Source organism: Bacillus sp. SRL543, from assembly GCF_984799205.1.
Genome location: NZ_OZ481794.1, coordinates 2,720,905 through 2,832,385, shown reverse-complemented (window position 1 = coordinate 2,832,385; position 111,481 = coordinate 2,720,905). Strand labels below are relative to the sequence as shown.

Genomic DNA, 111,481 nt, shown 5'->3' with positions numbered 1-111,481 from the left:
TCCTCTATTTTCCTGGCTGGATCCATCCTTTACCTTTTTGTTGAATCACCGATTGTGCTGCTGATTATCCGGGTCATCCACGGATCAGGGTTCGGGATGGCAACCACCGCAACAGGAGCTATTGCTGCAGCCATCATTCCGGCTGCGCGGCGCGGGGAAGGGATGGGCTATTATGCCACTTTCATGAATCTAGCCATGGTCATTGGGCCATTCGCCGGGCTGACCATTATAGGAGCAGCCAGTTATACCGTGCTGTTCGCGGTGTGCATTGCCTGCTCCCTGCTTGCCCTTATCTGCGGGGTGATGATGGAGCTGAAAGAACAGCAAAACGGGCAGACTCAGCAGGCAGCAGTGAAAAGCATGAAGCTGTCGGACTTCTTTGAGCGCAAGACAGTGCCCATCGGATTTGTTGCTTTTACATTATCTTTTGTCTATTCCAGTGTCATTTCCTTTATCTCGGTGTATGCGCGAGAGCTGGATCTCGTCCAGGCAGCCAGCTATTTCTTTGTCGTATATGCCGCGGCATTATTGATTTCCCGTCCGTTCACCGGAAGATGGTTTGACCAGTTCGGGGAAAATAAAGTGATTTATCCGTGCATACTTTTCTTCGGAATCGGCGTCTGGATGCTGAGCCAGGCATCAACAAGCTACCAGCTGCTGATTTCAGGGGCATTTGTCGGAATCGGCTTTGGTACGCTTGTATCGTGTTTTCAGACGATTGCAGTGGAAACGGCCCCTGCAGGCAGAAAGGGGACGGCAACCGCTACTTTCTTTGTCTTTTTTGACGGCGGCTTTGCCATTGGCTCTTTTATCCTCGGAACTGCAGCGGCCCAATCAGGCTACAGCATGATTTACATGATAGGAACAGTGATTGTCCTGATTGCTGCAGTCCTTTACTTTATCCTCCATGGAAGGAAAGCAGTCCGCCGGATGAATGTATAGGATGAAATTCTAAGCAATTTTACACTTTTTCCTCTATTATGGATAGTAGATTATCTAGTGGAAGAAGGATTAGAATGGTGAAAAATGCACTTATCTTTTTATGGCAGCTTTTTCTGCTATGGCTGATTTATGCCGTTTCAGATTTTATGGTCGGAGTTCTTCGTCTGCCCCTTCCTGGGAGCGTCCTTGGCATGATGATCTTATTCACCATGCTGCTGACCGGTGCCGTGAAGGTGAGCCAGATCGAAAAGGGAGCTTCATTCCTAAACCGGCATCTGGCTTTCTTTTTTATCCCGATAGCAGTAGGCCTGATGAGTTACGGCGGACTGATCCGGACGAGCGGCTGGCAGCTGCTCATCATGATTATTGGCAGCACAGTCATCGGGCTGATCGTAACTTCCGGATTGGCAGCTTATTTTTCAGGAAAGGGGGCGGAAAAGGGTGAGCATGATCACACTCATTAGCATCCTTTTGACGGTCATCGTCTATATCGGGGCAAAGGCGCTTTCCGCCCGGCTGCTTTCCCCATTTGCCACGCCTGTTTTTACGGCTACAGCTGTCATGATCCTTCTGCTGCTGGCTGGAGGGATCTCCTATGAAGACTACACGCCGGCAAAAAATATCATGACCTTCATGCTTGGTCCTGCGACTGTAGCCCTTGCCGTTCCTCTCTATCATAACCGGATGGTGATCAGGGAAAAACTTAAGCCTGCGATGATTGGTCTGACAGCTGGAACCTTGTCGACCATCACATCAGCCGTAGTGCTGACAAAAGTGCTTGGACTGCCGGAAAGTATCCAGGCTACCTCTGCCGTCAAAGCAATCACCACTCCGGTCGCAATCGAAGCTGCCAAAATAATCGGCGGTGACCCGCCGCTCGCTGCAGTGTTCGTCATTTCGGCCGGTATCTTCGGGGCCGTCATGGGCTCTGTTATTCTATCATTTATAAAAATCAGCGATCCTTTCGCAAGAGGGCTAGGGATAGGAACGGTGGCCCACGGCATCGGAACAAGCCAGGCCGCAATTGAAGATCCTGTGCAGGGGGCAGTCTCCAGTGCCGCCATGGGCTTTTCCGCCATTCTCACTTCTTTGGTCATTCCATGGTTTTATCCCTTGCTGCAGTCCCTGTTATGATTTTTTCTTCTGGTGTTTAAGAAAATGCCATTCAGGAAAAATACCTAACAGGACAAGAGAAGAGGAGGAAACATCATGCCATACGATAAACTAAGTGAACTGACGGATTCCGTCAAAGACAATCTGCCGCATCACGCCCAGGAAATCTTCAAGGAAGCCTTCAACTCAGCAAGTGAAGAATACGACGAAGAAGAAACAGCCTTCAAGGTTGCCTGGAGTGCGGTGAAAAATAAGTATGAGAAAGACGAAGATGATAACTGGGTGGAGAAGGAAGAATAGGGGAGAAGCTTGGTCCCGGTGACAGGATCAAGCTTTTTTTCATGTATTTGACCATCTTTCAAATGGTATAATCTGAGATAATCGTACATTTGGAGGGCTGCTTTTTGAAAAAACTCTTCCCCCTATACATAATGCTGCCGCTCCTCTTCCTGGGCTGCCAAGCCGAAGAAGAACCTGCAGCTAAACTGCCAGACTATAAGCCTTCTAAAGATGATATTGTTTCCATGCGCGGAGACATCGAGAACCTGGACAGGTTTTTATCATTCATCACAAATGTGCAGCAAGGCAGTGAAGACACCATCAGGGTTGTAAGTTATACAGAAGAAGGAGATGCAATCCTTCATGATGTTGAGTTTGATGGGAAAGAGATCCATTACATTCTTGATACAAGACGAGATGGTTTTGGGCCGAGAATGATTGAAGAAAGAGAATGCAAGTCTGTTGATATAAAGAAAGGAGATAAGCGGACAGCTTATGCTCTTACAGGCTGCGGATGGAACAAAGAGGATTACATTATTTTGACCATCTCGAAATAAAGTGCGTCCAGTTTTCACCAATACATATGACACTCTATTTAAAATCTACTATTATAATAGAATAGAAACAGTCCGGGGTGTCAGCTATGAGAATAAAGAAAGCGGTTACGATGCGCACGAAGATCATTGTTTTGATTGTGGCGCTAATAGTGGGCGTGATTGCCCTTTTGGCAGGTTTTTTTGCTTATGTGGAGTTTGAACAGACTGAGGAAAGCATGGGGAAGCAGGCCCTTTATGTAGCACAGGCAATCTCTCATATGCCGGGAGTGAAGGACGCATTCAGGCAGGAGGATCCTTCTGAGAAGATTCAGCCGCTGGCAGAGAAGATCAGGAAAGATATTAATGCTGAATTTATTGTGATAGGAAATTCGGACAGCATTCGCTATTCTCACCCTGACAAAACCAAGATCGGTAGACGGATGATCGGGGAAGATAATGAGCGCGCCCTTGAACAGGGAGAGGCATATGTTTCAAAAGCTACAGGCTCGCTTGGGCCTTCGATAAGAGGGAAAGCGCCAATAGCGGATGAAAATGGGGAGATTGCAGGCGTCGTGTCAGTAGGTTTCCTTTTGGATGATCTCGAGGAAGAGGCTCTGAGCAGGCTGAAGAAAATCGGGCTCATTTCTTTTTGCGCTATTCTTCTTGGAGTAGCCGGCGGGACTCTGCTTGCAAGAGATATCCGGAAAGATATGCTGGGCCTGGAGCCGCATGAAATTGCCTCCTTATACCATGAAAGAAGCGCCATCCTGGATTCGGTGAAAGAAGGGATCATTGCTGTGAATCGTGAGGGTGTCATCACAATGATGAATCCTTCTGCCCGCCGGATTCTCTCTCTCAAGGAAGATGGAGTTAATAAGAAAATCACTGATGTGATCAAGGGAACGGGCATGAACCATGTATTGGATACAGGAGTGCCTGAAAAAGATGTGGAAGTACTCCTTGAGGAAAAACCAGTCGTTGTGAACCGGACACCTATCTTCGAGAATGATGAGGTTATCGGGGCGGTAGCCAGCTTCAGGGACAAAACCGAAATCAATGAGATGCTCAATACTTTATCCGAGGTAAGGCAATATTCTGAGGACCTTCGCGCCCAGACGCATGAATTTACAAATAAATTATATGTGCTGTCCGGCATGATGCAGCTGGGGCAGTATGACGAAGCGGTCCGCATGATCCAGGAGGAATCAGGTGCCCATGATCAGCAAAATCATATTCTGTTTGAGCAGATCAGGGACAGCCGTCTGCAGGCAGTTCTGCTCGGAAAATTGGCAAAGGCCTCTGAAAAGAAGGTAAGCTTTACAATTGATGACAGCTCGGCGGTTGAACCGCTGCCGGACGGTATGACCGTTACCCATTTGATCACCATCATCGGCAATCTGATTGATAATGCCATAGAAGCAACAGAAGGAATGGCAGAGAGGCGGATTTCCTTCTTTGCCACAGATATAGGCAATGACATTGTCTTTGAAGTGGAAGATAACGGAAGAGGGATTTTACCTGAGGATGAGCAGCGTATTTTTGAAAAAGGCTTCTCGACAAAAGAAAAGGACGGCAGGGGATATGGGCTTGCTCTCGTCAGCCAGGCAGTCGGGGAGCTGGAGGGAACGATTGAAATGAAGACTGGAGATGCAGGGACAATTTTTACTGTCTTTCTGCCAAAACCGATAGAGGATGAGGGAGAATGATCAAAGCAATTATCGCAGAAGATGATTACCGGGTGGCTGCCATCCATGAGCAATTCATTGAAAAAATAAACGGCATCCAGTGTATTGGAAAGGCATTGAATGCAGCAGAAGCACTGGAACTGCTCGAAGAAAATGAAGCAGATCTTCTGATTATGGATATCTATATGCCGGACGAGCTTGGAAGCAGCCTTCTTCCTTCAATAAGAGAGCGGTTTCCATCCGTAGATGTGATTATGATCACGGCTTCCAATGAAAAGCAGATGGTAGAGAAGTCCTTGAGATACGGAGTGATCGATTATATGATCAAGCCGGTAACTTTTGAACGTTTCACAGAGGCAATCCGCAAAGTGAACAAAAAGAAAGATCTCCTGGAATGCCGGGAAAGTGAACTGACGCAGGAAGCAATCGATCATTATTTAAGCAGTGGTTCAGCTGTACCGCTGACTTCCGAAAAGATGCCTAAAGGAATCGATTCACTCACTCTAAGAAAAGTGAAAGAAATTCTGGAAGATATGACGGAAGGCGTTAATGCAGAAGAACTTGGAAAGGAAATGGGCGCTTCAAGGACGACTGCCCGCAGATACCTGGAATACCTGGTAGCTTCAGAGGAAGCGAAAGCTGAGCTGGAATATGGGATTGTCGGAAGGCCAGAGAGAAAATATTATCGATTATAGTCTATTGTTCACAAGAGCTGCACCCCCCATGTTAGCTAATGAGGGTGCAGCTTTTTTGTGTGCAAATCCGTGAACAAAATGAACAAAAAGCCCGCAAAGTTCTTAACGCTCAATACTTGTTTAATAGATACAAACTTTTCTGATTTTTTTACAATAACAAAAAGAAAACGTTTTCACCCATGGAAAGGAGCATATAATCGATGAAAAAAATGATTCTGGCAGCAGCACTGCTGCTATGCATGGTGATGATGTCAGCCTGCTCAAGCAAGGAAGCTGCAGGCATTTATAAGGATGGCAAATGGATGCCAAGCAGGCCGATTGAAGTTGTGGCAACTGCTGGAGCCGGCGGAGGCTGGGATACCACGGCCCGCATGGTTGCCCAGACGCTTGAAAAGGACGGGCTTGTCGATCAAAGGATGCCTGTCATCAATAAACCGGGCGGAGGCGGAGCTGTCGGCTGGGCGTACATGATGAAAAAGGAAGGCAACCCTCATAATATTTTTGTCTCATCACCGCCTATAATTCTTGTCCCTTTGAATGGGCAGTCAAAATACGGAGCAGACGACTTCACTCCGCTGTCCAATCTGATTGCCGACTATGCAGCCTTTGCTGTCAGGGCCGATGCAAAATGGGATGATTTGAATGATTTGTTTGATGATATGAAAAAAGATCCTTCCAAAATCTCGGTTGTTGGCGTTTCATCTCCCGGAAGCATGGACCATATCCAATTTATCAAGATTGCCAAAGCCGCTGGTGTGGATGTGACTAAAATTAAATACGTTTCAGACCAGGATGGCGGAGCACTGACACAGCTCCTCAACGGAAGTGTCGATGTGTATTCTGCCGGAACTTCTGAAACAATCGAACAGGTGCGGGCCGGAAAGATCAAAGTGCTTGGAGTAAGCTCACCGGAAAGACTGAAGGGTGATACACTCGAGGATTTCCCGACAGCCATAGAGCAGGGCATCAATGAAACCTTTGTGAACTGGAGGGGCTTCTTTGGGCCTCCTAATATGGATGAAAAGCAAATTCAGTATTACGAAGAAAGGCTTAGAGAGCTGAATGATTCGCCGGAGTGGAAAAAGATCCGCGAGAAATATGGCTGGAATGAGCTTTATATGGACAGCGGCGAATATAAGGAGTTTCTAAAGAAGGAAAACGATGAACTGTATAAACTGCTTGATGAGCTGAAGCTGATCAGATAAAGGGGGAATGTACATGCTGAAGCCAATCAATCGAAAAATTGGCCTAGTATTAATTGGATTTGCACTGCTTTACCTTATTTTAAGCTTCAGGCTGCCTGAGTATCCTTATGCGGCAATTGATGCAGACTTTGTGCCCAAAGCTCTCGGCTTTCTGCTTCTCCTGCTGTCTGTCCTGCTGTTTTTTTCCAGGAAGCCGGAGACGGAAGAAGAAAAGAAAAAGCGGAAGATACCGGAAGGCGAGGCTAAAACACTGCTCACAGTCTGCGCATTTATTTTGGTTTATATCTTCTTTTTTGAACTGATCGGCTTTGTAGTCATGACGGCTCTTTTCATTTTCATCACAACCTGGTATTTGGGCTATAAGAAGAAATGGACAAATGCAATCGTTTCGGTCGTCTTCTCGCTGTCCATCTACATGATGTTCAATTATCTGCTGCAAATCTCACTGCCGGCAGGCATTCTGCCATTTTAAAGGAGGGATATTATGGGTTCGTTTGAAGGATTATTATCAGGGTTTCAGGTTGCACTGAGCCTGCAGGGGATCTTATTTGTATTCCTCGGTGTTTTTATCGGTACATTCATCGGCATGATGCCGGGCCTTGGCCCAATCAGTGCGATTGCCATCATGATCCCGGTCACATATAATATGGACCCTGCCATTGCGTTGATGATGATGGCCGGAGTTTATTATGGAGCGATTTTCGGAGGATCGTCCTCTTCCATCCTGCTGAATGCACCCGGAGTTTCGGGGACGGTTGCTACCGCATTCGATGGCTACCCGATGGCCCAGCAGGGGAAGGCGGGCAAGGCGCTGGCCATTGCCGCTATTGCATCGTTCTTTGGAGGGACAGTCAGCGTTGTTCTATTGATGCTGTTTTCCCCGCTTCTTTCCTCGGTTGCCGTTTCATTTGGCCCCGTCGAATACTTTGCTTTGATGCTTTTAGGATTAACGGCCATTTCAAGCTTGTCGGAAGGGTCTACCTTAAAGGCGTTTATCTCGGCGACTCTTGGCGTCATTGTCGTAACCATAGGAATCGACGGGCAGACGGGCACAGCCCGTTTCACCTTTGACAATGCCTATTTGCTGGAAGGAATCGATTTCCTTATCATCGCTCTTGGACTGTTTGCTCTGGCAGAGGTTTGTACATTGATATTTAATAGGAAGAATACTTCATCATCGGAAAATGAGAACATCGGCAGCCTGAAAATCACCAGGGAAGACTTCCGGGAGATGAAGGGACCTATGGCCCGACAGTCGGTGCTCGGTTTTATCCTTGGCGTCCTCCCTGGAGCAGGGGCGACGATTGCTTCCTTTATCGGCTATATCAGTGAAAAGAAGCTTGCGAAAAATCCCGAAGAATTTGGGAAGGGCTCGATCAGGGGACTGGCCGCACCGGAAACTGCCAATAATGCAGCAACAGGAGGGGCCTTCGTTCCGCTCTTGAGCCTGGGAATTCCGGGTTCCGGGACAACAGCTGTCCTTCTGGGTGCTTTCCTGGTGCTGGGCATCCAGCCGGGACCGCTGCTGGTGCAGGATCACCCGGATGTTTTCTGGGGAATCATCGCGAGCATGTATATCGGCAATGTATTTCTTCTGATTTTGAATCTTCCCCTTGTCCCGTATATAGCTAAGGTGCTGACGATTCCGAGGCCGATGCTGATTTCGCTCGTTATAACCTTCAGTATGGTAGGCGTATATGCCTTGAGCTTCAATACGTTTGATTTGTACCTGCTTCTGATCTTCGGCATCATTGGATTTCTAATGAGGATTTTCTCTTTCCCGGCGGCACCTTTTATCCTTGCCTTTATCCTGGGCGGAATGATGGAGCAGGCACTGAGGCAGACACTGACTATCTCAGACGGCAGCCTGGCCATCCTGCTGGATCGCCCGATCGGCCTTACATTGATGATCATTGCTGTCCTGGTTATGGTAGTGCCGCTGTTCCGGAGGAAAAAGAAGTCTGGTTCTGCTGATAAATCTCATGCTGCATAGTAGGGGGAGCTGTCTTTTGGCAGCTTCTTTTTTGTTTCCGAGAAGGCGTGTTTACACGAAAGGCAGCTTTATGATACTATAAGTTTTGTTGTAGATAGTAATGGTTACGATTTATTTCTTGATCTGGCTGTTCTGTCTTTATTTTATATCTTGCAAATCGTAATAATTACGAATTAAATGATGGAGGTCTTTTAAAAATGGCTAAGAAATCAAAAGTTGTAAAAGAAAAAAAGCGCCAGGAAATGGTCGCTAAATATGCTGAGATCCGCAGGGAACTGAAAGAGAAGGGCGATTATGAGGCACTGAGAAGGCTGCCGCGAGACTCATCCCCAACCCGTTTGAAGAATCGCTGTGAGGTGACAGGCCGTCCGCGCGGATATCTGCGGAAATTTAAAATGTCCCGGATCGCTTTCCGTGAATACTCGCATAAGGGGCAAATCCCCGGAGTCAAAAAAGCAAGCTGGTAATATGATAAACTAAAGGAACAAATCTTACATGGCGGGGTGTTTAGCATGAATGAAAGACTCGTCGATATAATCATAAGGGAGATTGTCACGGGGCTGCCCCCTGAAGACCGGGATCTCTACAGATATGTAACTGAAATAGAGGACCGGCTTGCACAGCAGTCCGAAACCTCCGACCAGTTCATGAGCCTGCTGGTCAAGCACTCTCCCCATAAACAGGCGGCAGAAAAGTTCAGCCTGGGTGTGACGGAAACCTATCAAAGAATGCAGATGATCGAGCGGGAGATTAACAAGCTGGTTGAAGAACGGAGAACCAGAATGAAGTGGATTGACCTAACTGATAGGCTGGATGCCGATGGGCAGAGACAGCTGTTTTTGTTTATTTCTTGAAGAAAAGAGCCTGAGGGGGCTCTTTTTTTCGTAAATAGGGTACCTAACGGGATGCGGCTTGTGGTTTATTAGCAAGTTTTTTGTTTTATTAGCAAGAAATGGATTTTATTAGTAACTTTTCGGATATATTAGCAAGTTTTAAATTTTATTAGCAAGTTTTGAGATATATTAGCAACTGCGGATTTTTCAATGCCATTAGGACCAACCGGCATAGAATCTGTATAGGAAAATATATTTAAAATTCTAAATTTTCTGCTATAAATTTGCCAATCCAGCCTTCCTTCTTTTAAGTTAGACATGAACCAACTTTAGGAGGGATAAGATGAAAAGAACAGCCAAGGTCTTATTAGTTTATTTGTCCAGTTTTTTATTGGTATTCGGTCCTTTTGCTGCTGCAGATGCAAAGCATAAACAGGACCCCTATGAAAAATATGGCGAAGTAGCCGTAGGTGAGGATGGCATGGTCGCCACAGCCCATCCGCTTGCTTCCGAAATTGGGGCTGATGTATTGAAGAAAGGCGGCAATGCGATTGATGCTGCTGTGGCAATCCAGTTTGCCCTCAATGTGACAGAACCGATGATGTCTGGCATCGGAGGCGGCGGATTTATGATGGTGTATGATGGAAAAACGAAAGACACAACGATCATCAACAGCCGTGAGCGTGCGCCGGCCGGAGCAGAGCCGGATATGTTCCTCGATGGAAAAGGAAAGCCGATTCCCTTTGCAGAACGATCGACGGGCGGAACGGCAGTCGGTGTGCCGGGAACCTTAAAAGGTCTTGAAAAAGCACTGGATATGTGGGGGACCATCCCTATGAAGAAACTGATTCAGCCTTCTATTAAACTGGCTGATAAAGGTTTTCCGATCGATCCGGTACTGGCAGCAGCAATAGAAGATAATAAAGAAAAGCTTTCCCGCTCAGCAGCTGCTGAAGTGTTTCTCCCAGGAGGCGAGCCGCTGGAAGAAGGCGACATCCTGGTCCAGAAAGATCTTGCCAAAGCGTTTAAGCTAATTAGGAAAGATGGAAGCGAGGCGCTTTATGAAGGGCCGATTGGGGATGCCCTTGCCAAGGCAGTTCAGGATTTCGGCGGCTCGATGGTGAAGGAAGATTTAGAAAAATATGAAGCAACAATAGACAAGCCTGTGTGGGGAGAATATCAAGGCTATCAGATTGCCAGCATGCCTCCGCCAAGCTCAGGCGGTGTCTTCCTCCTGCAGATGCTAAAAATACTTGATGGCTTCGATCTCTCCCAATATCCAGTCCGCTCCTGGGAAAAATATCACCTCATGTCAGAAGTGATGCATCTTGCCTATGCAGACCGGGCAGCTTATGCGGGAGATCCGGAATTTGTGAAGGTCCCGGTTAAAGGGCTTCTAGATAAGAAATATATTAAAGAACGGCAGCAGTTAATATCGCTTGATGAAATAAATACAAACCCTGAAGCAGGCGACCCATGGAAGTATGAAAGCGGCAAACCTAATTACACGGCAGCAGCTCAGCCTGCAGACAGACAGTATGGGGAAACCACCCATTTTACGGTAGCTGACCGGTGGGGAAATGTTGTTTCCTATACAACAACAATTGAACAGGTTTTTGGGACAGGCATCATGGTGCCGGGCTTTGGAGTCATGCTGAATAACGAACTGACTGATTTTGATGCTGTGCCTGGAGGGGCAAACGAGGTCCAGCCCAACAAGCGCCCGCTCAGCAGCATGACTCCGACGATCGTCTTTGAAAAAAATAAGCCGGTACTGACGATCGGATCACCGGGAGGACCGACCATCATAACCTCTGTCCTGCAAACAATCATTAATGCAATAGAGTACGATATGGAACTGAAAGCAGCAGTGGAGGAACCGAGGATTTATACGAATAACCTATCGTCCTACCGATTTGAAGAAGGGGTACCTGCGTCAGCCCTGCAGAGACTGAAGGAAATGGGCCATCGATTTGGAGAGAAACCAGAAACGATAGGCAATGTTCAAAGCATAGAGATTGATCACAAAAAAGGGATATTCAAGGGAGTTGCTGACTCCAGCAGGAGCGGAGCGGCCATTGGGGTTGACCTGAAAGGTAAAGGAAAAGGCAAGAAGAAGCATTAAACATGAAAGGGCTGCGGAATTCCGCAGCCTTTTTCTGGTAAAATAGTTTCTGAGGTGTTTTTTATGAGCGCATATATCCACATGGAAGATGAGGAAATCATCTATCATGTCTATAATTTGAACTGGCATCTTCCTAATGAAACCCAAAAAGAAGCGGCTGATATCTTATTACAGCTCCCCGCAGACAAAGCCGGCATGATCATCCCAAAGTATGGCAAAGCCTGCTGGGAAAATGGAGTAGCAGTCATTAAGGAAATAGGCTATCCGAGAAATAAAAACGCGCTGCCGCGGCTGGCAGGTCTCCTGCAGGACAGGAACTGGCCTGGTGCCCTGGATTCGATTGGAATTTTCAGGGACTTAGGAAAGGAAATAAGCACTCCTTATATTGAGGGGGAGTGTGAAGAAGCGATCAGATGCGGGGAATATGATTGGCTGGAGCACCTTTACTATGCGGTTGAAAGCCTGGGCATGGAGCCTGCAGATTTTCGGAATGTGGAGGCTTATAAAGAGATGCGGAAGCGGGCAGAGGAACTTCGGGAGATATAGTGTGTTAACATCTGAAGCACTCAGATGGCGGAGTAAACCGGTCAGAGTGCCTAAAGAGGACGATATGAGTCACTCTGAAGGCGGAGTAAACCGGTCAGAGTGCCTTAAGAGGAGGATATGAGTCACTCTGAAGGTGGGGAAAGCCGGTCAGAGTGCCTCAAGAGGAGGATATGAGTCACTCTGAAGGTGGGGAAAGCCGGTCAGAGTGCCTCAAGAGGAGGATATGAGTCACTCTGAAGGTGAGGAAAGCCGAACAGAGTGCCTCAAGATAAGGATATGAGTCACTCAGAAGGTAGAGAAAGCTGGCCAGAGTGTCTCAAGAAGAAAATATTAAGCACTCAAATAGTGAAAAAACTGTCTGCAGGGTTGAAGGATAGGAACAAACTTAACAGACCATCTCACATATAAAACTGAGCACACTGAAAAAAATGTGCTTTTTTTAGTTTTGTTTTGTTGACTTTCCTTATGGATTCCCATAAATTTATCTAGACCGGTTGTTATAATTTTTCCGAAAGGAGAATGATTTTGGAGGGCAAGCGAAAGACACGAGAGTCGATTTTATGTGCGGCATCGAATCTATTCAAGTGCCAGGGGTATAATGGCACCGGATTGAATCAAATTATAGAAGTGAGCGGGGCTCCGAAAGGGTCGATTTATTATCATTTTCCCGGCGGCAAAGAGGAGATTGCAGTGGAAGCTGTTAAGCATGTTGGAAATGAAATAAAAACGATGATAAAGAAGGAGCTGGCATCTTCTGATGATGCAGCAGCAGCCTTCCGCTATCATGCCGAAAAAATTGCTTCATACTTTGATGTGCCCCTGAGCCATGAAAATAGCGGCCTGCACATCGGGCTGATTGCTTCGGAAACGGCCCTGACGAGTGAGCCAATCCGGCAGGCCTGCCAGGAAACCTACAAGGAATGGCAATCATTATACAAAGAAAAACTGCTGCTTTCCGGATTTTCTGAAGAGAGGTCGAAGGAGCTGGCCCTGCTTGTAAGCTCTATGATTGAAGGAGCGGTCATGCTTTCGAACACCTATGGAAATGGCAAGCCGCTGCGGAATATAGCTGAACATTTTACATATGTATTCAGAAGCCAGTAAAGCAGCGCAGAAGTTGAGAGGAGAATCATTGTGCAAAGTACTAACCAAGGCGCAGCCGCGCCGAATTCGTTAAAGGATATCAAAGCGGTTCCTATTATTATTTCTTTCCTGATAGCAGGATTTATCGGCCTGTTCAGTGAAACCGCCCTGAATATGGCCATCAGGGATCTTATTGTGATTTTTGAAACGGATGCAGCCACCGTTCAATGGCTGACAACAGGGTATTTATTGACCCTTGGAATCTTAGTGCCGATTTCAGGATTGCTCCTGCAATGGTTTACGACGAGGCAGCTATTTACAGTCTCGCTTGTTTTCTCAATCATCGGGACCTTCATTGCAGCCATTGCACCAGTATTCGGAATTCTTATGCTGGCTCGCGTCATCCAGGCAATTGGAACAGCGCTTCTGCTGCCGCTCATGTTCAATACCATCCTTGTCATCATACCGCCGCATAAGCGCGGAGGGGCGATGGGGATCATCGGTCTGGTCATTATGTTTGCTCCTGCAATCGGGCCGACAATTTCCGGCTTGATCCTGCAGAATCTGACCTGGCACTGGATTTTCTGGATTTCCTTGCCATTTTTTGTTCTTGCCCTTATTTTCGGCCTATTTTATATGCAGAATGTATCTACCCCTACAAAGCCGGCCATAGACATTTTGTCTATTGCTTTGTCGACAATCGGCTTCGGCGGAATCGTTTTCGGCTTCAGCAGCGCTGGTGAGGGTGAAGGAGGCTGGGGAAGCCCGAAGGTAATCATTGCTCTTGCATTGGGAGTGATCGGCCTGATTTTATTCTGCCTTCGTCAGACAAGAATGAAGCAGCCTATGATCAATTTGCGGACTTTCTCTTATCCTATGTTTAATATAGGGCTTCTGATGGTGCTGATCGCTATGATGGTTATTCTTTCATCCATGATCATGCTTCCTTTATACCTTCAGAATTCCCTTTTGCTGACCACTTTCGCTGCAGGGCTCGTCCTTCTGCCGGGCGGAGTATTCAATGGGATTCTGTCGCCGGTCATGGGGAGGCTGTTTGATAAATATGGTCCTGTCTGGCTGGTGCGCGGCGGGCTGGTAATCGTTACCATTGTAATGTTTGCTTTCTCCGGCATCACAAATGATACCACAGCCGGCTATATTGTCATGCTGCATATCTTCATGATGGTCGGGATTGCAATGGTGTTCATGCCGGCTCAGACGAATGGGCTTAACGAGCTTCCACCCGAACTTTACCCGGATGGCACAGCTATCATGAATACACTTCAGCAGGTAGCTGGTGCAATAGGGACTGCAGTCGCGATCTCCATTATGACGGCGGGTCAGCAAAGCTACATGGAAGAGGCGGCAAACCCGCAGGATCCGGCACTGCTGCCGCTGTCCTTGACAGCCGGGATCCAGGACGCCTTTATTTTTGCGATTGTTGTGGCAGTAATCGGACTAGTTGCTTCTTTCTTCATTAAGCGCGTCAAAGTAGAAAATCAGGAATCTTAAAGAAGGCCCGGGACTTTTCCCGGGCCTTTCTACATTTTATATATTCTGCAAGAATAGTGAAAGTATTTGGGTAAGGATATAGACGCTGGGGTGAAAGGATTGTGTGGAGAGAGTGAGGTATATTTTTTATGGCGTTTGCACACCTAACAGAGCCAATCTGTCAGGCGGTTTATTAAGAGGGATCACATGTGTTTTTCGGCTTCCCTGATGATGGCTTCAGCCAGTTCTTCCGAGTTTCCCTCAAACATATGAAAATTCAGCGATGATTGAAGATGTTCAAACTGGCTCTTCAGTTCATCCAGCTGATTAATTTCTGCTGACCATCCGATGGAAGGAATCGAGATGATGAATCGCTTGTCTTTCGTTATATTAAGGAATACCTCGGCATACTTATTTCCGGATATGGTTATCTTCTCATAAGAGGTTATCAAAAATATCATCCTTCCCTAATGAGCCGTTTCATCTATTATAGCATTTTTTTGAGTGCAAATCGAATAAATGAGAGCAGAGGCTCCGTAAGAGGCATGGCTCCTAAAACACCAACCTGCTTCTTGCTGCATATAGTAGCATAATAATCAGGAAGGAGGGGTGGAATATGCCTGTGTCGGTTATTTTCAATCAGGTGAATGTTATCAGTATGTCTTCAAATTCCATCATTTCCACAGGTCAGAACAGCCAGCCTGACTGGAATGCCCAGGGGAAATTAAATACAGGAAACGGGATATTCATCAATGCGGCTTCACTAGGAAACTTCAGCTTTATTAACGATCCGGATGCAGTGGATATGCCTGTTACCCAGCCGGAGAATATCAACCCTCAGCCTGTCTCCCAGATATAAGGGCTTATATGTCAGTTTCCCGTAAAATTTCAGTTCAATTTAACAATATTAATATAACATCCATGTCAGCCAATTCCGGCATTTTTACAGGAGAAAACTCACAATCCGGATGGCAGGTGAATAGTAAGGAAAATACAGGCTTTGGTTCGGTGACCGGTTATCTGAACCTGTCTGCCTATAACATCAATATCATTGATGACAGCGACTTTATGGATGCCTGTTATTACAGGATTGATGAAGAAGATCAAGATCAAGATGAGGAAGATTCTTAAGCCATTGATGATGGCTTTTTATTTTTTCTTAAAAGCAAAGCATCAATAAGGTCATATTTCCTGTATTGGCAAAATAATAATATGAAAAAGGCGGCAGCCGGGATGGGGTGGGATGTTGGCGGAAATCCGATTTAAAACCTTGAAAGTGAACCAGATAAAAAACAGCTCCGGAATATTCTACGGACTGAATACTCCAGTATACTGGCAGCATACAGGGAGAGTTTCAGAAGGGTTTGGCAAAGTGGCTGGAAAAGGGAATATAATCAGCAGAAACATTACAAAGGTGGCCAGGAAAGAAGATTCCTAACCTATGTCAGGGCTTCCTTCCATGCTTCTGCCGTCAGGCTGGACAAGATGGATATTGCATAATGCCCGATTGCATTTGCCGGTTAATGAGCCGAAGCCTGAACGCCTTTGAATATTGGAAGACCAGAACATTTGGCTGTTTTTTCCCATAAAGACGCCTGAGTTGCTGGAGAGATGAGAGATGGTAACATCGTCAAAATCAATTATTGCTGGACCGCTCAATATTTTCATGGTGCTCCTCCTTGTTTAAAGCCTTGCTTATCATATGCCTGCAAAAGCAGAAGATGTGTCTAAAAAAAGGATGAAGGTTATGCAATTGGATGAAAAAGCTCTGATTACCATATTGGGAAAATTGAACGGGCGCCTTGCTGAAATGGAGGGCCGTTTAAAGGAGCTTGAAAAAGAGAAGTCCAGCGGGCATAGCATACACTTGGATATCAATGAAGTGAATATAGAAACCTTCCAGCTGGATCAGCTATCTTATTTTCTCGACAGGATTGATGTAAAAAGCCTGAGTGGAATGATGAATCTCGGAAACAGCTTTTATACACCAGCAAAAAAACCTACGGCTGGGAAGGCAAGCAAAACCGGGAAAGCTAAAAGGGAATCCAGCGGGGAAAACGGCATTCATATTATTATCAACGGGAAGGAAATCCCTTACTTTATGGGAAGCGGCCCGGGAACGGAGGATCGGTGATGAGGTATTTTTCTCCTTTGTTTAAAATCAGCAGTATTACCATCGGATCTATTGAGGATGCGTCCTGCGTCAATTTCGGCAACAGCTTTCCCACCGGATTTACCAGCTTGAAAAAGCATAATCAGGGCTTTGGCAATGTATTGGGGGATCATAATGACATCCATGATATTCTTTCCAGGATTGAAGAAAAAGATATAAACGAAGTCTTTTACAAAAACGGAGGGGAAGAGCTGCCCGACTGGATAGGCAAGCTTCTGCAGGAAGATGGGGAAGAGGGATATATGGATATGGAGGCAGAAGAAAGCATTGATTCCGACGAAACTGGCCAATAAAGCCGGTTTTTTATTTTGATTTTAAAGGAAATTCTTTTGCGGCTGTCGAAATAAGGAACGGACAATTAGAGGAGAGTGGCATGATGAAAGCGCCTGATAGTATTTTGTCTGTATGGGAAAGGTTCGACGCCTTTCCCATGGAGACGTTTACCAAGCTGTGGATGTACGATAAAGGTATCGGGCAAAGGGAAGTGGCCCTGATGAGAGAGCATCGGGAGCAGTACGGAATCACGGGAAACTGCTTTGATCTCGCCCTTTGGCTGCTTGATGAATTTGATAAAGAAGGAATCAGGGCCTATCCTGTCGGAAGCGGCTTTCATACCGAAAAGGCCCACGCCGCAGTTGTGGCTGAAGATAATGAAGGCTGCCGCTATTTATGCGATCTCGGCGACCAGTGGCTGCAGCCTGTTCTGATCGATAGTGACACAGAGACTCCGCTGAAGGGATTTTTCCCTGCAGCAGACATACATATCAAAAGCAGTCTGCATAAAGCTGAATTAACATACTTTAGGCCTGGCGGGAAGAAATCTTCACAAACTTACCATCTGACTCCTGTCGACAGGAAAGAATTTTGGATTGCGGCTGGGCATTCAAGCCGCCAGATCCATCCTAAGCCGCTTTTGGAATGCCGCATTCCTATTGCCGGTGAAAAAGCCCATTGGGAATTTTTTGATTGGCACAGCTTCCTCAGCACAAATGACGGTCTGGTATACGATCCTCCGCTGGCCGGTCCTGAAGCATGGGCGGATCGCATCCATGAAAAGACAGGCTTTGAGAGAGGGTTTCTGGAAGAATCCCTCTGGCTGTACAAGAAGCTTGAAAATGGCAGCTGATGGAAGCATTCACCATAAAGGAGCGGGGCGCATAGACGAGCCCCGCTCCTTTTGTGCTGCCGGTTTTACCAAATATAAAGATTTTCTTAAATTTCCAGGGTTATTCCTATTACATACTAGAATGGATAATCGAAGTGCAGCTGAGGAGGTCTATTCCTGACACAGCAAGGGCGTCCGGGCAGCAGTTCGATTTCGCAGGAGGCTTGAGTATTTTTCCGGAAAAGCAGATGGTGACATTGGATGGGAAGGAAGTGCAGCTTACAGGAAAGGAATTTGAATAGGGTGACAGGCACCTATACCAGTAAGACCACTGGTATAGGTGCCTGTCACCGTTTTATAGCCCGTTTATAATAGCGGAATATTGGCTTCCAGGCATTCTTTTCTGATCCTGCTGTTCCAGACAGATGACTGCACTTCGCCGATGTGGGCCTTTTTAAGCAGGAACATGCATAATCTTGACTGGCCGATTCCTCCGCCTATTGTGAAAGGGAGTTCACCATCAATCAGTGCCTTGTGGAAGGGAAGCCCAAGCCTTTCTTCATTACCGCACTCCTTGAGCTGGCTTCTCAAAGATTTCTCATCAACCCGTATCCCCATAGAAGAAATCTCAATGCTTCTATTCAGCGGTGCGTACCAGAAAATCAAGTCTCCATTCAGGCTCCAGTCATCATAATCAGGGGAGCGGCTGTCATGCTTGCTGCCGGATAGCAGGGACCCGCCGATATTCATAATGAAAACAGCGCCTGACTTTTCGGCGATTTTGTCTTCCCGCTGCTTTGCCGTAAGCTCTGGATACATATCTTCGAGTTCCTGGGAAGAGATAAAGCTAATTTGTTCAGGCAAAACAGGCACCATATTTGGTCTGGAAAGGAAAAGCTGCTTTTCTGTTTCCTTGATGCTTTCATATATGGAGATTACTTCAGCTTTCAGCGTCTGCTTGTTTCTTTTATTTTTCGGTATTATCTTTTCCCAGTCCCATTGGTCCACATAAATTGAGTGAAGCTGATCGAGCTCTTCATCTTTTCTGATCGCCCGCATGTCAGTATACAAGCCTTCTCCTTCCGAGAAGCGATATCTGGCAAGGGCCATCCTTTTCCACTTTGCCAGTGACTGTACGATTTCGACAGTTTCCCCAAGGTCCTTGGCTTCTATGGTCGCCATCCTTTCGACCCCATTGAGATTATCATTGATGCCGGTCCTGCTTTCAAGCAGCAGCGGGGCTGATACCTTTATCAGATTCAGCCTTTCAGAGAGCTCTTTCTCAAAACACTCTTTCACCCTCTTCATTGCCTTTTCAGTGTCAATCAAATTCAAAACTGGCGCATATAAATCCGGAACAAGCTGTCGGTTATTCATGCTGCAGGCACCTCCGTTTCACCTTTCTTGCCATGTATATAGGCTGCTTCATACTTTATGCCAGGTTAATTTTGATTGTTCCAGTACCACTTTAATGTTTTACAGTCATTCATATTTTTTTTGCTGTGATAAATTTTTTTTAAGAATGTTTCCCGATCAGTTGGTAAAGCTATCCTTGATACTAAAAGAGAGGTGATCAGTATGTTCTATCATGTTAAAGAGCTTCAGTATAATGCAAAGCCTGACCGGCCGGATGCGGTCTATGCGAGAAAGCTCCAGGAAATCCTCGGAGGACAATTCGGTGAAATCAGTGTCATGATCCAATACCTTTTCCAGGGATGGAATTGCCGGGCTGAACAAAAATACCGTGATATGCTGCTTGATATCGGAACTGAGGAAATCGCCCATGTCGAAATGCTGTCAACCATGATCGCTCAGCTGCTCGATAAAGCCCCTGTCAGAGAACAGGAAGAAGCAGCACAGGATCCAATCATCAGGGCTGCAATGGGCGGAATGAATGTGCAGCATGCGATTGTTTCTGGACTTGGTGCGAAGCCGGACGACAGCATGGGATATCCGTGGACAGCCCGCTATACAGTGGCGAGCGGGAACCTGCTGGCTGACTTCCGTGCAAATCTCAATGCTGAATCACAAGGGCGCCTTCAGGCAGTCAGACTTTATGAAATAACAGAGGACCGCGGCGTAAGGGACATGTTATCCTTCCTGATTGCCCGTGACACTATGCACCAGAATCAATGGCTCGCAGCAATCTCTGAGCTTGAAGCGCGGGATGGCAAGGTAGTGCCTGGCACATTCAACCGCCAGCAGGAGAAGCAGGAAGTATCTTATTCATTCCTTAACTGCTCCAAGGGGACAGACAGTGCAGAAGGCCGCTGGGCAAAGGGGCCGAGCATGGATGGACAAGGGCAGTTTGAATACATTGAAAACCCCGAGCCGATGGGGCAGATTCCAGTGCTTGCTCCAGGTCCGATTTACATTCATGGAACTATGCCTGCGGGACAGACACCGCCTCCTTCCCAATTTTAATGCTGCTAAGAAAAATCCGCCTTCAGATGAGGGCGGATTTTTGCTGATTGCAGAATATTTCAGGGTGATTGTTTGAGATACAGGTGAATTCAATTAAAAATGTGCTTTAGCTTCCGGTCCATGACCGCGTAAAAATAAGCAGCAGGATTTCTTGCCGGTTCACCTGATTTCATTTTCCTCATCAAAACACGCAGTGATTCCACGGCAGCAGGCACTATGATGCTCGGATCATTTCCAATTCCGTTCCTTTTGGCAGCGAGAAGGACTTTTTTCCATAATTCTGCAGCGGCTGCCTCATCCTCCAGAAGATACCGTGCCATACAGGCAAATGGAGCAGGGGTCGCTTCCATGCGCATCCTCCTCTAAAAGAATTTACATACATTATATGTTGAAAAGGAACAAATGTTCCTGTTTTTTGGCTGTGGCATGTTATTTGTTTAATTTTTAACAAGGATAAGCTATTCTAATTTCATCTGTATTTGCATGAAACTATCAAAAATCTACTTTGCCCTCAGAAGGGTAAGCATTAAAATTTATCGTTAATTATCTGTAAGGCTTTTTGCATCTTGGGAGGTATTATGGAGAACTGGATAAAAGAGATTATTGAACAATTTGGCTATACAGGAATTTTTCTGCTGATTGCGCTTGAGAACATATTTCCCCCGATACCGTCTGAAGTCATTTTGACTTTTGGCGGCTTTATGACCGCTCAAACAAATATTACTGTTTTCGGGACGATTGCAGCGGCAACCCTCGGTTCGACGGCAGGAGCGGCTTTGCTTTACTGGGCGGGCCTTTCCCTGACCAGAGACAGGCTTGAGAGAATCATAGAAAGATGGGGAGGCATCCTCCGCCTGAAAAAAGCAGATATTGATAAAGCCTTTGGATGGTTTGACCAATATGGCTATTGGACAATCCTGATCTGCAGGATGGTGCCGCTGATAAGAAGCCTTATTTCCATTCCTGCCGGGATGGCGAAAATGAATTTCCCGCTGTATCTGCTATTTACGGTCATCGGCACACTCACCTGGAACACCATCCTCGTCAATATAGGAGCTGCCTTCGGAGATTCCTGGGAGACGGCTGTCAAGTATTTTGATATATACTCAAATATGGTGTATATGCTGATTGCCTTAGCCATTATAGGTGCAGCTGTCTTTTGGTTCAGGCGAAGGAAGAAGTAAATATTGTCTTTACATTTGTCAGGAACAAAGCTATGATGATTCTTAATTGGATATAGTGTGACTGCTAGGGGTGTCCGCACAGGCGGGCTGAGAGAAAAACCGTTGTTTTTTAACCCTTTGGACCTGAACTGGATCATGCCAGCGTAGGAAAGTAGATTGAGCAACATTACTTTTTTATGTATGTAAAAGCCTGGTCCTGTCATATGGGGTCAGGCTTTTTTGTTAACAAAGCTGGATGGGATTTTTAAAACTATCAGGAGAAACTGTTTTTTGCTGATAAAATACGAAGTTTGCCTGGTATACAAATGTATAGCTGCTTTAGCGGCAATAATTTTAGACCTTCCGGCTGATGCCTTTAAAAGGCCCGAACAGCGGCATATCCAAGTCAACTTAATACATAAAGCACTGGGGGAGCCGGAGGAGTCCGGCTGAGATTGGGCCTGTTACGGCCCTAACCCTTATACCTGATCCGGGTCATGCCGGCGGAGGGAAGTGCGGGATCTATGCCGGCTGCAAAAAACCGGCCTGTGCTTCCTGAACCTTCCATTCCCTCAGTGCAAATTAGCATGGAGGGATTTTTTTATGGGGAAAACACGGAAATTAACAATGGCAGCGATGATGGCTGCAGTGGGGACGCTGTCAAGCAGCATGCTGTATATTCCGCTTGGCTTTACAAAATTATTCCCGGTCCAGCATCTGCTGAATGTGCTGTCAGCGGTATTACTTGGACCCTATTACGCAGTGGCGCAGGCATTATGCATTTCGCTCCTCAGGAATCTGATGGGAACCGGCTCGGTTTTTGCTTTTCCCGGCAGTATGGCCGGAGCCCTGCTTGCAGCACTTTTGTACAGCAGGACAAGAAAGCTGTCAATGGCCTTCACCGGGGAAGTGATCGGCACCGGCATAATCGGGGCGCTGCTGTCATATCCAATCGCCACATTGATATTGGGGCAGAAAGCCACACTGTTCGGCTTTATCCCGCTCTTTATCTTCAGTTCGATGGCCGGAGCTCTTCTCGGGATCATCATTTTGGCCATACTTGCAAAAAAGCGGACGCCAATTTTTGAATTCTATCAATATAAGAGATGAGGGAAATAGAAGATGGACGAAATAAAAACAGAAACCGGCCAAAATGAGATATTGATAGGGCTGGAAGAAAAGCTGCCGCCGGGAAAGACCGTTTTATACGGCCTTCAGCATGTATTTGTGTCGAATGTCTGGCTTGATCCGATCTTTGTGGCAGCTATGATCGGCCTGCCGTTTGCATTGTCAGCCAATATGGTGAACAGCATTTTTATTGCCGCCGGGATTATCACCTTCATACAGGCGACAAAGCTTGTCCGCCTCCCGATCATCCAGGGGCCGTCAGCTGCATTTGATGCAATCATGATCTCTGCAGGAAAAGCTAACGGGCTGGCTGCAGCAACTGGCGGAATCTTAGTCAGTGCAGCGATTGTATTCCTTTTGTCGATAACCGGGGTAATTGGCCGATTGAAGGCTTTATTTACGCCAGTCATATCGGGGACCGTCATTTTCTTGGTCGGGATTTCTCTCGCTGGATTTACTTTGCATGAATTTCTTGGAGGCTCGCCGGGTGATGAGGGCTTTGCCAGTCCATCCACTCTATTATTATCGGTCACGACGGCTGTGATTGTCCTTGGCCTGTCATTGTTCGGAAAGGGCATCTGGAAGTCTTTTTCATTTTTGATTGCTCTGATTGCAGGTGATATTCTCGCTTTTTCACTTGGAAAAACAGACTTTTCCATGATATCGGAAAGTGCCTGGTTCGGGCTTCCGCATTTGCTGCCGTATGGGCTTACCTTTGAATGGGGAGCATTCCTGACCTTTTTCATCGCTTATCTTGTGGCCGTTATTGAAGCAATGGGTGTGTATCAGGCTTCTTCTGCCATGCTGAAGACCGAGCTGACGGCCAAAAGAATCCGCGGCGGATTTGCCGGAGAATCGGCAGGGTCCTTTGTGTCTGCCTTAATCGGAGGATTTCCGACGACCGCATATGCGCAGAATGTCGGCCTGCTGCGCTTAACCGGTGTCGGTTCAAGATACCCGGTCATGGCTGCTGCTGTTATCTTTCTTGTGCTTGGCCTGGTGCCGAAAGCGGGAGCGCTGCTGGCTTTGACGCCTGCCCCGGTTGTCGGGGGAATCTTCCTGCCGGCTGCCGCCACACTTGTATTTACTGGCATTTCAATCCTTGCAAGGGCAGAAGGCACGCAAGTCAACTTTATGATTGTCGGGCTTTCCATGCTGCTGGCCATTTCTCTGCCGGCTTATGCTGTGAACGCAACAGGGATAGCGGGAACATTCCTGACTAACAGCATCTTGATTGGAGCATTTACAAGCATCTTTCTGCAGCTGATTCTAGTCAATATCCCTAATTGGTTTATGAAAGGAGCGGTAAATCATGAAAGAAGAATCGATCCTATTGACAGCGGAAATTAAAGATTTTATCGAAGCTGGAAAAAATTCTGATGAGGCTTTTGGCCGGCTGGCGCTTAAGCTGTTCCGCCACCAGTTTGAAAATAACATTTTCTATAAAAAGTTTTGCCAGGCACAGAGAAAGACTCCTGCAACAGTGCAAACATGGGAAGAAATTCCGCCGATGCCGGTGCAGGGCTTCAAAGAACTGACATTAACCTGCGAACCCGCTGAAAAAGCGGAAGCTGTTTTTATGACCAGCGGAACGACCGATCCTGATGCAAAGGGAAAGAACATTCATCCTGATTTGTCTGTATGGGACCTGTCAATGAAAGTCCCTTTCAAAAGCTTCGTATTGCCGGACCGGGAAAAGATAGCCATTTTAGTGCTGTCTCCATCAGACGATTATAACAAAAATTCTTCTCTTTCCCGCTACCTTACGAATGCTGTCTTTTATTATGGCAATGAGTACAGCCGCTTCTTCCACAATGGAGAGTCCCTTGATTTTCAAGGAGCAGCAGAGTCGCTGGGACGGTTGGCAGAAAGGGGAGAGCCTGTCCTGATCATGGGGGCAGCCTTTGCTTTCGTCCATCTTTTGGATTTTATGAAAGAAAGGAATTTGTCGTTCAATCTGCCTGATGACAGCAGAATCTTTGATACAGGAGGGTTCAAAGGCCAAGTGCGGGAAATCAGTGCCGAAGAATTGGCGGATTTGTATAAACAGTTTTTTGGCATAGGAAGGGACATGCATATAAATATGTACGGCATGACGGAGCTCAGCTCGCAAATCTATGATCGGACAATCCTCTCCAGCTATACAGGAACACAGATGATAACCGATAAAGCCGGTCCAGCCTGGCTGAAGACGAGGGTGCTCCACCCCGGCACTTTGGAGCCGGTTAAGGAAGGGGAAGCTGGTGTTCTTGCCCATTATGACCTGGCTAACTGGAACTCCTGCCTGGCTGTCCTGACAGAGGATCTTGGATTGAAAACCGGGCATGGCTTCAAACTTCTCGGCAGAGTGAAGGGCTCTGAGGCAAGAGGCTGTTCCATAGCAGCTGACCAGCTGCTCTCAGGCGGTGGCCGCTAAGGTGGTGGAATTCTTCGACATCTATCATTTACCGGCAGCAATCAAGCCAACTGTTGTAAAAGAAAAGATATATAGCGTGGAGGGAAATACATTTACCCTGAAATATCCGGACCTTAGCAGCGGGGAAGTGAAAAAAACAATTGATGCTGTCCTTGAAAACCGCAGGAAATATCTTAAGGATATGCCGGTTTCAACTATCATCGGCAAAATTGATGCAGCAGTCCAGCTTTGGCTGAATCCGGATTATCATTTAAGAAAGATTGCAGAAAGAGTTCTCCCAATAGTTACTGGCTATGACAGTGAAATGGTCCGGCTGGAGCTGAAAAGGTATATGCGGACCTTCCGGAAAAAAGAGCTTTTGCGCTTCCTGGAAGAAGAATTTGATTCCCCTGCGATGCTGGACGAATTCAGGCCAAGAAAGTCGGGAGGGTTGAGCAGGGCTTACGGCCCAGACCTGATTTTTCATGTTTTTTCCGGCAATGTCCCGGGAGTCCAGCTATGGAGCCTGATCATGGGTTTCCTCATGAAATCCGGCAATCTGGGGAAGACTTCTTTTTCAGAGCCTGTCATGCCTGTTTTGTTTATGAAATCGCTGTGTGAGATAGACAAAAGCCTTGCAGATGCTGCCGCGGTAATTCCATGGCGGGGAGGAAATGCCGAACTGGAAGAGCCGGCTTTAGAAGCAGCTGAAGCTGTTGTAATATATGGATCAGACAGGACGGTCAATAGCATCAGAACAAGGCTTCCAGAGGGAAAGCTCCTTCTTGCCTATGGGCACAAAATCAGCATCAGTATGATTGGAAAAGAAGCATTGACTCCTGACCTTTATGCGAGGACAGCACGCAAACTTGCCGAGGATATCTGTATTTATGACCAGCAGGGGTGCCTTTCTCCGCAATCCGTTTACATAGAAGAAGGAGGCTCGGCTGAGCCCAGGCGTTTCGCCCAGCTGCTCGGCGCAGAGCTTGCCAGGTACGAAAAAAAACGGCCCCGGTCGGCTCTGTCAGAAGAAGAGCACCTGTCCATCCAAAGAACAAGGGGGAAATATGACCTGGAAAAGCTGAAAGGCGGCAGCACGGCTGTTTTTAAAAGCGGCATAAAAACTGACTGGACTGTAATTTTCCATGAAGGAAGCGGTTTTCAGGCGTCCACTTTGAACAGATTCGTCCATATCTTCTCTGTTTCAAATTTGGAGAGGTGCATTGCTGAATTAACTCCGTACAAAAGATTGATGCAGTCATGCGGGCTGGCGGTACTGCCTGAAAGACTATTGGATATAAGCGCGATGCTCGGTGAGGCCGGAATCAGCAGGATCTGCCCGGTCGGTGAGATGAACAGAGCAAAGCCGGGCTGGCATCATGACGGCAGCTTCAACTTGCTGTCGCTTGCAAGATTTATAGATATTGAAAGAGCTGCAGAGCAAGAAATGGAACGTTATGACCCGGATGTTGAATAGAAGAAAGGTGAAATCATGCTTATAAAAAATAAAGTGGTCCTGATTACCGGTGCGAGCAGGGGAATTGGTGCAGCAATTGCCAGGAAAATGGGTTCAGAGGGCGCTTCAGTCATCATTAATTATCTTTCCAGTAAAAAGGCAGCAGAGGCACTCGCAGACGAGATCAGGGAGTCAGGCGGCCAGGCGGCGGCAATGCAGGCAGATGTGACAGAAGAACAGCAGGTCAATCGGATGATGGAAGATATCATCATGAATTTTGGCGGCATTGATGTGGTCATCAATAATGCGCTAAGCCACTATTCTTTTGATCCAAAGAAGAGGAAGACGGCCTGGGAGCTTGATTGGGAGGATTATAATCGGCAGTGGGAAGGCAGTGTCCGCGGCGCTTTCAATGTGTGCAGGGCAGTCATTCCGTTCATGAAGGATGAGATGAGTGGAAGTATCATTAATATTGTGAGCAACCTGGTGAGTTTTCCTGTGGTGCCCTATCATGATTATACAACGGCCAAGTCCGGTCTGCTCGGGTTTTCCAGGAATCTCGCGAAGGAGCTTGGCTGTTTTGGAATTACAGTTAATGCAGTAGCCCCTGGGCTGACCTATCCGACCGATTCGAGCGCCGGGACAAAGGAGGATGTAAGGAACAGCATCATTGAACTCACTCCAATGCAGCGCCTCGCAGCCCCGGAGGATATTGCAAATGCTGTCCTGTATTTCGCATCCCCGCTCTCAAGCTTTGTGACAGGACAGTGCCTGTATGTCGATGGCGGCCTGGTTATGGGCGGATGAAACTTTTTCTGGGCTGGTCCGTATAATAGTTATAGTAAAGACAATCAGCTTTTGCTGAAAAGAGGAGGATGTTTATGATTCCGATCCTGCTGACTATTATACTCGTTATAATTCTGCCTGTTTCTATATCGATCTTGATAAAAAGAAGAAAGGATGCAGGAGTTACGGGCTTCAAGAGTGCCCTAACCTCCATCTGCTTCTTCCTCATTGCGTTTGTCAATCTTATATCATACTGGATGGGCTGGCTGGGGATGTTCAACTGGATGATGACCATTATTCTGCTGCTGGCCGGAGCCTATTATTCAAAATATCTTCTCCCGGCGGGAACAGAGAATTGACGCATAAAAGGAGGGAAGGCTTATGGATTGGAAGAAGTATTCAATCTTAGCCCCGTGGGCGCTGCTTGCAGGTATAGGCATGCTTTTGTTCGCCCCTTTCCGCAACTATGCTATTCTACCGGTACTGATCATGTGGGTCATCTATTATTCATGGATTTATATAGAAGATAGGAAAAGTCATTAGAAAAAGGCTGAAACAGCAGGATTTTTGCTTATAAATGAGGGCAGTTGATTTCCGATCCAGGCACTCCGCTTTCCGCGGGGCGGCGCTGAGCCTCCTCTTCGCTCCGCTCATGCGGGGTCTCAGCCCTGCCGCTGCCTCCCGCAGGAGTCTGCGTGCCTTCCTCTCCAATCAACTGAGTTTTTTTAATCTTTTTAGCGATCAGACATCGGCTTAATTAAGTTACAGCCACATAATAGTCCTGTAATTTCTGGGTTTTTTCTATGGGGCAGTTGATTTCCGTTCCAGGCACTTCGCTTTCCGCGGGGCGGCGCTGAGCCTCCTCTTCGCTCCGCTCATGCGGGGTCTCAGCCCTGCCGCTATCTCCCGCAGGAGTCTGCGTGCCTTCCACTCCAATCAACAGGCTACTATAATTTGATTGGCAAGAGCTATCCATACATGAGTAACTATTACAGCAGCATCCTGCCCATCTTTTCAGGAGATTTTCTAACAATTCCATTTTTTCCGCCCGCTGATGCTTTCTTTGGCTTATAATTATCCTTGTGAATTTCATTTCCAAGGAGTACCATCATGAACCAGACATTTACTGTAAAAGAAAAAATTAAACAAATCTTTATTTTATTGATTCCCATCCTGATCACCCAGCTTGGGATGTTTTCAATGGTATTCTTTAATACCATTATGTCAGGAAAATATAGTGCATCCGACCTTGCAGGGGTGGCTATCGGTTCTTCGATATGGAATCCTGTATTTACAGGGCTGAGCGGTATTCTCCTTGCTGTTTCGCCAATCGCGGCTCAGCGGTTTGGCGAGAAAAAGCATGGAGAAGTAGCGTCAGTTGTCAAGAACGGCATGTATCTTGCCGTCATAATTGCACTGGCGGTCATTGCGGCCGGTTTTTTCCTGATAGGCCCCATCTTGGAAAGGATGGATTTGGAGAGCGGTGTTGAACAGACGGCAAGAGGTTATCTTATTGGCTTGAGTTTCGGAATCATCCCTCTTTTCTTATTCAATGTCCTTCGCTCGTTTATTTATGCTCTCGGGAAGACGCGGGTTGTCATGGTAATCCTCTTGTGTGCACTTCCGGTCAACTTTTTCCTGAATTTTGTCCTCATTTTTGGATATTGGGGCTTTCCGGAGCTTGGTGGTGCAGGGGGCGGCTATGCTACTGCCGCCACCTATTGGGTGATCCTTGCGCTGACCATTTTCATTATCAGGACTCAGCAGCCTTTTGCAGTGTATAAGGTGTTCTCTGATATGGGTGATTTTTCATGGGCCCAATGCAAGGAGATCCTAAAAATCGGGGTTCCGATGGGATTGTCGATCTTTTTTGAAACGAGCATGTTTGCGGTTGTGACAATTCTGCAAAGCCGTTTCAGTGTGGAGACACTTGCTTCCTATCAGTCGGCACTCAATATTGTTTCTTTCCTTTATATGATTCCAATCAGCATTTCGATGGCACAGACTGTGCTGGTCGGCTATGAGGTAGGGGCAAAGAGGAATAGAGATGCGAAAGCATACAGCTGGATCGGCATCTATTTGTCTGTGGTCATTGCACTGGTCACAGGGCTTCTTGTCGTTGTGTTCCGCTACCAGGTGGCAGGCTTTTATTCCAATGATGCGGCAGTCATTTCCCTGACGGCACATTTCCTGATTTATGCTTTGTTTTTCCAGATCTCAGATGCCATTCAGGCAACTGCACAGGCAGCTTTGAGAGGCTATAAGGATGTTAATCTTGCGTTCATTATCACGCTTGTTGCATACTGGCTGATCTGCCTGCCGCTCGGATATGGGCTTGCCCATTATACCAGCCTGGGAGCGCCGGGTTATTGGATCGGACTTACGGCAGGCCTTTTGGCAGCCGGTATATGCCTGTCAGCCAGGCTGATTTATATCCAAAAGAAAAAATTCGCTCCAGCAGAAGGGGTATAATCGGAGGAAATGTGATGAAAATCCGCAAGCTTGTGCCAGAAGATGGAGAAGCCTTCGCACATCTTATTCAAGATGTGGAAAATGAATCTTCATATATGCTGTTTGGGCCAGGGGAACGGAACGTTTCCGAGGACATTCAAAGGCGGATGATAGAGGCGTTTTCCAGCCGGGATAATGCCGCCATTTTTGCAGCAGAAGTCAACGGGCTTCTGGCGGGCTACTTGATTGTCAATGGCGGCATGGCCGGAAGGGTGCGCCACTCCGCTGCCCTTGTCATAGGCATTAGAAAAGACTATCGCGGACAGGGTGTAGGCTACAGTCTTTTTCAGAAGCTTGACAGCTGGGCGATGGAAGCCGGCCTGCATAGATTGGAGCTTTCAGTTGTCAGCGAAAATGAGAGGGCGCTTGGATTATATAAAAAAGCTGGATTTATAGTGGAAGGGATCAAGAAACATTCCATTTTCATTGATGGGGAATACCATGATGAATACATAATGGCAAAGCTATTACGATAAACCCAGATCAGATCCTGCCGATTCGGCAGGATCTTTTTTGAACGCTGAAGTAAGCATATGAATTTTTTCACCGGGATTTGGGTATTTGTCTATTCAATGCAGTCTTCTTTATCATATTCTAGACTGAAACCTATCTGAGGGGCGGGCTTTAATGTAATATTTCTGCTTCTCTATGGGAAGAGAAAGATAAAAGTGAGGAGAAGGCAGATGAATCAGCAACAGTATGTGTATCATCCGGGAGCCGCTTATCGTGGAGACCATATGCGCTTTGGATTTGGCCGCCCGGGATTTGGTCGATTCGGCTTCGGTTTCGGACGCCCGTTTGGCTTTGGATTCGGCAGACCTTTTGGCTTTCCATTCCTTGGAGGACTAGCCGGCGGCCTGCTCTTAGGAAGCGCCCTTGCCGGCCCGTATGGCGGATATGGCTATCCTTATCCATATCCCCCTTATCCATATTATTGAGAGGGAGTTTCAGGCGGGCCAAGGGGAAAGCTGCCCGCCTTCATACATAAAAATCCAATCATCGACAGGAATTTCAATGCGGCTGGAGAATAGTATACTAGCGAATAAAGAGGGGAAATCCATGAAAACACTAATTTCAAAGCTTGATTTCAATCAGTTATCAGACAGGCAGATTGGGGATCTTCTTTATAAAAATATCGAGGATGACAGCAGGTCGGGAGAATGCATATTCGTCCTGGGGAGCAGCAAAGCTGCTGAATACAGGCTTCCGAAGGCGCTGGAGCTATACAGAAGCGGCAGAGCAGGCAAGCTTCTGTTTTCCGGCGGCGTTGTATGGCCGGCTTCAAAGCTATGCGAAGCCGAGCTTTTAGAAAAGAAAGCATTGGCACTTGGAATCCCGGGAGCTGATATTTTAATAGAAGATCAATCTCTCCATACAAAGGAAAATGTGCTTGCCTCGCTGCTGGTCCTTGATCGGGAATTCAATCTCCATAAAGTAAAAAGGATATTGGTTGTGACAGCTTCCTATCATATAAGAAGGGCATATCTGACCATGAAAACCTATATGCCGGACTGGATACAATACTCGCTTTGCCCTGTGGATGATATCCATACAAAGGAAGGGAACTGGCAGCTGTCAGAAGGAGGCAGGCTGAGGGCAAAGAGGGAAGCGGAAAAGCTGATCTACTATGTTAAAGAAGGAATTATCACTGACGCTGAGGTTGAAATTTCAGGTTCGTAAAGAGAGGAAATGAAAAATGAGACAGATCATCGCAATGGGAGGAGGAGGGTTTTCAATGGAACCTGAAAACCTTCTTCTCGATCAATATATCATAGAACAAGCGCAAAATAAGAATCCAAAAGTTTGCTTTCTTCCCACTGCAAGCGGGGACCAGCAAAGCTACATAGACGCTTTTTATGAGGCTTTTAAAAGCCTTGAGTGCATCCCGTCTCATCTTTCGGTGTTTGAACCGAATTTTAAAGACGCAGAGGAATTTTTGCTTGCACAGGATATCATCTATGTTGGAGGCGGGAATACCCGCAATATGATGATTCTATGGAAAGAATGGAGGCTGGATGAACTGCTGCTGAAATGCTATCAAAAAGGAATCATTTTAGCAGGCATCAGTGCAGGAAGCATCTGCTGGTTTGAAAAAGGGCTGACAGATCCCTTAAATGGGCCGCTCTGCCCGATAAAAGGACTGGGCATCCTAAAAGGCAGCCACTGCCCGCATTATGACGGGGAAAATAAGAGAAAGCCTGCCTACAGGCACCATATCAAGGAAGCGCTAATGAAGCCGGGATATGCAGCTGATGACGGGGCTGCACTTCATTTTGTGAATGAGGAGCTGTATAAAACGGTCTGCTCACGAAAGAACGCCAGCCCTTATTACGTAGAAGTAAATGATAGCAACGCTGAAGAAACAAAACTGGATTGCATTTATCTTGCAGAAGCAGGAAATAGTATTGTTTAAACTAACCCAGATTTAAAGTGAATAGCCCGCTTCCTATTTGGAAACGGGCTACTACTGTTAACGTGATTCAGGGAAAATTCTCTGCACCGTTTCACTAAATTGATCAAACAATCCTCTTACAGGTTTTCCATTTTGAATATCATCCCTATACCCGCGCATACGTTCCATAAAATCAGGATTGCTTGAGACAAACACTTCATTAATATTCTGATCTGCTGCCTGTACTTGATCGGAAACCTTCTTTTTCATTTCGTCATTAATATCGCCTTTTTCCCCATTTGCCAGCAGCACAGCTGCATATGCCTTGCTTCCGGCTGTAATGACTACTGCCTTTTCAACTTCTTTCATAGCTTCAACCTTCTGCTGGGCATCATCGGAATTCCGAAGATTATTCTGATCGCTGCCATTCTGCCCATTGTCTTCCAGTCCATTGTTATACTGCTTGTTGTTATTCTGTTCGTCGTCCATTAAGTTATTTGCATCGTCTGTTGCATCGCTGTCTGTCACATTCCTCATGGATAATGTGCCAGATTGGCCGTTATTTCCATCCTGGCTGCCCTGGTTGGATGATGCACAGCCTGTGAACAATACAGACGCTGCTGCGCCGATTAGAACCCATCTTAATTTCTTCATGCAAATCCTCCTCAAATTATATTCGTGAGTAATTTTTCCAAAAACATAAAAGTTATACATTTTCCAAAACTGAATGTTAAATAGGCTTTACATAATGTTAAGTAATCTATACAATTGACTTATTGGATGTTAAGTGAACTTAACAAAGAGATGTTGAATGAGGTGCTATATGGAAATTGGCAATTGTGTCAAAGAGCTGCGGGCCAGAAACAGCTGGACCCAGGAAAAGCTGGCCCAGGCTGCAGGTGTGACGAGACAAACAATCGCAGCACTTGAAAAAGGAGATTATATTCCGTCCCTGCTGCTTGCCTTGAAGATATGTGAGGCATTCCAGCTGAAAATGGAAGAAGTATTTTGGCTATTAAAGGAGGAAGAAAAATGAAAAATAATCGGACAGTTTTATTAAGCTTTGTTTTATATGCCTTGTTTGCCTGGGCCATGATGGCAATGTACGATGTCCAGACCCAGTTTGCAGAAGTCCTGCGGAATCCTGAGCCGCCCTGGTCATTGACGATTAATATCACACCGGTAGCAGTTTTTTTGCTGATAGGGGGTGTGATCAGCTGGTTCCTATACAGCAAGAACAAGAAAAAACGTTCAAGTATTGTTGCGCTGCTTCTCCTTCCTCCTGAGTTCGAGGAACAGGATGAACGGGAAAAAATGATGACCGCCAGAGCCTGCAGGAGTTCTTATATCGCCCTGTATTTCGCGGTGCCCATCACAGCAGCCCTAATGCTTTTCTATCCTTTGCTCGAAGATAAGGTCCCATTCTACCCGGTTTTGATCATTCTGCTGATTCCCGTGATTCAGATGCTTTCGTATTATCTGTCCATACGCAAAAGTCTGTAAAAAATAGTAAGGCGGCTGCCAAAATCCTGCAGCTGCTATTTTTTTTGCGGAAACTTGAGATTTTTTCAACTCTGTTTCCGTTATTATAGAAGAATCATACAAAAGGACAGGAGAATGAACGGGAGGTACATATGGAAGAGGAAGCAGTATGGATAAAGCAGGTGCTGGCCGGAAACAAGCAGGCTTACGGGCACATCATCAACAAATACAAAAACCCTTTGTACGCAACGATACTAAGGATGACAAAAAACCCGCAGGATGCCCAGGATCTGGTGCAGGAAGCGTTTATCAAAATTTACAATCAGCTTGGCAAGTATGACCAGAAAGGGGCTTTTTCAAGCTGGCTTTACAGGGTGGCGGTGAATCACTGTATGGATGAATTCCGGAAGAAAAGCACCCATATCAAGCAGGCGGAAATAAATGAGGCCTCTGCCATCAACACAAGGCATCCGGAAGTGATTCTTTTGAAAAAAGAAAAAAACAGGCAGCTGGAAAAATTGATCCGCACTCTGCCGGAGGATGAAAGGCTCGTTATACTCCTTCGTTATGCCAATGAATTGCCTTATGAGGAAATAGCAGAAATGACAGGCATGCCCTTATCAATGGTACGCAACAAGCTTCACCGGGCCAAAAAGAAAATGAGGGAAACAGTCCAAAAACAGGGAGGCTATTATAATGAATTGTCCAACGGCGGATAAAATTTCTCAATATATCGATCAGCTTTTAACCGAAAAGGAACAGTCTGAGCTGAATAGCCATATCGCTGGCTGCCCGTCTTGTGGTGAAGTTGCTGGAGTATTTGAAAATGAAGCTGAATTCTTGAAAGAGACGCTGCAGACACCTAAGCTTCCCGACGATTTTGCAGACGGCATCATTGGGCAGCTGGAATCTTACAAACCAGAAAAAAAGAAGTTTGTCCCAGGGAAAAGGATGGCCGCAGCCGCAGCCGGACTGCTTCTGGCTGCAGGGATCAGCACGGTTCCTGGATTTGCAGATTGGGTTGGCGGGCTTTTTTCATCCAGTGAAGTAGATGACGGGCTGAGGCTGGCATCACAAGAAGGGCTGGCGACCCGGGTAGATATCGCAGCAACAGATCAGAACACAACATTTAAAATAGAGGATGTAGTCGCCGATACATCAAGAATCGCACTCTCTTTTAAAGTACTGGATTCAAAAGGCAAGCCGCTTGATACCAGCATCAACATGGAGGACACTGAAAATAAAATTGCAGCTTATGACCAGAACGGCAAAGAGATCGAAGAATACGGAATGGGCTGGACAGAGGGATCTGAATATGGATTAATAGAATTTTCGCTGAGAGATCGGACCGGTCTGGAAGAGGTAGTGGTTAAAGTTGATCTTAAGGAGCTGAACGGAAAGCAGGGGAATTGGAATGTTGAAGTGCCTATTAACCTGAAGGAAAGGCAAAAGTATACAAGCAGGGTGGCGCTTGATAAGCACAGCACATCTTTCAATGGAGTCTCCATTAACCTTAAGGAAGTGCAATTTGCTCCTTCCTCAAGCGAGCTTGTCTATGAGACCGCATTCACGAAAGAAGAAAAAGCTAAAGTCGAAACCAGGATTAAAGAGCTTGAAGAAAGGTTTGGCAAGGAAAATGTCGGGATGTTCTCAGGATTCGGAACGGCCATTCAATACCATATTGTGAATGATAAAAATGAACCTGTTTATAAGCACAATATTTTTGCTGAAGGGCAGGGCCATCCCAGCGATCAGGGCTCCATATCAGGTTCCGGCCAAGATCTTGACGAACTTGGAGCAGTACGCTGGAATGAATCATTTATCCCGCAGAAAAATAGAAGCAGTTATACTCTTGTACTCGATGGTGTAATTAAAACCCTGCCAGCCGATTTTTCTATTACATTTAAACCGGATGATCTCCGGAAGAAACCAGTCAGCTTTGAATACGAAGGCAATCACTTAACAATCAAAAAAGCTAAGAAGAAAAATGATTACTCGCTGCGCAAATCGCTGATGCCAATTGAAAAGGAAACCTATTTTGAGATCGAGATGGAGGGTGGGAAGGAAGTGCCTTCTGCTGATTTTGGGTCATGGGTGATGACAGATGATAAAGGAAATGTTTATCCCCTTTATCACAGCGGTTCCATTTTAGACGAAAAAGACAAAAATGGACGTTTCAAAACTTCTCTCGATCTCAAAGCTTATGATCTGGAGAAAGAGCCGGAAGAACTGACATTGCATCTCACTTCAGTAACCAGATATTATAAAGCAGAACAAGAATGGAGAGTTCCGCTCTTTAAATAAGTTTGGTAAGAAAGCAGGCTCGTATAAGCCTGTTTTCTTTTTTTGGAAAATAATGAGAAAATTTGCAACTTTCCTGAAGTCTGTGCGTATATAAAGTAACTTTATTATGTTTTACAGCTACAGGGGGGATTTTCTTGGAAGAGAAAGGTGCAAAGAGATGGACAAAACGGCAGCGTCTTATTTTATGGGGTTCAGCAGCTGTGATGATCATTATGGCTATGCTGTATTTTGACAGAGAAAAAGTTTATAAGGAAGAAAAGCCGCCCATGCCGGTGATTACAGTCGGGGACGTAGAGGTGCAGGCAAGGTTGGGCTCTTACCGGTGGAATGATGGAATGGTGGAGAAAGAGATGAAGGATATCTCTAAATCTCTGAAATATCAGCCTGTGCAGGGAAATGAGGAATTCAAGATAGAGTTTCCAAAAGGGGAGGAGCCGGTATATTTTGCCAGAGGTTTGCGGAATCCTAATGGTCAATTTTATGGGGCAAACGGGTTATATGGAAATGATTATATATATAATGCCTCAGATATAATTACTTTTAACATAAAAGCATACTGGAAAAATGGAAAGAGGGCTGATTATTTTATTCCGATACAAGTCCGGGAAGTTGAATTGAAAGAATACTATGCCACATTTATAGGAGCTTACTCTATTCTCCTTATCAATGAGAATGTAGCAGATGCTGAGCGTGCCGAAAATGAATTGCGCAAAGAATTTTTGAATACACCAACCTTTTTAAAATTCGGTAACAAACATTCTTATCCTGAATTGAATATTGAACAAAGCCAGGCTTATTTACTTTTTGACCACAAAAGAGAACTTTTCCGGGCTAACGATGTTGGAGCAATGAAAAATTATATAAAAGACCATATTATCTCCCATGAGGTTGTTAAAGGAACAGTGTCGGAAATAGATCATAATCTTGGGTTTGTCACTATAAATGGAAGGAAGCTAATTACTGAACCAGATCAACTGATTAAAACCGGCCAGGACGTCAGTGTGGAAACAAGATATTTCATGTCCAAATTTTACAGCCCGGTCATTGAAGAAATACAAGTAATGAAAAATACTGACCCCATTTTTGAGGATGAAAAATGGCTTTCAGATGAAGCTGAAAAATTTTCTATCCTGGCCATTGGAGATACTGATTTCCTCAAGCCGCTGAAAAACCCGCATAAAGAAGATTTGAAAATGGCCGGTATGATAACAGCTCAAAAAAGTTTAAAAATGAATAGCGGAGAACAGCTAAAGGGACCTGCTATTTATGTTTTTAATGATAAAGAGCTAGTCTATCAAACTGAGACTTATGAAGAACTGCTAAAGTACTTATTTTCCAGGGAAGCCCTGGCTTTTGAAATACAACAGGCGAAGGAGCTTAGAAGTGAAAAATAAGGAGCGATACAATGAAAAAGGACATTATGAAAAGAAAGATTCAGCGCACTTACCAAAATAAGATGCAGTCTAAAAAGAAAAGCCGCAAGCAGACATTTGAAACAGGTGTGGTATTTATAGGGATTGTCCTCCTTTTTTCAATAAGCGGACCGCTACAACAGGAAACTGGCAAGGCTTATAGAATGAAAGGTGAGCAGGTAGGCACATGGAGTATGCCCGCTTCCGAAATCCAACATAAACTTAGTGAGTTTGAAGGTTTCAAAGGCATTGCCATTGATACACATCCCAAACCGGTTAAATATATTATAAAAACTTCTTTCAATTCTGATGCTGCATCAGCAGCAAGGGTGATTGACGAAGCACACAGCATAATTAGTACAGCAAATGATGAGGCACATAAAGAAGTCTACCAAATCGTTGTACGGGGAATGGAAAATGAGGTTTTAGAAAGAAAGGAATATCCCTGATTAGGGATTCATGAGTCACCCTGATGGAGTGTGAAACTATTCAGAGTGACTTAAAAGGAGAATATGAGTCACTCTGATGGGGGAAAAGCTGGTTAGAGTGCCTCAAGAGGAGAATATGAGTCACTCTTCCGGTCGGATAACCCGTTCAGAGTGCCTCAAGAGGAAAGAAATGAGTCACTCAAACAAACAAAAAAGAAAGTCAAGAAGGCGCCTGAAATAAGGAGGAAGCAATAATTGAAGCTTAGAAAGCTCATCCAGAGAAAATTGACTGCTTCGTTTGCTGTCTCAGCAGCGGTCTCCATATTGTTTGCTTTATTTACTGTCTATGATTCTGAACCTGCCTATGGACTTGGAACCGCCTTTCTTGGCTGGCTGCTTTTTTTTATGCTGTATGCAGGAGCGATTGTCTTTTTTTACGGGAACCTTGTTTCGTTTTTTCTTGAAGTTTTGCAGAAACGGGTAGCTGTCCTTAGGAAAGACTGGTTTTATATCCTTCTCCACGGGCTTTTCGGATTGGCAAACGGACTGCTTTTTCAAAATACGATTGCAGCAATATACGGAATGGGAGCAGCTCTTTTATACGCCTTACTGGACAGGCGGCTTTTCAAAAAAGAAGGCAGCACTTTGTTTATTGTACTGCCTCTATTTTGCGCCGGTTTGCTTTGGGGTTATCTTTTACTGATATCAGATCCTCAGCCCCCTTTTACTGAGACGGAAGCGCTAGAGTTTGCTTCACTGGGAGAAGGATCGATGACTGACCACTTCCCTGAGAGAGAAGGAAAATGGGAAGGAGAGATTAAAGGATATCAGGTGGTAAAAGAAACGTCAGTAGAAAAAATAGGGAGAGAAAAATTCATTATTACATACAAAGAATCATGGGAAAAAGAAGGAATGTCCGGCTCATGGTTTTTTTCTTATGAAGTTGGTCGTCAATCCATGTCTGCCAAAGGAGGGAGAGGAGAAGAGCCGCCATATTATAAGGAAGTGGGACGTCCATAAGCGGGACCGGCTTGTACCTCATAAAAAAGGGAAGCAAATAGGCTTTCCTTTTTTATTTCTTTCTTAAAATAGGGTTCTATAAAGCTTACTGCCTCCCGTTCTACACTCTGCTATAAATCTCATCCATCGGCCTGGCCAGCATCATATTCAGTTCCTGGATTGCCTGGAAGATTTGTTCTTCTGCCTGCAGATAAGAAGCGGTTTTAGGATTTTGCATCAGACCAGATTCCAGCACCTGCAGTTTCTGGATATCAGCAGGACTCAGGTTTTCTCCGCGGATTTGCTTTTCCTGCAGCAAGTGGTGGATGCTGCGGAAATCCTCGATCAGCTGCCTTGCTGCCGGGTCGGCATTAATTTCTGCTGCCAGCTTCCTCAGCAGCTGATACTCCCTGCTTCCGCGAATAATAGTTTCCAATGCAGGCCCCTGCTCTAATAAAGCTTTCATTATTTCCCCTCCATTAGCCTAGATATTACAGCGTATGTGCAAATGAAAAAAAAGTTCGAATAACTAAAAATAACTGGATAAAATTCAGAATAGAATGATAATATTAAATAGACTAATTAGTTTATTTAGGGGGGAATCCTGTGGAGGCAGCACTTGTTGAGTTAAGGAATGAGTCTATATTTGTTAAGCAAATGGGAGAAGGCGAACCAATCGTATTTTTGCATGGCGGCCCGGGAAGTGAGCATCGCTTCTTTCTCCCCCATCTTGCCCCCTTGTCTTCACAATTCAAGCTGGTATTTTATGATCAGCGCGGCTGCGGCAAGTCTTCTTTTTGTGAAGAAGCCATTTATACTATGGGGGAAGAAGTTGAAACTTTAGAATCATTAAGAGAGCATCTCAAAATTGACAAACTGAATCTTGTCGGTGAATCCTGGGGGTCGATGCTTGCCCTGTTATATGCTTCCCAGTATCCGGAAAACGTGAATAGGCTTTTTTTGACCGCCGCTGTCGGTGCCAAAACAGAAGGCTACGTAAATTTTGGCCGCCTGCTGATGGAAAGGCTCTCTGAAGCAGAGCTTGAGCGCTTCCATCAAGTTACAGAGGACTATAAAGAAGGCAAGGCAGCTGCAGCAGATATCTTTCAGATCATCGATCCATATTATTTGTTTGATAGTGCCAATCTTTCCAGGAAAACTGAGACGAAAAGCAATACTATTGTTAATTCACAGATCGGGGAAGATATTCTGCAAAATTACGAATCCAGCATCAATCCAGCTGCTCTGGCTGATATCCCTGTTATGGCAGCACAGGGTGTAATGGATATCCTGACCCCCGATATGCTGAAGGAGCTGCTGCTCCCCCTTATTCCCCATGCAGCAATTGAAGTGATACCCGATTGCGGCCACTGGACTGCAGTAGAACAGCCTGCAATATTAATGGAAAAAATAAGAGGATTTTTCAAGGGAGAAAATAGTGATGATTGAAATCAAGCGATTGTCAGCGTGCACTTTGATTGAAGCAGTAACAGCCTGGAACAAAGGGTTTGAAGGATATTTCTTCGATGCATCCACAACACCGGAAAAGTTTGTAGCACGGATGGCAGCTGAAGGTCTGTCGCCGGATCTGTCGATTGTTGCTTTTGCGGGAGGAGAGCCAATCGGAATCGTAAAAAGCGGCATCAGGGAATTCAGGGGAAGAAAGATAGCCTGGAATGGCGGGACAGGTGTTGCTTCTGCCTGGCGGAGCAAAGGGATCGGACGCAGGCTGATTGATGAATCTATTAAAATATACAAAGAGGAAGAAGTCCAGCTTGCCACGCTTGAGGCAATCAGCGAGAACAGCAAAGCGATTGCCCTTTATGAAAAACTGGGCTACCAGAAAGCTGATGATCTGGAATATTTGGAGCTGAAAGGCAGCCTTGAGAAAAATCCTGTCAGATCGCCTGATCAGCATTCTTATCTGGCAGAGTCTGTTTATCCCCAAGAGGTTTCCTCTCTAAGCTTCTACAAAGGAACTGATCCTTGGCAGACGTGCTGGCAGAATGCAAAAGATGGCGAAGCTCTGGTTGCAGTGGATGGCGGCATTGCAGCTGGCTATGCTGTCTTCCGTAAAGGCTTTACAGCTGAAGGAAGGCATGACGCAACCACATTGTTTCAGATTCAAGCTGACCCGGGAAGGAAGGACCGGCAGGAAATCACCGCTTTTCTGCTGTCTGAAATATTTGGTGATTTCAGCGATAATATTCGAAGAGTTATACCTAATTTCCCGGCAGGCGGCAATAAAGAAATTTATGAACTATTGTCAGGCATCGGATTCACACCTGTTGTAAAACAGGTTTATATGATAAAAGAGTTATCATAAATGGGGGTCATGCGAATGAAGGTATTAATCATTGGCGGTACAAAATTCATGGGTCCGTATGTGATAGAAAAGCTTTATCAAAAAGGCCATAAAGTTGCTGTTTTTAACAGAGGGCAGACTGAAGCTTCCCTGCCGGACGATATGATCCGCATTCAGGGAGATATCAATCAAATTGAAAACCATAAAGAAGATCTCAGGGGCTTCCGTCCAGATATAGTCCTTGATATGATTCCTTTTACTGAAGAGCATGCCAGAAAAGTGAAGGGCATATTTGAAGGTACAGCGGACCGCCTTGTTGCGATCAGCAGTGCAGATGTATACCGCAGCTTTGGCCGGCTGCTCGGAACAGAGCCCGGAGAGCCGGTTCCCACACCATCCAGAGAGGATTCCGGTTTGAGGGAAAAGCTCTACCCTTACAGAGAAAATGTCACAGAAGATCATTTTTATTATCATTATGACAAGATTCCCGTTGAAAAGGTGTATCTTGAAAGCGAAAGTCTTAAAGGAACTGTGCTTCGGCTTCCGATGGTGTATGGCCCTGGGGACAGGCAGCACCGGCTTTATCCATATATTAAGAGAATGGCAGATAAAAGGCCGTATATTTTATTGGATGAAGTTCACAGCCGGTGGAAGACCTGCAGGGGGTTTGCAGAAAATGTCGCACATGCAATTGTCTTGGCCATTGAAAAACCCCAGTCGGCAGGAAAGATTTTTAATGTTGCGGATAACAATTTTGCGGAGAAGGAATGGGTCGCAAGAATAGCAGAAGCTATGGGCTGGAAGGGCACAATCCTAGAGGTTGGGGAGGGGACACTTCCCGTGGGCATGAATGCCCGGCAGAGCATTGATCTTTCATCGGAAAGAATCAGAGAGGAACTGGGGTATAAAGAACCCATTCTATTCGCGGAAGGCCTTCAAAAGACAATTGAATGGGAGCTTAACAACCCGCCTGCAGAACCAGCAGCTGGAGATTTTGATTATGATAAAGAAGATGGGATCATCAGGGAATATTTTACTTCAATAACTGAATAATTCGAATTCAGCACATTAACTGAAAAACCTGCAAAATCTGCCGATATGTCATATGAACAAGCTGACAACATAGAGAGAGGGAGCTTAAATGAGAATGACAATCGGGAGAAAGCTGTTTGCGGGGTTTTCAGGAGTACTGATTCTGCTGGCAGCGATGTCGGTGATCAGTATTACACAAATTAAAGCGATTGATAGCCAGTATTCCGGACTGGTTGACCATGAAGCAGGAAAGCTGCTGAAAATCAAGGGTCTGCATATTAGTATTGCAGAGCAGCAAAGCAGCCAGGGAAGTTACCTCGCTTTAGGCGAAGAAAAATATCTAAAGCAGTTTGAAGAAGGGCATGCGTCGTTTTTGAAATCCAGCAAAGAGCTGGAATCTATGATAAATCGGCCGGAAGAAAAAGAATTGCTGAAGGATTTGACTAAGCTGGAGCTTCAATATTATCTTTTTTCCCAGTCTGTTTTTCAATTAAAGCAGCAGGGGGAAACAGGGCAGCTGGAGTCACTTGTATCCAAACAGCAGATCGTGGAAAATTTCAACAAAAAAATTAAAGAGCTGTCCCAATACCAGGAAGGGCTGATGGCAGATGGACAGTCTGCTGTGTCTAAGGATGCTGCAGGGATAGTGCTTGCCGTTTCTTTAATCGGAATTGCGGCCATCCTCATAGGCATCTTAGCGGCTTTCCTGACAGGTAGGACCATTACCAGGCCGGTCAAGCTTCTGGCCGCAGAAGCAAAGGAAATTGCAGGCGGAAACCTGGCAGTCCGGAAGCTGAACGTCCGGAACAAAGATGAAATCGGCCTATTGGCAGATTCTTTTAATCTGATGGCACATAATTTAAGGAAAGTCATCCAAAGCACTGCTGAAAATGCCGAACAGGTGGCAGCATCCGCTGAACAGCTGACAGCAGGTGCAGAGCAGTCAGGGGCTGCAGGAAGACAGATTGCCGCTGCCATGAATAACGTGGCGTCAGGTTCTGATAAGCAGGTGCAATCGGTAGAACAGGCTTCTATTACAGTAGGGCGCATGTCTGCCGGTGTAAAGCAAATTGCAGATAATGCGGCTGCTGTTTCCGAGACTGCCGCTGGTGCAGCAAGCCTGTCAGCAGAGGGCGGCAAGGCGATCGGTTCTGCAATCGAACAAATGAGTTCTATCCATGACACTTTTGCAGGGCTGGAAGAGGTAATTAAAAAGCTTGGCCAGCGTTCACATGATATCACCCATATTATAGAGGCCATTACCGGGATAGCGGATCAGACCAATTTGCTTGCATTGAATGCAGCAATCGAAGCTGCACGGGCTGGCGAGGCTGGAAAAGGTTTTGCCGTAGTCGCCGATGAGGTCAGGAAGCTTGCCGAGCAGTCAGCAGATTCTGCACAGCAAATCTCCGGTATTATTGCCGCCATTCAGCGGGATACTGGAAAAGCCATTTCTTCGATGGCTGATGCAGGCAAGGAAGTCGAAAGGGGAATATCAGCAGTTGCGGTTGCAGGCGGGAGTTTTAAAGAGATCGGGGACTCTGTATCAGGGGTTACAGCACAGATCGAAGAGGTTTCAGCCGCAGTGCAGCAGCTTGCTGCGGGAGCCGAACATATTGTCCATGCAATTGATGACATAGCTGCAGCAGCTGAAGAATCAGCTTCAAGCACTCAGGAGGTTTCTGCATCAACAGAAGAGCAGCTTGCATCCATGGATGAAATGTCTGAATCAGCAGCATCGCTCGCAAAAATGGCAGAAGAGCTGAATGAATCAGTCAGCAGGTTCAGATTGAAATAGGAAAGCATTTTACAGGGCATCGCAAAAGCGGTGCCTTTTTCTTATCTTCCTTTAATCGTGATGACAACAGGCTGAGCGGCGGGAGTAACAGGCAGGTCTTCGGGTGAAGGGTCAAAAACATAAGGGGCGGGAGAGTCATTATTGAATAGGATTTGCTCTATGGCGCCAGCGGCAAAGTCGATTGATTGAAAATACATGGTTTGCTGATTAAATTCTGATTCGGCTGGGACGGTAACCAGTAATGAATAGCTGCGGCTATCCTTTAAATATCTGACTTCCATCCGCAAATTCTGCTCTGTGAAGATATGGCTTATTTCGCAATCTTTGTAATACATAAGATTCAGCAGCATATTGCGAATTTCTTTTTTATTGGTCATCCTCATTCCTCCTATCAGTCAAGATGGGACGGGACTAAGAAAAGTCTGAAGGATCCCCTGATCATTCCTTACTTTAATACTATCAGTTAATTCCGCCATAATCGATAAGTATTTATGTCTATTTATGGAAGAGTATGACGATATTTAGCGCTTGTAGCTGAAATGCTACGGTATCTGGTGAAAAAGGAGGTGGAATTGTCTGGAAGGGAGTAGATTATTGATTAAGGGTTCAGAAAAGTGAATGTCTGGGGGAATCAGTTTTTTTGAAAAAAAAAGAAGGGCACATTTATGAGCCCATCTTTCAATCTACTAACAGCTGCATGAATGTCGCTGGCAGAAAAGCATGCCGCAGCGTGTACAAATATCAGATACAGAGGATGGCATCATATGTCCGCATTCCCCGCAGGCTGCTTCAGCAGACATATGGACACCTGTATTAAAAAACAGATCTGCCTCCAGGGAATGAAGCTGGTTTCTCTGTTCTTTCGGTGAAAGGTACTGAAAATCAACATAATAATCTTCTGTCATGAGATTCTCTATTTTTTTGTCCGCCATATAAATACCTTTTGTCAATCTGACAAGGCTATAAAGATCCATGCTGTTTTTCACAATATATAATTCGCCTGATTTCAAAGAACCACTCCTTTTTATACTACTTCTAGATAATGTATACGAATCCTTCTTTCAAACAGCATTGAATGAGTTCAGATATATTACTATAATTAAAAAGGTAAATTAAGGAGCATCCTGATATGAAACTGCTGGGAATAAGCTGGCAGTTTTGTTTTTTTCTTAGAATCTGTTAGTTTCCTATGTTGATTTTGGGCACATTCGAGTGAATCTTTTTTTTACACGCATTTCAGTACAGCCTTTTATTTAAATTATGAAGTGTTTATAAAGTTTTCAGAGATTGTTTTTTTATTTTCTATACTGGAATGGAAAGGGAGGGCCATATGACAATGCAAGCAAGATTATTGCTCGTTGAAGATGATGGGCAGATTGCCAGAATCATTTGTGACCACTTGCGGAAGGACGGATTCAGCGTGGCATGGGCATCTACTGGAAAAGAGGGACTGGAGGAATTCGCAGCAGAAAAATTCGATTTTGTGCTTGTTGACCTTATGCTTCCTGAAATGGATGGCTTTACGCTGCTGCGTACCATCCGGAAAACCCACGAAATTCCAATGCTGATCATCAGTGCCAAGTCGGAGGATGAGAGCAAGGTGAAAGGCCTGGACCTCGGAGCGGATGATTATATGACAAAGCCGTTCAGCCTTGAAGAGCTGAGTGCAAGGATTTCATCCCATTTGCGCAGGTACAGAAGGTATCAGGGAGTGCAGGAAAGCAGCCAGATGACTGCCTATAAGAACGGCCTCTCAATCGACTTCGCTCAAAAAGCGGTTCATATAGACGGAAAATTGCTGAATTTGACGTCAAAAGAATATGAGCTGCTGCAGCTGCTGGCTAAAAATCCTTTTGAGACTTTCTCAAAAGAAGCTCTCCTTGAAATGGTCTGGAAGCAGGAAGATATTTCTGCGAGCAATACGGTTACCGTGCATATCAAAAGCCTGCGCAGCAAGCTGAAGGATACCTCCAGGTCAGCTGTTTTCATCCAGACGGTATGGGGTTCCGGCTACCGTTTTATTGGAGAAGAAAAGGATGAAAATTAAAACCTGGCTCAGAATCAGTTATCTCGCTGTGATGCTGCTTCCTCTGCTGTTTCTTTTTCTCCTGTATTCCAGCATTTCTGAATGGGACAAACAAAGGGATGTTATGGAATATATGGAAGTGCAGCAAAAAATGCAGAAGCTCGGCCCCAGCTTGGACAACAAGAATCTTTATCAGATTCAGCCGGCCAGCCAGTATAAGAAGGTCAAACAGCTTTCCAGCGATAAGCTCAAGATTTCACTTTACCGCCCGGATGGAATCTCTCTTTTTTCCTCCCTTGAAGACCTGTCAATGAACAGGCTCCAGCAAAGAAGGACGGAGGATCTGTATAAAGGGCTCAATGAAATGCACAAAAACATGAGATCTTATATTGTAAAAAAACCCGTATTTGAGGATGGCAATTTGATAGGGATTTATGAGGTAACCTTCGCCAGGCAGACCTGGATGGAAGGTGTCGAAAACCGCACCCTCCTTTATGGGGCGTCATTAGCAGTCTTCCTTCTGGCAGTGTATGCAGCAGCTGCGCTCCTGATAAACAGAAAGCTGAATCGTCCGCTGCAGCGGCTGGAAAACCAGATGGCACGATTTGCCGGCGGAATGCCAATTGAAAAGGAACAGACTGCAGGAGATGAAATTGGTGCACTTTACGAAGGCTTTTATCAGATGAAGGCTCAGCTGGAGAAGTCCCAGGAGGAAATCATTCAGCAGCAGAAGGAGAAGGAATTTATTTTAGCAGCATTATCACATGATATGAAAACACCGCTCACTGTTATCCAGGCCTATGCAGAAGCATTGACTGGCAGCCGGCCGTTAGGTGCCCGGGAAAAAATTGAGTATCAAGAAATCCTTCTGGAGAAGCTCAGCTACATGAAGCAGCTGATCGATGATCTTGCTCTTTATGGATCCCTGCAGACCGGCCAGAAAAAAATCGAGCTGACAGAGGTTGAAGGTGAAGAGTTCTTCGAATATCTCCTCTCAGGATATGAAGAGCCTTGCTTGAAAAAAGGAATCCGGCTGAAAGCAGAAACGTTGGTCACCGGAATTTACAGCCTGAATGCAAGCCAAATGATAAGGATAGCAGACAATCTTATGGCAAACGCCATCCGGCATACGGCAGAAGGCGGAACCATCCTGGCAGCAGCTGTCTCTGCAAATGAACAACTGCCTGAAGGTGTTTACCCGCCTTTTAAAAAAGAGCTGGACGAGTGGAGAAAGAATGGCGCGATTCTCCTGGTACAAAATGAAGGAAGTTATATCCCGGAACAGCTGCAGAAATCAATTTTCCTCCCGTTTGTCCAGGGTGAAGACTCAAGGGCACGGGGAGGAAGCTCAGGGATCGGGCTGAGCATCAGCAAAATGCTGATGGAGCAGCATGAAGGAAAAATCAGTGTATGGTCCAGTAAAGGTGATGGAACTCTGTTTGCCTGCTGGATTAAAGAAAGGATGGAAACCCATAATGGAATTTAAAAAGATGATAACAGCAGCCGGGGCAGCGGTCATGATTCTTTCAGGCTGCAGCGGAAGCATCAATGTCTCTTCAGATGAAATTGTATCCAATGTATTGGAGTCAGGAAAAGAATCTGCTGCTTATATTGGAAAAGGATCTTACAAGATTTATAGTGATGGGGAACTTACCGAGAATGCATCTTTTGAAGAATACGCAGACAAAGACGGAAAAAGGAAAATCATCATGGAAAACAGCGGAGAAAATGGGGGCCGGTTCTTTGCCATCAATGACGGCAAACAGCTCATCAGCTATGAGGAAGGAAGCAAGACGGCACAAACAATAGACATAAGTGGAGCTGAGCTGCCATCCGCAATGACCCAAAAAGAACAGATTACAGGAATGCTTGAAAATCTCAGCGGCACACACTCTTATGAAGTGGCCGGGGAAGAAGAGATGATCGGAAGGGATGTTTATCATTTGAAAATAAAAGCCAAGTCAAAGGAGAACCTGCTTGGCGATATGGAATTCTGGGTTGACCAAAAAACCTGGTTTCCGATTAAGTCGGTATCCAATTCAGGGGATAACCGATCAGAAGTAACCTATGAAAGTATTAATTTTTCCCCGGATTTTGCTGCTGATGAATTTAAGGCAGATCTGCCGGATGATGTTGAGATTGTCTCAATTGATTCCAGCATGGGAGCCACTGAAGGAACCGCTGAGCAGGCTGCAGAAAAGCTGGGCATGCCGATCCTGATCCTGAAAGAAAGCTTGGAGAGAATTGAGTGGACAGAGCTTGGGGGAGAGTTGGCACGTACCGAGGTGACTGCCTATTATGCCAAAGACGGTATTCCGAGCTTTAGCATCTCAACATTCCCGGTTCCTGAAGGAGAAGGAATGGATCTTGGCGGTGAGGAAATTTCTGTAAGGAACACTGCTGGTTCTTTTGAAAGAGAATTACGCATGATCAGCTGGGATGAAGGCGGACTCCGCTACGTGGTGATGATTGAACATCCTGATATGAGCAAAGAGGAAGTCGTTCAGGAACTCGAAGGAATGGAGCCTGTCAGCTAAAGGAGGAGAATCATGCTGCCAAGTATAATTGAAATGCTGGTTCCGATAGTGATGGGATTTGCCATTGCCGGAATCGGCCTGCTGATCGGCATTAAACACCGAAAATGGGCTGCAGCCGCTGAAATCCTGCTGGCTGCTGCTTCAATCGGCTGGATGATTTATGATCATGGCTTCCTGGACAGCCTTTTGCTGATTTCCCTTCTTTCCAGTGCCTATTTCTCCCTTTTTCTCGCTGGAATCGGCTATAGAAAGTACCGTGAGCTGAAAGAGGAGCTGGGCATAATAGAGGCGGAAGAATGGACTGTCAGCAGGAATGCTGCAAGAATTTGGACTGATATTCTGATCAGCCTGGCCGTCTTTCTTGGAGCTATATTGTTTCTGATATATGGGCCAGAGAACAGCCCGCTAAAGGTGTTCCTGCTATTCGGACTGATAGCCGCAGGGACAGAACTGGGCAAGCGTGTGATTGTCTTTATGACCCTAAGAATCTATTTTTCAGATGAAAAGGAAACGATCTACATTGTTTCCAAGCTTGAATGCCGCCAGGTGCCTCTTAATGCTTTGAAAGAACACAGGGAAGAGGAAGCGGCAGATATTCTGAGGCTGCATCCCCTGCTGACGCTTTTTACCTCCACCAGCGATTTTACAACGAGCCTGGGTCTTGTACAGCGGATAGTGGCTGGAAATGAAACAATCTATTTTAATGTAGCAGATACAGACAGGTGGAAAAAAATAATCAGCCGTTCCCCGGACTGCCAGACAGGCCATCAAGCATCAGCAGTCTTGCCTTTCTACCATTGGAAAAACATGAAGCGGCTGCTGGGAAAGCTTTATTATGCCATGACGGTCAAAGGGATATCAGCTTATACAACGATTATTCTTGTTCTTTACTATTGTAAGGCGTCCGTCTGGCTCATCACAGCGGCAGCATTTTTGTATTGGTTTATCAATTTGTATTTGTCTGACAAGGTCCTAAAAGTGGCCATGGATGCAAAGGAAATTGAAAATGCTGAAGTAAGGCAGATGGCCGGGAGGATCTTCGCAAAGGCGGGGATTCCTGGAGTGAAAGTATATGAAACCGATTCTCAGCAGTATAACGGCCTTGCAACTGGAATGAATATCGGACGCGGAATGGTGACAGTGACGACGGCAACCTTAACATTGCCCTCAGCCAGCATTGAAAGCATCCTTGCCCACGAAGCTATACATGTTAAGAAGCGGGATGTTCTATGGTCACAAATATGGAGAATTGTCTACTTTTTGCTGCTCGGATTAGGTATTTGGCTTCTTTTAGACAGAGTTCCTGATATATCGGAATATCCTATCCCTGTTTTTATTGGGGTCTGGCTTCTCATGATGTTTCTGCCTATCTATCAATCTTTTATTTCTCAATGGATGGAAGTAAGAGCAGACCAGCTGGGAGCACAGCTGCTTGAGGGCGGCTACAGTCAGATGGCATGCGGGCTTGCAGACCTCGCTGAAAGGCAGGATCATGAAGTTAATCAGTCAGCTGAATACCGTGCGGCTAAAGATGAAAAAAGGAGAGTCATCTCCTCACTTGAACGCGACAAGCTCATATGGCGCCTCATTGAATTTCAGTTCATGCCCCACCCGCCGATGTATTGGCGTGTGCAAACCTTGAAAAACAGCACATCCCCTAAAGGCATGATCAAGAGATGGGCCGCAGACAGGATGAAGGAGTCTTTTACAAGATAATGTAAGAATGACCTGTGCTTTCTTTATGGAAAAGCGCGGGTCATTTTTTTCTTTTAAACAGCTGCCCGGACGATATATCTGGAATGAGTGGCGGCAAGTCCCCGCGCTTCGGCATGCTGATTGAAAATCCCGGTAATTTCAGGCAAGTATTTTTCCATTACGAATGCTGCTACAGATGGCAGCTGTCCGAAGCAGGCCAGTTTGATGACGTCCTGCGGTGACTTGAGATATTCAGTACTGATAACCTTTTCAATCTTCGCATACGAAAAATTGGATTTCTCTATACGATTCTCCAGGCCTTTTAGAATAGTAGTGCCTGTTTTTTCTTCAAATATATGCGGGAACAAACCCGGCAATTCCTGCCCCTGAATGTCGCCTGGATGAAGGCCCAGGATGTGCCCGCCGTCTTTTACGGCTTTCTCCAAAAGGGGGTATGCAGAAGTGGGGCCTTTTCTGATATAGGCAAAAATCCATAATGACTAATGACGACGGTTCTCCTTAATACTTCAAACTCCTTGAATCCTTCGTATTGAGCCGAACGGAGAATCCATATTTGATATCGAAGCTGAAAAAATGGCAGCCAACCAGAAAGTTCTCGACGTGGGATGCGGGGATGGCCGGTTTACACTGAAATGTGCAGAAGCTGCCGAGAAGATAGTAGGAGTTGATGCAGCGGAGCACTTTATCAGGGAAGGAAATCGGCAGCGGAAGCATAATGTATCTTTTGTCATGGCATCTACAAAAAACGGCCTGCCATTTACAAATAAGGAATTTGAATTTCGTGTTAATTAGAAAAATAGTGGTCCTAGCCGGAGGAGCTGGAACCACTATTTGATGTAAAGAGAAAAATAGTGGTCCCAGCCGGAGGAGCTGGAACCGCTATTTCGTGTAAAAAGAAAAATAGTGGCCGCAGCAGAAACACTTCCCAAAAACAACGTTAAGCTTTTTTTTTCTTAGAAGGCCAGCCTGAATCCTATTTCAAAGATATACAGTAGCCCAGCGAAAGTGGCCCATTTTCACCCTATATACATTATTTTTTACTTATGCTGCCTCCCGGCGGCTTTTTTCTATTCCATGCTTTCACCGCAGGATTTCTAGTATACAATAGTGGAAGCTACATCCAATATTAAGAAAATCTTAAGATATTTATAAAAGGAATATTAAGATTTGCTCTTTATGATAGATACATAAGCAGCTGCTAAGAAAGTAGGAATAGGGGAATGGAAAATTATAATGTACTTGTTGTAGATGATGAAAAAGAGATCAGGGACGCGATTGAGATTTATTTGAAAAACGAAGGAATTACGGTGCTTAAGGCGGGCGATGGCATTGAAGCTCTGGAGATGCTCAATGAACATCAGATCCATCTGATCGTCCTGGATGTGATGATGCCGAATCTGGACGGCATATCTGCCACCTATAAAATCAGAGAGAAGAAGAATATCCCGATTATCATCCTGAGCGCGAAAAGTGAGGATACCGACAAGATCCTTGGGCTCCAGGTCGGTGCTGATGATTATGTGACCAAGCCTTTCAATCCGATGGAACTGGTCGCAAGGGTCAAGTCACAGCTGAGAAGATATGTGTCATTCGGGACTTTTGAGGGCATCAGAAAAGTCGTGGATCTGAACGGGCTGACTCTTGAAAAAGAGACAAAGGAAGTCAAGGTCAATGGAGAGGCTGTGAAACTAACGCCGATAGAATACAAAATTGTCGAGCTGCTGATGCTCAATGCCGGCCGGGTATTTTCCATCCAGGAAATCTATGAACTGGTTTGGAAGGAACCGGGCTATAACGCAGAAAATACAGTTGCCGTACATATCAGGAAAATACGTGAAAAAATAGAGATCGATGCAAAAAATCCAAGATATTTAAAGGTGGTTTGGGGAGTTGGATACAAGATGGAAAGGTAGGCTGATGGTTGGCGTCTGGGCGCTATTATTTACCATTACCATGAATGGGGTTTTTTCAGCATTTCTTTTAGCAAGCAATTATTCTCATCGTGACTTTTTTCATTCAGATTCTTTCCAGTACTCAGTTGATGAAGCAGCCGGATATTTAAGCATGTTCGAGCTTCATGATCTTAACTTAGCGGAAGCAAAAGAGGCGATAACGGTAACAGAAGCCGATATTGAGGAACATCGGACGAGATACGGTTCACTGCCGGCACAAATAGATAATATCAACGCTCAATATGAAGGTATCATCAATGGTGCAGCCAATTCCGGCAATAAAGAAGCAGAAGAAGCTTTTATCAAGGAACGAGATGAAAAAATCACTGACATTACAAAGAATTTTCAAAGTGATGAACATGTCAGGCCAAAGGTAATTAAGGAAAAGGAAGAAAAGCTTGAAGCGCTTTTTAAACAAAGGGAACAGTACCGGGAACAATATCAAAATGTTAAAAAGAACTTTCTGTATTATTTTAAAAATGACCAGAATGGAAAGGTAGTTACAAATATTGATTTAAAGAGCGGTGAAACAGCAGAAGAGTATTTCCGCGGAGATGAAGTGCAGTTTGCAACGAATTATTACGTAGGGTCAGATTCATTTTTCTATACCCTGCCCCATGAAACGGAAATGATTGATCCCCTTCTGAATGCGATTGGCGATTATGAAGGGAAAATTGCTGTTGCCTCCGGTATCGGGCCTTCAAATTCATTTTATTATGAAAGCCAGGCTTATAAGCGAAATCAATTGGCACTTGGAATCATGGCCGCCGCTGGCATGGCTGCTTTCCTTCTATGGGTATTGGCCACGCGCAGATCAGCGGCATTAAAAACCGAAATGGGAAGATGGATGCCTATTTATAATAAGCTGCCGATCGATACTAGAATTCTCTTTTTCCTGCTTGCTGCCCTGGGTGCATCACTTTGTATGCCTGTGATTATAGACTGCGTCAGAAACTGGGTGGAAGTCCCGTATGACAGGCTGGAGCTGATTGTATTTATTACAGCTGGTACAGCTTTGTGGGGATTGGCGCTGGTACAGTTTTTCTATATTTCAGCTGTACTGAAGGATGGAAACCGATTCCAAAATGAATGGAAAAATAGCCTTCTCCATGAAGGAGGCAGTGTCCTCAAGAATGCTTATACACAATCCAAAAGAGCTGTGGAAGATGCCTTTTTACAATGGAGCACAGGCACCAAAATGCTCATAATGTCCATCCTCGTTTTTGGCATGGGAGCCCTTTCCATCATCATGCTAATAGATCCGATATTTATCATTGTGTACTTAATCATTCTCTTCAGTCTGGGCACTCGGATTGCAATGAGCCTTGTAAAAAAGATCGGTTATTTTAACCGCATCGTCCAATATACGGAGGAGTTGTCTTCGGGAAATCTGGGTCCGGATCTGGAAGTTGCCGGGAAATCTGTCCTGGCTGACCATGCTGCCAATGTCAATCTATTGAAGGAAGCGGTGAGGACTTCCCAGAGCCAGGAAGCCAAGAGTGAGCGCTTGAAAACGGAGCTGATCACGAATGTGAGCCATGATCTTCGGACTCCTTTGACGTCGATTATCACTTATACAGAGCTTTTAAAGAAGGAGGGCATCGAGCCGGATGAGAGGAAGGCCTATCTTGAGATTATTGACCGCAAGTCGCAAAGGCTGAAGGTCCTGATTGAGGACTTGTTTGAAGTAAGCAAGATGGCAAGCGGGAATATCGAGCTCGCCAAAACGAAAGCAGATCTTGTCCAGCTTCTGCAGCAGTCCCTCGGCGAATATGATGAAATGATCCAGGGATCAAGCCTGAATTTCCGTATTACAAAACCTGATAAGCCGCTGGCTGCGATGGTTGACGGACAAAAAATCTGGCGGGTATTTGATAATCTGATCGGCAATGTCCTGAAATACTCACTGGAAAACAGCCGCGTGTATATCTCTATCCGGGAGACGGGCCGAAAAGCGGAAATCACTTTCAAGAATGTCTCCAAATATGAGCTTAATGATAATGCAGAAGAGCTGTCCGAGAGATTCAAGCGGGGTGACGAATCACGCCATACTGATGGATCGGGCCTGGGGCTCGCCATCGCCAAATCGATCATTGATTTACATGAAGGGGAGCTTGAAATCGGGACAGATGGCGATCTCTTCAAGGTAGCTCTTATTCTGCCGCTTGATGAGTAAGGGAGTGGAAAAATGACTGAAACAGAAATTGCAAATTCATATGAAACTCATAAAAAAAGGCTTTTCCATATCAGCTACTCTATTACAAGAGACTCTTATTTAGCCGAAGATGCCGTCCAGGAAACATTTATTAAGGCACTCAATAAGGCACACACCATCATAGACAAAGATAAGCTGGGTGCATGGCTGTCTGTTACTGCAGCTAGAACAGCAATCGACTTTGTGCGCAGGGAACGGAAGAAAAGCTGCCAGCCTATGGAAATTGAGGCGATTGATGCATTGGGCCAGGAAAAGAGCGAAGCATTGGAGAGCATGGTAGAGGCACAGCAGATGGAGGCACAGATTAACCAGGCCATTAATACTCTAGGAGATGGCTACAGGGATATCCTGCATCTCAAAGCGAGCAAGGGGCTGAAGGAAAAAGAGATTGCAGAGCTGCTTAACCTGAAGCCTTGCACTGTAAAAACAAGATTGTATAGGGCAAGGAAAATGCTGAGGCCGCATCTTTTGCAAATTGCAAAAGCATAAAAAGATTAAATTTGAAGGAGCCGATATAAGGCTCCTTTTCTGCATGGAAAATACATAGTAATTACGCCGGGGAAGCAAAAGTTTACCCAGAATGCTTTCTTTCAAATCTTTTTAAACTAACAACCTTTGAATTGGCACTTCCGCGGATGCAAGACATTGGTTTAGGTGATGAAGTATTTTGAGACCTTTGCGGGTTTCTTTCTTTTTGAAAAAAGGTTCTGGGAGATCTGCCTCGAATTAGATTAGACGGATACATAATTACTGTCAGCAGAGAGCAAGTATTGACAGGAGCAAGGCTAAATCAACTGCTACTATTAAAGCAAGGAGTGAGCGATATGGGATGGGCTGAGGGACTGCAAAAAGCGATCGATTATATGGAGGAACATCTCCTGGAAGAGATTTCGGTTGAGGAAATTGCTTCGCAGGCAAATGCTTCTTCCTTTCATTTTCAGCGGACATTCTCGGTGCTGACAGATATGCCGGTTGGAGAATATTTGCGGAAGAGAAGGCTGACACTTGCAGCGCAGGAGCTTATAGCATCAGATGAAAAGGTCATCGATATCGCCCTGAAATATGGCTATGACACTCCTGAGGCGTTTGCGAAAGCCTTTCGCCGCCAGCACGGGCTATCACCGACAGAGGCGCGGAAAAAGGCCGGACAGCTGAATGCCTATAATCGCCTGGTCATACAGGTAACCTTGAAAGGAGCGGAACCAATGAAGTACAAAATCATTGAAAAAGAAAGCTTTACAGCAGCAGGGATCAGACAGGAATTTTCCATGGAGAATGGTGAAAATTTAAAAGGCATCCCGCAAATGTGGAAACAGGTACATGAAGACGGCATCAATAAAACTCTCTTCACGCTCAATGAACATGTTCTTGGAATCTGTGTCGATAAAAGGGGGGAGACCGGAGAGCCGAAGATGGACTATTGGATTGCGGCCGAGTGTAAAGGAGAAAAGCCGGATGCGTTTGAGGAGCTGATCATTCCAGCCTCCAAATGGGCTGTTTTCGAGGTGCATGGAAAGATGCCTGTTGCTATGCAGGATACCTGGAAGCAAATCTTCTCAGAGTGGTTCCCTTCCAATCCGTACGAGCATGCAGGTACACCTGAGCTGGAAGTCTACAATGACGATGATCCCTACAGCCCGGACTGCTATTCTGAGATCTGGATACCAGTAAAATAAGCAGATAGAATGAAAGAGCGGCAGAAGCTGCTCTTTTTTTGCGTAAGGAAGGGTGTTTAGACTGTCTGGAGTCAGGTTATTGAATATTAGGCTTCGGGAGATCAGAGGTTTGTGATTTTTAATGTGATTTTTATATATTCAGCTGGTATATTGATTAATCCGGCGGTTAATTCAATCAAATCGCAGGATATTCTACCGAATCGCAGAATATTCTACCGAATTACAGGATTATTCTACCAATTCACGGATATTCTACCGAACCACAGGATTATTCTACCAATTCACGGATATTCTACCGAATTGCAGGATATTCTACCGAATCACCGGATTATTCTACCAATTCACCACTAGTCTTGCAAATGAATGGTATATATTTCCTGAGCATTAAAGGTTTAGATAATAAAAAATCTCCTAATTGAAGAAGTAAGACAAATAAGGCGGTCGCAACACCTTAATACACTTCAACAATTAGGAGATGGTAAAATGCTCATTGATCATTTACCCAATTCTACTGTCGTTGAAAAGTGTTTGTGCCTATTAAAACTTGAAAATTTCCGAGACCCTTACCTTGACCACGGAGCCAAGAAATTGTTATCGGGTAAAGCCATCCTTTTATTCGTAGAAGCTTTCCTCCAAAGGGGATCCCTTTGGGATTTGGAGGAAAACCTTAAGGCTAAGGATAAACTGCAGGAACTGACAGAACTTGAGGGAATCCACTCCTCCACTCTGTACCGGAAACTTGAAAAACTTCCAACCTGGCTTCTGCAGGATACAGCCATGAAATTATTCTCCCGGATTGATGGCCATTACACACAAAAGGTAAGCACCATGGAAGCCGGGAGGCTTTCGGTAATTGACTCGACTGAAATCTCTTTACCGGAAAAGGCAGGCGAATGGGCGTATTCCTCAAAATCCAAAAATGGCGTTAAAATCCACTTGAAATTGGCCGTTCTGGATGAAAAAACTTATTATCCGGAAGATGCAATACTTTCCACAACAGGCGTTGCAGATAAGGAAGTATCCATTGATTTAGTAGTTGATAAGGATGCCACTTACGTAATGGATCGCGGGTATATCAACTACAGCCATTTCCATAATTGGATTGAGAGGAAAATCAATTTTGTCGTTCGTATTAAAGGAAATTCAAGGACCAAACTCCTCACGGAGCATTCGGTACCTTCCAACAGCCGAATTGTTAAGGATGCGGAGGTTGAAATCCACGATATCAAGAATGACCGGAAATTCCCTCTCAGGCTGGTGGAATTCCGGGATGAAAAGGACAATAAGTTTCGAATCCTGACCACACGAAGAGATCTTTCCGCCGAACAAGTGGCTGAAATTTACAGGATGCGTTGGAAAATCGAGCTTTTTTTCAAGTGGGTGAAACAGCACCTTAAACTCGTCAAGCTTTACAACCATAAGCCCGCAGCTGTTTGGAATCAATTATGGCTCGCAATGATTGCATATGGCATAAGCGAACTGATTAAAATCGAGACAGGTACTAAGCGGTCAACATGGCGGGTGCTTAAGCTTCTTCGGTTCTATTGGCATGATAGCTGGGACCGGTTTATCCAGGCTCTGGATCGAAAACCTACCAAACCATCAAAAGGAAGAAGGAAAAAAGGAAAGCCAGGTAGACGAAGGAAACATCCTAAAAAATTGAAGACTGTGCAAATCATCCACGGAAACTAAGAAGGAAAATTTTTAAAAAATGCGACCGTCATGTCTTTTTTGGCATGCCCTCATTTTCGAAAAAACAAGCTAATTAAAGCTAGTTTGAACAAATTTCCATTTTTAACCTCTTATTTGCAAGACTAGTGCCAATTCACGGATATTCTACCGAATCGCAGGATTATTCTACCAAATCGCAGGATATTCTACCGAACCACAGGATATTCTACCAATTCACAATATCATTCTACCAATTAACATCTTTTCAAACAATCAAGCAAACCTGATATCCCCAGCAGCCCAGCCAGCTTAAAGCTGATACCATACTAAAAAAGGAATGATCATATGCTATTTTGGCTCAGCATGCTTTTTGCCATCGGTTTCGCTCTTATCCACTTTTCCTCAAAATATATGAATTTTATTGAGGAAACCCCAAGGAGCCGGATTCTTTCCATAGCCGGCGGCATTGCCGTTGCTTATGTGTTTCTGCATCTGCTTCCGGAACTGAACGGCTTTCAGCAGAGCCTGGAGGATTCAATCGGAACGGAAGCAGGGAAATATATTGAGAATCATATTTACCTGATTGCCATGATTGGGCTGGCCATATTTTATGGCCTGGAACGGATTGTCAAGGTTTCGAAAAAGAAGAAAAAAGACAAGACGGAAAACCAGACTTCGGCCGGCGTGTTCTGGATTCATATCGGCTCTTTTTTTATCTACAACAGCATCATCGGTTATCTCCTCATTCGCGAGGAATATGAAAGCCCGTGGGGAATGTTTTTTTATTTTATAGCTTTAAGCATCCATTTCATCACTAATGACAGAGGGCTCAGGCGGGATCACCGGGAAGTTTATGACAAATACGGCCGCATTCTTCTCACGGCTGCGATCCTGCTCGGATGGGTGATTGGAGCGGTAATGGAAGTTCATGAGCTTATCATCTCGATCCTGGTCGCTTTCCTGGCTGGCGGGGTAGTGCTGAATGTGCTGAAAGAAGAACTTCCGGAAGAGCGTGAGAGCAGCTTTGCCGCCTTCTGCATCGGCCTTGCGGGATATTCAGTCCTCCTTATGGTCATGTAAAAACATACACTCATTTGTTTCTTCAAGCCTGGCCAGGGGAAGAATAGAGTAATCAATAAAAGAAAAAAGGGGGACAACTGATGGAAAGCAAGAAAAAGACGGAGCTTGCCGGACGAGCCATTGACAGTATTGAAGGAGCAGCCGGAAAGTTCCCTGGCCGCAAAAGGGCGCACGCTCGGGGGAGCTCCTATGCAGGAATCTTTAAGCCAAACGGAAAAGCCGCCTATTTGACGTCTGCCCCTCATCTGCAGGGCAGTGAAGTGCCGGCTATCGTCCGTTTTTCCAACAGCTCGACCAATCCCGGGCACAGCGATGCGCTGACTCCTCCTAAAGGAATGGCAGTTCAGTTTCAGCTGCCTGATGGAGACATAACAAACCTTGTATGCACGACTGTTCCGCTTTTTTTTGCGAGGACGCCTGAATCTTTCACCAAAATTATTGAGCTGTTTGCCTCTATCCGCAAGGGGAAGCCTGATCTTAAATCACTGGCAGGCATTGCAAAGGACTTTCCTGAAAGCAAGGCATTTATTGAACTGATCCAGGAGGTAAGGCTGCCTGCAAGCTATGCAGCAGCTCTTTACTATTCTATCCATGCCTTTTACCTGACCACCAGGGAGGGAGGTCGGCAGGCAGTTAAATTCATCTGGGAGCCTGAAGAAGGCGTCAGCATGTATACAAAAAAAGAAGCAGCCGGCCATCTCGAAGAAACATATCTCGAAAATGAGCTGGATGAGAGGCTGGCAAAAGGTCCAGTCCGCTTTGCATTATCTGTGCAGCTTGGGGAAAAAGACGATCCGACAGACGACCCGACAGTGCTGTGGCCGGGCGACAGGCAGAAGCTTGCAATAGGAGAACTGACAATAACACATAAGGTCGAAGAATCAAATGAAATCATTTTTGATCCGACCATTCTCCCTGAAGGCATTGAATGCAGCGATGATCCTATTCTCCACTTCCGGCATGAAGCCTACCATGAATCGAGGAAGAGGCGTGAAAGCGAGAAAAAGGAAGGGCTTTAAATTGGCTGCTGTAAAGGCAGCTCTTTTTTATGCTTAAGCCTGCCAGAACTCTCCTCCAGGTTTCCTGGTCCAAACCCTTTTAAAGCATTAGGAAGAAGCATTCTCTGTTCTTACATATTCCGATCTCATAAGCATATGTTGAAAGAAAAAGGAAACGGTGGCCACTTTGAAAAAAATACAATTCGGCATTCCGGAAATTTTTGAGGATAGCGCTTCAGCTTCACTTCAAGTGCTGTATGGTGATATTAAGCATGTTTTAAAGGTGCCCATTGTCAATTTTATCTTCCGGGCGCTGGCACATTATGAAAAATTTCTCTATGCAGGGTGGCAGCAGGTGCGTCCCAGCATGCTCACTATGCATGCAGAAAGGGCTGCAGCAAGTTTGAGAGAGCCATCCCTTTCTTTTGTGCCTGAGCGATACGACTGGGAAAGAATTATGGATACGGAGCGTCTGAGAAGAGTTGAAAAAATAGTATTTACTTTCAACTATGTTAATCCCAAGCTTCTTTTGATAGCATTGGCCTGGCAGGAAAGTTTGGGATACAGGCCGATAAAGGGCGGATCATTGCCCGGAGGATTGATAGAGCCGGGAATTTTACCGGGTCTGCCTTCCATTCGGCTGATTGATTTTCCGGAAGCTGACAAGAGACAAAAGGATTTGCTCTGGGATATCATGACTGCGAAGCACAGCTATGATATCGCAAGCGATTATCGCGCACTTGCTTTATATCCTGAATTTCTGCAGCCGGTCTGGTCTGGGATGAAAGATTATGTATCTTCCGAAGAGTTTTCACTAAGGTCCAGGAGGATAAAGGAGCATGCCAGGCAGCTGGTTCATACCAGCTTCCCTTATCCTGTTACGATCACGCCTGAGGAGCTGGCAGGCATGTACTCACAGAAGGATGCGGCCGGCATAATGGCACTGATTGCCCTTTTTTCCGACTTCCTGGCTGACCTGGTCGTTGAAGGTGAATGCATCCGGCGTTTTTTACAGATGCCGCCGAAATCAGGTTGATATACCTTCCCTTCTGTGCTACAGTATATGGAAATTAGAGGTGATCATTATGCAGCCTGTAAGAAGCTGTTATTCATTTTCACAATATCATCATCATAAAAACTAGCCTTGCTATCGATTTTTAAAAATCGCAAATAGGAAGGCTATTAATCATGAACCGCATTATTTTAAGTGTCCACTTAAAAGAGTGCGGTTTTTTTGTATTTTGAAAATGATGCGGGTTATCTCTGAAATTTATTATTGGAGGATAAGCTTATGAAAAAGATGGATTATCAAAATGTAAAAGGGACCCAGGATTATTTGCCGGAAGAAGAGGCTGTAAGGAGAAGAATAAAAAGGCAGCTGGAGGATGTTTTCATACAATATGGATGCAAACCGCTTGAAACGCCGATGTTGAATTATACCGGGCTTTTGGCTTCTAAATACGGCGGTGGTGCGGAAATTCTTGAGGAGATGTATACGCTGTCTGACCGCGGCGGGAGGGACTTGGCATTAAGATATGATCTGACCATACCATTTGCAAAAGCCGCCGCCATGAATCCAGGGATCAGGCTTCCGTTCAAGCGTTATGAAATCGGCAAAGTGTTTCGTGACGGCCCGATAAAAACTGGCCGTCTCCGCGAATTTACACAATGTGATGTCGACATAGCGGGAGTTGGCTCCCAGCTGGCTGAAGCAGAACTGATCGTTATGGCACTGGATGCTTTCCGGAGAATCGGAATTGATGTGACGATTCAATATAATAACCGCAAGCTCCTCTCAGGCATGCTCCAGATCTTCGGTGTGCCGGAGGAGAAGAGGAATATTGCAATACTTGTGCTGGATAAGCTTGAAAAGGCAGGCTGGAAAAAAGTTTCTGAAGAACTGAACGAAAAGGGGATCGGGAAAGAAGCAATCCAGGCGATTGCTGACTGTATCTCTGAGGTGCGAAACGGGGAGCTTGCTTACTACCGTATATTTGAGGAGAAAAACGTCTTAGTCAAAGAGGGTTTGGAGGAGCTGGCTGAGCTGCAAGGTTATTTATCCTATTTAAATTGCGGCCGGAAAGCAGTCTTCAATCCTTTTTTAGCAAGAGGTCTTGACATTTATACAGGAACTGTATATGAAGTATTTCTTACAGACATGTCCTTCACTTCAAGCATCGGGAGCGGCGGCAGATATGACAATGCAATCGGCGGCTTCATAGGGAGCGGAGAAAAAATTTCCACTGTTGGAATCTCCTTTGGGCTTGATGCCATTTTTACCGCAGTCAGCCAAAGCCAGTCCAAGGCTGGAGATGAAAGTGCAGCGGATTATTATCTCATTCCAATAGATACGCCCCAAGAATCTTTGGCCCTCGCACAGTATCTTCGCGGACAGGGATGGAAGGTAGAGATGGAGCTTGGCAGCCGGAAAGTGAGCAAGGCTCTTCAAAGGGCAGACAAGGAAAGTATCCGGAAAGTGATCTTGCTGGGAGAAGAAGAAGTCTCAAATAACCAGTATAAAGTGAAAGATATGGAGACAGGGGAAGAAGCATTGTTAAAGTTTGAATTCTAGAATGATACTGCCTGTCCATTCTGCCGGCTGAAAAGAGAAACATGCAAAAGCTTCGCTTTACATGTTTCTCCAGTGTTTATTAGTACCAAAAGCCAGGGCGTCCGAAACCATAGCCGAAGCCGGGACGTCCATAGCCCCATCCAGGCCTGCCATAGCCCCATCCGGGACGGCCGTAGCCATAGCCATAACCGCCATAGCCCCATCCTGGGCGGCCAAAACCGAACCCGCCGGTAGCTGCTCCTATTGCAAGAAGCGGAAGGAACCTTTCATCATGCTGCTGATATGCATACTCAGGAATATTCATATAAGGATTCATTTGCATAGCCTCCTGTCTCTTTTTCTCTGTATGCTATGACAAAATGGGGGCGCTTGCCCGTAATTTTAAGGAAAAAATTAAAAATGGACATTTGCCCAGTAGAAGTTTTTAGATATAAACATCAGAATATCCAAAAGCCGGCATAGGTGGTAAACTGGTAGAAAAGCTTCTTATATTTAATAGAAAAGGTGATTTGCGAATGACAGAGAGAAAAGAATTGGCAACTTTTGCTGGAGGCTGCTTTTGGTGCATGGTCAAGCCTTTCGATCAATTTGACGGGATTCATAGCATCATTTCCGGCTATACCGGCGGACATACAGCCAATCCTACATATGAAGATGTGAAAAAAGGGGACAGCGGCCATTACGAAGTCGTCCAGATTGAGTTTGATCCTGAAGTCTTCTTATATGAAGACTTGCTGGAGCTGTTCTGGCAGCAGGTCGATCCTACCGACGAAGGCGGCCAGTTCCATGACCGCGGAGATCAGTACCGCACTGCTGTCTTCTATCATAATGAAGCTCAGAGGGACAAAGCAATCGCTTCCCGCAATAAGCTTCAGGACAGCGGAAAATTCAGCAAACCGATCGTCACAAAGGTGCTGCCTGCTGAAACTTTCTACCCTGCTGAAGATTATCACCAGGACTATTATAAGAAAAATACCGCCCATTATAAGGAAGACAGAGAAAAATCAGGGCGCGATGAATTTATTAAAGAGCATTGGGAAAAGTAAAGCTCAAGAAGGCCCCGCAATCTTGCATGCGGGGCTTTTTATTTTATCTGTGAAATTCCCTTCTGCACGGATAGAACATAATTCTTATACAAGCTGCATCTCTTTCTGTTCCTTTTCTGTGCCTCCCAGTTTCTGTTAACAAAGCACTTTCACTTCAAAAAAACGATAAAAGCAGTTTGCATCTTCAAATAAGGAAAGCAAATTAGCTCAGCAGGATTTTGTCTATATAATGCCGAATATTGTCATTTGATCTGAATAATAAGGAGCATAATCAATGTATATAGAAACAGAACGCCTGATCATCAGGGATTTTCATGAAGCTGACTGGCGGGAACTTTATACTTATACCTCTGATGCACAAGTCATGGAGTATATGCCGGAAGGTGTTTTCAATGAAGAAGCTGCCAGGAAGTTTGTAAAGGAAAATATGATTGAAGCGAGAAACTATCCAGTCATTGTTAAAGAAATCAGGCAGCTCGCCGGCCATATTGTTTTTCATCCTTATTTCGGCACACATACATATGAGATCGGCTGGGTGATGAACCCTCATTTTCATAACAGGGGACTAGCACCTGAAGCAGCATCTGCTGTTTTGAAGCATGGGTTCGAACAAATGAATCTTCACAGGATCATTGCTACCTGCCAGCCGGAAAATATCGCATCCTATAAAGTAATGGAAAGAATCGGGATGAGAAGAGAAGGATTTTTCAGGAAATGCATTCCGCATGATAACGGATGGCGGGATGAATATTATTACGCGATTCTTGGGGAAGAATGGCTTCTTAACCAAACTGCCGCTGAATTGGAGGTTGACTGAATGTCTTCAAGAATCAGATATCCTTTTGTTTATTTTTATGCTGAACCGAATATTGTTTTCGTCTACAAAATAAACAGAAATGAATTGCTGGATTTCAATAGTTTAGGTGAACTGGAGAAACAGACTTATGAGATGGAACCTGGGGAGGATTTCTCTGATTTCAATCATGAAAACTATCAGCCTCTAGAAGGCCGGGGATATTTTATAAAGCTTGAAGACCATTATAAAATGCTCAAAATAATCAACAGGGCAATTCAGCAGCATAAAAGAGAAACAGAGAGCAGGAAAAGCCCCTCATCTGCTGCTGTCCATATTGCACCATCAGAATCCGCTGCCGGCAGTATAAGGGTAATGCTGCCTCAGCGGGAGAAAGTAATCAGCCAGATAGAACATCTTGGCATTGGGCCTCTATGGAAACTGGATACTGAAGAGGGGAAAAAACATCGTGCTGACTGGATGTTTGACCATATCAACTATTCTATAGAAGACTTTGAACTGGATCAGAAAATTGACAATATGCTCCTGGAAATAGCTGATATACCTGAAGGTCTGCCTATCTATATATGGGCAGGCGAAAATGCGGATGAGCAGACAAATCTCCGTTATTTAATGAGTCTGCTAAAAGGTAAGAAAAATGACATAATCGTCATTAATTCCACTGGCCAATTTACAGAGATGGGCTTGAAGAATAATGGGCCTGCCCGCTATACCAGCCAAATGGAGCCCGACAATCTGTCGCTTATTTTTAAGAGGGGCAAAGAGAACTCCCCTCTGAGCGAGAAACAGCATTCGAAGCTCCTGAGTGAGTGGGAAAAACTTGCACGCACTCAATCAGTTTTGCGCAAATGGGAGAACCAATGCATTGTCTCCGTTCAAGAAGACCATCTAGACCCTAGAATCATCGAAACAATAAAAGAAATTGAAGCTGATAGTGAAGATGGCTTTGTCAGAGCTGGACACCTAATTGGAGCCATAACAGATAAAGATTTGCCGGACACAGATTTATTTTACCTGGAGTACCGGATCAGAGAACTGATTTACAATGGCAAACTTGAATCAAGGGGAGTCCCAAAATCTATGCGGCATTACCGTGTGAAGCTGCGGGAGTAGAAGCCAACAGCGCTTCCTGGGTGAAATCCAGCAAACTGACCCCATAGGCGGAAGCAGCTGCAAACACGATTGTCCACACGGCAAGGCTGACGGTCATCCAGGCAAGAACCCGGGAACGGGAGGCCCCGAGGGAAAAAGCGGCTATTGCAGCAATATCAGTCCCAACCAATAGCGGTGCAAGAAGGGCGAGGCCCGGGATACCGTATTTTTCCCAAAGCTGCTGTGATCGTTTGTCTCTTTTTGTTGGGCCGGCTGCGCCTTTTTTCTCCCTCCTGCTATTCCTCCACTGAAAAAACTGCTCAAAAAAGATGGCAAGCAAAATGAGCAGCAGAAGGTTTCCGGCAAATGCCAGGACTCCCGTCCAAAAGGGTGACAGCCCCCAGAGTACTCCGAGCGGAACCACAATGGAAATGTCCATCCAGGGTGCAGCTGAGAATATAAAAATTACAAAATACTGCCAGAAAGCACTGGCAGATTGAGCCCATTCAATCATCGTTCTTCTCCTTTCTTCGGTATTGCTCAAATCATTTATTACTATTATATGAGCGCCAGTTTAATATAGGGTAAGATCTTGTTTAATGTTTGTTAAAAAAGCAGATAAATCTTTTCCAGCATATAAACGAAGGGCTGGAAGTGTGTCTGCGGCTATATTTGGAAGTAAACATCATGCTGTTAAAATCCAAACATACTTTTTGTAAACAGGAGAGAGGATATGCACAAAATATTGCTTGTGGAAGATGATATAAAAATAGCGGATCTGCTGAAGTCGCATCTCTTAAAGTATGGCTATGAAGCGGCTTTATGCACGGAATTCGATGAGGTAGTTAAAAGCTTTGAAAGAGAGCAGCCTGCGATGGTCCTGATGGATATCAACCTGCCGAGCTATGACGGTTTTTACTGGACACGCCAGCTCAGGCAGATGACCACCTGCCCGATCATATTCATTTCAGCCCGTGCAGGTGAGATGGACCAGATTATGGCATTAGAGCATGGCGGGGATGATTACATAACCAAGCCATTCCATTTTGAGGTTGTCCTGGCTAAAATCAAGAGCCATCTAAGGAGAGCATATGGGGAGTATGCATTGAATGTGAAGGAACGGAAGATTGAAGCTGAGGGGCTTATCCTTTATCCGGAAAGACTCTTGCTTGTATTTGAGGATAAGCAGGCTTCGGTCACAAAGAATGAGTGTGCGGTCCTGGAAGTCCTGATGAAAAGATGCCCCCGCTTTGCCAGCAGGGAAGCGCTGCTCGAAAAGCTGTGGGATGATCAGGCTTATGTGGATGAAAACACATTGAATGTCAATATGAACAGAGTCAGGAAAAAGCTCAAGGAACTATCTATAACTGGGGCGGTTGAGACTGTCAGGGGAGCAGGCTATCTGCTTCAAAATACCTGGAAGAGGAGCTGATTGGATTTGAAGCTCTTTTTTAAGGATCATTCAGGGGTCATATTTCTCCATATTGTCATGCTCTTTTCTGTGCTTATCATCTACCGTATGGCAGGATTCCGGGACATAAAGGTAAGCTTCTATACTGTTTTTTTTGGGCTATGCCTGCTCGGCGGTTATCTGGTTTTCCGTTATGCAGGGATGAAGGGATATTATGCACGGCTTTCGAATCCGTTTGCAGCTCTCGATGAATCAATTTCTGCCACCGGCTTCTATCCGATGGCGGAAGCCCTTGATCAGCTCTTGCTGAATCAATACCAGCTTTATGAGAACAAGCTTGCTCAATGGGAAAAAGATAAAAACGAACATCTCACTTTTATGAATCAGTGGGTGCATCAAATGAAAACCCCTCTATCTGTCATTGAACTGCTGCTGCAGGATGATGATGAAGTAAGCCGTGAAAGCATCAGGGAAGAGACGGACAGAATTCAAAATGGCCTGGAAACAGTATTGTACAATGCAAGGCTTAAATCTTTTGAGCAGGATTTCCATGCAGAGCCTGTCAAGCTAAGGGAGCTGTCTGCGAAACTGGTACAGGAGAACAAGCGCTTGTTCATCCGGAATGAAGTTTATCCTGAAATAGCTGCTGGAGCTGAGCTTATTGTTCATTCTGACAAAAAATGGCTCGACTTTGCAGTCTCCCAGATTCTGATTAATAGCATCAAATATTCAAAAGGTACTAATCAAAAGGTGACTATCTCCTTCTGGCAGGAAGGAGAAACTGTCATACTTGAAGTGAAGGACCGCGGTCATGGAATACCTGCCAGTGATATAGAGCGTGTCTTCCAGCCTTTCTTTACCGGCGAAAACGGGCGCCGTTTCCCGGAATCAACAGGAATGGGACTGTATCTGGTATCAGAAATCAGCATGAAGCTTCAATTTCAGCTGGAGCTGGAGTCCGAGGAAGGAAAAGGGACTGCTGTTCGTTTCCTGTTCAATGAGCCGAACAGCATCTTACAAGATTGTAAGGCTCGTGAAAGGAACTTCGATAGCTGAAGCAATCTCTCTCCTTTACTATTAAGGCATCAGAAGAAAGAGAGGAGAAGTTAGATGAATATGCTTCAGATTAATCGGCTGAGTAAAGTATATACAGGAAAGGTTTCTTACCGGGCGCTGTCAGAACTCAGCCTGGAAATCAGCAAAGGGGAGTTTGCAGGGATCATGGGCCCTTCAGGCAGCGGGAAGACTACACTGCTGAATATGATTTCCACAATTGATTCTCCAACCTCAGGCGAAATCCTGATAGAGGGAAAAGATCCGAACAAGCTGAAGAAAAGTGATCTTGCGAAATTCCGCCGGAGAGAGCTTGGTTTTGTTTTTCAGGATTTTAATCTGCTTGAGACGCTGACTGTGAAAGAAAATATGATGCTTCCTCTTACCTTGGAAGGTGTACGCGTCAGGGAAATGGAAGAGAAAGCAGAGAAAGTCGCAGACAAGCTCGACATCCGTCCGATCATGAATAAAAGGACTTATGAAATTTCGGGCGGGCAGGCACAGAGGGCGGCGATTGCAAGGGCGATCATCCATACCCCGAAACTCCTGCTGGCAGACGAACCGACAGGGAATCTGGATTCAAAGGCTTCACGCGATGTGATGGAAACTATGTCAGACATAAACAGGAATGACGGGACCACCATGCTGCTCGTCACCCATGATGCCCTGGCTGCCAGTTATTGTGACCGGGTTATCTTTATCAAGGATGGCAGGCTCTATAATGAAATCCGCCAGGGAGACAGCCGCCAGGTTTTTTTCCAGAAAATCATTGATATGCTTTCAATACTGGGAGGGAATGCACATGACCTTTCGTCAATTCGCGTTTAAGAATGTGCACCGCAATAAACGGCTGTATGCTGCTTATCTGCTGAGCAGCGCCTTTTCGGTCATGGTATTTTTCGTCTATGCGGTTTTTGCCTTCCATCCGGGCCTTAAAACAGAAGGAATCGGCGGACATGTTTCAACTGGGCTGCATTTTGCCGAGGCTGTTATTTATGTGTTTTCCTTCTTTTTTGTCCTTTTCAGCATGAGCGCATTCCTGAAATCGAGAAAAAAGGAGCTCGGATTGCTGGTTATGCATGGCATGACAGGCATGCAGCTCAGAAAGATGATCTTCATGGAAAACATGATGATCGGACTGGTTTCGATTCTGACAGGAATCGGGGCTGGCATGGTCCTTTCCAAGGCAATCCTGCTCGCAGCTGAAAATGTGCTCGGACTAAAAAAGTCCCTGCCTTTTTATATGCCCTTTGAGGCGCTGGGCCTTACAGCGGGTGCTTTTGTCCTGCTGTTCGCAGTTATTTCATTTTTCACAGTTTCCATGTTCAGGGGGAATCAGCTGACAGCTTTTATTAAAGGAAGCGCTGCTCCTAAGCCTGAACCGCGGGCTTCCCGCCTGCTTGCGCTGCTATCTGCCTTGCTTCTTGCCGCAGGGTATATGACTGCGCTTAAGGTCAAGGGGGTTTATGTAAGCGTGGCATTGGTGCCGGTCAGCACTGTTGTCATCATCGGGACCTATTTTCTCTTTACACAGCTCAGCGTGTATATCATCGGCATCTTAAAAAAGAATCCATCATTTCTGTTCAGAAAGACGAATTTGCTTCTTTTCTCTGATTTAGCATACAGGATGAAAGATAACGCCCGTACCTTCTTCATTGTTTCGATCGTGTCTACTGTGGCATTTTCAGCCATTGGGGCACTGGTCGGCTTCAGGACGGTCATGACAAAGGCAGTCCAGGAGGAGAATCCGTTTGCTTTTGATTACAGCAGCTATGCAGGAAACGAGAGGGAAGCATCCCAGGTTGAGCTTATTCATACTAAGCTTAAAGAAGAGGGGATTTCCTATCGGGAACTTAGGGCCCAAGGGCTTTACCAGACAGTCGGGGACAGGCAGGCGCTATTTGTAAAAAGCTCAGAATATAATCCGATAGCCAGAGCGGCAGGCGGTACTTCGGTAGATCCTCAAGGACACAAAGCAATCAAAATAATACCAATGAAAACACCTGCTGAACAAGAAAAACAAATAAATCTGACCCTTAAAGAAAGCGAGGAAACCATTTCCATAGCTGGAAATGCACAATCATTTGCGTTCCCTGTATATGAGAGCTTTTATGTAGTATCAGACAATAAGTTTGCTGCGCTGCAGAATTCTGCCAGCACACAGCATTTTTATATATTTGATGTGAAAGATTGGAAAAGTACATCAGATATCGGGGAAGAACTGGCGAAAGAGCTACCGATCAGCAGACTGGGAAAAGAATACAGCTTTTTCCCGCTTGCTCATGAATTGGATAAGATCGTCCAAGGGTATGGCGCCATCCTATTTGTCGGCCTATTTATCGGAGCCGTGTTTTTTGTTGCCGCCGGAAGCTTCCTTTACTTCAGGCTCTACAGCGATCTTGATGAGGATAAGAAGAAATTCTCCCGCATAGCAAAGATTGGACTGACGGATGATGAACTGTCAAAAGTGGTTTCAGTGCAGATCGGACTCCTGTTTTTTGTACCGGCAGGTGTTGCCGCTGTCCACGGTGCTGTTGCCCTTACCAGCATGCAGAATATGTTCGGCACTTCGCTCTTCAAGGAATCTGCGCTTGTGTTGGGAAGCTTTTTATTCATTCAGCTGGTTTATTTTATATTCATCCGTTCGGCATATTTGAAAAATATCAAAAAGGCACTCCGCTAAATGAAGCAGGACCAGAAATCAGGGTCCTGCTTATTTTTCGCAGGAAGCAAAACGGATTTGTTGACGCTCGATGCCTGTCTGCCTGTAAAATAGATAGATATACATAGAGATAATACAAACAGGGGGATGCTGATATGAACCGCTTCACTTATATGCTGCTGGTACTTTTGACAACTTCCCTAATGGGATCGTCCTTTGCTATTGGAAAAATCGGCCTCGATTACCTCTCTCCCCTTATGCTAGTGGGGCTTCGTTTTACCATTGCCGGGGTGCTGATGGCAGTCATTGTGCAGCGGAAGCCGCTGCCGGATACAATTACAGACTGGCTGAAAGTGTTCTCAATCGGCCTGTTTCAGACAGCTGGGGTGATGGGCTGTATTTTTCTCAGCTTAAGGACCATCACAGCAGGGGAATCGTCCATTCTTACCTTCAGTAATCCGCTGATTGTCGTTGTTCTTGGTACGCTCCTCTTCAGGCTGAAATATACAAAGATCCAATGGATTGGCGTCATTGCTGGATTTCTGGGTGTGATTCTTACACTTGGCTTTCAATTCCAGCTTGAATCAGGCACCTTCCTCGGTCTCGGGGCAGCTTTTTCATGGGCTATCGCGACTTTGCTGATCAAAAGGTGGGGAGGGCAATTCAATACCTGGGTTTTGACAGCTTACCAGCTTCTTTTTGGAGGAATCGTCCTGCTGGTTATGAGCTTGACGATGGAAAAAATTGAGCTTCACATTACGCCGTTATCAATCTTTATTGTCTTATGGCTTGCTGTGATGGCCTCTATAGTCCAATTCGCTGTCTGGTTTTATTTATTAAGCAAAGGAGATCCGGGGAAAACGAGTGCCTTCCTTTTCCTTGCCCCATTCTTTGGCGTGCTGTCCGGATGGCTTCTGCTGGGGGAGGCTGTCCATTGGTACGTTTACGCAGGGGGGGCACTTATTTTTCTCGGGATTTTTCTTGTCAACTGGACATTTAAAAGAAGCAGCACCCAATAAAGAGAGCCGCACCTTAGAAGGGCGGCTCTTTGCTGTTATCGGCGGATTATTCCTTGCTGCCGCCGTTTTCATCCCAATAGATATCTGCAAAAGCTTCAGATAATGCATCAACTGTCCGGTGGAGCTCTTCCAGATTATTATCGACTCCGCCAAGCTCTACCAGAATGGCTCTGTTCGAGATATCCTGGTTATATACTCCGTTTCCTTCAAGCTTTGTCTTCAAAAATACCCCGCGGCTCAGGCCCGGATATTTTTCTTCGACCTTAGCATTCAGTTTTTTTGTGTATTCCAGATTGGCCTGGTAGTTTTTATTTTCCTTGCCTACGATGAAATACAGCCGTGCATATGTTTTGCCGTTGATCGTCGCAGTCGTTTTATCCTTCCTGGCAGAATCGCGGTGGATGTCTATGAAATATTTTAAATTCGGATTTGCTTCTGCAGAAGCGTGGACGACTTCATTGGATACTTTATAGGAGGAAGAGTAGGTCCACTCTCTCTTCAGCAGCTCCTTATTGATATTGGTTTTATCCTGGGACGTTCCGATCCCTTTTTGCAATAGTGCTTCTGAAAGCTTGCTGCCCAGGCCGACAACATTGGCCCGTTCATCTGAAGTCACGGCTTTATTGGCGTCTTTTGTATTTTTCAAGAGCGGGAGGAAGGCCTCCATATTATGCGAATGATAAATCAGCACATCTGTTTTCTCAGGCTTCTTAGCCGGTTCAGCAGGCTTGTCCGCCACAGGCTGCTGCAGTTTTTCTTCCGCCACTTCCCGCTCATTCATAAGCACTTCTGCGGGAGGTGCCGATTCAAAAGGAAGGGAGGAAAGATCTGTTCCTTCGCCGGCAACCACAATTTCTGTATCAAAATAAACAAGGCCAGGAAGCTCTGTCCCGAGAAAGGTACGGGCATCCGTGGGCTTAACATTTGTGGCAAGGGAGAATAAAGCATCGGTCACATTTTCAAATGTGAAAGGGTCGCTGTCAGGAGCGAATGAATGATTGGCCGAGCTGATAAAATAAGTGAGAAGTTCATTGATTTCTATATTTCTCATAACACGTTCCAGAGACTTTGAGCTGAATTGAGTGTAGACAATGATAGAAAAGAGGAAAACGGCGGCAGCGATTAGTAGATAGATGAGATCTTTGTAATGTTTAACATTAACTGTTACAACTTTTATCATAAAAATTCACCTCAATTCACCATATGCCAGTCTGCAGGGGAGTATTCGATATGAGAAAAGTTTGGATTATAAAATTTTTAAAAGGGAGAAAAGAGCCCGCTGAACATTATACATCCGCCACATGAATAGTCTGCATAAAAATAGGAGAGTTTATAAGAAAAAGAAGCAGCAGCATGCTGATTGAAAAGTAGGGGAAAAAGATATGGCTGGACTTATCATTTCAATTATCATTTTTAATATTGCTGCTATAAAGTTCGGCAGGACTCTGACCGGCAATCAAAAGGTGCATATATGGGCCTTCACGATTGCACTTCAGCAGGCTTTTGATGTCATTATCGAATTTAAGTTCCATGGTTATTGGTATCTCAGCCGGGATCCTGATTTTGGCGGATTTTTGGCCCATACCATTCTGATCCCTCCTGTCAATATTATCTTTCTCAGCCGATACCCCCTTCAATCTCATTGGCTGACAAAGATCAGATATGTATTTTTTTGGGTAATCGCCATCCTCCTTTACGAATACCTCACTTTGCTTCCGGAGCCATGGGGGTATTTCAATTACGGCTGGTGGAGGCTGTGGCATGCAGCAATTTTAGATCCTGTTCTTTTCTTCCTTTTGATTATGTATTTTAAATGGATTCGGAAACTGGAGCGGTCTTTAAAGGATGAACTATGACAAGAAGCGGTAGAATTGAACCGGGAATATGGATGGACATAACTGAGCCCCGCCTTGAAGAGCGGGGCTTGCTGGCAGTTATTCATTGCTGCGCTGTTGGTCAATCCACCAATCTATATGATTCAAATCAAAAACGATCATATCGCCGAAAGGTCTTTGATGTGGGAGCTTCCGCTTTTGAATGAGATCCAGAATGGCGTCCTCAGACAGCGGATACTTAACTGCATCCAGATATTCTGCCAGTTCTTTAATGCTGTAAGCCTTCCTCAAAAATTAATCACCTCCCGCCAATCCTCCTTTATAGAAAGGAAATCTGGCGAAAAGCACTTAATAATTGAGTAGCTAAAATACTTTTACCCCGGCAATTACTCTCTAATCTTTCTTCGGCAAAAAAACTTCTCATTGAAAAGAAATCTATCCCCAAATGAAATATTTGCCATCGTTCTGAAAAAAAACCAAGGATATTGGAATAATAGATAAATAGGTCTCCTTAGAGACATTTGCCTTCTTTTTAGAAAACGGCACATTCAGCACTTGTATATTCAGGAAAAGAAACCGCAAAGGAAACTCAGTAAAGACAAATTATTTCTTTAAGAAAATAGGCTTGTCCCCCTGAAACGGTTATTTGCTCCCCCCGTCTAATATGGTGTAAAGATTAAAATACAACAAGATTGACAGAAGGGGGATTTGTAAATGAAAACAGCGAAAAAACTGGCTGCTTCAGCGCTTGTCGCCATGGGGATTCTTACATTCAGCCAGGGGTTTGCATCTGCTGAAGAATTTTATACAATCAAAAAAGGGGACACTCTCTATAGCATTGCCAGGCAATATGGCAGTACAGTCGGACAGCTGAAGCATCTCAATAAATTAAAGAGCGATCTGATCTATGCAGGCAGCAGATTGGAGGTTCCAGGGAAGATTACAGTGAAAAAAGGAGACACACTCTGGGGGATCGGCCAAAAATACGGTCTTAGCGTCGCTGAACTCAAGAAAATAAACGGACTGAGGAGCGACCTGATCCTGATAGGGCAGAAGCTGTCGGTCCATAAAAGCGGTATTGCTTCATATGATGCTGATAAGGTAAAATTGTCCGTTTCCGCCAAGAAAGGTTATACATTTCATATAGAAGAGCCGCGCCGCTTCCTTTTGGAATATGGGAGAAATGCCCGGTATTTTGCCAGGGTGGAAGTTCTTGACGGCAAATCAGTAATAGATGAGGTAAAGAAAAATTCTCTGGATTATCTTAGGACGATTGGCAAGCCTGAAGAAATGAAACCTGTCCAGCTTCCATTTTATAGAGACAGCATAATGGTGCTGCACGCACACAACAAAACTGATCAAGCAAACATCATTGTCAAAAAAGTAGACGGGAAGCTGCTGAGATTTACTATCCATTATGTGAACCAGGAGAAATCAGAAGAGGTTTATGAGACAATGATTTCTATTTTGGCAAGCGTGGAAGCGAAATAGTGCAAATGGCAAGGGAAGGGGATATTTTACCCCCTCCCTTGCCATTTTATTTTCAGGACTTTGAGGCAAAGCCTTTGCCTGAAGAGAAGAAAGGATGCTAACAAAGAAAATAGAGAGCGTTGCTTTGCTCTCTATCATAACAAGTTATATGGTAGTCCATTTTATTTTGAAAATAGCTTCAGCAGCGGATGCTTATTTTTGTCTTTCACCTTGATTTCCTCCATCACTATCCGATCTTGATGCTCAGAAATCCATTCTTCCATTTCTTTTTTATCTTTGCATTGTGTGTAGTAGGTTTCTCCGCCTTTTCCAACTGCATTAATGACATATCGGCAAGTGTTTCCCATAAATCCTCCCGTTGCTGTGGTGTTTAAAAGGTATTATGCAAGCATTCCAACATGGTTTCTTCTATTCTATGATACTCTTGTTTTTTACAAAAACAGAGGAGAAGAAACCGGATTTTCAAGTCATGATTTCCATTAATAAATCCTGTTCTGCCTTATCTTACTCACGAACTTAATGGCTGTCAACGGAAAACATAAAAGAAATAAAAAAAGAAAAAAACAGGTTGAAAACATGGTGAGGTCTTTGTAGAATAGAGGATTCACTCATTTTTTTGCAGATTGCTGAAGGTCAGATGTAAAAAAAGGGATATGCAGAAATTTGCTTATGCGGAAAGTTGGAAGTAAAATTATTTCAACACCTGAAAAATGATTCGGCTTAATCTCATATTGAGAGCGGAGGAACCAATTTTTGGGGCTCATCCTGCAGGAAGCAGGAGGGATGAGAATGATCTTTCGCCATCCTGCCCGTCAGCTAACTTCGTCGGCTAAAGCGAGTGAGGTCATATAAGACCGCCTAATGAGCAGCACCCCTGCATCCAAATTTGCAGGAGCTGCCTGGAGCCAGGATGGGTCTTTTTGTGCTGTATATAATCTGCGTACGTTTTAGAGCGGCTGTTTGCAGGGAAGAAAGGGAATGTGACTGTTTTTGCATTTCCGTTGCCAACGGGAGAGTTTGTGCCCATTAACCCGAGGGAACTATTTAGCCGGAATGAATGCTGCAGGTGTTCACTGATAATAAGAAGGAGAATCAGCTGTAATGAATATCGCGTTTTTTTTATTGCCTAAGAATGAACTGGTTTTTGTCTATGACCATTGGACAATGAGGCAAGCCATGGAAAAAATGGAGTATCACCGTTATACAACCTTCCCGATATTGAATAAAGAAGGCAAATATGTAGGTTCCTTATCAGAAGGAGATTTGTTATGGAAGCTCAAAAGCATGGGCAGGGTCGACTTTAATGAGATCCAGGAAGTGATGCTGAAGGATGTGCCGCTTCATAGATCGTATGAGCCGGTGCTCGTTAGCAGCGAGATGGAAGAAATCATTAATTCATCACTAAATCAGAATTTTGTCCCTGTTACTGATGACAGCGGCGTTTTCATAGGATTGATCCGCAGAAGGGAAATTATCGATTATCTGGCAGGCAGCTATAAAGAAAGGGACTTGTCTGTTCCTGGGGAGCAGAGCAAGACAACATCATAAGGAAGGCTGAGCAGCCACTTTTATACAGAAAGAATAAGTCCATACGATTTTGTATGGACTTTTTGGCGCCGCAGGGGTTTGGGGATGTTTTGACTCTGGATTGCTTTGTTTGTTAGAAAATGGCATAAGTTCAAGCATTTTTTTAGGAGATGCCCTAAAATGAAGGGCCTCTTAAAGGCGGTTCGCCCGCCTTTTAAAGAGAGCATTCCAAAATTGAGGATGATCATTCCGGAATCATTCATAATCATGCCTGATTCTCCAATAATCGTGCCTGTTTAGGCAATAATCATTCCATACCGGCAATTAATCATGCCGGTTTTCGCATTAATCATTCCTAATCCCATATGTTTACAAAAATCCATACAAAGTGCGATGCAGATGCTGCATGTCAAGCGGCAGGGTTCATGGCGTCCCGGCTCTTATTCTCTAAATAGCTTTAGTACTCTTGATAATGATTGTTGTCGGAAGGTATTGGGCTTTTTCATAAGAATACCAGCGGTTGCTGTGCCTTTTCCTGTCCTCCTCTGAAAGACGTGCTTCTTCTATGACTCTCTCGATTTTAAAACCTTGGCTGACCAGCGCATTGATATAGGTGCTTACCTTGTATTGCTGCATGAAAGCAGGTGTATCCCATCCCTCATGATTATATACGCCTTCTTCGTGATAAGGCTTATCGAAGATAATGGAGCAATCTTTGCTCCGGATTCTGCTGAAAAGTGGATGTTCCCAGCTGAAAATGAAAGTGCCGCCAGGCTTTAAATACCTATGGATATTAGCCAGCGTTTCCTTGAGGCTCGTGGTCCAGCCGAGAGCATAGATGGAATAGACAATATCAAAGTAACTATTAGGGAGCCCGGGATCATTCTCCATTGGGGATTCAAACAGCCTTACTGGCGCTGCAGCTCCTCCGAGCACGTGCTGTGCCGTATGTATCTGCTTTGGCGACAAATCGATGCCCCAAAGCTCGGCCGCACCCCGCCCGTCCATATAGAGGAGGGAATGGCCGCTGCCGCAGCCGATATCCAGCACCTTTTTCCCGGCAGGATCGCCAAGCAGGTTCAGTTCATCTTCCACAGGGGCGAGGGGACCATATTCCGGAAGCGGGTTCCTGCCAAAAAAACGCTCGGCGGAAAGATTCCAGCTTTCTTTGTTTTTCTCTAATATCTCTGTTTTCAATCAATTCAACCTCTTTCATTTAGGATCAAGAAGATAGGCTCCTTTATGTTGTGAGCTTTGTAGTATATTCTCCAGTTAAAGCTCCTGCTCCTTCAATATATCTTTGTAAGTAATGGAGCCTGCTTTTAAATAACCTGAATCCTGCCGTTTAAAGGAAGTGAACAGCAGGGTAAACATTATTATAAAAGGGGAATTATATATGAAAGCACATAGTGAGGATACCAGGAAAAACATGGGCCTGGCATTTTTTCTTAATTTAGCATTTACCATTATTGAAATTATCGGGGGTATCCTGACAGGCAGTATTGCCATTCTATCTGATGCTGTCCATGATCTGGGAGACTCCCTATCCATCGGATTATCCTGGTTCCTGCAAAAAAAGTCGGAAAAAGGCGCAGATGCCCGGTTTACTTTTGGCCATAAACGCCTTTCACTGCTGGGAGCACTTTTGAATGGGATGGTGCTTCTGGCAGGATCCGTGTATATCTTCATAGAAGCGGGCAAGCGGTTGTTAAACCCTGTTTCTCCTAACCCGGAAGGAATGATCTGGTTTGCGGTGCTTGGAGTAGCTGTAAATGGCTATGCTGCTTTCCGGTTGAAAAAAGGCGGAGGAGGGCTTAATCAGAGAGTACTTTCCTGGCATCTGCTGGAAGATGTCCTTGGGTGGGTTGCTGTTCTTATTGTCAGTGTGATCATGCTGTTTAAAGATATTCCAATTCTTGACCCGCTTTTATCAATCGGAATCACCATTTTTGTTTTAGTCCACGTGATTAAAAATCTTAAAAAAACATTGTTTATTATGCTTGATACCGTTCCAAAGGAAGTAAATGTCGAAAATCTCAGGAAGGAATTATTGGATATTCCTTCTGTGGAAGGACTGCATCATCTTCATTTCTGGTCAGTGGATGAAAATCATTCCGCCTTCTCAGTACATATAGAGGTGGCTGATCAGACAGATCGTGTAACGGCTTCGGAGATTAAGAAAACCATCCGGGGTTTGGCCAAAGATAAACAGGTTGCCCACTATGCAATCCAATTGGATTATGAGAGTGAACATTGCCCGCTCAAATAACATGGAAGTTGTACAAAAAGAAAGAACAGCTTTAGCGGCTGTTCTTTCTATTGTTATATAATTAATAACACTGCTATTTCAGCCATTATCAGCAGCAGGCAGATGATTCCGATGATAAACCAAAGCCTGCTGTTTGTTTTTAATATAAAATAAGCGGCTGGAACACATACAATTGCCAGTGAAATTAAAATGATGGATGCTCCTGCAAACATGCTTTCACTCCTTCCCGGCAGCTTTTTGTTTGCATAGCTGTATCATCAGACCCAATTCAAGATCTCAGCCAGCCTGGCTATCAGAAAGGTGACCAGGAACGCTATGCCCGTTGGAATGAGGAATGACCAGACCGTCCATTTCACGCTCTTGGTCTCTTTATAGATATTAACCAGGGTTGTGCCGCAAGGGTAATGCAGAAGGGAAAACAGCATCATATTCAATGCAGTAAGCCAAGTCCAGCCATGGTCGAGGAGTATGCCTTTCAAATCTTCTATTCCCTCCACGTCCATCAGCGCACCTTGGGATAAATAGCCCATCAGCAGGATAGGGAGGACAATTTCATTGGCAGGAAGACCGATCAGAAAAGCCATTAAAATAAAGCCGTCCAGACCAATCGCCTGGCCAACTGGATCAAGGAATTGGACGATATGCATGAGAATGCTTGCATCTCCAGCCTGTACATTTGCCAGAACCCATGTTAATATGCCTGCCGGCGCTGCTACTTTGACTGCCCTGACAAGGACAGACCATGACTTCGTCAGAGATGCCCGGATGACTGTATCGAAGAATTTCGGCCTTCTGTATGGCGGAAGTTCAAGTGTATAGTGAGTCGGTACTCCTTTTAAGGCTGTCTTCGAAAGGATCCAGGAAACCGCAAAAGTCACCACTATTCCAAACAGGACAATTCCGACTATAACCGAAGTAGAGACAAGCGTTTTCATGCCGCCCGTAAATCCTGCTGCCATGAATAGAGATGCCAGGACGATCAAAGTACCCCAGCGCCCATTGCAGGGAACGAAGTTGTTTGTCAGAATTGCCAGCATACGCTCGCGGGGCGACTCGATGATCCTGGAGGACATGACGGCTGCAGCATTGCAGCCGAACCCCATCGCCATGGTCAGTGACTGCTTGCCATGGGCACCGACCGTCTTAAAAATACGATCCATATTAAAAGCGACCCTGGGTAGATATCCGTAGTTTTCCAAAAGTGCAAATGTCGGGAAGAAAATAGCCATGGGCGGAAGCATGACACTGATTACCCAGCATGTGCCGCGGTATAATCCGAGAACAAGCATTCCATGCAGCCATTCAGGAGCATTCATCCAAACAAAAGCCGAAGATAAATATCCTTCAACCCATGTGAAGAAATTTGCCAGCATGGAAGATGGGATGTTAGCTCCTGCAATGGTTAAATAAAACACAGTTCCAAGGAGGACCAGCATGATAGGGAATCCAAGAAGGGGAGAGGTAAAGATGCTATCCAGCTTTTCGGTGCGCTGATCATATTTGTTTTTTGTGAAAGATACTCCTTCCTTCATGAGCTGATTGCTTTTATTATAGAGCTGCTCCACTATCCGGTCGCGTACGCCCGGTGAGGAAAGCTGTTCTGCATTCTTTATGAGATCAGCTGCCGATGGTTGTATGCTCTCCGGATGAAATTCCATTTACTTTTGCCTCCTTTTCTGCCTGAATCCTGATTTCTAATTGCTTTAGAAGCTCTGTGTCCCCGTCAAGAAGCCTTAATGTAAGCCATCTGGCCGATACCGCATTTCCGAATGCCTTTTTGACCAATGGCTCAAGCGTTCTGATTTTTTGTTCTGTTTCATCATCATAGGACATCTTATAAGGTTCCATCTCGATTGTTCCTGTAATGACCCTGTCTATTGTATCCAAGAGCAAGGGAATGCCTGTTTTATTCCGGGCGGAGATTTTGATCACCGGAACGCCCAGCCGCTTCATAAGAATTTTTTCCCTGATACTGATACCGAGTTTTTCCGCTTCATCAATCAGATTGATGCAGATAATGACACGGTCAGTCATCTCCAATACCTGCAAAGCTAAATTCAGATTCCTTTCCAGAGCCGTTGCATCAAGAATAACAATGGTCAGGTCAGGCTTTTCGAAGACGATATAATTTCTGGCAATCTCCTCGTCCAGTGAATTTGAATAAAGAGAATAGGTGCCGGGAAGGTCGACCATCTCATAATGTTTGGTTTTGTGCTGAAATCCTCCTTTTTTCATATCCACTGTTTTTCCTGCCCAATTTCCGGTATGCTGCTTTAAACCTGTAAGGGCATTGAAAAGTGTACTTTTTCCTGTATTCGGGTTTCCGGCAAGAGCAATTTGATAGTGGTTCATCCTTCCATCAGCTCACCTTCAATTTTTGTGCTTTCCTCTTTTCTTAAAGCGATGGATGTATGGCTGACTCGAAAAGCGATGGGATCCCCAAGCGGGCTCTTTCTGATTACCTCAACAATGGCGCCTGGGACAAAACCCAGGTCAAGAAGCCTTCTCCTCATGATGCCTTCAACCTTCAAGGAGGAGATTCTTATAAGCTCTCCTTTTTTTCCCTCATACAGCGATATTTTTTTAGGTTCAATCATCATTATTTCCCTCCTGCTTATTTTTTGCCCTATGCCAACTTTTGATTTTATAATATGAATATATTTTCATATTGTCAATAAATGTGCGAAAAAAATAAAAAAGGCCTCTGACTTTCAGAGGCCTAAAAACGGGATTCTTGTCTATATTTTTTGCTTTAAAAAAACTTTTGAAGGATAGCAGACACAGCAAGAGCCGCAACCCCCGCCGATGTGCAGCTAAAGACCAGCTGGGGTGCTGTAAGATTCAGCAGATTTGCCAGCTTGACTGAGCAGGCAAGCGTACAGGAAGTAATCACTTTTGTAATGCCGGCTATGAGGAAGAAACGCCGGAAAGATATACCGCTGATTCCTGAACCCGCGCAAATAATTTCATCCGGCAAAATGGGGATGATGAAAAGAAGGGCGACGATGAGCGTTTCATTTTTTTGGACAAAAGCCTGGTATTTTTGCATATGCTTATCCTTGACTATTCTTGCAATCAGTTTCATACCGCCGATGCGGGCTGCCCAAAACATGATTATTTTCTGTTATTAAGTGTAAAAATTTTCCGGCATAAAGAATCAGCCCCGGCTGTATTTCCTCCTAGAGCTCAAGGCTGATTTTTTAAGTAATTAAGATTTAATTTGGGAGATAGTTAGCTCCCATTCTTGGGCTGCTAGCAGTCCTTCCCTTTAGACAGATGCAGGGGAGGAGGGATCAGCCAGCCTTTTTCTTTATTCAGGCGCAAGACCTTGGCGCCAAGCTGGGCTTTTTGAGTGTGGAACTGTCCATACATCATGGCTACGTCTTCACGGATTGACATACCCATAACCTGGCTGCAGGCAACAAGCCCTGCTGCAATATCCGCAGAAAGTGTTCCCGCTATCTCCATGTCGGAAACCCTTGCGCCAACCGGGATGTCATCCAGGCACGCATCCGGCCGTTCAGGCAGTGCCGGCGGCAGGCCTACTCCATTCTCTTTCAGCAGTTCCTCTACCTGCCTGCGGTTTTCTTTGCCGAGTTCAATTGCTTCAGTCAATAGCTTCTTAAGATCATCGTCACCTGCATGGTTCATCATGGTCTGATAGCCTGCAATCATCGCATTTCCTGCAAGCTGGGAGGACCAGATACTAAATACTTCGCCATAATGCAGCGGTTCTTCCTTCGGGTTGCCGCTTAAAATTCCCATCATAAACCTCCTTAAGTTATCTCTCATCAAAGTGCCGCCTTTCTGTTAAGCACAAGGGTAGTATTGCCAATCTGCCTGGAATTCATTTCATCTTTTTATAAAGCACAAAAAAACTTGAGGCTGACTCGCCTCAAGCTTTAAGTTATATTTCTTCGCTCACTCCAGATTTAACGGAGCTCCTTCCCATGATGGGCAGGAGGATAAGAATTCCGACCGCCAGGAGTACAGCTGAAGCTTCATAAATCAGGACGATGGAAAGCTTGCTGAGCAGCCAGCCGGACATTGACATGGTAATAACAGTCGCTCCCATAAAAAGGGGATTCAGAATGCCATTGACCCTGCCAATAAAGTGTTCTTCTGTGTTTTGCAGAATCATCGTATTAATGCCGATATGGATGCACGGCATAAACAGGCCGGAGAAAAATTGTGCAGCAAGCGTGAGCCAGAAAGCGGTGGAAAGGCCCATTCCTATGAAGCCGATTGCACTGGCCGCCATTCCAAGCGCAAGAAGCAGCTGGGGCTGTGCCTTCTTGGAAAAAGCTACTGTTACGCCGCCTCCAAGTATCATACCGGCTCCAAAAGCAGTCATCAGCCATTGCAGCTCCTCTTTTGGCAGGCCAAGCCTGTCAGTTATGAGAAAGACGCCGAGCGGCTGGGTAAGGCCGATAGCAAGGCCGGCAGCCGCAAAGCAGCCTCCGAGCAGTGTAAGCGGCCTGCTGCTCCAGACATAGCGGAAACCATCCTTCATTTCCTGGAACAGTGATTTTCTTTCAGATGCTTCATCCAATTCTCTGTCAGCCGGCAGCAAAAGCAGGATGAGGGCAGAGAGGATAAAAGCAATACCCATGACAGCAATGGCTGCCATGATCCCGAAGCGCTGATAGACAAAGGTTCCGATAATCGGCCCAAGAATCATGAAAAGCGCAAATACAGTCTGGTAAATAGACATTCCCATCTGAACCAACTCTGCAGGCACATGCAGCTTGAAAAGCTTCATTCCGGCAGGCTGGGAAAATTGAGACAGAATCGAAGAGACCAGCGTCGCAAAGAATATCACTTTCCAGCTTCCGAACAGAAGGGTCAGCAGCACTGCAAAAATGGACAAGGCACTTAATAAATCGCACCAAACCATGGTTTTTTTCGGCCTCCACCTGTCTGCAAACGTCCCGCCGATAAAAGAAAACAGGAAAATCGGCGCAAATTCGGCGACTGATATAAGAGACACGGCTACCGGGTTTTCATTTGTTTTTTCGATCACATAAAGAAGGATCGAGTAATTACGGACCCAGATTCCGATTTGCAGGAAAAAGACGGAAAGCAGGATGGTTCTGATGACGCGATTTTGAAACAGCGCCCCAAAGCCTGCTTTTTCTGCAAGCATATTTTCTGACATAGAAAAACCTCCTGGATTTTTCTGGGCAGGAGGCTCCTTGGGTGTACAGCAGTGCAGAGGTATTCTGCCTGCTGTCACGAAAGGGTGCACTAATCCTATCCAGAAAAGAATCGTATAAATGAATTACGAACATTTCCCAAAAAGAATTAGTTGTTCATCGCCCTTTTGTCACCCTTCCGGTAAATTAATATACATATATTACCGGAATCTAATGGGGAAGGCAAGAGTAGGAACAGATTAAACAATCGACATATTCAGCGGAGGATATGATTTTAAAATGATGACAGAAAGTTTAAAATAATCATAAGAATGATTTTGGTATCTGTCACTGTCCGGAAGTGCAGTCTCATTGAAGGAGGAAGCTATATGATAAGACAAAAGAAATTCCGTTATCCAGAGCATTATGACCAAAGGGCTGCACCATATGATGAAAAGATTCTTTCATTGTTGATTGAAAGGAAAGCGGCAGCAGACAATAATCCGGGCATCCCGCCAGAAGACCAGCTTGAACATTGGGCTGAAAAGCTTGGTCTTTATCCAGACTTTGTTAAAGCCATTTTCGAAACAATGCGCATGGAAGAAGAATTGAGGCTCCGGGCAGAGCCAGAAGGTTTTATAAAATATGTTCCTGTATTGAGAAGTGTAGAAAGAGATGGGAAGCTTTATAGCATGACCGCGGTCAAACAATACAGCAATGCGAGTGTCATTACCATGGCAGTTGAATGGGATGAAACAGCTGAAGAGCACGTACCCGCCAGATATCATCTATTGGGACATTTCATGTTATATATTGAAGGAGGCTATGATTGCAGAACGCGCGGTGCGAAAGGAGGAAACGGCAGCATGTCGTTCACCTTTACAGTTGTGCCGCCTCTGCCGGAGAACCTGGAAGAAATTTCTTTCGTATTTAAAGAATTTGAGGATGCATTCGGACAAGAGCCATCCGGGTTTGAATTGGAGTTTAATACGATCAGGGAAATAGAACGGGAAAGGGGTCTGTCATGAAGGAAGAAAAAATTCAATTGCCTAATGGATTTACATTGAACGTCGCCCAAAATCTATCTGAAAAACCAGTCATACTGTTTCTGCATTTCAGCGGAGGGACATTGCAGGCCTGGCATGGCATCTTACCGCATTTCGCTGCAGACTATAGTGTAATTGCACCGGATTTCAGGGGACATGGTAAATCAGAAAAACCTGAAAGCGGCTACCATATTGACGAAATGGCTGAAGATATAATTTTCCTATTAAATGAGTGGGGCACTGAATGCTGCCATATCATTGGCAGCTCCATGGGGGCAGAAGTTGGGCTCAGCATCGCAGCCTCCCACCCTGAAATGGTCAAATCGCTTGTTTGTGAAGGCGGATTATATGATCGCTGGGGTGAATACAGCTTGCTGGAAGGAACAAAAGAAGAGGCAGAGATGGAAAGAACAGAGCTCCTGGCAAGCATTAATAATGAAGAAGAACTTTTTTTCTCCTCAGCTGAAGAGTATCTTACGTCAATGGAAAAAGAATTCAAGGAAGCGGGAATCTGGAACAGACATGCAGAAGTTTTCATAAGAAGCACGATGGAACAAAGAGTAAACGGACACTTTGCAAATCGCTTTACAAAGAACGTCCTTGCCGGCTTTATTTCAACATGCTGGGATATCAGGCTGGAAGACTATTACGGTAAAATCAGCTGTCCTGTTCTTTTTCTGCCAAGCCAGGAGGAGTCTGAGAACAGAATGGCGGAAAAAAGCATCAGGCATTTTTCTTCCTTTATCCGGGAACATCGCATTACCTACATCCCGAACTCACTGCATGCGTATGTTTGGCTGCAGTTTCCCTTACAGGCTGCAGACGCCGTCAAATCTTTTTATAAAAGCATAAAATCTGGAAGGCTATCCGTTTAATGGACTTGCCTGAAGCGTTTAAAAGAACCATCATAAATGTACATAAAGAGAGAGGCATGAAATGGCTTTCGGACTTTGATTATTTAATCGAAGAATGCGAGCAGCGATGGAAGCTCAAAATCGGGGAGCATTATAAGCTTTCCTATAATTTTGCCGCGCCTGTTATCATGGCAAATGGAACAGAGGCAGTTCTAAAACTGTCCGTACCAAGCGGTGAATCAAAAGGTGAGGCATATGCATTGGAACGGCTTAAAGGTCCGGGCGTCGTAAAAGTATTTGATGCTGACGTAGAAAAAGGAATTCTCCTCCTTGAAAAGGTGTCCCCCGGTTCAACACTTGCTCAAATAGAAGATGATGAAAAAGCCGCAGGGATTGCGGCAAATCTGATGAAGAACCTTTGGGTCCCTGCGCAGGAATCATCTGATTTGCCTGGGATGGAGGAGCGGCATAGAAGTCTTCAGCGGATTTTCCGTGAAAATCCGGAAGGGCTGGGACCTATAACAGCTTCAATGCTGAATGAAGCTGCCGCCGTTTTTGCTGAAAACATAAAAAATACAAAAGCCCAATTCCTTCTTCACGGAGATTTGCATCACTATAATATCCTGGATGGCGGGAAAAAAGGCTGGGTCATCATCGATCCAAAAGGGATGATCGGGGAAAGGGAATATGATGCTATTCAGTACCTGCTCAATCGGCTGCCTGAAACAGGGGCCGAACCTGTCATCTCTAGAAGAATTGAACTGTTCGCGGAGATAGCCGGCCTGCAAAGGGAAAAGCTGATCAGCTGGGGATATGCCCATTCGATCCTATCGGCGTCATGGAGCTGGGAAGAAAACAGCAGCTGTGAGCCTTCCTTTCTTAACAGTATTTGGGTATTTAAAGCGCTGCTGGATGAGAGCAGGAAAGTCTAAGAGGAAATAGATTTTCCATGCAGTTTAAAAGATGACCCATGTAAGCAGAAATGCTACAATAGTAAAAAGAAAATATCTTAAAATAGAGAGGTCTCAGGGGAAGCTATGCATAGAAATGAAGTTTTACATGAATTTTTAGTAGATAAAACATGGCAGCTAACAGAAGACTGGTATGCTTCTTTGGACAAAAGTGATCCAAAAGGGGTATACAGCTCGAATAATCCTGATGTTGTCCGGACGATCAAACAGCAGAATCATGAGTTCCATGAACACTTCTGTAAAGTTTTTGTCATGGAAGAGGATGAGTTTTTCCGCGAATTCGAGCAATGGGTTCTTGCCATTGCATCAGATGAAGAGCATTTGAGTACTCCAATCCATTATATTTTAAGAGAGTTCTTTAACACAGAGGAACAGTATCTTGATCTGATGGAAGATTTCGTCAAGGAACATGAAGGAAAGTACTCTCAGGAGCAGATCAACACCTGGAACAGGCTGATCATCAAGGCTTTCAGCAAGGTGATGACCTGGTTTACCCAGGAAAACCACAAATTTTCTGAAGCCAGGCTGAAGGCCAGCCAGGAAATGATCAACGAACTCAGCTCTCCGGTCATTTCACTTAATAATAATGCAGCATTGCTGCCGCTAGTTGGCGATATTGATACGGCAAGAGCCAAGTTCATTCTTGAGCATACACTGCTCGAATGCAACGAGAAGAAGGTTAACCATCTTTTCATCGACCTGTCGGGAGTGGTCATGATTGATACGATGGTTGCCCACCAGATTTTTCAGCTCATAGAGACTCTTACACTGATTGGCGTGAAGAGTACGCTATCAGGAATCCGGCCCGAAATTGCCCAGACAGCAGTGCAGCTGGGAATCTCATTTGATAAGATCCGTGTTACCTCCACCCTGGAGAGGGCCATTAATTCTCTTAAATAAATTCATTATTTTGGAAGCTGTAAACCTGCAGCTTCCTTTTCTGTATAATGTCAGCAGCCCGGCAGGATATTAATTTTTCAAAGTACGTTTAACCATCAAAAAAAACGGTTAAATATATATATTGGTAAAAAGCATAATTTATCGCTGAAAAGCTAGGAAATTTGAAATGCTGCCGGTATAATAAACTAAAATAAATAAAAGATTCTTTGTATATTTATGTTGGGGGAGCTTATGACAAGAGAACTTGCGCATATAGGGGAAAGAATTAATCAGGAAAAAATGCAGATTGCCAACCAGGTCCAGACAGAGCGATTTGCTGATCTGACAGATATAGAAAGAGAAGAAGTCAGCAAATATGAAAAAGAGATTCTGGATTTAAGAGCTGCTTTTATCAGCATGTTTGGAGACAGTCTCATCAAGTCTTCCAAAGGAGAAGAAGTATCAGGAGTTTTTGAAAACTGGGGGGCCGAAACAGGAAAAAATCTGTGCGTTCAAGGAGTGTCCCTTGATGAGGCGTTAATGGATACGTCACTTTATCGGAAATACATATGGGAAGTAATCAAAAATGAAGTTCTTAAAGAGGAAATGTCAGCAGGCACTGTTTTTGAAATATTAGAAACAATTGATCCACTTCTTGATAAGGCGGTTCATGCATTCAGCCTGGCTTATGTGAAATCGTATACAGATACACTGAATAATTCCAAAAAAGCTTTCCTGGAGCTTTCAGTACCGGTTGTTCCTATTACAGACTCTGTTGCGATTCTTCCGCTGATTGGTGATATAGATACTGACAGGGCGCAGCTGTTAATGGAAGAAACACTTGAAAAGTCCAGGGAATTAGGCATCTCACACTTAATACTTGATATATCAGGTGTAATGATCGTGGATACAATGGTGGCCAATGAGCTCTTCAAAGTCACTGATGCGCTCAAGCTTCTTGGCATAGAGGTGATTTTCACCGGCATACGCCCCGAAATAGCGCAGACTATGGTTAATCTGGGACTTGAGGTAGACGGGCTTGTCTTCCTGGGCAGCCTCAAAAAGGCGCTTAGACAGCTTAATAAACAGAAGGTACTATAGAATAAGGAGAGCACTGCCGACTCGGCAGTGCTCTCCTTATTCTATGGCGTCCCGGTGCTGCAAGCGTGCAGTGCTGATCCCGGTATCTCTAGGCCGCCTCGCTTTATACCATTCAAGGCAGAAAAAAATGATGATGAACAGGTCTATCATATCTCCGCCATAATACATGAGGACAGCGCCGCTCTGGGCCTGATCCATTGATACGCCTGCAGGGGGATGGGCGTAGAGGTATTTAGATAATATACCATGACCGGCCAGGGCTGTGATCAGGATGGCTGCCCTCGGCATAAAGCTCTTTCTATGCGGAGAAGGCTCAATTGAGATAAACGAAGCCGTAAATAGATATCCTGCCAGGAAAACATGGAAATGGACCAGCAGGTAAAGCAGAGGCTGTTCATGCATCCTTGTAAACAAATCGGTTGTATATAAAAGCCAAAGCCCTCCTATATTTAAGAATGCCGCTATAGCCGGATGGGATACAAACCAAAAAAAACGGGATTTTAACAATCTGGCCCCCCTTCTGGCATATGCAGCAGGCAGCATCCTCAAAATCAATGTGACAGGAGCGGAAAGGACCATCAGCAGGGGGCCGAGCATCCCGAGGAGCAGGTGGCCCATCATGTGCATTGAAAAATTATTGTGGGACCAGGAAGCTATTGGACCTGCCGCTGCTATACAGCAAAAGATTCCGGCAATCCAAAGAATTGTCCTGTATAAAGGCCAATCACGTTTCCCGAAATATTGGACTGCAAGGTACATGAGAAGCAGCCATACAAAAAACACAACAAGAGTACTTTGGGCAGCGAATAAATCAGCACCAGCGGCAGCTTCATGGTGCTGATGGCTATTGCCGTGCATCTGCTGCTGCACCTGCCTTTCGCAGCTGTTTGTTCGTCCTCAGGAAAAGCATGGTTCCTGAAAGAATGAAAACTAGCGCAAGAGCATTCCAGGCCAGATCATAAGGCAAAATTTCAACCTCATAGCGAATTTGATGGATTCTCATGACTTTATGCTGGATAGTTCCGTCATAAAAATTGAAGCCTCCTGAACCCAGCATGACGCCGCTCATCCATCTCTTCCGCCACCAGGCTGCCCTCCGGCGGAGGTCTGCAAGCATAAATAAAGCTGCTACAGTGGCAAACCAGCTGAATGCATGAAAAAAACCGTCAGAAACCAGTCCAGCGGCCGTGGTGGAAAGGTCGTAAAAATGATGCCAGTGCAAAAGCTGGTGAAAAACAGCTTCATCGAAAAAAGCTGCCAGGCCCACTCCAAACAAAACACCAGAACCCAGGTTCCTGCCGGCAAACTTTGCCTGAACATGGGAAAGATTTTTGTCCATTCTTGCCATCAGCCAACCTCCTATTTTTAAAAAAGTCCTTTTCTCACCAATCTACCCATAATAACGCAAATTTAAGCAGTGGAATAATTTCCCTTAATTCTTGTTTTTTAAGAACATTCGTTCTATAATTGAATGGAAGAAAAGTTAATGGAGGATTAAATGAGGCCGAAACTTACCAGCAAAATAAGCTTAAAAGAATTTAGTGAATATTATTGGCTGAAAGCAGAGCTTCAGGCTTTCTGCAGGGAAGAAAGGATGAGTACGTCAGGCGGAAAAGCGGAGCTGTCGGAAAGGATTGAGATATATCTGACGACAGGGGAGAAGAAAGGCCCGATGAAAAAAAGAAGTCCAAAGCCCCGCGCTGCCAGAGCCCCATTAAGCCTTGATACTGTCATTTGTGAGAAACATACTTGTTCTCAGGAAGTCCGTGCATTTTTCAAAAGTGTCATAGGTTCACATTTTCACTTTTCTACTTATATACAAGAATATTTTAAGACTAATGCCGGAAAGACCTACAGCGATGCTGTATCAGCGTGGTACGAGGAAGAAAACCGGAAAAAGGATCCTTCCTATCAACGTGAGATAGGCCGGCAGTTCGAATACAACCGGTTTATCCGTGATTATTATGCAGACCCGAAAAACCAGGGAAAAAGCAGAGCTGAGGCTATTACAGCGTGGATGCAAATTAAAAGCATGCCTGGAAGCAATGAATATAGATCCTCGGAATAGATTCCTCCATATTTCCGGGCCAGCCGGCAGGGGAGGCTAGCTTTTTTTCTCCTCCTCAAGCAGTTCAATGATTCTGTCCAGTTTCTGTTCCATTTTGGATTCGGGTTTTCCCATAACCAGCCAACGGACAAGAAAATAGACAGCAAAAACCATGCCAGCCATAACGGCAAACATAAAAATCTGGAATATAACATCTCCACTGTTAAACATACTTTCCACAACCTTTCTTTTTTTCCAGTATAACATTTCTCCTGTTTATTTATGGAATTAAATTTACAATTTCAGCAGGGGAACAGAGGGATTTAGGGGCAGCACCAGGGGGAGTTTTCTTGATTGATTACCGGATAAAGCCTGCTGCAGGATACGGCAGAAGAGTAGCTGATGTGGTGAGCATGCTCAAACATTCAAGTTCTGTAACACTTAGTGAAATACAGGGGCTGGATCAATCCCGGCTCGATTTTTTGATCGACGAGGCCTCTAATTCAATCGGTGCCCTGCTGATGCACATGGCTGCGGTCGAATTTGTCCACACCATTATAACTTTTGAGCAAAGGGACTTAAATGAGGATGAAAGAGCAAAATGGGGAACTGCACTGGAACTGGGTAATCTGTCCAGAGAAAAGTATAGAGGCATTGATCTGGAGTTTTAGATAGCTGAACTCAATGAAGTCCGGAGTAACACATTGGAAAAACTGAAGGCCGCTGATGAAGACTGGCTCCTTAAGGATCATTACTGGGAAAATGGGCTGGCATATAATCACTATTGGATGTGGTTCCACGTCATAGAGGATGAAGTCAGCCACAGAGGCCAGATCAAGGTTATAAGAGGGCTTGAAGATGGGCATGCATGAAAAAGGGCGGATCTATGTGTCCGCCCCTCTTTATATAACCTTGATTGTTATTGGATAAATATATGGCTGATCGGGCTCACTGATCGATTCCCATTCTGTCACTTTAAGGAGCGGCAGCATTGTGCCATTATATTCAGCCATCTCAATTGTTCCTTTTGCTTTTATCCAGCTGTCAGCTTCCAGCCCTGCGGCTTCTTGAAACTGTGATAAAAAGCCGACAATGCTTGCATCTGCCACACAATGTGAAACAAGGAAACGGGAGATGACAAGCTGGTCTTCGCTAAAGCCTTCTTCTTTATAAACAAACCCCTTCAGCTCGATCTCTTTTCCCACAAAGCTGTCCAGATCTTCATGCATGCTTTCATAATAGGCTGCATACACATCGTCATTCAAAAGAATATTATTGCTTTTTGCCAGGCTTTTTTTGTATGCTGTGTATTCATCATTTGTCATGACAGGCTGGTTTTCCAGATTTGGATCTGGCTCGTTTTCGTCTAAAATGGCTCCATGTTCTTCCTCGAGCTGCTCTTCTGTTGCCGCTTGATTCTTGCCAGTCTGCTGCTCCTCTGTTTCTGCTCTATCCTGGTCTGCCTTCTGCTTTCCATGCGATAAAATGGCCATTCCCCCTTTTTTATCCGCAATCGATGCGTCCAGCACCTTGGGCGGGAGGAGGAAGCCCGTAATCAAGGGGAAGATGATGATCGTATAGGATAGCAGCTTTTTTGCTGTAAAAGGGTAGGTGCCATGATCATGATGATGCCCGCAGTCATGGTTATCATCCTCATGATGGCAGCATCTAGCTTCTTCCAGATGATGGTGTTTATCTTTCTTTTGTTCCCAGATACGTGTGATCTGTATAAAAAACAAAACCAGGAAAATAATTGAAGCGATTTGGCTGAGGCTCTCATATTTCGGATTGATGTACTTGTTTATTTCCCCAGTATAATGCAGTTTGAAAATTAATGAGGAAAAGATAAGCAAAATCAGAGCCCTCAACCCTTGCTGATAATTTATGGTCAATGTATCTCCCTCCTTACCTTAAACTCTGTGCTGCAAGCAAAGTTACAAAAACGGTTACTGCGACAATCAGCAGCACGGATAAAACAAATCTTTTCCGAAATACGCTCAGCATCATCAGTGTGTTTTTCAAATCAATCATAGGGCCGAAAATCAGGAAGCCCAATACAGAGGCAGAAGGGAATATGCTGCCGAATGAAGCTCCAATGAATGCATCGGCCTCCGAGCATAAAGAGAGTATGAAAGCAAGGCCCATCATCACCAGCAGTGATGTGACAGGGCCGCTCCCTGCCTCGAGCAGTGTCCTTGCAGGCAAGTATACCTGGACGAATGAAGCCAGGAAAGCCCCTAGTATTAAATATTTTGCCATATCAAAGAACTCATCAATAGAATGTGTCAGCATCGACCAAAGCCTGTCCAAAAAGGGAGCTTTGTTCATCGAATGCGCGGCCTCTGTATGAAGGCCTTTTTTAAATTGATTGCCTTTGAAGAATAGGCTGACAGCAAAAGCCGATGCCAGTGCAATGACAAAACCCAGCCCCATCCTAAGACCGGCCATCTTCGCATCATTGCCAAATGCCATATATGTAGAAGCAATAACGATCGGGTTGATAAGCGGTCCAGTGAGCATAAAGCCAATTCCCGCATAAATAGGCACCCCTTTGCCTACGAGCCTTCGTATAATCGGAACAATGCCGCATTCACATGCTGGAAAAAGGGCTCCCGCCGTACAGCTCATCAGTATCGCCATATATTTATTCTTCGGTATCCATTTCTTAATATGGTCCTCAGTCACAAAAATCTGTATAAATCCAGCTATAAGAACGCCGATCAATACAAATGGAAGCGCCTCTATTAAAATACTGATAAAGATAGTATTCAAATTGAGCAATGATGAGGGAAGCTCCACTGCTTCCTGAAAGCTGACAATCGAAAAGATAAACAGGCCCGCTGTAACAGCGATAATCAGACCTGTCAAATCGCCCATATTGCTTTTCATTATTCGATTCATATTACCCTCCTAAATAACAGCACTCGCCGGTAATGGAATTTGAAGTAAACGTAATAATTACGCTTTACACATTCTAAGCTAACTATATGTGTTTGTCCATGGGAATATTCCTGTCCCATTCATAGCAGTTTAGGAGGCTGGAATACCTGTTCATTCAGGGAAAGAGATGCGCCAGTCGTTCCAAGAGGAATTGCTTAGAGAATAGAACCAGGGTAGATGCAGGCACAAAGAACGTTAGAGAACCTTACCAGGAGTAGGGATTGCATAAGTTTAAAAGTTATGGTTTAATTAATAAATCGGAATTATTACGTTTTATTTGGAGTTACATTTGGCGTTGAAGTTGCTAATAAAACTGAAAAGTTGCTAATAAATTGGAATGGTTGCTAATAAAAGGAAAAAGTTGCTAATAAATTGGAATAGTTGCTAATAAACTGAAAAACTTACTAATAAAAGAAAAAACTAGCTAATAAACACAAAAAGCTGAAGCCACTTTACATAATCACACATCAGCATGGCACTTTTTCAAGGAGGGTTATAAATATGAAAGAATGGGTCATTGTCGGAGGGGGAATCCAGGGTGTTACGCTGGCTGCTTTCTTGCTGAGAAAGAAAAAAGTATCCTTAGAAGGGCTGTCAATTATTGATCCGCATCATGATCCGCTATTTAATTGGAACCATTGCACATCTGCCATTTCGATGCCTTATTTGAGATCTCCTTCTGTGCATCATATCGATGACGGGCCTTTCAGCCTGCAGAAATTTGCAGGTGATACCGAACAAACGAAAGCATTCTACGGCAGGTATAAGAGACCTTCATTAAGATTATTCAATGAGCATTGCCAGCATGTTATCCAGGAAACAAAAATAAAAGATTCATGGGTGCAGGGCAGGGTGAGCGAAGCTTTGGAGCGGGAGGGCGGCTGGCATGTTGCCCTTCAGGATGGCCGTACATTAGATACAAAAAATCTAGCCATTGCAATCGGGATTGGAGAAGAGCCTTTCTTTCCTGAATGGGCCATTAAGATGAAAGAAGAAGGATGCCCTTCCATTTATCATATTTTTGAAAAAGGCATTCCAGATTTAAAGCATCTAAAAGGTCCTTTTACGATCCTTGGCGGAGGGATAACGGGGGCTCATTTGGCCATAAGATTAAGTACACAATATCCTGGCAAGGCAACATTGCTTAAACGTCATCCATTCAGGGTGCATGATTTTGACAGTGATCCAGGGTGGCTCGGTCCCAAAAACCAATATGGCTTCCGCAAGCTTGAATCCTGGAAGGAAAAACGCCGGCAGATTATAAAAGCAAGGAATAAGGGATCTCTTCCATTTGATCTTCTGTCAAAAATCAAGCATTTGGCTAAAGAGGAAAAGCTTCACCTTATTGATGGCCATGTTGAGCGGGCTGAATGGAGCGGAGAGGGCATTTCTATGTTCAATGAAGAAGGGGAGCTTATCCATCAGACAGGTACTGTTGTTTTGGCCACCGGCTTTCAGGCCGGTCTGCCGGGAAAAGAATGGCTTGCCCCTTTTATTGAAAAGCATACCCTGCCTTGTGCTAAGAGCGGTTATCCGATCGTTGGCCATTCGCTCCAATGGTCCCGCGGACTTTATGTTACAGGAGCACTGGCCGAGCTGGAGATAGGGCCGATTGCCCGAAATATCTCAGGGGCACGCCAGGCAGCAGAAAGAATTACAAGCAGCTTGTTATGAAATTTAAATCGTAATGAATACGTTTAACGGGAGAGATTTTAATGACTATAAAGAAAATACCTGTTACTGTCCTGAGCGGCTATCTTGGCTCGGGAAAAACAACTTTGCTCAATCACATTCTCGCAAATCGTGAGGGCCTGAAGGTGGCTGTGATTGTCAATGATATGAGCGAGGTGAATATTGATGCTGCAATGGTGAAGCAGGGCGGCTTCTCAAGGACAGATGAAAAGCTGGTTGAAATGCAGAATGGCTGCATCTGCTGCACCCTGCGCGAGGATTTAATGATAGAGGTTGAGAAGCTTGCTGCCAAAAGCGATATTGATTATATCGTGATTGAATCAACAGGGATCAGCGAGCCGGTCCCTGTTGCTCAGACCTTTTCATATGCTGACGAAGATTTAGGCATAAATTTGTCCTCCATTTGCAGGCTGGATACCATGGTGACAGTTGTGGATGCATACCGTTTTTGGGAGGACTTTTCTTCAGGAGAAAGCCTTCTGGACAGGCAGGAGGAGGCAGGGGATTCAGATGAGCGCGAAGTGGTGGACCTGCTGATCGATCAGATTGAATTTGCCAATGTGATATTGCTGAACAAAATTGATTTGACAGAAAGGAAGGCTGCTGAAGAGCTTACAGCCGTCCTCCGCAAGCTCAACCCGGGAGCGGACATCATTGAAACGATACATGGGGAAGTACCGCTGGACCGTGTGCTGAATACAAATCTTTTTGATCTAGAACAAGCTGGCCAAAATGCAGGCTGGATCAAAGAGCTAAATCATGAGCATATACCGGAAACCGAGGAATACGGAATTTCTTCTTTCGTCTATAGAAGAAGAAAGCCATTCCATCCTGACCGGTTTATGCAATGGCTTGAACAATGGCCTGCCGAGGTTGTCAGATCAAAAGGCTTTGTTTGGGTTGCAGGCAGGGAAGATACAGCCGGCCTTCTTTCTCAGGCTGGACCGTCGCTTATCCTGCAAGGGGCGGGTGCATGGATCGCATCGCTTCCCGAGGCCGAACGGGAACAAATTCTGTCAGAAGATCCCGAGCTTAAGGAAAGCTGGGATGAAATAACAGGGGACCGGCAGACAGAGCTGGTCATGATGGGCATAAAAATGGACCGCCGGGCCATTGAGGATTCGCTTGATGTTTGCCTGATTAGTGAAGAGGAAGCTGAGGCAGACTGGAAAACTTTTGAGGACCCTTTGCCTGCTTTTTAAAATCGTAAGATGCCGCACTAAAATGTTGCGGCGTTTTTTTTTGCAAAAAAGGAAGGATAAAGTTCATTGAAAAAAGAAGATTAAAAGATTAACGGCTCTTTCCCTTCATAAATATAATGAAGAAAAGGGGATGTTTTGATGAAAAAAGCATTGTTGTCAGGAATCATACTGGCGTGTCTTGCTGCGGCTGGTTCTTTTGCGGCGGATGACTGGAATTTCTTAGTCATGCTTTGCGGGGCTTTAGCTATAGCCTCCATTTTATTAAGCGGATTATTGTTTAATGTTTTCATCAGCGGAGAACAAAATCGAGCTAATTTTCACACAGAGAGCAGGAATGATAGGAACAGGCGGCAAAAAATAGGGTGGAGGATCCTGCTGTTCGGCCTCCCGAATATGATAGCAGTATTGGGTTATTATCTTATGTCCGGCGGAGGATGAATCTATGGAAGAACTTGAATATGCAATCAAACTTAGAGAGCTGGGAGAGCTGAAGAAATCAAATCTTATTCTTCAGGAGCTGGCTGACGGAAAGCCCGACGACGCGCTTATCAGCTATCATGCTGCATGGAGCTTTGATTTGCTGGGGGAAGAAAGCGAGGCAGCTCCCTATTATGAAAGAGCCATCAGCCTTGGACTTCCAGATAAGGAGCTGGAGGGGGCACTGCTCGGATTGGGGAGCACTTACCGTACATTAGGAGAATATCAGAAGGCAAGATATACGCTGGAGAAGGGGATGGAAAGATTCCCTGATAACCGTGCAATGAGAGTTTTCTATTCTATGGTATTATACAATTTAGGAAGCCATGGAGAAGCAATGGGCCTCCTGCTGGAAAGCCTTGCGGAAACATCTTCAGACGAAGGCATTCAGCAGTATAGAAACGCAATTTTCTTTTATTCGGATAAGTTGGATACAGTCTGGAAATAAGGGCCTTTAACAGGTCCTTTTTTCTTTGATAATTATTGAAACTTACTGTTCTTTTTTTCGTCAAATCTATTATAGAGGTAAGAAGGCAGTGGAAAATAGAGCTGTCTGAAAGGACAAAAGGTATACACAAGGCATCTTCAGGAAAGAAGTGAAGGGGACTTAATAGGGAAAGTAAAATGCAATATCCCTTTTCGACAGCAGCATGAGCAGTCAGAATTGAGAGGAAAGGTTTTATTATGAGAAGAATACTAGGAGCGATCGCAGGCTTTATTATTCTGGGATTACAGCTGTATATACTATTTTTATGGATGGCGGATTGGGAACAGCTGACGACTGTACCTGGATTGGTTCTGTGGGGGGCAGCCATCATGCTTGGCCTCCTGGTCTCCCTCATCTACCACCAGCTCAGGGAACCTGAAAAATTTATAATGATAAGTAAAAACATTTTATTAAGCAGTACCATCATGACCATCCTGCTGGCCGTATTGGCATTTGTCATTGAGCTGATTTCAAGCTCCATGCCTTAATAGATTGGGGGAATAGTAAGATGCCGGAGATCGGACACAGAATTCTGATCAGGAAAGATAGAGATGATATTTATCGGGTTTTAACCACTGCGGAAGGCTGGAACAGCTGGTTTACCGATGAAACTTTCCTGAATATGAAACCTGATGGCACTGGTAATATCCGCATGAAGTGGAACAGTTATGGTCCAGAAAAACTTGTGCTTGAGGATGGAGGGGAGATTCTTCATGCAGAGCCGGGCCGGCAATTCACTTTTCAATGGACTCCCGGAGATAGTACGACTACGGTTGCGTTTACACTGGAGCCTGCTGATGAAGGTACGGTTGTCAGTGTTCTCGAGACTGGGTATTCCTCCTCCCGCAAAGATTTGCAGGCCTGCTTGAATTGTGCAGCCGGCTGGGGCGAAGCACTCGTCCTCCTTAAGTTTTATTTAGAGCACGGCCTTGTCTGCAAGCATGATTTAGGCTGAATATTGGAATCATCATCCTTAATCGGGACACCCTAACGGCAGGAGGGATTTTCCATGAGATTAAGGATTTTTTTATGTATAGTGATTATCCTGGCAAGCATGCCTCTTCCCAGCCAGGCTGAAGGAAATATAAAGGCAGCCTTCATACGGGACGGGAATTTGTGGATTGCTGAGGGAGAAAAAGAAACCCGTTTGACTGAAGGGGGACAGGCATCAGATCCCAAATGGTCTTATGATGGAAAGTTCATTGCTTATCTGGCTGCAGAGGGTGAACAGCGTTATCTATATGTGTATGATTTACAGAAGAAACGGAGCTATCAGCCCTATAAAACAATCGAGACTTATCATTTCGAATGGTCCCCGGATGCCAATACAATTGCTTACACTTCCAGGGGAGTTCTTAATATCACAAAAACAAAAAACGGAATACCAATGGACTTTGAAAATGTCTCTTTGGGTGTAAGTGATTTTACTTGGACGCCGGACGGCAAGGGATTCATTGCGTCGTCACAAGCGGAACTGCTGCCCACTGGATGGGGGCCGGTAAGGCTGTTCAAAATAAATAAGGATGCCGGACTAAACCCGGAAAAAATCAAAACATTTTATACGATTAAAACTGACCCAGACAAATTGTTTGCGATTGATGCCAATCATTTCAAGTGGAGCACAGACCACAAGTGGATAAGCTTTCTGGGAGTCCCGACCGCATCATGGTCTGCAGACAGCAACACACTCATGGTATTGTCGGCAGGTGGTACCCGGTTCCAGACTATAGGCAAGATGCTGAACCAGCCTGATTGGTTTCAATGGTCCCCCTCAGAAAATAAAATGGCGTATATTTCAGGTGAAGGCAGATTTTTAGTCCAGGATAAAAGGACGTCGGTAGCAGATATTCCAATTTCAGCCGGCCAAAAGGAATATACGCCAGAAGGCTATGTAGATATTGACCTCGCATGGCTGACAGGAGACGAAGTAGTTTCAGCACGGGCAAAGGAAAATAAAGACTGGAAGGAAGGGCCGGTCCCAAAGCTGTATTCAAAGCTATACAACATCAATATCAAATCAGGCATCCAGAAGCAAATCACATTCCCTAGACCAGGCAGCATGGATACTAAGCCTCAAGTTACAGGAAAGTATATAACATGGATGCGAACAGAAAGCCGCGGAATGCAGGGAGACGTCTGGATCAAAGAGGGAGCAGGCGGCAAAGCAAAGGTCTGGCTTGAAAGAGTGGACCAAGCACCGGTTTTTTTCAAAAGCAATTAGAGATAGGCCCATTCTGCAGAGAATGGGCTATTTTATTGTTTTTTTAGCTAAAACTGAATCTTTGTTTCTCTGTAAAATTAACTATCTGATTATCACAAGTCTGCCGATTTGTTACAAAATTATGGATAAATGACAACTATCATTTACATTATGACAATAATCCTTTACTCTTAAAGTGACTAGGGAGGGGGAAATTACCATGTTAAAAAATTCCGTTAGGGAAATGAGGGCGAGATTCCGTTTCACACAGCAGGATCTTGCAGATAAGATCGGTGTTTCCCGGCAGACGATCGGGCTGATTGAAAAGGGGGATTATGCTCCGTCCATCACACTCGCCCTGAAGATATCTTCTGTATTTGGTGTCCCGGTCGAACAGATATTTCATTTAGAAGGGGAAGAATGACCATGCTAAAAGCTATTTTTCAATCTCCACTCTTTAATTGTCTGCTGATCCTGGGCCTTGGGATCATAATGATCGGCAATTATTATACTGACGATGTTCCTGGATGGATGAATATTGATCCGATGTATCTCGGCATTCCAATACTCATCCTTGTTGCTTCCATACCTGTCTATAACAAGCTGAACCCTGGCAGCAAGGTGAAGCCGCAAATCATACCGATGGAGTTACGGGAAGAAGATGAAGGCCAGCAGTGGATAACTTATAAGGCAACGAGGAAGGTGTATATCTTTTTTGCTTCCTTTATACCGGCTGCAATTGCCCTGACAGCTTTCTTGAATCATATTCCTTACTTCCCGGTCATGCTTCTTGCCGGGATGGGCATTATTCAATACTTGATTTTTTGGCTTGAGCTGAGAAGACACCGTTAAAGGGGGGACTTACATGGATAAACAGATGCTGATATCACTTTCCATACTGGCTGTATTGCTCGAGGCTTTTCTGATATTTGTTTTTATCAAATATAAACAGGGAAGGATCGATCACAATCCATTTGGAGCGATGGTGTTAAAAGAAGGAAAGATCCTGTATTATAGCATTTTCCAATGGGGAAAGAGAAAGCCTGTAAATCAGGCAGCTGTTTTTCCATTATTGAAAGGCTCCAATTATTTTTGGCTATTCCTCGCTCTTTTGCATGAACAGATTCTTGAAATGATTGTTTTCCATATATATTTGAGAAACGAGGAGCCGGCCCTTGCTTACACTATTTCAGCGGTCCATATTTACAGCATCATTTATATGATCGGCGATTATAACTGGCTCCGCAATACACCCATTACCGTCAGGAATAACAGGGTTGATATGAAAATCGGGGCGAGGAGGGAATTGTCCTTCCATATCAGCGAGATTGACAGCATACAGAAAGCATCCCTTCAGTATAACAAAAGCGGGGGGATCATTTACGAAAAGGGTGTCTTTCATGCAACCGCTTTTCCCAGGGTGCTGACCAGGACATTCGGAATGGGTGATGAGCTGAGGCATGAAATAATCTTTAAGAAGCCTGCTACAGCAAGAGGTTATTTTGGATTAAAGAAAGAAGTAAAGAAAGCCTTCGTATACATCGAGCAATCAGACGAACTTGCAGAGCTGCTGAAGCTGAAAATGGATGAGTGTTCAGATGAAGAAGCGGAGATCCAGGTCCGATCAAAAAAAGAGCAGCTAGTTAATTGGAGGGTATACTTCCTGCTTCTCGCCATCAACCTGGCTGGGGCACTGGCATTAGCTCCTTATGCAATGGCCAGGGAAGGGTTCCATAAGGATATGGGGGTGACGGAAGCAGCTTTTACGCTGATTTTTGCAGGCCAGACTGTAATTGAGGCTGGCATTCTAATCCTGCTGGCTCTGCTTATGGCGAAAACGGCAGATATTAAAATTCCTATGCTGGAATCTCTTATTATGAGGAAGGGCAATTGGAGAAAGCACGCAAAAGATACAGGGAAAGCTATTTTCTTCGGAAGTGCGACAGGTATTGTGATTTGCATCACAAGCTACTTTATATCGAAACCGCTCGGTATTGAGAACTCCAGCATAAACGAACCGGATTGGAAGCTGGGTCTTTTAGGCTCTTTCGGAGCGGGAATAACAGAAGAAACCATGTTCCGGCTGTTCTTTGTCACTCTGCTTCTCTGGTTAACAGCGAAGATCAAAAAAAAGAAGCCTGGGAAGACTGCCATTTGGATCAGCATCTTTAGCGCAGCCCTTTTATTTGGCGCACTGCATTATGGAGTTGCGGCTTCGGCGTTCGACATGACTCTTGGCCTTATTCTTGGAATGCTCCTTATAAATGGAATAGGCGGTATAGTGTTCGGTGCGATATTCGTGTATGCAGGGCTGGAATATGCAATGATCGCCCATATCTTTGCAGACATTGTCATACATGTCGCTGCCCCGCTATTTATTTGAGAGATTGATAGTCTCTGGTGCCTCACTGCTTCATTCTTTCCCGCATTGCAGGCACCTTTTGTCTTCATCATATTCTCCGTACATGCGCAGCTCTTTTTCTATCCCGCATGAGACGCACTGTTCAAAATAAATCTGCGGCAGGACCCCGCATTCAGCCAAAGGGACCCACTCATTTTCATACAGCTTCCTTGTCATGCCATAGTCTATGAAAACGAGCTGCTTCTCTTCATTTAAACCATAATTGCTGCTGTCTTTAATATCAAAAGAGTCAAATTCAGCATCAAGGATCTGCAATGCTTTTTCATAGCCGGCAGGGAGGAAGGCTCTGTCTGAATCTTTATCAATCTCGTAAGACTGATTGTTGATCAACGCAATGGGCTCATAGTATTTTTGAACAAAAACAGACTGATCAATGTAGAAAGCTTCAGCAAACAGGCTGCCCAATCCTGCTGCTTTCATAGATTGATACATTTCATTCTCCATTAGAGATTGCTTGTATCCTACAGGATGGAGATGCACTTTGATGGCATAACCCTTATGCCGGTATACCTTTCTTGTAGATCCGATTCCGATAAAATTTTCCTCGATGCAATATTTCCGCCAATTTTCCCCTATATGCACAAGCATAAAGTCCACCTCAATTTATGACTGAACAAATTTGATCTCGACAAAGGAAAAGATAAGTCGCAGCCAGGAGCAAATTTATGCTATCTGAATCTGCAATAATTTATTATTTTATACTATAAAATGGATTTTTTCACGGGGTTTTAGCAGATTATTTCCTTTTTAACAATCAAATTAGGAATATCTTTCTATTCCTGGGTATATATATTTGAGTCTATTCATTTGCTGCAAAATACTTATGGTGAAACTTTTTAGGCTGTTTATACGTATAATATATGTGAGCTTTTTGTGAACAAGCTCTTTTGCATCGGTTACCAGTTCATTTTTGCACATAATCATGGTACACTTACTCATTATGTTGTGCTTCAAATGCAATGTAAGGGCCAAAAAACGGGAAATGGGAAATGGCATCCCCTGTGCAAGATTTCGATTTTGCAATAGAAAGAGGGTTATACTTTTGAAAAAAGCAAACTATTTGAATACGAATATATTAACTAAATTTGCAGGCTTTTATGCATTGGCCGTCCTGATGCTCTGGATCAAGACATACACTGTACAGGCCCAGGAATTCAGCCTCGGGATTGAAAACGCCCTTCAGCAGTTCCTGCTTGTACTGAATCCGCTTGGATCAGCGATGCTGTTCCTGGGAATTGCCTTTTTCTTTAAAGGGAGGAAAAAATACTTTGCGCTGATTGGAATCGACCTCCTGATGTCATTCCTTCTTTATGCAAATGTCCTGTTTTACAGGTTTTTCAATGACTTCCTGACGCTGCCGACACTGACTCAGACACAAAACTTCGGCGATGTAAGCGGAAGCGTGACATCTCTGCTGAAGCCGCATGATGTCCTTTATTTTGCTGATTTGCTTATCCTGGCTGTACTGCTGGCAAGCCGGTTGGTGAAATTTGAAATGGGCAATGCCCCGCGCAGGAAAGTGGCTGCACTGATGTTTTTGTCCCTGGCCATTTCCAGCTTTAATCTGGGACTGGCTGAGTCAGACCGCCCGCAGCTGCTGACGCGCGGATTTGACCGGAACTATATTGTTAAATATCTTGGAATGTACAATTATACAATTTACGATGCTGTTCAAAGCACAAAGTCAACTGCACAGAGGGCTTTTGCCGACAGCAATGATGTAACAGAAGTCATCAATTTTACAAAATCGAATCATGCCAAGCCTAATGAAAAATATTTTGGAGCAGGGGAAGGGATGAATGTCATCTACCTGCACCTCGAATCTATCCAGAATTTCCTGATTGACTATAAGCTTCATGGTGAAGAAGTAACACCGTTCCTGAATTCTTTGACAAGTGAACAGAATACAATGTATTTCGATAATTTCTACCACCAGACAGCACAGGGGAAAACGGCCGATGCGGAGTTCATGCTTGAAAATTCCCTTTACGGACTTCCGCAGGGCTCAGCTTTTACAACAAAGGGGACGAACACGTATCAGGCTGCGCCTGCCATCCTGGGCCAGCAAGGCTATACATCCGCTGTTTTCCACGGTAACTCCGGAAGCTTCTGGAACAGGGATGAAATATACAAATCCTTTGGCTTCGATCAATTCTTTGATTCAAGCTATTATGATATGAATGCCCCTCAGGCAGAATACGGCCTGATGGATAAACCTTTCTTTGAGCAGTCGATGGACCATCTGCAATCATTGAAGCAGCCTTTCTATACAAAGTTCATTACAGTAACACATCATTATCCATATAAGATGGACCAGGCAGAAACTACGATTGCCCCTCATACAACCGGGGATAAATCAGTCGACAATTACTTCCAGACCGCCCGATATGCTGATGAGGCGCTGGAGCAGTTTTTCATGGATCTGAAGGAAGCAGGCTTATACGATAATTCCATTATTATTATGTACGGAGATCATTATGGTATTTCTGAAAACCATAATAAGGCAATGGAAGAGGTGCTTGGCCAGGAAGTCGATGACTTTGTCAGCCAGGGCCTTCAGCGGGTGCCTCTTTTCATCCGGGTGCCAGGCATGGAGGGCGGCGTCAATCATGAGTATGGCGGCCAGATCGACCTGCTGCCGACTGTTCTGCACCTGCTTGGAATTGAGAATAAAGACAACATCCAGTTTGGGACTGATCTTCTGTCAGAAGATCATGATGAAATCGTTCCTTTCCGCAATGGTGACTTTGCCAGCCCTGAGATCACTTCCACTGGCGGCAAGTACTATGATTCTAAGACAGGCGAGCTGCTTGATGAAAGCAGGCTTGAAGAGGCGGAAAAATTCAAGTTGAATGTAGAGCAGAAGCTTAAGCTGTCAGACAAAGTAGTTAATGGTGACCTGCTCCGGTTCTATACACCGGAAGGCTTTAAACCGGTCGACCGTTCGAAATATCACTATCAGCCAAGTGAAGAAATGATAAGTAAAAAAGCAGATGAAGAAAAAACAGATAGTGAAAAAATAGCTGAAGACAAAACAGATGAAGAAATCTCAAATAAAGTTGAATAGCAGGAAGGCTGTCCTATTGGGGGCAGCCTTTTTTGCGGCCATTTTAGGATATTTGGCCGATAAGGGAACTTTCATTCCTTTGAAAAATATTGTAAAGAAGGTATATGTCTGTTAAAACCTATCAAGAGGGAAAGAACGAAGGCACTGCTTGCTCGCATGCTTTAATCATCATGTTGATGTGTTTTCCTTTCATGAGCGAGTGATTAAAATGTTATAAAAAAAACCCCTGCTGAAAATGCAGAGGCTAATTCTATTCAATTGTGATTTCCTCAGTGACTTTATAGTCTTCCCCGTCCTGCTGGGTCATCCAGGCTTCCAGGGTGTACGTGCCGGTGGTAAGCTTCAGCTGGCTGAGATTGATATCGTAATTCAGCTCTTCAGCCGGCTTCAGCACTTCTTCTCCCTCCGCCTGCAGGAAAAATGCCGCACTTGAGAAGAGGAATACTTCGGTTCCATCCTTGTTTTTGACGGAATAGTCGAAGCGCTGGGAAGTAGGAAACTTCATTTCGACTTCTTTTTCTGTCTGGTTTTTTATGGTGTATACATAATTCAGTGAGCTTTCCTTTTGAAGGGTAGGTTCTACACTGCCTGCAATAATGCTGCTTCCTCCTCCGTTAGTGTTATTTTCCGTAACGTTTTCAGGTTCATTTTTTTCTATGCTCGTGCCGCACCCCGTCAATATAAGGAATAGCACCAGGATCCATTTATACATCATGATCACCTTTCTTTGCTGTCAGGATTCTTATTCCCTTTATATATACTGGCGTAAACAGGGGGGATAAAGTTACAGTCAATAGATGAAAAATGGAGCATAAGCTTTGGTGTTTCTGTAATGTTCTGATATCTTTTTCAAAAGGAGGTTTTTTTTATGAATTTCGATCATGCCCTTTTAGGGGAAAAATATTTCAGCCTTGATGCTGCCCAGGTGGATAAAAGTCCTGATGAACTGGTGATTGCCGATCCTGAAGAGTCAGGGTTTTATATTATCAGCAGGGAAAGCTATGAAGAAGGCCCGCAGCTGGCAGGCTATAAAATACTTATTTCCGAAGGGGAATAGCAGGAACGGGTTTTCCGTACATAATAATATAAAAGTATTTCTAGAAGGAGTGAAGGGAATGACAGCATACAATTCAAGGCAGGATGTGCCTGTTGAGGAAACGTGGAATCTGGAGGATATCTATAGTGATGAAAAGCTTTGGGAGCAGGATTTTGATAAAGTAGGGAAAATGGCTGAAAAGCTGAAAGAGTTTGACGGGAATATCAAGGATGCACAGGATCTTTACCAATATTTAAAGCTCAGTGAAGAGCTGTCGTATACATTTACCCATGTATATGCATACAGCATGTTCAAGGTGGATCAGGATACGAGGGATACGGCTGCCCAGTCGCTTCAGGACCGCGTGAAACAGCTTGGGGTCAAGGTTGGGGCGGCCACCTCGTTTTTCATGCCTTATCTTCTTAGCCTCGATGAGGAAACGCTAAAAGGATACATAGCAGAGGAAGACGGGCTGAAATATTTTGAAGAAGACTTGCTTGAGTCATTCCGCTACAAAGCCCATGTACTAAGCAAAGAGCAGGAAGAAATCCTGTCCCAGCTGGGGGAGGCACTATCGTCGCCAAGCAATACTTACGGTATGATCAACAATGCCGACATCAAATTCGGAATGGTGACAAATGACGATGGAGAGAAGGTCCGCCTTACACGCGGCATGTACAGCAAGCTGATTGAAGACGAAGACCGCGAAAAGCGCAAGGAGGCCTATAAAGCTTACTACAAGCCGTATGTTGAGCTGAAAAACACGATTGCGTCCACATTGTCCGCAGCGATCAAGAACAATGTGGCCACATCCAAGCTCCGCCACTATCCGTCAGCATTGGAAAAAGGGCTTTTTGGTGATAAAGTTCCAAAAGAGGTATACGATAATCTGATTCAATCAGCAAAGGATAATATCGCACCGATGCATGAGTACAATAAACTTAGAAAAGAAAAGCTCAAGCTTGATGAATTGCATCAGTATGACCTGAGTGTTCCGCTCGTGAGCGGGGTCAAGCAGGAAATCCCTTACGAAGAAGCATATGAGATCATGCTGAAGGCACTGGCACCGCTGGGTGAGGACTATGTACAGACATTGAAGGATTTTAAAAATGCCCGCTATCTGGATGTCCGCGAAACGCCGGGGAAAAGATCTGGCGCTTATAATATGGGTGTATATGGAGTCCATCCTTATATCCTCCTGAACCACCAGGATGATTTGAACAGTCTGTTCACACTGGCGCATGAGTGCGGCCACGGGGTGCACAGCAAGCTGAGCAGCCAGCATCAGCCGCAGATTTCAGCGCGCTACAGCATTTTCGTTGCTGAAGTGGCATCTACGGTTAATGAAGTGCTCCTGATCAACTACCTGCTCGATAACGAGAAGGACGTGAATGTGCGCAAGCATTTACTCAACCACTTTATTGATAAGTTCAAGGGAACCTTCTTTACACAGGTCATGTTTGCCGAGTTCGAGAAAATCACCCATGAATATGCAGAGCAGGGCAAGCCGCTCAACGTCGAGGTCTTCAACGGAATTTATGAGAAGCTCTTCCGTGAGTATAATGGTGATGAGCTGGTCTTGGATGAAGAGGTGAAATACGGCTGGTCAAGGATCCCGCATTTTTACCGCCCGTTCTATGTATACAAATATGCGACAGGGTTCGCTTCAGCTATCCACCTTGCAACCAAAATTCTCGAAGGTGACAAGGAGACGCTTGAGTCGTATATCGAGTTCCTGAAGAGCGGCAGCAGCGATTACCCGCTTGAACTTCTGAAGAAAACCGGCGTTGACCTCACTTCTCCTGAGCCGATTGAAAATTCTATGAGGAAATTCAGCGAGCTTGTGGAGGAATTGGAGAAGGCGCTATAGATGGTGTGAGCTGATTGAAGCTTGATTATGCTGCACAAAAGGAAGTTTTGCAGGTCATCGTGTTCTAGAGTTGTTCCTGACCGGCTGCAAAATGTGAAGCCAGGTACTTTCGGATTTTACTAAATAATCCTCCTCAGTAGTCATAACAAATAGAGATAATGGGAAAAATACCTCCATCAATAAAGTGGGGGTATTTTTTTGGAGAATAATCATCATATTCGTTTAACTTCTTCCGAGATTGCTGGATTATGGACAAATTATGTATCAGATAGTATGTTCAAGTGTGTTTATCAATACTTTCTCTCCTGTGTAGAAGACAGCGAGGCAAAGACAGTTTTGAGCCATGCCCTTGACTTAGCCGAGCAGCATGTCAATGTGATAGCGGGTATTTTCAGGGAAGAAGGCCATGCAGTACCTGAAGGCTTTACTGACCAGGATGTCCAAATAAATGCGCCAAGGCTGTTTTCTGATGATTTTTTTCTCTTTTATACAGAGCAAATGGCTAAAGGGGCAATGGTGACTTATGGAGCCATTCTGCCTCTTACGTACCGGAACGATGTCCGGGAACACTTTATGTCCTGTATTTCGTCTGCGATGGAATTGTTGAATGAGACAAAAAAGGTCCTTCTTTCTAAAGGCCTTGAAGTACGGTCGCCTTATATTCCTCCTCTTACAAAAGCAGAAATGGTGAAGGAGGAGCAATTTCTTGCAGGCTGGCTCGGCAAACAAAGGCCTTTGACAGCCGTTGAAATAACCCACCTTTTTTCTAATGTCCAAACAAATTATTTCGGCGGATCCCTTGTTTCAGCGTTTGCGCAAACCGTAAAAGATGAGGAAGCGAGAAAATATTTAGTCCGCGGGAAAGAAATTGCTAAAAAACATACCAAGATATTCAGCCGTTATTTGCAGGAAAATGATTTGCCGGCGCCGGTCACATGGGATGCTGAAATAACGGACAGTCAGGCAGCCCCCTTTTCAGATAAATTGATGATGTTCCAGGTGGGCTTGATGGCAGCTTCAGGGTTGGGCAATTACGGAACCGCCCTTTCTGCGAGCCCAAGGAGGGACATTGCGGGTGACTATGCCCGTCTTCTGGGAGAGGTAGGACTATATGCAGAGGATGGAGCCCAGCTCCTCATCAAGAAGCAATGGATGGAACAGATGCCTTTAGCTGCTGATCGGAACGAATTGATGAAATAACTTTTTTGAAGAGCCGCATTTGCGGCTCTTTTGGTGCTTGCCAAAATTCAAATAGCATTACCGTAAAGTTACTTAAGAATGAGTGAATCGGTGACAGGCTGAAATATAAGCGGAGAAATTCCCCCTAATTTCAAAAAAACCCTAAAAACAGCTCAAATAGACGGAGAAATTCCGACTATCGACTCAAAAAACAGCAAAATGGGCAGCTTCGCTCCTCTTAACCGGAATTTGTCCGCTTATTTATTCCCGCCTCTGCCATATTCAGCAGCCTAACCGGAAAATCTCCGCTTATTTTTAGGCTTGCTTTTCACTCAAAACATTTTTACAAACCATTCTTTCATTATCCTGCCATGTTAGCTGAATATGCCTCTCTTTAAAAAATACCATAAAATGTAAAGTATTCTTTGTTATAATTAATAGCAACAATCTTTACGAATTAGAAAGATCAGGAGGTTCAGGGTATGAAAATAATTGAAGGTTTTAATGAATTTAAAATAGCAGCAAAAATGGCAGAAAGCACTGGAAATTATAGAGCATGGGAAGCCTATTATAATAAATTCACAGCTGTATTTAATCCATTGTTCAGCAGCGTGTATAAATTAAATAAGGATGACTTACAAGGTATCATCCAACAATTAGATTTTAAAGAATTGCTCGCTCAATCCGTGATAGGGAAATCTCAATTTCCCCTGAATAGGGTGGAGATGCTTTTAAAAAAATGCAGCACCTATTTTGGCTTTTACGAAGATTTCACTGTTTACATGCTGACTGGCCTGGGGTTCAGCGACGGTGCAGCTCCCCCTTCAAGGGACCCAATCATTTTTCTTGGACTAGAGCTCCTTGAAGGAAGAGAACCGGAAATCCTCCTGCCTCATGAGTTCAGTCATATGGCTCGCTTTTACACACTAAGAGGAAAGGAGGATTTTAATAATATGACTGTAAAGCAGCTGTTAGTTGCTGAAGGGCTGGCTGTGTGGGCTTCACTTGAATTATCCGGCAGGGGTTATGATGAATCCCGGATTGCAGGTGCTTTGATGATGAATTTAAGCCATTATCAATATCTATATATAAATTCTTCAGAGATAGAGGCGGAAATATTTAAAGACATGAATCGTCCTCTTAATAACCGAATGATTGAGAAATACTTCATAGGTACAGAGGCTCAGGGGAGGAGCGGCTATTTTGCCGGGGCACGAATAATAAAATGCCTGATGGATGCAGGAATTTGCCTTAAGGACTTAACTTTAATGGAAACAGGCAGCATCATGGAAGCCTGCATTTCTGCCAGAAAGAAACCTTCCCTTTTAAAGGAATGAGGGCCAAAACAGCGAATACTATGTATAAAGAGTAAATGGGAGATGACAATATGGATGGCAAAGAACCAATGAATGATGCAGTTGATCATATGAAAAAGATTGAGGGACTGCCTGATGCGGATGCTGTGCGAAGCCTTCCGAAGCCAATTAGGATCCTGAAGTTTGTCATTATTGGCTTTTTCCTTGTTTCGATTGCTGCCGTCCTCATATTTTCCTTTTTTAATTGAGAAATAAGCAGCTGAGAGAGGGTAGAGAGAAAGAAATGAAATTGATTGAAGAGGGTATGACTTTAATAAGATTGAATGAAGAAGATATATCAGGACTGATAAGACTTTCAGCCTCTGTCGGCTGGGATTATGAAAGGGAAGAAATCTTGACGTTGCTCAATTCCGGAACCGTCTTTGGCCATATAACGCCGGATGGAGAGCTTGTTTCCTGTTCAGCACTTATCCCGTATAACACCAGCCTGGCATGGCTTGGAATGGTCATTGTTGATCCTCGCGCAAGAGGGAAGGGCCTTGCAAAAGAGGCTGTCCAAAGCTGTTTGGATGCAGCGGATGAAGGAAAATCTGTTTTGCTTGTCAGTACAGAAGAAGGACGGCCGCTTTATCTTAGACTGGGCTTTACTGAAGTGGATAATATCAAGAAGTATCTTTGCCGGGATTACAAACCTGCTCTCACTGTTAAGAAAGGGAGAGTATCGGAGATAAAGAGGTTCAGCCCTGAGTATTTTGAAAATGTAGCAGAATTCGATAAAGCAGCATTCGGGGATGGAAGAACGGTTTTCCTGAAGAATAGGATTGCACAGTCAAAAGAATGCCTGATTGCTCTAAATGGAGAAGGAAAGCTTGCGGGCTATGGTCTTGCCATCCAGGGGCCAGTCAATCTGATTATTGGCCCCATTGCTGCTGAAGATACCGATACAGCCATCCTGCTGTTTGACCAGCTTGCGGCCGGCCATCATAGCCAGCTGCGGATTGATGTGCCTTCAGGGCAGACTGTCTTTCACTCATATTTGGAATCCAGCGGGTTCACTTTGGCAGCATCACCTCCGATTA

General features: G+C 44.8%; 128 protein-coding genes, 2 pseudogenes and 3 riboswitches (2 of these 133 running past the window's edge). Of the genes and pseudogenes, 100 read left to right on the top strand and 30 right to left on the bottom strand.

Annotated features, from left to right (window positions below):
- From AC4E8B_RS14505 to AC4E8B_RS14450, 12 genes are all read left to right on the top strand, one after another.
- Positions 1–942 carry the 3' portion of an MFS transporter gene (locus AC4E8B_RS14505; RefSeq protein ID WP_490219695.1) on the top strand. 243 nt of this gene lie to the left of the window's left edge, so only the last 942 of its 1,185 coding nucleotides appear in the window; its start codon lies off the left edge, out of view; the stop codon is at positions 940–942.
- A 74-nt stretch (positions 943–1,016) separates the two neighbouring features.
- Positions 1,017–1,406 carry a CidA/LrgA family protein gene (locus AC4E8B_RS14500; RefSeq protein ID WP_490214082.1) on the top strand — a complete coding sequence of 130 codons (390 nt, stop codon included), beginning with the start codon at positions 1,017–1,019 and terminating at the stop codon, positions 1,404–1,406.
- Positions 1,390–2,076 (top strand): LrgB family protein, encoded by a 687-nt coding sequence (locus tag AC4E8B_RS14495; RefSeq protein ID WP_490219693.1) that lies wholly within the window; start codon positions 1,390–1,392, stop codon positions 2,074–2,076. Before AC4E8B_RS14500 ends, AC4E8B_RS14495 begins: the two co-directional genes overlap by 17 nt.
- A gap of 75 nt (positions 2,077–2,151) precedes the next feature.
- Positions 2,152–2,355: a ChaB family protein gene (locus tag AC4E8B_RS14490; protein WP_490214081.1), complete on the top strand. Its 204-nt coding sequence runs from the start codon at positions 2,152–2,154 to the stop codon at positions 2,353–2,355.
- 104 nt (positions 2,356–2,459) lie between these two features.
- Positions 2,460–2,891: a DUF4362 domain-containing protein gene (locus AC4E8B_RS14485; protein WP_490214080.1), complete on the top strand. Its 432-nt coding sequence runs from the start codon at positions 2,460–2,462 to the stop codon at positions 2,889–2,891.
- 86 nt (positions 2,892–2,977) lie between these two features.
- Positions 2,978–4,576: an ATP-binding protein gene (locus AC4E8B_RS14480; RefSeq protein WP_490214079.1), complete on the top strand. Its 1,599-nt coding sequence runs from the start codon at positions 2,978–2,980 to the stop codon at positions 4,574–4,576.
- The gene (locus AC4E8B_RS14475) at positions 4,573–5,250 is read left to right on the top strand and encodes a response regulator (RefSeq protein WP_490214078.1); all 678 of its coding nucleotides are present in this window, start codon (positions 4,573–4,575) and stop codon (positions 5,248–5,250) included. Before AC4E8B_RS14480 ends, AC4E8B_RS14475 begins: the two co-directional genes overlap by 4 nt.
- A 200-nt stretch (positions 5,251–5,450) precedes the next feature.
- Entirely contained in the window at positions 5,451–6,455 is a 1,005-nt protein-coding gene (locus tag AC4E8B_RS14470) for a tripartite tricarboxylate transporter substrate-binding protein (RefSeq protein WP_490214077.1), read from the top strand.
- 13 nt (positions 6,456–6,468) lie between these two features.
- The gene (locus AC4E8B_RS14465; RefSeq protein ID WP_490214076.1) at positions 6,469–6,927 is read left to right on the top strand and encodes a tripartite tricarboxylate transporter TctB family protein; all 459 of its coding nucleotides are present in this window, start codon (positions 6,469–6,471) and stop codon (positions 6,925–6,927) included.
- Positions 6,928–6,939: 12 nt separating this feature from the next.
- Positions 6,940–8,448, top strand: a complete 1,509-nt coding sequence (locus AC4E8B_RS14460) for a tripartite tricarboxylate transporter permease (protein ID WP_490214075.1) — start codon at positions 6,940–6,942, stop codon at positions 8,446–8,448.
- Between the two features lie 197 nt (positions 8,449–8,645).
- Entirely contained in the window at positions 8,646–8,915 is a 270-nt protein-coding gene (rpsN, locus tag AC4E8B_RS14455; RefSeq protein ID WP_490214074.1) for a 30S ribosomal protein S14, read from the top strand.
- Positions 8,916–8,960: 45 nt separating this feature from the next.
- Positions 8,961–9,302, top strand: a complete 342-nt coding sequence (locus AC4E8B_RS14450) for a hypothetical protein (protein ID WP_490214073.1) — start codon at positions 8,961–8,963, stop codon at positions 9,300–9,302.
- Between the two features lie 128 nt (positions 9,303–9,430).
- On the opposite strand, the gene AC4E8B_RS14445 is transcribed toward AC4E8B_RS14450, so the two are convergent.
- Positions 9,431–9,601: a hypothetical protein gene (locus AC4E8B_RS14445; RefSeq protein ID WP_490214072.1), complete on the bottom strand. Its 171-nt coding sequence runs from the start codon at positions 9,599–9,601 to the stop codon at positions 9,431–9,433.
- Positions 9,602–9,624: 23 nt separating this feature from the next.
- On the opposite strand from AC4E8B_RS14445, the gene ggt reads away from it, so the two are divergent.
- From ggt to AC4E8B_RS14425, 4 genes are all read left to right on the top strand, one after another.
- Positions 9,625–11,406, top strand: a complete 1,782-nt coding sequence (gene ggt / locus AC4E8B_RS14440) for a gamma-glutamyltransferase (RefSeq protein WP_490214071.1) — start codon at positions 9,625–9,627, stop codon at positions 11,404–11,406.
- A 63-nt stretch (positions 11,407–11,469) separates the two neighbouring features.
- Positions 11,470–11,952 (top strand): hypothetical protein, encoded by a 483-nt coding sequence (locus AC4E8B_RS14435; RefSeq protein WP_490214070.1) that lies wholly within the window; start codon positions 11,470–11,472, stop codon positions 11,950–11,952.
- Positions 11,953–12,477: 525 nt separating this feature from the next.
- Entirely contained in the window at positions 12,478–13,056 is a 579-nt protein-coding gene (locus AC4E8B_RS14430; RefSeq protein WP_490214069.1) for a TetR/AcrR family transcriptional regulator, read from the top strand.
- Positions 13,057–13,134: 78 nt separating this feature from the next.
- Positions 13,135–14,547, top strand: a complete 1,413-nt coding sequence (locus AC4E8B_RS14425; RefSeq protein WP_490219691.1) for a DHA2 family efflux MFS transporter permease subunit — start codon at positions 13,135–13,137, stop codon at positions 14,545–14,547.
- Positions 14,548–14,729: 182 nt separating this feature from the next.
- Here AC4E8B_RS14425 and AC4E8B_RS14420 read toward each other — a convergent pair whose 3' ends face one another.
- Positions 14,730–14,987: a YueH family protein gene (locus AC4E8B_RS14420; protein WP_490214068.1), complete on the bottom strand. Its 258-nt coding sequence runs from the start codon at positions 14,985–14,987 to the stop codon at positions 14,730–14,732.
- Between the two features lie 155 nt (positions 14,988–15,142).
- Between AC4E8B_RS14420 and AC4E8B_RS14415 the strand changes: the two genes are divergently transcribed.
- The 3 genes from AC4E8B_RS14415 (at position 15,143) to AC4E8B_RS14405 (ending at position 15,964) form a co-directional block, all read left to right on the top strand.
- On the top strand, positions 15,143–15,385 hold the full coding sequence (locus tag AC4E8B_RS14415) for a hypothetical protein (RefSeq protein ID WP_490214067.1): 243 nt from the start codon (positions 15,143–15,145) through the stop codon (positions 15,383–15,385).
- A 116-nt stretch (positions 15,386–15,501) separates the two neighbouring features.
- Positions 15,502–15,657 (top strand): hypothetical protein, encoded by a 156-nt coding sequence (locus AC4E8B_RS14410; RefSeq protein ID WP_490214066.1) that lies wholly within the window; start codon positions 15,502–15,504, stop codon positions 15,655–15,657.
- Between the two features lie 145 nt (positions 15,658–15,802).
- A complete protein-coding gene (locus AC4E8B_RS14405) occupies positions 15,803–15,964 on the top strand; it encodes a hypothetical protein (protein ID WP_490214065.1) in 162 nt (53 codons plus the stop codon).
- On the opposite strand, the gene AC4E8B_RS14400 is transcribed toward AC4E8B_RS14405, so the two are convergent.
- On the bottom strand, positions 15,961–16,194 hold the full coding sequence (locus AC4E8B_RS14400) for a hypothetical protein (RefSeq protein WP_490214064.1): 234 nt from the start codon (positions 16,192–16,194) through the stop codon (positions 15,961–15,963). The two genes, AC4E8B_RS14405 and AC4E8B_RS14400, sit on opposite strands and share 4 nt — an antisense overlap.
- Positions 16,195–16,279: 85 nt before the next feature.
- Here AC4E8B_RS14400 and AC4E8B_RS14395 point away from each other — a divergent pair, with 85 nt between their 5' ends.
- From AC4E8B_RS14395 to AC4E8B_RS14380, 4 genes are all read left to right on the top strand, one after another.
- On the top strand, positions 16,280–16,660 hold the full coding sequence (locus AC4E8B_RS14395) for a hypothetical protein (RefSeq protein WP_490214063.1): 381 nt from the start codon (positions 16,280–16,282) through the stop codon (positions 16,658–16,660).
- Complete coding sequence (locus AC4E8B_RS14390) at positions 16,660–16,992, top strand: hypothetical protein (RefSeq protein ID WP_490214062.1); 333 nt, start codon at positions 16,660–16,662, stop codon at positions 16,990–16,992. Before AC4E8B_RS14395 ends, AC4E8B_RS14390 begins: the two co-directional genes overlap by 1 nt.
- A gap of 83 nt (positions 16,993–17,075) precedes the next feature.
- Positions 17,076–17,825, top strand: a complete 750-nt coding sequence (locus AC4E8B_RS14385; protein WP_490219689.1) for a hypothetical protein — start codon at positions 17,076–17,078, stop codon at positions 17,823–17,825.
- Positions 17,826–17,959: 134 nt separating this feature from the next.
- Complete coding sequence (locus tag AC4E8B_RS14380; protein WP_490214061.1) at positions 17,960–18,106, top strand: hypothetical protein; 147 nt, start codon at positions 17,960–17,962, stop codon at positions 18,104–18,106.
- 64 nt (positions 18,107–18,170) lie between these two features.
- Here AC4E8B_RS14380 and asnA read toward each other — a convergent pair whose 3' ends face one another.
- Entirely contained in the window at positions 18,171–19,181 is a 1,011-nt protein-coding gene (gene asnA, locus AC4E8B_RS14375) for an aspartate--ammonia ligase (protein WP_490214060.1), read from the bottom strand.
- 201 nt (positions 19,182–19,382) lie between these two features.
- Between asnA and AC4E8B_RS14370 the strand changes: the two genes are divergently transcribed.
- Positions 19,383–20,228, top strand: coding sequence for a manganese catalase (locus tag AC4E8B_RS14370; RefSeq protein WP_490214059.1), 846 nt, complete (start codon positions 19,383–19,385; stop codon positions 20,226–20,228).
- A gap of 89 nt (positions 20,229–20,317) precedes the next feature.
- Here the strand turns inward: AC4E8B_RS14370 and AC4E8B_RS14365 are convergent, their stop codons facing one another.
- Positions 20,318–20,578: a hypothetical protein gene (locus AC4E8B_RS14365; RefSeq protein ID WP_490214058.1), complete on the bottom strand. Its 261-nt coding sequence runs from the start codon at positions 20,576–20,578 to the stop codon at positions 20,318–20,320.
- Between the two features lie 228 nt (positions 20,579–20,806).
- On the opposite strand from AC4E8B_RS14365, the gene AC4E8B_RS14360 reads away from it, so the two are divergent.
- From AC4E8B_RS14360 to AC4E8B_RS14300, 13 genes are all read left to right on the top strand, one after another.
- A complete protein-coding gene (locus AC4E8B_RS14360; RefSeq protein WP_490214057.1) occupies positions 20,807–21,412 on the top strand; it encodes a DedA family protein in 606 nt (201 codons plus the stop codon).
- Between the two features lie 56 nt (positions 21,413–21,468).
- Positions 21,469–21,579, top strand: a riboswitch (TPP riboswitch).
- Between the two features lie 230 nt (positions 21,580–21,809).
- A riboswitch (TPP riboswitch) is annotated at positions 21,810–21,920 on the top strand.
- 74 nt (positions 21,921–21,994) lie between these two features.
- Positions 21,995–22,501: an energy coupling factor transporter S component ThiW gene (gene thiW / locus AC4E8B_RS14355; RefSeq protein WP_490214056.1), complete on the top strand. Its 507-nt coding sequence runs from the start codon at positions 21,995–21,997 to the stop codon at positions 22,499–22,501.
- 12 nt (positions 22,502–22,513) lie between these two features.
- A complete protein-coding gene (locus AC4E8B_RS14350; RefSeq protein ID WP_490214055.1) occupies positions 22,514–23,869 on the top strand; it encodes a uracil-xanthine permease family protein in 1,356 nt (451 codons plus the stop codon).
- On the top strand, positions 23,832–24,935 hold the full coding sequence (locus AC4E8B_RS14345) for a LuxE/PaaK family acyltransferase (protein ID WP_490214054.1): 1,104 nt from the start codon (positions 23,832–23,834) through the stop codon (positions 24,933–24,935). The genes AC4E8B_RS14350 and AC4E8B_RS14345 overlap by 38 nt, the downstream gene beginning before the upstream one ends.
- Positions 24,925–26,391 (top strand): acyl-CoA reductase, encoded by a 1,467-nt coding sequence (locus AC4E8B_RS14340; RefSeq protein ID WP_490214053.1) that lies wholly within the window; start codon positions 24,925–24,927, stop codon positions 26,389–26,391. Before AC4E8B_RS14345 ends, AC4E8B_RS14340 begins: the two co-directional genes overlap by 11 nt.
- Before the next feature lie 15 nt (positions 26,392–26,406).
- On the top strand, positions 26,407–27,177 hold the full coding sequence (locus AC4E8B_RS14335) for a 3-oxoacyl-ACP reductase (RefSeq protein WP_490214052.1): 771 nt from the start codon (positions 26,407–26,409) through the stop codon (positions 27,175–27,177).
- Between the two features lie 74 nt (positions 27,178–27,251).
- A complete protein-coding gene (locus tag AC4E8B_RS14330; RefSeq protein ID WP_490214051.1) occupies positions 27,252–27,515 on the top strand; it encodes a hypothetical protein in 264 nt (87 codons plus the stop codon).
- Between the two features lie 22 nt (positions 27,516–27,537).
- Positions 27,538–27,699: a hypothetical protein gene (locus AC4E8B_RS14325; protein WP_490214050.1), complete on the top strand. Its 162-nt coding sequence runs from the start codon at positions 27,538–27,540 to the stop codon at positions 27,697–27,699.
- 567 nt (positions 27,700–28,266) lie between these two features.
- Positions 28,267–29,628: an MATE family efflux transporter gene (locus AC4E8B_RS14320; RefSeq protein ID WP_490214049.1), complete on the top strand. Its 1,362-nt coding sequence runs from the start codon at positions 28,267–28,269 to the stop codon at positions 29,626–29,628.
- Between the two features lie 14 nt (positions 29,629–29,642).
- A complete protein-coding gene (locus AC4E8B_RS14315; RefSeq protein ID WP_490214048.1) occupies positions 29,643–30,143 on the top strand; it encodes a GNAT family N-acetyltransferase in 501 nt (166 codons plus the stop codon).
- Positions 30,144–30,350: 207 nt separating this feature from the next.
- On the top strand, positions 30,351–30,605 hold the full coding sequence (locus AC4E8B_RS14310; protein WP_490214047.1) for a hypothetical protein: 255 nt from the start codon (positions 30,351–30,353) through the stop codon (positions 30,603–30,605).
- A gap of 121 nt (positions 30,606–30,726) precedes the next feature.
- A complete protein-coding gene (locus AC4E8B_RS14305; protein WP_490214046.1) occupies positions 30,727–31,347 on the top strand; it encodes a YdcF family protein in 621 nt (206 codons plus the stop codon).
- Between the two features lie 16 nt (positions 31,348–31,363).
- Positions 31,364–32,080, top strand: coding sequence for a Type 1 glutamine amidotransferase-like domain-containing protein (locus tag AC4E8B_RS14300; protein WP_490214045.1), 717 nt, complete (start codon positions 31,364–31,366; stop codon positions 32,078–32,080).
- Positions 32,081–32,137: 57 nt separating this feature from the next.
- On the opposite strand, the gene AC4E8B_RS14295 is transcribed toward AC4E8B_RS14300, so the two are convergent.
- Positions 32,138–32,713 (bottom strand): YhcN/YlaJ family sporulation lipoprotein, encoded by a 576-nt coding sequence (locus tag AC4E8B_RS14295; RefSeq protein WP_490214044.1) that lies wholly within the window; start codon positions 32,711–32,713, stop codon positions 32,138–32,140.
- Between the two features lie 169 nt (positions 32,714–32,882).
- On the opposite strand from AC4E8B_RS14295, the gene AC4E8B_RS14290 reads away from it, so the two are divergent.
- From AC4E8B_RS14290 to AC4E8B_RS14260, 7 genes are all read left to right on the top strand, one after another.
- On the top strand, positions 32,883–33,095 hold the full coding sequence (locus tag AC4E8B_RS14290) for a helix-turn-helix transcriptional regulator (RefSeq protein ID WP_490214043.1): 213 nt from the start codon (positions 32,883–32,885) through the stop codon (positions 33,093–33,095).
- Positions 33,092–33,562, top strand: a complete 471-nt coding sequence (locus AC4E8B_RS14285) for a hypothetical protein (protein WP_490214042.1) — start codon at positions 33,092–33,094, stop codon at positions 33,560–33,562. Before AC4E8B_RS14290 ends, AC4E8B_RS14285 begins: the two co-directional genes overlap by 4 nt.
- A 131-nt stretch (positions 33,563–33,693) precedes the next feature.
- Complete coding sequence (locus tag AC4E8B_RS14280; protein ID WP_490214041.1) at positions 33,694–34,260, top strand: RNA polymerase sigma factor; 567 nt, start codon at positions 33,694–33,696, stop codon at positions 34,258–34,260.
- Positions 34,238–35,845: a DUF4179 domain-containing protein gene (locus AC4E8B_RS14275; RefSeq protein ID WP_490214040.1), complete on the top strand. Its 1,608-nt coding sequence runs from the start codon at positions 34,238–34,240 to the stop codon at positions 35,843–35,845. Before AC4E8B_RS14280 ends, AC4E8B_RS14275 begins: the two co-directional genes overlap by 23 nt.
- 335 nt (positions 35,846–36,180) lie before the next feature.
- Complete coding sequence (locus AC4E8B_RS14270; RefSeq protein ID WP_490214039.1) at positions 36,181–37,239, top strand: hypothetical protein; 1,059 nt, start codon at positions 36,181–36,183, stop codon at positions 37,237–37,239.
- An 11-nt stretch (positions 37,240–37,250) separates the two neighbouring features.
- Positions 37,251–37,706, top strand: coding sequence for a hypothetical protein (locus AC4E8B_RS14265; protein ID WP_490214038.1), 456 nt, complete (start codon positions 37,251–37,253; stop codon positions 37,704–37,706).
- Between the two features lie 234 nt (positions 37,707–37,940).
- Entirely contained in the window at positions 37,941–38,705 is a 765-nt protein-coding gene (locus AC4E8B_RS14260) for a hypothetical protein (protein WP_490214037.1), read from the top strand.
- Between the two features lie 100 nt (positions 38,706–38,805).
- On the opposite strand, the gene AC4E8B_RS14255 is transcribed toward AC4E8B_RS14260, so the two are convergent.
- Positions 38,806–39,150 carry a YlbF/YmcA family competence regulator gene (locus tag AC4E8B_RS14255; protein WP_490214036.1) on the bottom strand — a complete coding sequence of 115 codons (345 nt, stop codon included), beginning with the start codon at positions 39,148–39,150 and terminating at the stop codon, positions 38,806–38,808.
- Positions 39,151–39,290: 140 nt separating this feature from the next.
- Here AC4E8B_RS14255 and AC4E8B_RS14250 point away from each other — a divergent pair, with 140 nt between their 5' ends.
- The 5 genes and pseudogenes from AC4E8B_RS14250 (at position 39,291) to AC4E8B_RS14230 (ending at position 43,819) form a co-directional block, all read left to right on the top strand.
- Positions 39,291–40,133 (top strand): alpha/beta fold hydrolase, encoded by an 843-nt coding sequence (locus AC4E8B_RS14250; protein WP_490214035.1) that lies wholly within the window; start codon positions 39,291–39,293, stop codon positions 40,131–40,133.
- Positions 40,126–41,010, top strand: a complete 885-nt coding sequence (locus tag AC4E8B_RS14245; RefSeq protein ID WP_490214034.1) for a GNAT family N-acetyltransferase — start codon at positions 40,126–40,128, stop codon at positions 41,008–41,010. Before AC4E8B_RS14250 ends, AC4E8B_RS14245 begins: the two co-directional genes overlap by 8 nt.
- Before the next feature lie 15 nt (positions 41,011–41,025).
- On the top strand, positions 41,026–42,042 hold the full coding sequence (locus AC4E8B_RS14240; protein ID WP_490214033.1) for an NAD-dependent epimerase/dehydratase family protein: 1,017 nt from the start codon (positions 41,026–41,028) through the stop codon (positions 42,040–42,042).
- An 88-nt stretch (positions 42,043–42,130) separates the two neighbouring features.
- Positions 42,131–42,874, top strand: a pseudogene (locus AC4E8B_RS14235) (HAMP domain-containing protein); the annotation flags it as partial.
- A complete protein-coding gene (locus tag AC4E8B_RS14230; protein WP_490219688.1) occupies positions 42,869–43,819 on the top strand; it encodes a methyl-accepting chemotaxis protein in 951 nt (316 codons plus the stop codon). The pseudogene AC4E8B_RS14235 and the gene AC4E8B_RS14230, both read left to right, overlap by 6 nt.
- Before the next feature lie 41 nt (positions 43,820–43,860).
- Here the strand turns inward: AC4E8B_RS14230 and AC4E8B_RS14225 are convergent, their stop codons facing one another.
- Positions 43,861–44,196, bottom strand: a complete 336-nt coding sequence (locus AC4E8B_RS14225) for a hypothetical protein (protein ID WP_490214032.1) — start codon at positions 44,194–44,196, stop codon at positions 43,861–43,863.
- A 309-nt stretch (positions 44,197–44,505) separates the two neighbouring features.
- Complete coding sequence (locus AC4E8B_RS14220) at positions 44,506–44,829, bottom strand: hypothetical protein (RefSeq protein ID WP_490214031.1); 324 nt, start codon at positions 44,827–44,829, stop codon at positions 44,506–44,508.
- A 320-nt stretch (positions 44,830–45,149) separates the two neighbouring features.
- Between AC4E8B_RS14220 and AC4E8B_RS14215 the strand changes: the two genes are divergently transcribed.
- From AC4E8B_RS14215 to AC4E8B_RS14200, 4 genes are read left to right on the top strand one after another with little or no spacing between them, the layout of a single operon-like run.
- Positions 45,150–45,866, top strand: a complete 717-nt coding sequence (locus tag AC4E8B_RS14215; protein ID WP_490214030.1) for a response regulator transcription factor — start codon at positions 45,150–45,152, stop codon at positions 45,864–45,866.
- A complete protein-coding gene (locus tag AC4E8B_RS14210; protein WP_490214029.1) occupies positions 45,856–47,331 on the top strand; it encodes a HAMP domain-containing sensor histidine kinase in 1,476 nt (491 codons plus the stop codon). Before AC4E8B_RS14215 ends, AC4E8B_RS14210 begins: the two co-directional genes overlap by 11 nt.
- Positions 47,321–48,382, top strand: coding sequence for a LolA family protein (locus AC4E8B_RS14205; RefSeq protein WP_490214028.1), 1,062 nt, complete (start codon positions 47,321–47,323; stop codon positions 48,380–48,382). Before AC4E8B_RS14210 ends, AC4E8B_RS14205 begins: the two co-directional genes overlap by 11 nt.
- Positions 48,383–48,394: 12 nt before the next feature.
- The gene (locus AC4E8B_RS14200; protein WP_490214027.1) at positions 48,395–50,098 is read left to right on the top strand and encodes a M56 family metallopeptidase; all 1,704 of its coding nucleotides are present in this window, start codon (positions 48,395–48,397) and stop codon (positions 50,096–50,098) included.
- Between the two features lie 53 nt (positions 50,099–50,151).
- Here AC4E8B_RS14200 and AC4E8B_RS14195 read toward each other — a convergent pair whose 3' ends face one another.
- The gene (locus AC4E8B_RS14195) at positions 50,152–50,523 is read right to left on the bottom strand and encodes a hypothetical protein (RefSeq protein WP_490214026.1); all 372 of its coding nucleotides are present in this window, start codon (positions 50,521–50,523) and stop codon (positions 50,152–50,154) included.
- Positions 50,524–50,671: 148 nt separating this feature from the next.
- Here AC4E8B_RS14195 and AC4E8B_RS14190 point away from each other — a divergent pair, with 148 nt between their 5' ends.
- From AC4E8B_RS14190 to AC4E8B_RS14145, 10 genes are all read left to right on the top strand, one after another.
- Positions 50,672–50,890, top strand: coding sequence for a class I SAM-dependent methyltransferase (locus tag AC4E8B_RS14190; protein ID WP_490214025.1), 219 nt, complete (start codon positions 50,672–50,674; stop codon positions 50,888–50,890).
- Between the two features lie 428 nt (positions 50,891–51,318).
- Entirely contained in the window at positions 51,319–52,011 is a 693-nt protein-coding gene (locus AC4E8B_RS14185; RefSeq protein WP_490214024.1) for a response regulator transcription factor, read from the top strand.
- Entirely contained in the window at positions 51,989–54,226 is a 2,238-nt protein-coding gene (locus tag AC4E8B_RS14180; RefSeq protein WP_490214023.1) for a sensor histidine kinase, read from the top strand. Before AC4E8B_RS14185 ends, AC4E8B_RS14180 begins: the two co-directional genes overlap by 23 nt.
- A 12-nt stretch (positions 54,227–54,238) precedes the next feature.
- Positions 54,239–54,754 carry an RNA polymerase sigma factor gene (locus tag AC4E8B_RS14175; protein ID WP_490214022.1) on the top strand — a complete coding sequence of 172 codons (516 nt, stop codon included), beginning with the start codon at positions 54,239–54,241 and terminating at the stop codon, positions 54,752–54,754.
- 335 nt (positions 54,755–55,089) lie between these two features.
- Positions 55,090–55,941 (top strand): AraC family transcriptional regulator, encoded by an 852-nt coding sequence (locus tag AC4E8B_RS14170; protein ID WP_490214021.1) that lies wholly within the window; start codon positions 55,090–55,092, stop codon positions 55,939–55,941.
- 588 nt (positions 55,942–56,529) lie between these two features.
- Positions 56,530–57,633, top strand: a complete 1,104-nt coding sequence (locus AC4E8B_RS14165; protein WP_490214020.1) for an IS4 family transposase — start codon at positions 56,530–56,532, stop codon at positions 57,631–57,633.
- Positions 57,634–57,957: 324 nt separating this feature from the next.
- The gene (locus tag AC4E8B_RS14160) at positions 57,958–58,692 is read left to right on the top strand and encodes a hypothetical protein (protein ID WP_490214019.1); all 735 of its coding nucleotides are present in this window, start codon (positions 57,958–57,960) and stop codon (positions 58,690–58,692) included.
- A gap of 80 nt (positions 58,693–58,772) precedes the next feature.
- Complete coding sequence (locus AC4E8B_RS14155; RefSeq protein WP_490214018.1) at positions 58,773–59,711, top strand: catalase family peroxidase; 939 nt, start codon at positions 58,773–58,775, stop codon at positions 59,709–59,711.
- A 166-nt stretch (positions 59,712–59,877) separates the two neighbouring features.
- On the top strand, positions 59,878–60,726 hold the full coding sequence (locus tag AC4E8B_RS14150; RefSeq protein ID WP_490214017.1) for a halocarboxylic acid dehydrogenase DehI family protein: 849 nt from the start codon (positions 59,878–59,880) through the stop codon (positions 60,724–60,726).
- 255 nt (positions 60,727–60,981) lie between these two features.
- Positions 60,982–62,262, top strand: coding sequence for a histidine--tRNA ligase (locus tag AC4E8B_RS14145; RefSeq protein ID WP_490214016.1), 1,281 nt, complete (start codon positions 60,982–60,984; stop codon positions 62,260–62,262).
- Between the two features lie 85 nt (positions 62,263–62,347).
- On the opposite strand, the pseudogene AC4E8B_RS14140 reads toward AC4E8B_RS14145, so the two are convergent.
- A pseudogene (locus tag AC4E8B_RS14140) lies at positions 62,348–62,506 on the bottom strand (hypothetical protein); the annotation flags it as partial.
- A gap of 271 nt (positions 62,507–62,777) precedes the next feature.
- Here AC4E8B_RS14140 and msrA point away from each other — a divergent pair.
- The 3 genes from msrA to AC4E8B_RS14125 all read left to right on the top strand — a co-directional run bounded on the left by msrA (position 62,778) and on the right by AC4E8B_RS14125 (position 65,235).
- Positions 62,778–63,308, top strand: coding sequence for a peptide-methionine (S)-S-oxide reductase MsrA (gene msrA, locus AC4E8B_RS14135; RefSeq protein WP_490214015.1), 531 nt, complete (start codon positions 62,778–62,780; stop codon positions 63,306–63,308).
- Between the two features lie 274 nt (positions 63,309–63,582).
- Positions 63,583–64,125 carry a GNAT family N-acetyltransferase gene (locus AC4E8B_RS14130; protein WP_490214014.1) on the top strand — a complete coding sequence of 181 codons (543 nt, stop codon included), beginning with the start codon at positions 63,583–63,585 and terminating at the stop codon, positions 64,123–64,125.
- On the top strand, positions 64,126–65,235 hold the full coding sequence (locus AC4E8B_RS14125; RefSeq protein ID WP_490214013.1) for a DUF1835 domain-containing protein: 1,110 nt from the start codon (positions 64,126–64,128) through the stop codon (positions 65,233–65,235).
- Here the strand turns inward: AC4E8B_RS14125 and AC4E8B_RS14120 are convergent.
- Positions 65,201–65,728 (bottom strand): small multi-drug export protein, encoded by a 528-nt coding sequence (locus AC4E8B_RS14120; RefSeq protein WP_490214012.1) that lies wholly within the window; start codon positions 65,726–65,728, stop codon positions 65,201–65,203. The genes AC4E8B_RS14125 and AC4E8B_RS14120 overlap by 35 nt on opposite strands.
- Positions 65,729–65,947: 219 nt before the next feature.
- Between AC4E8B_RS14120 and AC4E8B_RS14115 the strand changes: the two genes are divergently transcribed.
- The 5 genes from AC4E8B_RS14115 (at position 65,948) to AC4E8B_RS14095 (ending at position 71,359) form a co-directional block, all read left to right on the top strand.
- Positions 65,948–66,646 carry a response regulator transcription factor gene (locus tag AC4E8B_RS14115; protein ID WP_490214011.1) on the top strand — a complete coding sequence of 233 codons (699 nt, stop codon included), beginning with the start codon at positions 65,948–65,950 and terminating at the stop codon, positions 66,644–66,646.
- Positions 66,647–66,652: 6 nt separating this feature from the next.
- On the top strand, positions 66,653–67,681 hold the full coding sequence (locus tag AC4E8B_RS14110; RefSeq protein ID WP_490219686.1) for a sensor histidine kinase: 1,029 nt from the start codon (positions 66,653–66,655) through the stop codon (positions 67,679–67,681).
- A gap of 60 nt (positions 67,682–67,741) precedes the next feature.
- On the top strand, positions 67,742–68,506 hold the full coding sequence (locus AC4E8B_RS14105) for an ABC transporter ATP-binding protein (protein WP_490219684.1): 765 nt from the start codon (positions 67,742–67,744) through the stop codon (positions 68,504–68,506).
- Positions 68,481–70,361, top strand: a complete 1,881-nt coding sequence (locus AC4E8B_RS14100; protein ID WP_490214010.1) for an FtsX-like permease family protein — start codon at positions 68,481–68,483, stop codon at positions 70,359–70,361. The genes AC4E8B_RS14105 and AC4E8B_RS14100 overlap by 26 nt, the downstream gene beginning before the upstream one ends.
- A 134-nt stretch (positions 70,362–70,495) precedes the next feature.
- Complete coding sequence (locus AC4E8B_RS14095; RefSeq protein ID WP_490214009.1) at positions 70,496–71,359, top strand: DMT family transporter; 864 nt, start codon at positions 70,496–70,498, stop codon at positions 71,357–71,359.
- 46 nt (positions 71,360–71,405) lie between these two features.
- Here the strand turns inward: AC4E8B_RS14095 and spoIIP are convergent, their stop codons facing one another.
- The gene (spoIIP, locus tag AC4E8B_RS14090) at positions 71,406–72,539 is read right to left on the bottom strand and encodes a stage II sporulation protein P (protein ID WP_490214008.1); all 1,134 of its coding nucleotides are present in this window, start codon (positions 72,537–72,539) and stop codon (positions 71,406–71,408) included.
- A gap of 202 nt (positions 72,540–72,741) precedes the next feature.
- Between spoIIP and AC4E8B_RS14085 the strand changes: the two genes are divergently transcribed.
- Positions 72,742–73,215, top strand: coding sequence for a hypothetical protein (locus AC4E8B_RS14085; RefSeq protein ID WP_490214007.1), 474 nt, complete (start codon positions 72,742–72,744; stop codon positions 73,213–73,215).
- A 78-nt stretch (positions 73,216–73,293) separates the two neighbouring features.
- On the opposite strand, the gene AC4E8B_RS14080 is transcribed toward AC4E8B_RS14085, so the two are convergent.
- Positions 73,294–73,485, bottom strand: coding sequence for a hypothetical protein (locus tag AC4E8B_RS14080; protein ID WP_490214006.1), 192 nt, complete (start codon positions 73,483–73,485; stop codon positions 73,294–73,296).
- A gap of 423 nt (positions 73,486–73,908) precedes the next feature.
- On the opposite strand from AC4E8B_RS14080, the gene AC4E8B_RS14075 reads away from it, so the two are divergent.
- Positions 73,909–74,685 carry a LysM peptidoglycan-binding domain-containing protein gene (locus AC4E8B_RS14075; RefSeq protein ID WP_490214005.1) on the top strand — a complete coding sequence of 259 codons (777 nt, stop codon included), beginning with the start codon at positions 73,909–73,911 and terminating at the stop codon, positions 74,683–74,685.
- Between the two features lie 161 nt (positions 74,686–74,846).
- On the opposite strand, the gene AC4E8B_RS14070 is transcribed toward AC4E8B_RS14075, so the two are convergent.
- A complete protein-coding gene (locus tag AC4E8B_RS14070; RefSeq protein WP_035402415.1) occupies positions 74,847–75,032 on the bottom strand; it encodes a hypothetical protein in 186 nt (61 codons plus the stop codon).
- A 360-nt stretch (positions 75,033–75,392) separates the two neighbouring features.
- A riboswitch (cyclic di-AMP (ydaO/yuaA leader) is annotated at positions 75,393–75,531 on the top strand.
- 255 nt (positions 75,532–75,786) lie between these two features.
- Here AC4E8B_RS14070 and AC4E8B_RS14065 point away from each other — a divergent pair.
- On the top strand, positions 75,787–76,233 hold the full coding sequence (locus tag AC4E8B_RS14065) for a CBS domain-containing protein (RefSeq protein WP_490214004.1): 447 nt from the start codon (positions 75,787–75,789) through the stop codon (positions 76,231–76,233).
- A 426-nt stretch (positions 76,234–76,659) separates the two neighbouring features.
- On the opposite strand, the gene AC4E8B_RS14060 is transcribed toward AC4E8B_RS14065, so the two are convergent.
- Positions 76,660–77,409: a class I SAM-dependent methyltransferase gene (locus AC4E8B_RS14060; protein ID WP_490214003.1), complete on the bottom strand. Its 750-nt coding sequence runs from the start codon at positions 77,407–77,409 to the stop codon at positions 76,660–76,662.
- A 199-nt stretch (positions 77,410–77,608) separates the two neighbouring features.
- On the opposite strand from AC4E8B_RS14060, the gene AC4E8B_RS14055 reads away from it, so the two are divergent.
- Entirely contained in the window at positions 77,609–78,481 is an 873-nt protein-coding gene (locus AC4E8B_RS14055; RefSeq protein ID WP_490214002.1) for a cation diffusion facilitator family transporter, read from the top strand.
- Positions 78,482–78,534: 53 nt separating this feature from the next.
- On the opposite strand, the gene AC4E8B_RS14050 is transcribed toward AC4E8B_RS14055, so the two are convergent.
- From AC4E8B_RS14050 to AC4E8B_RS14020, 7 genes are all read right to left on the bottom strand, one after another.
- The gene (locus tag AC4E8B_RS14050) at positions 78,535–78,693 is read right to left on the bottom strand and encodes a hypothetical protein (protein ID WP_490214001.1); all 159 of its coding nucleotides are present in this window, start codon (positions 78,691–78,693) and stop codon (positions 78,535–78,537) included.
- Between the two features lie 45 nt (positions 78,694–78,738).
- Complete coding sequence (locus AC4E8B_RS14045) at positions 78,739–80,139, bottom strand: nucleoside recognition domain-containing protein (RefSeq protein WP_490214000.1); 1,401 nt, start codon at positions 80,137–80,139, stop codon at positions 78,739–78,741.
- Positions 80,099–80,833, bottom strand: coding sequence for a FeoB small GTPase domain-containing protein (locus AC4E8B_RS14040; RefSeq protein WP_490213999.1), 735 nt, complete (start codon positions 80,831–80,833; stop codon positions 80,099–80,101). Before AC4E8B_RS14040 ends, AC4E8B_RS14045 begins: the two co-directional genes overlap by 41 nt.
- Positions 80,830–81,081 (bottom strand): FeoA family protein, encoded by a 252-nt coding sequence (locus AC4E8B_RS14035; RefSeq protein ID WP_490213998.1) that lies wholly within the window; start codon positions 81,079–81,081, stop codon positions 80,830–80,832. The genes AC4E8B_RS14040 and AC4E8B_RS14035 overlap by 4 nt, the downstream gene beginning before the upstream one ends.
- A 152-nt stretch (positions 81,082–81,233) precedes the next feature.
- The gene (locus AC4E8B_RS14030) at positions 81,234–81,593 is read right to left on the bottom strand and encodes a VTT domain-containing protein (RefSeq protein ID WP_490213997.1); all 360 of its coding nucleotides are present in this window, start codon (positions 81,591–81,593) and stop codon (positions 81,234–81,236) included.
- 140 nt (positions 81,594–81,733) lie between these two features.
- Entirely contained in the window at positions 81,734–82,246 is a 513-nt protein-coding gene (locus AC4E8B_RS14025; RefSeq protein ID WP_490219683.1) for a DUF3231 family protein, read from the bottom strand.
- A 142-nt stretch (positions 82,247–82,388) separates the two neighbouring features.
- Entirely contained in the window at positions 82,389–83,639 is a 1,251-nt protein-coding gene (locus AC4E8B_RS14020) for an MFS transporter (RefSeq protein ID WP_490213996.1), read from the bottom strand.
- Positions 83,640–84,005: 366 nt separating this feature from the next.
- Between AC4E8B_RS14020 and AC4E8B_RS14015 the strand changes: the two genes are divergently transcribed.
- From AC4E8B_RS14015 to AC4E8B_RS13995, 5 genes are all read left to right on the top strand, one after another.
- Entirely contained in the window at positions 84,006–84,644 is a 639-nt protein-coding gene (locus AC4E8B_RS14015; protein ID WP_490213995.1) for a hypothetical protein, read from the top strand.
- Entirely contained in the window at positions 84,641–85,537 is an 897-nt protein-coding gene (locus AC4E8B_RS14010) for an alpha/beta fold hydrolase (RefSeq protein ID WP_490213994.1), read from the top strand. The genes AC4E8B_RS14015 and AC4E8B_RS14010 overlap by 4 nt, the downstream gene beginning before the upstream one ends.
- Positions 85,538–85,593: 56 nt before the next feature.
- Entirely contained in the window at positions 85,594–86,448 is an 855-nt protein-coding gene (locus tag AC4E8B_RS14005; RefSeq protein ID WP_490213993.1) for an aminoglycoside phosphotransferase family protein, read from the top strand.
- Between the two features lie 105 nt (positions 86,449–86,553).
- Positions 86,554–87,387, top strand: a complete 834-nt coding sequence (locus AC4E8B_RS14000) for an STAS domain-containing protein (protein ID WP_490213992.1) — start codon at positions 86,554–86,556, stop codon at positions 87,385–87,387.
- A gap of 231 nt (positions 87,388–87,618) precedes the next feature.
- Complete coding sequence (locus AC4E8B_RS13995) at positions 87,619–88,467, top strand: STAS domain-containing protein (RefSeq protein WP_490213991.1); 849 nt, start codon at positions 87,619–87,621, stop codon at positions 88,465–88,467.
- 36 nt (positions 88,468–88,503) lie between these two features.
- On the opposite strand, the gene AC4E8B_RS13990 is transcribed toward AC4E8B_RS13995, so the two are convergent.
- Together AC4E8B_RS13990 and AC4E8B_RS13985 are read right to left on the bottom strand one after the other, a co-directional pair.
- Entirely contained in the window at positions 88,504–89,325 is an 822-nt protein-coding gene (locus AC4E8B_RS13990; protein WP_490213990.1) for a cytochrome c oxidase assembly protein, read from the bottom strand.
- The gene (locus AC4E8B_RS13985) at positions 89,312–89,815 is read right to left on the bottom strand and encodes a DUF2243 domain-containing protein (RefSeq protein ID WP_490213989.1); all 504 of its coding nucleotides are present in this window, start codon (positions 89,813–89,815) and stop codon (positions 89,312–89,314) included. Before AC4E8B_RS13985 ends, AC4E8B_RS13990 begins: the two co-directional genes overlap by 14 nt.
- A gap of 150 nt (positions 89,816–89,965) precedes the next feature.
- Here AC4E8B_RS13985 and AC4E8B_RS13980 point away from each other — a divergent pair, with 150 nt between their 5' ends.
- Positions 89,966–90,535: a DUF6434 domain-containing protein gene (locus tag AC4E8B_RS13980; RefSeq protein ID WP_490213988.1), complete on the top strand. Its 570-nt coding sequence runs from the start codon at positions 89,966–89,968 to the stop codon at positions 90,533–90,535.
- Positions 90,536–90,571: 36 nt separating this feature from the next.
- Here AC4E8B_RS13980 and AC4E8B_RS13975 read toward each other — a convergent pair whose 3' ends face one another.
- Positions 90,572–90,745 (bottom strand): DUF4083 family protein, encoded by a 174-nt coding sequence (locus AC4E8B_RS13975; protein ID WP_490213987.1) that lies wholly within the window; start codon positions 90,743–90,745, stop codon positions 90,572–90,574.
- Positions 90,746–90,864: 119 nt separating this feature from the next.
- Here AC4E8B_RS13975 and AC4E8B_RS13970 point away from each other — a divergent pair, with 119 nt between their 5' ends.
- The gene (locus AC4E8B_RS13970; protein ID WP_490213986.1) at positions 90,865–91,185 is read left to right on the top strand and encodes a hypothetical protein; all 321 of its coding nucleotides are present in this window, start codon (positions 90,865–90,867) and stop codon (positions 91,183–91,185) included.
- Complete coding sequence (locus tag AC4E8B_RS13965) at positions 91,186–91,386, top strand: mycothiol transferase (RefSeq protein ID WP_490219681.1); 201 nt, start codon at positions 91,186–91,188, stop codon at positions 91,384–91,386.
- 30 nt (positions 91,387–91,416) lie between these two features.
- Here AC4E8B_RS13965 and AC4E8B_RS13960 read toward each other — a convergent pair whose 3' ends face one another.
- Positions 91,417–92,406, bottom strand: a complete 990-nt coding sequence (locus tag AC4E8B_RS13960; protein WP_490213985.1) for a TIGR03943 family putative permease subunit — start codon at positions 92,404–92,406, stop codon at positions 91,417–91,419.
- A gap of 13 nt (positions 92,407–92,419) precedes the next feature.
- Positions 92,420–93,415, bottom strand: coding sequence for a permease (locus AC4E8B_RS13955; protein WP_490213984.1), 996 nt, complete (start codon positions 93,413–93,415; stop codon positions 92,420–92,422).
- Between the two features lie 540 nt (positions 93,416–93,955).
- Here AC4E8B_RS13955 and AC4E8B_RS13950 point away from each other — a divergent pair.
- The 10 genes from AC4E8B_RS13950 to AC4E8B_RS13905 all read left to right on the top strand — a co-directional run bounded on the left by AC4E8B_RS13950 (position 93,956) and on the right by AC4E8B_RS13905 (position 101,895).
- Entirely contained in the window at positions 93,956–95,128 is a 1,173-nt protein-coding gene (locus AC4E8B_RS13950) for an FAD/NAD(P)-binding protein (RefSeq protein WP_490213983.1), read from the top strand.
- Between the two features lie 41 nt (positions 95,129–95,169).
- Positions 95,170–96,348 carry a GTP-binding protein gene (locus tag AC4E8B_RS13945; protein ID WP_490213982.1) on the top strand — a complete coding sequence of 393 codons (1,179 nt, stop codon included), beginning with the start codon at positions 95,170–95,172 and terminating at the stop codon, positions 96,346–96,348.
- A 138-nt stretch (positions 96,349–96,486) separates the two neighbouring features.
- Positions 96,487–96,786 (top strand): DUF5316 domain-containing protein, encoded by a 300-nt coding sequence (locus AC4E8B_RS13940; RefSeq protein ID WP_490213981.1) that lies wholly within the window; start codon positions 96,487–96,489, stop codon positions 96,784–96,786.
- A 4-nt stretch (positions 96,787–96,790) separates the two neighbouring features.
- Positions 96,791–97,273, top strand: a complete 483-nt coding sequence (locus AC4E8B_RS13935) for a tetratricopeptide repeat protein (protein WP_490213980.1) — start codon at positions 96,791–96,793, stop codon at positions 97,271–97,273.
- Positions 97,274–97,509: 236 nt separating this feature from the next.
- Positions 97,510–97,800, top strand: a complete 291-nt coding sequence (locus tag AC4E8B_RS13930; protein ID WP_490213979.1) for a hypothetical protein — start codon at positions 97,510–97,512, stop codon at positions 97,798–97,800.
- Between the two features lie 20 nt (positions 97,801–97,820).
- Positions 97,821–98,267 carry an SRPBCC family protein gene (locus AC4E8B_RS13925; RefSeq protein WP_490213978.1) on the top strand — a complete coding sequence of 149 codons (447 nt, stop codon included), beginning with the start codon at positions 97,821–97,823 and terminating at the stop codon, positions 98,265–98,267.
- Positions 98,268–98,321: 54 nt separating this feature from the next.
- A complete protein-coding gene (locus tag AC4E8B_RS13920; RefSeq protein ID WP_490213977.1) occupies positions 98,322–99,533 on the top strand; it encodes a translocation protein TolB in 1,212 nt (403 codons plus the stop codon).
- A 199-nt stretch (positions 99,534–99,732) separates the two neighbouring features.
- Complete coding sequence (locus AC4E8B_RS13915; protein ID WP_101548104.1) at positions 99,733–99,936, top strand: helix-turn-helix transcriptional regulator; 204 nt, start codon at positions 99,733–99,735, stop codon at positions 99,934–99,936.
- Entirely contained in the window at positions 99,933–100,364 is a 432-nt protein-coding gene (locus AC4E8B_RS13910) for a hypothetical protein (RefSeq protein ID WP_490213976.1), read from the top strand. Before AC4E8B_RS13915 ends, AC4E8B_RS13910 begins: the two co-directional genes overlap by 4 nt.
- Before the next feature lie 13 nt (positions 100,365–100,377).
- Entirely contained in the window at positions 100,378–101,895 is a 1,518-nt protein-coding gene (locus tag AC4E8B_RS13905; protein WP_490213975.1) for a CPBP family intramembrane glutamic endopeptidase, read from the top strand.
- A 30-nt stretch (positions 101,896–101,925) separates the two neighbouring features.
- Here the strand turns inward: AC4E8B_RS13905 and AC4E8B_RS13900 are convergent, their stop codons facing one another.
- Positions 101,926–102,522 (bottom strand): protein kinase, encoded by a 597-nt coding sequence (locus AC4E8B_RS13900; RefSeq protein ID WP_490213974.1) that lies wholly within the window; start codon positions 102,520–102,522, stop codon positions 101,926–101,928.
- 454 nt (positions 102,523–102,976) lie between these two features.
- Here AC4E8B_RS13900 and ltaS point away from each other — a divergent pair, with 454 nt between their 5' ends.
- Positions 102,977–105,001, top strand: a complete 2,025-nt coding sequence (gene ltaS, locus AC4E8B_RS13895) for a lipoteichoic acid synthase (protein ID WP_490213973.1) — start codon at positions 102,977–102,979, stop codon at positions 104,999–105,001.
- A gap of 250 nt (positions 105,002–105,251) precedes the next feature.
- On the opposite strand, the gene AC4E8B_RS13890 is transcribed toward ltaS, so the two are convergent.
- On the bottom strand, positions 105,252–105,716 hold the full coding sequence (locus AC4E8B_RS13890; RefSeq protein WP_490213972.1) for a BsuPI-related putative proteinase inhibitor: 465 nt from the start codon (positions 105,714–105,716) through the stop codon (positions 105,252–105,254).
- 153 nt (positions 105,717–105,869) lie between these two features.
- On the opposite strand from AC4E8B_RS13890, the gene AC4E8B_RS13885 reads away from it, so the two are divergent.
- The 6 genes from AC4E8B_RS13885 to AC4E8B_RS13860 all read left to right on the top strand — a co-directional run.
- Positions 105,870–106,058, top strand: coding sequence for a hypothetical protein (locus tag AC4E8B_RS13885; RefSeq protein WP_009793387.1), 189 nt, complete (start codon positions 105,870–105,872; stop codon positions 106,056–106,058).
- Between the two features lie 58 nt (positions 106,059–106,116).
- On the top strand, positions 106,117–107,907 hold the full coding sequence (pepF, locus tag AC4E8B_RS13880) for an oligoendopeptidase F (protein WP_490213971.1): 1,791 nt from the start codon (positions 106,117–106,119) through the stop codon (positions 107,905–107,907).
- A gap of 198 nt (positions 107,908–108,105) precedes the next feature.
- Entirely contained in the window at positions 108,106–109,107 is a 1,002-nt protein-coding gene (locus AC4E8B_RS13875; protein WP_490213970.1) for a DUF3231 family protein, read from the top strand.
- A 461-nt stretch (positions 109,108–109,568) separates the two neighbouring features.
- A complete protein-coding gene (locus tag AC4E8B_RS13870; RefSeq protein ID WP_490213969.1) occupies positions 109,569–110,423 on the top strand; it encodes a DUF2268 domain-containing putative Zn-dependent protease in 855 nt (284 codons plus the stop codon).
- A 35-nt stretch (positions 110,424–110,458) separates the two neighbouring features.
- Positions 110,459–110,650, top strand: coding sequence for an amino acid transporter (locus AC4E8B_RS13865; protein WP_490213968.1), 192 nt, complete (start codon positions 110,459–110,461; stop codon positions 110,648–110,650).
- Between the two features lie 56 nt (positions 110,651–110,706).
- Positions 110,707–111,481, top strand: partial view of a GNAT family N-acetyltransferase gene (locus AC4E8B_RS13860; RefSeq protein WP_490213967.1) — the 5' portion only. The gene runs 74 nt beyond the window's last position; 775 of the gene's 849 nt are visible here — the first part of the coding sequence; its start codon is at positions 110,707–110,709; the stop codon falls past the right edge of the window.

Excerpts from the sequence above, each read along its gene's own strand:
- msrA (WP_490214015.1), top strand. The coding sequence starts at position 62,778 with ATGACAGAGAGAAAAGAATTGGCAACTTTTGCTGGAGGCTGCTTTTGG.
- AC4E8B_RS14265 (WP_490214038.1), top strand. The coding sequence starts at position 37,251 with ATGAAAAAGGACATTATGAAAAGAAAGATTCAGCGCACTTACCAAAAT.
- AC4E8B_RS14305 (WP_490214046.1), top strand. The coding sequence starts at position 30,727 with ATGAAAACACTAATTTCAAAGCTTGATTTCAATCAGTTATCAGACAGG.
- AC4E8B_RS14120 (WP_490214012.1), bottom strand. The coding sequence starts at position 65,728 with ATGATTGAATGGGCTCAATCTGCCAGTGCTTTCTGGCAGTATTTTGTA.
- AC4E8B_RS13925 (WP_490213978.1), top strand. The coding sequence starts at position 97,821 with ATGCCGGAGATCGGACACAGAATTCTGATCAGGAAAGATAGAGATGAT.
- AC4E8B_RS14200 (WP_490214027.1), top strand. The coding sequence starts at position 48,395 with ATGCTGCCAAGTATAATTGAAATGCTGGTTCCGATAGTGATGGGATTT.
- AC4E8B_RS14240 (WP_490214033.1), top strand. The coding sequence starts at position 41,026 with ATGAAGGTATTAATCATTGGCGGTACAAAATTCATGGGTCCGTATGTG.
- AC4E8B_RS14275 (WP_490214040.1), top strand. The coding sequence starts at position 34,238 with ATGAATTGTCCAACGGCGGATAAAATTTCTCAATATATCGATCAGCTT.
- AC4E8B_RS14470 (WP_490214077.1), top strand. The coding sequence starts at position 5,451 with ATGAAAAAAATGATTCTGGCAGCAGCACTGCTGCTATGCATGGTGATG.
- AC4E8B_RS14095 (WP_490214009.1), top strand. The coding sequence starts at position 70,496 with ATGAACCGCTTCACTTATATGCTGCTGGTACTTTTGACAACTTCCCTA.
- AC4E8B_RS14390 (WP_490214062.1), top strand. The coding sequence starts at position 16,660 with ATGAGGTATTTTTCTCCTTTGTTTAAAATCAGCAGTATTACCATCGGA.
- AC4E8B_RS14035 (WP_490213998.1), bottom strand. The coding sequence starts at position 81,081 with ATGATGATTGAACCTAAAAAAATATCGCTGTATGAGGGAAAAAAAGGA.
- AC4E8B_RS14175 (WP_490214022.1), top strand. The coding sequence starts at position 54,239 with ATGACTGAAACAGAAATTGCAAATTCATATGAAACTCATAAAAAAAGG.
- AC4E8B_RS14015 (WP_490213995.1), top strand. The coding sequence starts at position 84,006 with ATGATAAGACAAAAGAAATTCCGTTATCCAGAGCATTATGACCAAAGG.
- AC4E8B_RS14385 (WP_490219689.1), top strand. The coding sequence starts at position 17,076 with ATGAAAGCGCCTGATAGTATTTTGTCTGTATGGGAAAGGTTCGACGCC.
- AC4E8B_RS13975 (WP_490213987.1), bottom strand. The coding sequence starts at position 90,745 with ATGTTTAACAGTGGAGATGTTATATTCCAGATTTTTATGTTTGCCGTT.
- AC4E8B_RS14465 (WP_490214076.1), top strand. The coding sequence starts at position 6,469 with ATGCTGAAGCCAATCAATCGAAAAATTGGCCTAGTATTAATTGGATTT.
- AC4E8B_RS14065 (WP_490214004.1), top strand. The coding sequence starts at position 75,787 with ATGAATATCGCGTTTTTTTTATTGCCTAAGAATGAACTGGTTTTTGTC.
- AC4E8B_RS13865 (WP_490213968.1), top strand. The coding sequence starts at position 110,459 with ATGGGAGATGACAATATGGATGGCAAAGAACCAATGAATGATGCAGTT.
- AC4E8B_RS14230 (WP_490219688.1), top strand. The coding sequence starts at position 42,869 with ATGGCACATAATTTAAGGAAAGTCATCCAAAGCACTGCTGAAAATGCC.
- AC4E8B_RS14370 (WP_490214059.1), top strand. The coding sequence starts at position 19,383 with ATGTTCTATCATGTTAAAGAGCTTCAGTATAATGCAAAGCCTGACCGG.
- AC4E8B_RS13940 (WP_490213981.1), top strand. The coding sequence starts at position 96,487 with ATGAAAAAAGCATTGTTGTCAGGAATCATACTGGCGTGTCTTGCTGCG.
- AC4E8B_RS14005 (WP_490213993.1), top strand. The coding sequence starts at position 85,594 with ATGAAATGGCTTTCGGACTTTGATTATTTAATCGAAGAATGCGAGCAG.
- AC4E8B_RS14400 (WP_490214064.1), bottom strand. The coding sequence starts at position 16,194 with ATGAAAATATTGAGCGGTCCAGCAATAATTGATTTTGACGATGTTACC.
- AC4E8B_RS14100 (WP_490214010.1), top strand. The coding sequence starts at position 68,481 with ATGACCTTTCGTCAATTCGCGTTTAAGAATGTGCACCGCAATAAACGG.
- AC4E8B_RS14145 (WP_490214016.1), top strand. The coding sequence starts at position 60,982 with ATGAAAAAGATGGATTATCAAAATGTAAAAGGGACCCAGGATTATTTG.
- AC4E8B_RS14345 (WP_490214054.1), top strand. The coding sequence starts at position 23,832 with ATGAAAGAAGAATCGATCCTATTGACAGCGGAAATTAAAGATTTTATC.
- AC4E8B_RS13980 (WP_490213988.1), top strand. The coding sequence starts at position 89,966 with ATGAGGCCGAAACTTACCAGCAAAATAAGCTTAAAAGAATTTAGTGAA.
- AC4E8B_RS14125 (WP_490214013.1), top strand. The coding sequence starts at position 64,126 with ATGTCTTCAAGAATCAGATATCCTTTTGTTTATTTTTATGCTGAACCG.
- AC4E8B_RS14325 (WP_490214050.1), top strand. The coding sequence starts at position 27,538 with ATGGATTGGAAGAAGTATTCAATCTTAGCCCCGTGGGCGCTGCTTGCA.
- AC4E8B_RS14285 (WP_490214042.1), top strand. The coding sequence starts at position 33,092 with ATGAAAAATAATCGGACAGTTTTATTAAGCTTTGTTTTATATGCCTTG.
- AC4E8B_RS13930 (WP_490213979.1), top strand. The coding sequence starts at position 97,510 with ATGAGAAGAATACTAGGAGCGATCGCAGGCTTTATTATTCTGGGATTA.
- AC4E8B_RS14025 (WP_490219683.1), bottom strand. The coding sequence starts at position 82,246 with ATGGGAATTTTAAGCGGCAACCCGAAGGAAGAACCGCTGCATTATGGC.
- AC4E8B_RS14155 (WP_490214018.1), top strand. The coding sequence starts at position 58,773 with ATGGAAAGCAAGAAAAAGACGGAGCTTGCCGGACGAGCCATTGACAGT.
- AC4E8B_RS14450 (WP_490214073.1), top strand. The coding sequence starts at position 8,961 with ATGAATGAAAGACTCGTCGATATAATCATAAGGGAGATTGTCACGGGG.
- AC4E8B_RS14290 (WP_490214043.1), top strand. The coding sequence starts at position 32,883 with ATGGAAATTGGCAATTGTGTCAAAGAGCTGCGGGCCAGAAACAGCTGG.
- AC4E8B_RS13905 (WP_490213975.1), top strand. The coding sequence starts at position 100,378 with ATGGATAAACAGATGCTGATATCACTTTCCATACTGGCTGTATTGCTC.
- AC4E8B_RS13920 (WP_490213977.1), top strand. The coding sequence starts at position 98,322 with ATGAGATTAAGGATTTTTTTATGTATAGTGATTATCCTGGCAAGCATG.
- AC4E8B_RS14210 (WP_490214029.1), top strand. The coding sequence starts at position 45,856 with ATGAAAATTAAAACCTGGCTCAGAATCAGTTATCTCGCTGTGATGCTG.
- AC4E8B_RS14330 (WP_490214051.1), top strand. The coding sequence starts at position 27,252 with ATGATTCCGATCCTGCTGACTATTATACTCGTTATAATTCTGCCTGTT.
- ggt (WP_490214071.1), top strand. The coding sequence starts at position 9,625 with ATGAAAAGAACAGCCAAGGTCTTATTAGTTTATTTGTCCAGTTTTTTA.
- AC4E8B_RS13900 (WP_490213974.1), bottom strand. The coding sequence starts at position 102,522 with ATGCTTGTGCATATAGGGGAAAATTGGCGGAAATATTGCATCGAGGAA.
- AC4E8B_RS14445 (WP_490214072.1), bottom strand. The coding sequence starts at position 9,601 with ATGTCTAACTTAAAAGAAGGAAGGCTGGATTGGCAAATTTATAGCAGA.
- AC4E8B_RS14190 (WP_490214025.1), top strand. The coding sequence starts at position 50,672 with ATGGCAGCCAACCAGAAAGTTCTCGACGTGGGATGCGGGGATGGCCGG.
- AC4E8B_RS13890 (WP_490213972.1), bottom strand. The coding sequence starts at position 105,716 with ATGATGTATAAATGGATCCTGGTGCTATTCCTTATATTGACGGGGTGC.
- AC4E8B_RS14105 (WP_490219684.1), top strand. The coding sequence starts at position 67,742 with ATGCTTCAGATTAATCGGCTGAGTAAAGTATATACAGGAAAGGTTTCT.
- AC4E8B_RS14365 (WP_490214058.1), bottom strand. The coding sequence starts at position 20,578 with ATGGAAGCGACCCCTGCTCCATTTGCCTGTATGGCACGGTATCTTCTG.
- AC4E8B_RS14050 (WP_490214001.1), bottom strand. The coding sequence starts at position 78,693 with ATGTTTGCAGGAGCATCCATCATTTTAATTTCACTGGCAATTGTATGT.
- AC4E8B_RS14010 (WP_490213994.1), top strand. The coding sequence starts at position 84,641 with ATGAAGGAAGAAAAAATTCAATTGCCTAATGGATTTACATTGAACGTC.
- AC4E8B_RS14490 (WP_490214081.1), top strand. The coding sequence starts at position 2,152 with ATGCCATACGATAAACTAAGTGAACTGACGGATTCCGTCAAAGACAAT.
- AC4E8B_RS14170 (WP_490214021.1), top strand. The coding sequence starts at position 55,090 with ATGGGATGGGCTGAGGGACTGCAAAAAGCGATCGATTATATGGAGGAA.
- AC4E8B_RS14085 (WP_490214007.1), top strand. The coding sequence starts at position 72,742 with ATGGCTGGACTTATCATTTCAATTATCATTTTTAATATTGCTGCTATA.
- AC4E8B_RS14270 (WP_490214039.1), top strand. The coding sequence starts at position 36,181 with ATGGTGGAGAAAGAGATGAAGGATATCTCTAAATCTCTGAAATATCAG.
- AC4E8B_RS14495 (WP_490219693.1), top strand. The coding sequence starts at position 1,390 with ATGATCACACTCATTAGCATCCTTTTGACGGTCATCGTCTATATCGGG.
- AC4E8B_RS13935 (WP_490213980.1), top strand. The coding sequence starts at position 96,791 with ATGGAAGAACTTGAATATGCAATCAAACTTAGAGAGCTGGGAGAGCTG.
- AC4E8B_RS14280 (WP_490214041.1), top strand. The coding sequence starts at position 33,694 with ATGGAAGAGGAAGCAGTATGGATAAAGCAGGTGCTGGCCGGAAACAAG.
- AC4E8B_RS14185 (WP_490214024.1), top strand. The coding sequence starts at position 51,319 with ATGGAAAATTATAATGTACTTGTTGTAGATGATGAAAAAGAGATCAGG.
- pepF (WP_490213971.1), top strand. The coding sequence starts at position 106,117 with ATGACAGCATACAATTCAAGGCAGGATGTGCCTGTTGAGGAAACGTGG.
- AC4E8B_RS14130 (WP_490214014.1), top strand. The coding sequence starts at position 63,583 with ATGTATATAGAAACAGAACGCCTGATCATCAGGGATTTTCATGAAGCT.
- AC4E8B_RS13915 (WP_101548104.1), top strand. The coding sequence starts at position 99,733 with ATGTTAAAAAATTCCGTTAGGGAAATGAGGGCGAGATTCCGTTTCACA.
- AC4E8B_RS14020 (WP_490213996.1), bottom strand. The coding sequence starts at position 83,639 with ATGTCAGAAAATATGCTTGCAGAAAAAGCAGGCTTTGGGGCGCTGTTT.
- AC4E8B_RS14225 (WP_490214032.1), bottom strand. The coding sequence starts at position 44,196 with ATGACCAATAAAAAAGAAATTCGCAATATGCTGCTGAATCTTATGTAT.
- AC4E8B_RS14295 (WP_490214044.1), bottom strand. The coding sequence starts at position 32,713 with ATGAAGAAATTAAGATGGGTTCTAATCGGCGCAGCAGCGTCTGTATTG.
- AC4E8B_RS13995 (WP_490213991.1), top strand. The coding sequence starts at position 87,619 with ATGACAAGAGAACTTGCGCATATAGGGGAAAGAATTAATCAGGAAAAA.
- AC4E8B_RS14300 (WP_490214045.1), top strand. The coding sequence starts at position 31,364 with ATGAGACAGATCATCGCAATGGGAGGAGGAGGGTTTTCAATGGAACCT.
- AC4E8B_RS14115 (WP_490214011.1), top strand. The coding sequence starts at position 65,948 with ATGCACAAAATATTGCTTGTGGAAGATGATATAAAAATAGCGGATCTG.
- AC4E8B_RS14475 (WP_490214078.1), top strand. The coding sequence starts at position 4,573 with ATGATCAAAGCAATTATCGCAGAAGATGATTACCGGGTGGCTGCCATC.
- AC4E8B_RS14255 (WP_490214036.1), bottom strand. The coding sequence starts at position 39,150 with ATGAAAGCTTTATTAGAGCAGGGGCCTGCATTGGAAACTATTATTCGC.
- AC4E8B_RS14205 (WP_490214028.1), top strand. The coding sequence starts at position 47,321 with ATGGAATTTAAAAAGATGATAACAGCAGCCGGGGCAGCGGTCATGATT.
- AC4E8B_RS14245 (WP_490214034.1), top strand. The coding sequence starts at position 40,126 with ATGATTGAAATCAAGCGATTGTCAGCGTGCACTTTGATTGAAGCAGTA.
- AC4E8B_RS13945 (WP_490213982.1), top strand. The coding sequence starts at position 95,170 with ATGACTATAAAGAAAATACCTGTTACTGTCCTGAGCGGCTATCTTGGC.
- asnA (WP_490214060.1), bottom strand. The coding sequence starts at position 19,181 with ATGAATAACCGACAGCTTGTTCCGGATTTATATGCGCCAGTTTTGAAT.
- AC4E8B_RS14070 (WP_035402415.1), bottom strand. The coding sequence starts at position 75,032 with ATGGGAAACACTTGCCGATATGTCATTAATGCAGTTGGAAAAGGCGGA.
- AC4E8B_RS14415 (WP_490214067.1), top strand. The coding sequence starts at position 15,143 with ATGCCTGTGTCGGTTATTTTCAATCAGGTGAATGTTATCAGTATGTCT.
- AC4E8B_RS14075 (WP_490214005.1), top strand. The coding sequence starts at position 73,909 with ATGAAAACAGCGAAAAAACTGGCTGCTTCAGCGCTTGTCGCCATGGGG.
- AC4E8B_RS14030 (WP_490213997.1), bottom strand. The coding sequence starts at position 81,593 with ATGTTTTGGGCAGCCCGCATCGGCGGTATGAAACTGATTGCAAGAATA.
- AC4E8B_RS14350 (WP_490214055.1), top strand. The coding sequence starts at position 22,514 with ATGGACGAAATAAAAACAGAAACCGGCCAAAATGAGATATTGATAGGG.
- AC4E8B_RS14055 (WP_490214002.1), top strand. The coding sequence starts at position 77,609 with ATGAAAGCACATAGTGAGGATACCAGGAAAAACATGGGCCTGGCATTT.
- AC4E8B_RS14480 (WP_490214079.1), top strand. The coding sequence starts at position 2,978 with ATGAGAATAAAGAAAGCGGTTACGATGCGCACGAAGATCATTGTTTTG.
- AC4E8B_RS14435 (WP_490214070.1), top strand. The coding sequence starts at position 11,470 with ATGAGCGCATATATCCACATGGAAGATGAGGAAATCATCTATCATGTC.
- AC4E8B_RS13950 (WP_490213983.1), top strand. The coding sequence starts at position 93,956 with ATGAAAGAATGGGTCATTGTCGGAGGGGGAATCCAGGGTGTTACGCTG.
- AC4E8B_RS14320 (WP_490214049.1), top strand. The coding sequence starts at position 28,267 with ATGAACCAGACATTTACTGTAAAAGAAAAAATTAAACAAATCTTTATT.
- AC4E8B_RS13885 (WP_009793387.1), top strand. The coding sequence starts at position 105,870 with ATGAATTTCGATCATGCCCTTTTAGGGGAAAAATATTTCAGCCTTGAT.
- AC4E8B_RS14460 (WP_490214075.1), top strand. The coding sequence starts at position 6,940 with ATGGGTTCGTTTGAAGGATTATTATCAGGGTTTCAGGTTGCACTGAGC.
- AC4E8B_RS14310 (WP_490214047.1), top strand. The coding sequence starts at position 30,351 with ATGAATCAGCAACAGTATGTGTATCATCCGGGAGCCGCTTATCGTGGA.
- AC4E8B_RS13870 (WP_490213969.1), top strand. The coding sequence starts at position 109,569 with ATGAAAATAATTGAAGGTTTTAATGAATTTAAAATAGCAGCAAAAATG.
- AC4E8B_RS14420 (WP_490214068.1), bottom strand. The coding sequence starts at position 14,987 with ATGATATTTTTGATAACCTCTTATGAGAAGATAACCATATCCGGAAAT.
- AC4E8B_RS14315 (WP_490214048.1), top strand. The coding sequence starts at position 29,643 with ATGAAAATCCGCAAGCTTGTGCCAGAAGATGGAGAAGCCTTCGCACAT.
- AC4E8B_RS14335 (WP_490214052.1), top strand. The coding sequence starts at position 26,407 with ATGCTTATAAAAAATAAAGTGGTCCTGATTACCGGTGCGAGCAGGGGA.
- thiW (WP_490214056.1), top strand. The coding sequence starts at position 21,995 with ATGGGGAAAACACGGAAATTAACAATGGCAGCGATGATGGCTGCAGTG.
- AC4E8B_RS13910 (WP_490213976.1), top strand. The coding sequence starts at position 99,933 with ATGACCATGCTAAAAGCTATTTTTCAATCTCCACTCTTTAATTGTCTG.
- AC4E8B_RS14500 (WP_490214082.1), top strand. The coding sequence starts at position 1,017 with ATGGTGAAAAATGCACTTATCTTTTTATGGCAGCTTTTTCTGCTATGG.
- AC4E8B_RS14000 (WP_490213992.1), top strand. The coding sequence starts at position 86,554 with ATGCATAGAAATGAAGTTTTACATGAATTTTTAGTAGATAAAACATGG.
- AC4E8B_RS14215 (WP_490214030.1), top strand. The coding sequence starts at position 45,150 with ATGACAATGCAAGCAAGATTATTGCTCGTTGAAGATGATGGGCAGATT.
- spoIIP (WP_490214008.1), bottom strand. The coding sequence starts at position 72,539 with ATGATAAAAGTTGTAACAGTTAATGTTAAACATTACAAAGATCTCATC.
- AC4E8B_RS13985 (WP_490213989.1), bottom strand. The coding sequence starts at position 89,815 with ATGGCAAGAATGGACAAAAATCTTTCCCATGTTCAGGCAAAGTTTGCC.
- AC4E8B_RS13955 (WP_490213984.1), bottom strand. The coding sequence starts at position 93,415 with ATGAATCGAATAATGAAAAGCAATATGGGCGATTTGACAGGTCTGATT.
- AC4E8B_RS14160 (WP_490214019.1), top strand. The coding sequence starts at position 57,958 with ATGCTATTTTGGCTCAGCATGCTTTTTGCCATCGGTTTCGCTCTTATC.
- rpsN (WP_490214074.1), top strand. The coding sequence starts at position 8,646 with ATGGCTAAGAAATCAAAAGTTGTAAAAGAAAAAAAGCGCCAGGAAATG.
- AC4E8B_RS14045 (WP_490214000.1), bottom strand. The coding sequence starts at position 80,139 with ATGGAATTTCATCCGGAGAGCATACAACCATCGGCAGCTGATCTCATA.
- AC4E8B_RS13990 (WP_490213990.1), bottom strand. The coding sequence starts at position 89,325 with ATGCACGGCAATAGCCATCAGCACCATGAAGCTGCCGCTGGTGCTGAT.
- AC4E8B_RS14360 (WP_490214057.1), top strand. The coding sequence starts at position 20,807 with ATGGAGAACTGGATAAAAGAGATTATTGAACAATTTGGCTATACAGGA.
- AC4E8B_RS14040 (WP_490213999.1), bottom strand. The coding sequence starts at position 80,833 with ATGAACCACTATCAAATTGCTCTTGCCGGAAACCCGAATACAGGAAAA.